The 113,565-nt window shown below is 61.7% G+C and carries 99 protein-coding genes, 2 other RNA genes and 2 pseudogenes (2 of these 103 running past the window's edge); 68 read left to right on the top strand and 35 right to left on the bottom strand.

Going from position 1 to position 113,565, the window contains the following annotated elements; all coding sequences use genetic code 11:
• The 3 genes from ettA to metF all read left to right on the top strand — a co-directional run.
• A protein-coding gene (gene ettA / locus ACIPSK_RS04125; protein ID WP_162115944.1) for an energy-dependent translational throttle protein EttA crosses the window boundary here: on the top strand, positions 1-901 show its 3' portion. The gene continues 749 nt to the left of window position 1, outside the view; only the last 901 of its 1,650 coding nucleotides appear in the window; its start codon lies beyond the left edge, outside the window; the stop codon is at positions 899-901.
• Between the two features lie 212 nt (positions 902-1,113).
• Positions 1,114-2,139, top strand: coding sequence for an ArsR/SmtB family transcription factor (locus tag ACIPSK_RS04130; RefSeq protein WP_017965127.1), 1,026 nt, complete (start codon positions 1,114-1,116; stop codon positions 2,137-2,139).
• A gap of 1 nt (position 2,140) precedes the next feature.
• Positions 2,141-3,046 carry a methylenetetrahydrofolate reductase [NAD(P)H] gene (gene metF, locus ACIPSK_RS04135; RefSeq protein WP_017965126.1) on the top strand — a complete coding sequence of 302 codons (906 nt, stop codon included), beginning with the start codon at positions 2,141-2,143 and terminating at the stop codon, positions 3,044-3,046.
• A gap of 480 nt (positions 3,047-3,526) precedes the next feature.
• Here the strand turns inward: metF and ACIPSK_RS04140 are convergent, their stop codons facing one another.
• The 5 genes from ACIPSK_RS04140 to ACIPSK_RS04160 all read right to left on the bottom strand — a co-directional run bounded on the left by ACIPSK_RS04140 (position 3,527) and on the right by ACIPSK_RS04160 (position 8,705).
• A complete protein-coding gene (locus tag ACIPSK_RS04140; RefSeq protein ID WP_162115945.1) occupies positions 3,527-4,432 on the bottom strand; it encodes a DMT family transporter in 906 nt (301 codons plus the stop codon).
• A 133-nt stretch (positions 4,433-4,565) separates the two neighbouring features.
• Positions 4,566-5,783 (bottom strand): lytic murein transglycosylase, encoded by a 1,218-nt coding sequence (locus tag ACIPSK_RS04145; protein ID WP_162115946.1) that lies wholly within the window; start codon positions 5,781-5,783, stop codon positions 4,566-4,568.
• An 81-nt stretch (positions 5,784-5,864) separates the two neighbouring features.
• Positions 5,865-6,662: a glycoside hydrolase family 25 protein gene (locus tag ACIPSK_RS04150; protein WP_162115947.1), complete on the bottom strand. Its 798-nt coding sequence runs from the start codon at positions 6,660-6,662 to the stop codon at positions 5,865-5,867.
• Between the two features lie 127 nt (positions 6,663-6,789).
• Positions 6,790-7,464: a methyltransferase domain-containing protein gene (locus ACIPSK_RS04155; protein ID WP_162115948.1), complete on the bottom strand. Its 675-nt coding sequence runs from the start codon at positions 7,462-7,464 to the stop codon at positions 6,790-6,792.
• Positions 7,461-8,705, bottom strand: coding sequence for a DUF3419 family protein (locus tag ACIPSK_RS04160; RefSeq protein ID WP_017965121.1), 1,245 nt, complete (start codon positions 8,703-8,705; stop codon positions 7,461-7,463). Before ACIPSK_RS04160 ends, ACIPSK_RS04155 begins: the two co-directional genes overlap by 4 nt.
• Positions 8,706-8,944: 239 nt before the next feature.
• Here ACIPSK_RS04160 and ACIPSK_RS04165 point away from each other — a divergent pair, with 239 nt between their 5' ends.
• Entirely contained in the window at positions 8,945-10,375 is a 1,431-nt protein-coding gene (locus tag ACIPSK_RS04165; protein ID WP_162115949.1) for a serine hydrolase domain-containing protein, read from the top strand.
• 29 nt (positions 10,376-10,404) lie between these two features.
• On the opposite strand, the gene ACIPSK_RS04170 is transcribed toward ACIPSK_RS04165, so the two are convergent.
• From ACIPSK_RS04170 to ACIPSK_RS04180, 3 genes are all read right to left on the bottom strand, one after another.
• Positions 10,405-11,328: a lytic transglycosylase domain-containing protein gene (locus ACIPSK_RS04170; RefSeq protein WP_162115950.1), complete on the bottom strand. Its 924-nt coding sequence runs from the start codon at positions 11,326-11,328 to the stop codon at positions 10,405-10,407.
• Between the two features lie 115 nt (positions 11,329-11,443).
• Positions 11,444-12,079 carry a LysE family translocator gene (locus ACIPSK_RS04175; RefSeq protein ID WP_162115951.1) on the bottom strand — a complete coding sequence of 212 codons (636 nt, stop codon included), beginning with the start codon at positions 12,077-12,079 and terminating at the stop codon, positions 11,444-11,446.
• Positions 12,080-12,136: 57 nt separating this feature from the next.
• The gene (locus tag ACIPSK_RS04180) at positions 12,137-13,348 is read right to left on the bottom strand and encodes a pyrophosphate--fructose-6-phosphate 1-phosphotransferase (protein ID WP_162115952.1); all 1,212 of its coding nucleotides are present in this window, start codon (positions 13,346-13,348) and stop codon (positions 12,137-12,139) included.
• Positions 13,349-13,759: 411 nt separating this feature from the next.
• Here ACIPSK_RS04180 and ACIPSK_RS04185 point away from each other — a divergent pair, with 411 nt between their 5' ends.
• From ACIPSK_RS04185 to murB, 18 genes are all read left to right on the top strand, one after another.
• The gene (locus tag ACIPSK_RS04185; protein ID WP_017965116.1) at positions 13,760-14,467 is read left to right on the top strand and encodes a J domain-containing protein; all 708 of its coding nucleotides are present in this window, start codon (positions 13,760-13,762) and stop codon (positions 14,465-14,467) included.
• Entirely contained in the window at positions 14,464-15,225 is a 762-nt protein-coding gene (locus ACIPSK_RS04190; protein ID WP_162115953.1) for an N-acetylmuramoyl-L-alanine amidase, read from the top strand. Before ACIPSK_RS04185 ends, ACIPSK_RS04190 begins: the two co-directional genes overlap by 4 nt.
• A 261-nt stretch (positions 15,226-15,486) precedes the next feature.
• Positions 15,487-16,110, top strand: a complete 624-nt coding sequence (locus tag ACIPSK_RS04195; protein ID WP_162115954.1) for a lytic transglycosylase domain-containing protein — start codon at positions 15,487-15,489, stop codon at positions 16,108-16,110.
• 99 nt (positions 16,111-16,209) lie between these two features.
• The gene (locus ACIPSK_RS04200; protein ID WP_162115955.1) at positions 16,210-17,451 is read left to right on the top strand and encodes an NAD(P)/FAD-dependent oxidoreductase; all 1,242 of its coding nucleotides are present in this window, start codon (positions 16,210-16,212) and stop codon (positions 17,449-17,451) included.
• An 11-nt stretch (positions 17,452-17,462) separates the two neighbouring features.
• Positions 17,463-18,317, top strand: coding sequence for an FAD-dependent oxidoreductase (locus ACIPSK_RS04205; RefSeq protein ID WP_162115956.1), 855 nt, complete (start codon positions 17,463-17,465; stop codon positions 18,315-18,317).
• Positions 18,318-18,473: 156 nt separating this feature from the next.
• Positions 18,474-18,871, top strand: an RNA gene (rnpB, locus tag ACIPSK_RS04210) — RNase P RNA component class A.
• A 411-nt stretch (positions 18,872-19,282) separates the two neighbouring features.
• Entirely contained in the window at positions 19,283-19,720 is a 438-nt protein-coding gene (gene mraZ, locus ACIPSK_RS04215) for a division/cell wall cluster transcriptional repressor MraZ (protein ID WP_024320776.1), read from the top strand.
• A 17-nt stretch (positions 19,721-19,737) separates the two neighbouring features.
• A complete protein-coding gene (gene rsmH, locus ACIPSK_RS04220; RefSeq protein WP_162115957.1) occupies positions 19,738-20,763 on the top strand; it encodes a 16S rRNA (cytosine(1402)-N(4))-methyltransferase RsmH in 1,026 nt (341 codons plus the stop codon).
• Position 20,764: 1 nt separating this feature from the next.
• A complete protein-coding gene (gene ftsL / locus ACIPSK_RS04225; protein ID WP_162115958.1) occupies positions 20,765-21,286 on the top strand; it encodes a cell division protein FtsL in 522 nt (173 codons plus the stop codon).
• Positions 21,286-23,046 carry a peptidoglycan D,D-transpeptidase FtsI family protein gene (locus tag ACIPSK_RS04230; protein WP_017965108.1) on the top strand — a complete coding sequence of 587 codons (1,761 nt, stop codon included), beginning with the start codon at positions 21,286-21,288 and terminating at the stop codon, positions 23,044-23,046. Before ftsL ends, ACIPSK_RS04230 begins: the two co-directional genes overlap by 1 nt.
• A 6-nt stretch (positions 23,047-23,052) precedes the next feature.
• A complete protein-coding gene (locus ACIPSK_RS04235; RefSeq protein ID WP_162115959.1) occupies positions 23,053-24,573 on the top strand; it encodes a UDP-N-acetylmuramoyl-L-alanyl-D-glutamate--2,6-diaminopimelate ligase in 1,521 nt (506 codons plus the stop codon).
• The gene (locus ACIPSK_RS04240) at positions 24,570-26,003 is read left to right on the top strand and encodes a UDP-N-acetylmuramoylalanyl-D-glutamyl-2,6-diaminopimelate--D-alanyl-D-alanine ligase (RefSeq protein ID WP_162115960.1); all 1,434 of its coding nucleotides are present in this window, start codon (positions 24,570-24,572) and stop codon (positions 26,001-26,003) included. Before ACIPSK_RS04235 ends, ACIPSK_RS04240 begins: the two co-directional genes overlap by 4 nt.
• A 22-nt stretch (positions 26,004-26,025) precedes the next feature.
• Positions 26,026-27,126: a phospho-N-acetylmuramoyl-pentapeptide-transferase gene (gene mraY, locus ACIPSK_RS04245; protein WP_017965105.1), complete on the top strand. Its 1,101-nt coding sequence runs from the start codon at positions 26,026-26,028 to the stop codon at positions 27,124-27,126.
• 7 nt (positions 27,127-27,133) lie between these two features.
• Positions 27,134-28,546: a UDP-N-acetylmuramoyl-L-alanine--D-glutamate ligase gene (murD, locus tag ACIPSK_RS04250; RefSeq protein WP_162115961.1), complete on the top strand. Its 1,413-nt coding sequence runs from the start codon at positions 27,134-27,136 to the stop codon at positions 28,544-28,546.
• A gap of 1 nt (position 28,547) precedes the next feature.
• Positions 28,548-29,702, top strand: a complete 1,155-nt coding sequence (gene ftsW / locus ACIPSK_RS04255) for a putative lipid II flippase FtsW (RefSeq protein WP_017965103.1) — start codon at positions 28,548-28,550, stop codon at positions 29,700-29,702.
• Between the two features lie 6 nt (positions 29,703-29,708).
• Entirely contained in the window at positions 29,709-30,833 is a 1,125-nt protein-coding gene (gene murG, locus ACIPSK_RS04260; RefSeq protein ID WP_162115962.1) for an undecaprenyldiphospho-muramoylpentapeptide beta-N-acetylglucosaminyltransferase, read from the top strand.
• Positions 30,830-32,245, top strand: a complete 1,416-nt coding sequence (murC, locus tag ACIPSK_RS04265; protein ID WP_017965101.1) for a UDP-N-acetylmuramate--L-alanine ligase — start codon at positions 30,830-30,832, stop codon at positions 32,243-32,245. Before murG ends, murC begins: the two co-directional genes overlap by 4 nt.
• Positions 32,242-33,216, top strand: coding sequence for a UDP-N-acetylmuramate dehydrogenase (murB, locus tag ACIPSK_RS04270; RefSeq protein ID WP_162115963.1), 975 nt, complete (start codon positions 32,242-32,244; stop codon positions 33,214-33,216). Before murC ends, murB begins: the two co-directional genes overlap by 4 nt.
• A gap of 3 nt (positions 33,217-33,219) precedes the next feature.
• Here murB and ACIPSK_RS04275 read toward each other — a convergent pair whose 3' ends face one another.
• Positions 33,220-34,149, bottom strand: a complete 930-nt coding sequence (locus ACIPSK_RS04275) for a UDP-glucose 4-epimerase family protein (RefSeq protein ID WP_162115964.1) — start codon at positions 34,147-34,149, stop codon at positions 33,220-33,222.
• A gap of 115 nt (positions 34,150-34,264) precedes the next feature.
• Complete coding sequence (locus ACIPSK_RS04280; RefSeq protein ID WP_162115965.1) at positions 34,265-35,578, bottom strand: MFS transporter; 1,314 nt, start codon at positions 35,576-35,578, stop codon at positions 34,265-34,267.
• Positions 35,579-35,774: 196 nt separating this feature from the next.
• Between ACIPSK_RS04280 and aqpZ the strand changes: the two genes are divergently transcribed.
• From aqpZ to ligA, 10 genes are all read left to right on the top strand, one after another.
• Positions 35,775-36,485: an aquaporin Z gene (aqpZ, locus tag ACIPSK_RS04285; protein ID WP_348642884.1), complete on the top strand. Its 711-nt coding sequence runs from the start codon at positions 35,775-35,777 to the stop codon at positions 36,483-36,485.
• Positions 36,486-36,758: 273 nt separating this feature from the next.
• Positions 36,759-37,685 (top strand): D-alanine--D-alanine ligase, encoded by a 927-nt coding sequence (locus tag ACIPSK_RS04290; protein WP_162115967.1) that lies wholly within the window; start codon positions 36,759-36,761, stop codon positions 37,683-37,685.
• Positions 37,673-38,605 (top strand): cell division protein FtsQ/DivIB, encoded by a 933-nt coding sequence (locus ACIPSK_RS04295; RefSeq protein WP_162115968.1) that lies wholly within the window; start codon positions 37,673-37,675, stop codon positions 38,603-38,605. The genes ACIPSK_RS04290 and ACIPSK_RS04295 overlap by 13 nt, the downstream gene beginning before the upstream one ends.
• Positions 38,602-39,933, top strand: a complete 1,332-nt coding sequence (gene ftsA / locus ACIPSK_RS04300; protein WP_003561012.1) for a cell division protein FtsA — start codon at positions 38,602-38,604, stop codon at positions 39,931-39,933. The genes ACIPSK_RS04295 and ftsA overlap by 4 nt, the downstream gene beginning before the upstream one ends.
• Before the next feature lie 55 nt (positions 39,934-39,988).
• Complete coding sequence (gene ftsZ, locus ACIPSK_RS04305; RefSeq protein ID WP_162115969.1) at positions 39,989-41,707, top strand: cell division protein FtsZ; 1,719 nt, start codon at positions 39,989-39,991, stop codon at positions 41,705-41,707.
• Positions 41,708-41,967: 260 nt separating this feature from the next.
• Complete coding sequence (lpxC, locus tag ACIPSK_RS04310) at positions 41,968-42,924, top strand: UDP-3-O-acyl-N-acetylglucosamine deacetylase (RefSeq protein WP_162115970.1); 957 nt, start codon at positions 41,968-41,970, stop codon at positions 42,922-42,924.
• Between the two features lie 257 nt (positions 42,925-43,181).
• Positions 43,182-44,051: an outer membrane protein assembly factor BamD gene (locus tag ACIPSK_RS04315; RefSeq protein WP_017965092.1), complete on the top strand. Its 870-nt coding sequence runs from the start codon at positions 43,182-43,184 to the stop codon at positions 44,049-44,051.
• Between the two features lie 5 nt (positions 44,052-44,056).
• A complete protein-coding gene (recN, locus tag ACIPSK_RS04320; protein ID WP_162115971.1) occupies positions 44,057-45,730 on the top strand; it encodes a DNA repair protein RecN in 1,674 nt (557 codons plus the stop codon).
• Positions 45,731-45,828: 98 nt separating this feature from the next.
• Positions 45,829-46,356, top strand: a complete 528-nt coding sequence (locus tag ACIPSK_RS04325; protein WP_162115972.1) for a DUF6886 family protein — start codon at positions 45,829-45,831, stop codon at positions 46,354-46,356.
• A gap of 112 nt (positions 46,357-46,468) precedes the next feature.
• Positions 46,469-48,625: an NAD-dependent DNA ligase LigA gene (gene ligA, locus ACIPSK_RS04330; RefSeq protein WP_162115973.1), complete on the top strand. Its 2,157-nt coding sequence runs from the start codon at positions 46,469-46,471 to the stop codon at positions 48,623-48,625.
• A 31-nt stretch (positions 48,626-48,656) separates the two neighbouring features.
• Here the strand turns inward: ligA and ACIPSK_RS04335 are convergent, their stop codons facing one another.
• Complete coding sequence (locus ACIPSK_RS04335; protein WP_017965089.1) at positions 48,657-49,193, bottom strand: GNAT family N-acetyltransferase; 537 nt, start codon at positions 49,191-49,193, stop codon at positions 48,657-48,659.
• Between the two features lie 279 nt (positions 49,194-49,472).
• On the opposite strand from ACIPSK_RS04335, the gene ACIPSK_RS04340 reads away from it, so the two are divergent.
• Together ACIPSK_RS04340 and ACIPSK_RS04345 are read left to right on the top strand one after the other, a co-directional pair.
• On the top strand, positions 49,473-50,063 hold the full coding sequence (locus ACIPSK_RS04340; protein WP_017965087.1) for a 3'-5' exonuclease: 591 nt from the start codon (positions 49,473-49,475) through the stop codon (positions 50,061-50,063).
• A 75-nt stretch (positions 50,064-50,138) separates the two neighbouring features.
• A complete protein-coding gene (locus tag ACIPSK_RS04345) occupies positions 50,139-50,633 on the top strand; it encodes a CreA family protein (protein WP_162115974.1) in 495 nt (164 codons plus the stop codon).
• On the opposite strand, the gene ACIPSK_RS04350 is transcribed toward ACIPSK_RS04345, so the two are convergent.
• Together ACIPSK_RS04350 and ACIPSK_RS04355 are read right to left on the bottom strand one after the other, a co-directional pair.
• Positions 50,634-51,785, bottom strand: a complete 1,152-nt coding sequence (locus ACIPSK_RS04350) for an epoxide hydrolase family protein (RefSeq protein ID WP_162115975.1) — start codon at positions 51,783-51,785, stop codon at positions 50,634-50,636. It lies immediately after the preceding gene.
• Between the two features lie 176 nt (positions 51,786-51,961).
• A complete protein-coding gene (locus ACIPSK_RS04355; RefSeq protein ID WP_017965084.1) occupies positions 51,962-52,429 on the bottom strand; it encodes a chemotaxis protein CheW in 468 nt (155 codons plus the stop codon).
• Positions 52,430-52,755: 326 nt separating this feature from the next.
• Between ACIPSK_RS04355 and ACIPSK_RS04360 the strand changes: the two genes are divergently transcribed.
• Positions 52,756-53,358, top strand: a complete 603-nt coding sequence (locus ACIPSK_RS04360; RefSeq protein ID WP_162115976.1) for an SCO family protein — start codon at positions 52,756-52,758, stop codon at positions 53,356-53,358.
• 68 nt (positions 53,359-53,426) lie between these two features.
• Positions 53,427-54,305 (top strand): 50S ribosomal protein L11 methyltransferase, encoded by an 879-nt coding sequence (locus ACIPSK_RS04365; protein WP_162115977.1) that lies wholly within the window; start codon positions 53,427-53,429, stop codon positions 54,303-54,305.
• A gap of 402 nt (positions 54,306-54,707) precedes the next feature.
• Here the strand turns inward: ACIPSK_RS04365 and ACIPSK_RS04370 are convergent, their stop codons facing one another.
• Positions 54,708-54,881 (bottom strand): hypothetical protein, encoded by a 174-nt coding sequence (locus ACIPSK_RS04370; protein WP_003541368.1) that lies wholly within the window; start codon positions 54,879-54,881, stop codon positions 54,708-54,710.
• Positions 54,882-55,158: 277 nt separating this feature from the next.
• Here ACIPSK_RS04370 and ACIPSK_RS04375 point away from each other — a divergent pair, with 277 nt between their 5' ends.
• Entirely contained in the window at positions 55,159-56,994 is a 1,836-nt protein-coding gene (locus tag ACIPSK_RS04375) for an aminopeptidase P family protein (protein ID WP_162115978.1), read from the top strand.
• A gap of 69 nt (positions 56,995-57,063) precedes the next feature.
• Here the strand turns inward: ACIPSK_RS04375 and ACIPSK_RS04380 are convergent, their stop codons facing one another.
• A complete protein-coding gene (locus tag ACIPSK_RS04380; RefSeq protein ID WP_017965080.1) occupies positions 57,064-57,372 on the bottom strand; it encodes an AzlD family protein in 309 nt (102 codons plus the stop codon).
• Positions 57,373-57,375: 3 nt separating this feature from the next.
• Positions 57,376-58,107, bottom strand: coding sequence for an AzlC family ABC transporter permease (locus ACIPSK_RS04385; protein ID WP_018483843.1), 732 nt, complete (start codon positions 58,105-58,107; stop codon positions 57,376-57,378).
• A gap of 133 nt (positions 58,108-58,240) precedes the next feature.
• Between ACIPSK_RS04385 and ACIPSK_RS04390 the strand changes: the two genes are divergently transcribed.
• Positions 58,241-58,486: a DUF2164 domain-containing protein gene (locus ACIPSK_RS04390; protein ID WP_033181033.1), complete on the top strand. Its 246-nt coding sequence runs from the start codon at positions 58,241-58,243 to the stop codon at positions 58,484-58,486.
• Between the two features lie 89 nt (positions 58,487-58,575).
• Complete coding sequence (locus ACIPSK_RS04395; protein ID WP_162116160.1) at positions 58,576-60,162, top strand: hypothetical protein; 1,587 nt, start codon at positions 58,576-58,578, stop codon at positions 60,160-60,162.
• A gap of 191 nt (positions 60,163-60,353) precedes the next feature.
• Here ACIPSK_RS04395 and ACIPSK_RS04400 read toward each other — a convergent pair whose 3' ends face one another.
• From ACIPSK_RS04400 to ACIPSK_RS04410, 3 genes are all read right to left on the bottom strand, one after another.
• Positions 60,354-61,019 (bottom strand): dihydrofolate reductase family protein, encoded by a 666-nt coding sequence (locus ACIPSK_RS04400; RefSeq protein WP_162115979.1) that lies wholly within the window; start codon positions 61,017-61,019, stop codon positions 60,354-60,356.
• 99 nt (positions 61,020-61,118) lie between these two features.
• Positions 61,119-61,745, bottom strand: coding sequence for a bifunctional nicotinamidase/pyrazinamidase (gene pncA, locus ACIPSK_RS04405; protein WP_162115980.1), 627 nt, complete (start codon positions 61,743-61,745; stop codon positions 61,119-61,121).
• Between the two features lie 333 nt (positions 61,746-62,078).
• Positions 62,079-62,576 carry an EF-hand domain-containing protein gene (locus tag ACIPSK_RS04410; protein WP_162115981.1) on the bottom strand — a complete coding sequence of 166 codons (498 nt, stop codon included), beginning with the start codon at positions 62,574-62,576 and terminating at the stop codon, positions 62,079-62,081.
• Positions 62,577-62,973: 397 nt separating this feature from the next.
• Between ACIPSK_RS04410 and ACIPSK_RS04415 the strand changes: the two genes are divergently transcribed.
• Positions 62,974-63,321, top strand: a complete 348-nt coding sequence (locus ACIPSK_RS04415; RefSeq protein WP_162115982.1) for a hypothetical protein — start codon at positions 62,974-62,976, stop codon at positions 63,319-63,321.
• A 27-nt stretch (positions 63,322-63,348) separates the two neighbouring features.
• On the opposite strand, the gene ACIPSK_RS04420 is transcribed toward ACIPSK_RS04415, so the two are convergent.
• Complete coding sequence (locus tag ACIPSK_RS04420) at positions 63,349-65,829, bottom strand: ATP-dependent helicase (RefSeq protein ID WP_017965071.1); 2,481 nt, start codon at positions 65,827-65,829, stop codon at positions 63,349-63,351.
• A 247-nt stretch (positions 65,830-66,076) separates the two neighbouring features.
• Here ACIPSK_RS04420 and ACIPSK_RS04425 point away from each other — a divergent pair, with 247 nt between their 5' ends.
• From ACIPSK_RS04425 to ACIPSK_RS04470, 10 genes and pseudogenes are all read left to right on the top strand, one after another.
• Positions 66,077-66,553 carry a VOC family protein gene (locus ACIPSK_RS04425; RefSeq protein ID WP_017965070.1) on the top strand — a complete coding sequence of 159 codons (477 nt, stop codon included), beginning with the start codon at positions 66,077-66,079 and terminating at the stop codon, positions 66,551-66,553.
• 429 nt (positions 66,554-66,982) lie between these two features.
• On the top strand, positions 66,983-68,926 hold the full coding sequence (locus tag ACIPSK_RS04430; RefSeq protein ID WP_017965069.1) for a PrkA family serine protein kinase: 1,944 nt from the start codon (positions 66,983-66,985) through the stop codon (positions 68,924-68,926).
• Positions 68,927-68,938: 12 nt separating this feature from the next.
• Positions 68,939-70,213: a YeaH/YhbH family protein gene (locus ACIPSK_RS04435; protein WP_162115983.1), complete on the top strand. Its 1,275-nt coding sequence runs from the start codon at positions 68,939-68,941 to the stop codon at positions 70,211-70,213.
• Entirely contained in the window at positions 70,210-71,760 is a 1,551-nt protein-coding gene (locus tag ACIPSK_RS04440; protein WP_162115984.1) for a SpoVR family protein, read from the top strand. Before ACIPSK_RS04435 ends, ACIPSK_RS04440 begins: the two co-directional genes overlap by 4 nt.
• A gap of 63 nt (positions 71,761-71,823) precedes the next feature.
• Positions 71,824-72,075, top strand: a pseudogene (locus ACIPSK_RS04445) (PIN domain-containing protein); the annotation flags it as partial.
• 180 nt (positions 72,076-72,255) lie between these two features.
• Positions 72,256-73,188, top strand: coding sequence for an adenylate/guanylate cyclase domain-containing protein (locus ACIPSK_RS04450; protein ID WP_162115986.1), 933 nt, complete (start codon positions 72,256-72,258; stop codon positions 73,186-73,188).
• Between the two features lie 266 nt (positions 73,189-73,454).
• On the top strand, positions 73,455-74,666 hold the full coding sequence (locus ACIPSK_RS04455; RefSeq protein WP_446532629.1) for an efflux RND transporter periplasmic adaptor subunit: 1,212 nt from the start codon (positions 73,455-73,457) through the stop codon (positions 74,664-74,666).
• Positions 74,663-77,818, top strand: a complete 3,156-nt coding sequence (locus ACIPSK_RS04460) for an efflux RND transporter permease subunit (protein ID WP_446532630.1) — start codon at positions 74,663-74,665, stop codon at positions 77,816-77,818. Before ACIPSK_RS04455 ends, ACIPSK_RS04460 begins: the two co-directional genes overlap by 4 nt.
• 373 nt (positions 77,819-78,191) lie before the next feature.
• Positions 78,192-79,190, top strand: coding sequence for a flagellin N-terminal helical domain-containing protein (locus tag ACIPSK_RS04465; RefSeq protein ID WP_026154230.1), 999 nt, complete (start codon positions 78,192-78,194; stop codon positions 79,188-79,190).
• A gap of 250 nt (positions 79,191-79,440) precedes the next feature.
• On the top strand, positions 79,441-80,106 hold the full coding sequence (locus ACIPSK_RS04470; RefSeq protein WP_026154229.1) for an OmpA family lipoprotein: 666 nt from the start codon (positions 79,441-79,443) through the stop codon (positions 80,104-80,106).
• Between the two features lie 52 nt (positions 80,107-80,158).
• Here the strand turns inward: ACIPSK_RS04470 and ACIPSK_RS04475 are convergent, their stop codons facing one another.
• A complete protein-coding gene (locus ACIPSK_RS04475; RefSeq protein ID WP_162115989.1) occupies positions 80,159-80,566 on the bottom strand; it encodes a DUF2000 family protein in 408 nt (135 codons plus the stop codon).
• A 45-nt stretch (positions 80,567-80,611) separates the two neighbouring features.
• Here ACIPSK_RS04475 and ACIPSK_RS04480 point away from each other — a divergent pair, with 45 nt between their 5' ends.
• Complete coding sequence (locus ACIPSK_RS04480; RefSeq protein ID WP_170281187.1) at positions 80,612-81,523, top strand: AraC family transcriptional regulator; 912 nt, start codon at positions 80,612-80,614, stop codon at positions 81,521-81,523.
• Here the strand turns inward: ACIPSK_RS04480 and ACIPSK_RS04485 are convergent.
• Together ACIPSK_RS04485 and ACIPSK_RS04490 are read right to left on the bottom strand one after the other, a co-directional pair.
• A complete protein-coding gene (locus ACIPSK_RS04485) occupies positions 81,483-82,577 on the bottom strand; it encodes an AbrB family transcriptional regulator (protein WP_162115991.1) in 1,095 nt (364 codons plus the stop codon). The genes ACIPSK_RS04480 and ACIPSK_RS04485 overlap by 41 nt on opposite strands.
• 254 nt (positions 82,578-82,831) lie before the next feature.
• The gene (locus ACIPSK_RS04490; RefSeq protein WP_162115992.1) at positions 82,832-83,734 is read right to left on the bottom strand and encodes a LysR family transcriptional regulator; all 903 of its coding nucleotides are present in this window, start codon (positions 83,732-83,734) and stop codon (positions 82,832-82,834) included.
• A 92-nt stretch (positions 83,735-83,826) separates the two neighbouring features.
• Between ACIPSK_RS04490 and ACIPSK_RS04495 the strand changes: the two genes are divergently transcribed.
• The 4 genes from ACIPSK_RS04495 (at position 83,827) to ACIPSK_RS04510 (ending at position 91,237) form a co-directional block, all read left to right on the top strand.
• Positions 83,827-84,861 carry an aldo/keto reductase gene (locus ACIPSK_RS04495; RefSeq protein ID WP_162115993.1) on the top strand — a complete coding sequence of 345 codons (1,035 nt, stop codon included), beginning with the start codon at positions 83,827-83,829 and terminating at the stop codon, positions 84,859-84,861.
• 163 nt (positions 84,862-85,024) lie between these two features.
• Entirely contained in the window at positions 85,025-86,437 is a 1,413-nt protein-coding gene (locus ACIPSK_RS04500) for an FAD-binding oxidoreductase (RefSeq protein ID WP_162115994.1), read from the top strand.
• Between the two features lie 202 nt (positions 86,438-86,639).
• Positions 86,640-90,347, top strand: coding sequence for an AsmA family protein (locus ACIPSK_RS04505; RefSeq protein ID WP_162115995.1), 3,708 nt, complete (start codon positions 86,640-86,642; stop codon positions 90,345-90,347).
• 188 nt (positions 90,348-90,535) lie between these two features.
• Positions 90,536-91,237 carry a DUF1223 domain-containing protein gene (locus tag ACIPSK_RS04510; protein WP_162115996.1) on the top strand — a complete coding sequence of 234 codons (702 nt, stop codon included), beginning with the start codon at positions 90,536-90,538 and terminating at the stop codon, positions 91,235-91,237.
• A gap of 43 nt (positions 91,238-91,280) precedes the next feature.
• Here the strand turns inward: ACIPSK_RS04510 and ACIPSK_RS04515 are convergent, their stop codons facing one another.
• The 4 genes from ACIPSK_RS04515 to ssrA form a co-directional block, all read right to left on the bottom strand.
• Entirely contained in the window at positions 91,281-91,502 is a 222-nt protein-coding gene (locus tag ACIPSK_RS04515; protein ID WP_017965052.1) for a ribbon-helix-helix domain-containing protein, read from the bottom strand.
• Between the two features lie 108 nt (positions 91,503-91,610).
• Positions 91,611-91,805, bottom strand: coding sequence for a DUF4169 family protein (locus tag ACIPSK_RS04520; protein WP_017965051.1), 195 nt, complete (start codon positions 91,803-91,805; stop codon positions 91,611-91,613).
• Positions 91,806-91,851: 46 nt separating this feature from the next.
• Positions 91,852-92,367 carry an SspB family protein gene (locus ACIPSK_RS04525; RefSeq protein WP_162115997.1) on the bottom strand — a complete coding sequence of 172 codons (516 nt, stop codon included), beginning with the start codon at positions 92,365-92,367 and terminating at the stop codon, positions 91,852-91,854.
• A gap of 127 nt (positions 92,368-92,494) precedes the next feature.
• Positions 92,495-92,857, bottom strand: a transfer-messenger RNA (tmRNA) gene (ssrA, locus tag ACIPSK_RS04530).
• A 111-nt stretch (positions 92,858-92,968) separates the two neighbouring features.
• Here ssrA and ACIPSK_RS04535 point away from each other — a divergent pair.
• The 5 genes from ACIPSK_RS04535 to ACIPSK_RS04555 all read left to right on the top strand — a co-directional run bounded on the left by ACIPSK_RS04535 (position 92,969) and on the right by ACIPSK_RS04555 (position 98,439).
• A complete protein-coding gene (locus ACIPSK_RS04535) occupies positions 92,969-93,763 on the top strand; it encodes a thymidylate synthase (protein WP_162115998.1) in 795 nt (264 codons plus the stop codon).
• Between the two features lie 13 nt (positions 93,764-93,776).
• Positions 93,777-94,295, top strand: a complete 519-nt coding sequence (locus tag ACIPSK_RS04540; protein ID WP_162115999.1) for a dihydrofolate reductase — start codon at positions 93,777-93,779, stop codon at positions 94,293-94,295.
• Between the two features lie 148 nt (positions 94,296-94,443).
• Positions 94,444-95,523: an FtsH protease activity modulator HflK gene (gene hflK, locus ACIPSK_RS04545; RefSeq protein ID WP_017965047.1), complete on the top strand. Its 1,080-nt coding sequence runs from the start codon at positions 94,444-94,446 to the stop codon at positions 95,521-95,523.
• A 3-nt stretch (positions 95,524-95,526) separates the two neighbouring features.
• Positions 95,527-96,495, top strand: coding sequence for a protease modulator HflC (gene hflC / locus ACIPSK_RS04550; protein WP_017965046.1), 969 nt, complete (start codon positions 95,527-95,529; stop codon positions 96,493-96,495).
• Between the two features lie 207 nt (positions 96,496-96,702).
• A complete protein-coding gene (locus ACIPSK_RS04555) occupies positions 96,703-98,439 on the top strand; it encodes a Do family serine endopeptidase (RefSeq protein WP_162116000.1) in 1,737 nt (578 codons plus the stop codon).
• 15 nt (positions 98,440-98,454) lie between these two features.
• Here the strand turns inward: ACIPSK_RS04555 and ACIPSK_RS04560 are convergent, their stop codons facing one another.
• The 3 genes and pseudogenes from ACIPSK_RS04560 to serB form a co-directional block, all read right to left on the bottom strand.
• Positions 98,455-98,742: a BrnA antitoxin family protein gene (locus tag ACIPSK_RS04560; RefSeq protein WP_162116001.1), complete on the bottom strand. Its 288-nt coding sequence runs from the start codon at positions 98,740-98,742 to the stop codon at positions 98,455-98,457.
• Positions 98,720-98,956 (bottom strand): annotated as a pseudogene (locus tag ACIPSK_RS04565) (BrnT family toxin); the annotation flags it as partial. The gene ACIPSK_RS04560 and the pseudogene ACIPSK_RS04565, both read right to left, overlap by 23 nt.
• 97 nt (positions 98,957-99,053) lie before the next feature.
• Positions 99,054-99,953 (bottom strand): phosphoserine phosphatase SerB, encoded by a 900-nt coding sequence (gene serB / locus ACIPSK_RS04570; RefSeq protein WP_162116002.1) that lies wholly within the window; start codon positions 99,951-99,953, stop codon positions 99,054-99,056.
• On the opposite strand from serB, the gene miaA reads away from it, so the two are divergent.
• On the top strand, positions 99,952-100,848 hold the full coding sequence (gene miaA / locus ACIPSK_RS04575; RefSeq protein ID WP_162116003.1) for a tRNA (adenosine(37)-N6)-dimethylallyltransferase MiaA: 897 nt from the start codon (positions 99,952-99,954) through the stop codon (positions 100,846-100,848). The genes serB and miaA overlap by 2 nt on opposite strands.
• On the opposite strand, the gene pdxR is transcribed toward miaA, so the two are convergent.
• Positions 100,845-102,353, bottom strand: a complete 1,509-nt coding sequence (gene pdxR / locus ACIPSK_RS04580) for a MocR-like pyridoxine biosynthesis transcription factor PdxR (RefSeq protein ID WP_210254161.1) — start codon at positions 102,351-102,353, stop codon at positions 100,845-100,847. The two genes, miaA and pdxR, sit on opposite strands and share 4 nt — an antisense overlap.
• A gap of 151 nt (positions 102,354-102,504) precedes the next feature.
• Here pdxR and ACIPSK_RS04585 point away from each other — a divergent pair, with 151 nt between their 5' ends.
• Both ACIPSK_RS04585 and ACIPSK_RS04590 read left to right on the top strand, forming a co-directional pair.
• Positions 102,505-103,119 carry a LysE family translocator gene (locus tag ACIPSK_RS04585; RefSeq protein ID WP_162116005.1) on the top strand — a complete coding sequence of 205 codons (615 nt, stop codon included), beginning with the start codon at positions 102,505-102,507 and terminating at the stop codon, positions 103,117-103,119.
• 20 nt (positions 103,120-103,139) lie between these two features.
• Entirely contained in the window at positions 103,140-104,066 is a 927-nt protein-coding gene (locus ACIPSK_RS04590) for a dihydrodipicolinate synthase family protein (protein ID WP_162116006.1), read from the top strand.
• Here ACIPSK_RS04590 and ACIPSK_RS04595 read toward each other — a convergent pair.
• The gene (locus tag ACIPSK_RS04595; RefSeq protein ID WP_026154228.1) at positions 104,051-106,090 is read right to left on the bottom strand and encodes an ATP-binding protein; all 2,040 of its coding nucleotides are present in this window, start codon (positions 106,088-106,090) and stop codon (positions 104,051-104,053) included. The genes ACIPSK_RS04590 and ACIPSK_RS04595 overlap by 16 nt on opposite strands.
• 324 nt (positions 106,091-106,414) lie before the next feature.
• Between ACIPSK_RS04595 and ACIPSK_RS04600 the strand changes: the two genes are divergently transcribed.
• Positions 106,415-108,205: an acetolactate synthase 3 large subunit gene (locus ACIPSK_RS04600; RefSeq protein ID WP_162116007.1), complete on the top strand. Its 1,791-nt coding sequence runs from the start codon at positions 106,415-106,417 to the stop codon at positions 108,203-108,205.
• Positions 108,206-108,226: 21 nt separating this feature from the next.
• Positions 108,227-108,799 carry an acetolactate synthase small subunit gene (gene ilvN, locus ACIPSK_RS04605; RefSeq protein WP_003560902.1) on the top strand — a complete coding sequence of 191 codons (573 nt, stop codon included), beginning with the start codon at positions 108,227-108,229 and terminating at the stop codon, positions 108,797-108,799.
• Between the two features lie 99 nt (positions 108,800-108,898).
• Here the strand turns inward: ilvN and ACIPSK_RS04610 are convergent, their stop codons facing one another.
• Positions 108,899-109,747, bottom strand: a complete 849-nt coding sequence (locus tag ACIPSK_RS04610; RefSeq protein WP_162116008.1) for an aldo/keto reductase — start codon at positions 109,745-109,747, stop codon at positions 108,899-108,901.
• 152 nt (positions 109,748-109,899) lie between these two features.
• On the opposite strand from ACIPSK_RS04610, the gene ACIPSK_RS04615 reads away from it, so the two are divergent.
• Entirely contained in the window at positions 109,900-110,493 is a 594-nt protein-coding gene (locus ACIPSK_RS04615) for a LysE family translocator (protein WP_162116009.1), read from the top strand.
• Here ACIPSK_RS04615 and ACIPSK_RS04620 read toward each other — a convergent pair.
• Together ACIPSK_RS04620 and ACIPSK_RS04625 are read right to left on the bottom strand one after the other, a co-directional pair.
• On the bottom strand, positions 110,485-110,961 hold the full coding sequence (locus ACIPSK_RS04620; RefSeq protein WP_162116010.1) for a DUF2269 family protein: 477 nt from the start codon (positions 110,959-110,961) through the stop codon (positions 110,485-110,487). The genes ACIPSK_RS04615 and ACIPSK_RS04620 overlap by 9 nt on opposite strands.
• Positions 110,961-112,235: an SDR family oxidoreductase gene (locus ACIPSK_RS04625; protein ID WP_446532631.1), complete on the bottom strand. Its 1,275-nt coding sequence runs from the start codon at positions 112,233-112,235 to the stop codon at positions 110,961-110,963. Before ACIPSK_RS04625 ends, ACIPSK_RS04620 begins: the two co-directional genes overlap by 1 nt.
• 367 nt (positions 112,236-112,602) lie before the next feature.
• On the opposite strand from ACIPSK_RS04625, the gene nthA reads away from it, so the two are divergent.
• Both nthA and nthB read left to right on the top strand, forming a co-directional pair.
• On the top strand, positions 112,603-113,244 hold the full coding sequence (gene nthA / locus ACIPSK_RS04630) for a nitrile hydratase subunit alpha (RefSeq protein WP_162116012.1): 642 nt from the start codon (positions 112,603-112,605) through the stop codon (positions 113,242-113,244).
• Positions 113,241-113,565, top strand: partial view of a nitrile hydratase subunit beta gene (gene nthB, locus ACIPSK_RS04635; RefSeq protein WP_162116013.1) — the start only. The gene runs 335 nt beyond the window's last position; only the first 325 of its 660 coding nucleotides appear in the window; it begins with the start codon at positions 113,241-113,243; the stop codon falls past the right edge of the window. The genes nthA and nthB overlap by 4 nt, the downstream gene beginning before the upstream one ends.

Here is a 113,565-nt window from a genome sequence, read left to right on the forward strand (position 1 = left end):
GCAGGAAAGCCGCGAAGACGCGTCGCGCCAGAAGGCGATCAGCCGCGAACAGGAATGGATCGCGTCCAGCCCGAAAGCCCGTCAGGCCAAGTCCAAGGCCCGTATCAAGTCCTACGAGCAGTTGGTGGATGCCGCCGAGAAGCAGCGTCCCGGCGACGCGCAGATCATCATCCCGGTCAGCGAGCGCCTCGGCCAGGTGGTCATCGAGATGGAGGGCGTCACCAAGGGCTTCGAGGGCCGCACGCTGATCAACGACCTGTCGATCAAGCTGCCGCCCGGCGGCATCGTCGGCATCATCGGCCCGAATGGCGCCGGCAAGACGACGCTATTCAGGATGATCACCGGCCAGGAAAAGCCGGATGGGGGTTCGATCCGCATCGGCGAAACCGTGCATCTCGGTTATGTCGACCAGAGCCGTGACACCCTTGCGGCCGACAAGACGGTCTGGGAGGAAATTTCCGGCGGCGCCGAAATCATCAAGCTCGGCAAGTTCGACATGAACTCCCGCGCCTATTGCGGCGCCTTCAACTTCAAGGGCGGCGATCAGCAGCAGAAGGTCGGCAATCTCTCCGGTGGTCAGCGCAACCGCGTTCACCTTGCCAAGATGCTGAAGGCCGGCGGCAACGTTCTGCTGCTCGACGAACCGACCAACGACCTCGATACGGAAACGCTGGGTGCCCTTGAAAACGCGCTGGAAAACTTCGCCGGCTGCGCCATCATCATCAGCCATGATCGCATGTTCCTCGACCGGCTGGCGACGCATATTCTGGCTTTCGAAGGCGACGGCCATGTCGAATGGTTCGAAGGCAACTTCGAGGATTATGAACAGGACAAGGTTCGTCGTCTCGGCCCCGACGCACTCAACCCGGGCAGCCAGGCCCATAAGCGTCTGACACGCTGATTTCACCCATTTTTCGTTTGTGAGAGCCCCGGTTCTGAACTGCCCCCCGAAAGTTGGACATCCAACCTCGGGGTTCAGTTCATTCGCTGGGGCTTTTTCATGTCGGGCTCTGTCGCAATCTGAGCAGGCAATTTCGTGGAGAGAGCGAATTGCTGCTTGCCACTGCTTTTCAAATCACATAAAGATATCTTTATGTCTTGATTGGATTAGAGATGAGCGAACCGTTGAAGCTTGGACTGGATGCGCTGGTGGACGTCTTGAAGGCGGCCGGCGAGCCCACGCGCCTGCGTCTTCTGGCGCTTCTTGACGGCGGCGACCTGACGGTCACCGATCTTACCGAAATTCTCGGCCAGTCCCAGCCGCGCATCTCCCGCCATCTGAAGCTGCTCGGCGAAGCCGAACTGATCGAACGATATCAGGAGGGCGCTTGGGCCTATTTCCGTCTGAAGCAGGATGGCAAGGCGGCCATGCTGGTGCGGGCCCTGCTCAAGCATGTCTCCGAGAACGATCCGACCATCCTTCGCGATGGCGAGCGGCTGTCGCAAGTCAAGCGTCAGCGCGCCGAGCGGGCGCAGGCCTATTTCAGCCGCAACGCGGCCGAATGGGACGAGCTTCGCCGCCTGCATGCGGCTGATGAGGAGGTCGACGCTGCCGTCATCCGGCTGCTCGGTAACCAACCGATCGATTCTCTGCTTGATCTCGGCACCGGCACCGGCCGCATCCTCGAGCTTCTGTCCGGCCTCTACCGCCGGGCGATCGGCGTCGATGCCAGCCGTGACATGCTGAGCGTGGCGCGCGCCAATCTCGACAAGTCCCGCATCACCAAGGCCACCGTGCGCCACGCCGATATCCTGAACCTGCCGTTCGAGGGACAGGATTTCGACTTGGTGACGATCCATCAGGTGCTGCATTTCTTCGATCAGCCGGAAATTGCGATCACGGAAGCGGCGCGCATGCTCCGGCCGGGCGGTCGGCTCGTGGTCATCGACCTGGCGCCGCACACGCTCGAATATCTCCGCGACGAGCATGCGCATGTCCGTCTCGGCTTTTCGCACCAGGCGATGTCCGACTGGCTGCGCAAGGCCGGGCTCGACGTCGAGCAGGCCGTCGATCTTCATCCGGGTCAGCAAAGCGGGCAAGGCTTGACGGTCACCGTCTGGCTCGCGCGCGATCCGAGGCGCCTGATGGCTTCGCAGACGAGCGAGGGCGCTGAACCTACATTTGCCGGGAGGGTATGACATGGCTTTGAAAAACGAAGCACGCGGCCGCAACGACATTAGAGTCTCTTTCGAATTCTTTCCGCCTAAATCGGAGGAGATGGAAGGCCAGCTCTGGCACGCCGTCGGCCAGTTGCAGGACTGGGACCCGGATTTCGTGTCGGTGACCTATGGCGCCGGCGGCACCACCAAAGCGCCGACACTTTCCACCGTCACGCGGTTCCTGTCGCAGACGCCGCTTGCCACTGCTTCGCATCTCACTTGCGTCGGTGCGACGAAGGAAGAGACGCACCAGGTGGTCGACACCTTCCGCAAAGCCGGCGTGACGCATTTCGTGGCGCTGCGCGGCGATGCGCCAGGCGGCGCCGGCGCGCCCTACCAGCCGCATCCAGGCGGTTATGCCAATGCCGCGGAGCTGGTGGCCGGCCTCAAGGAAATTGGCGATTTCGAGATTTCGGTCTCCGCCTATCCGGAAAAACACCCGGAGAGCCGCGATACGGCGGCCGATATCGACATGCTGAAGCGCAAGGCCGACAATGGCGCCGACCGGGCGCTGACGCAATTCTTCTTCGACAACGACAATTTCGAGCGCTACCTGGAACGGGTGCGCGGCGCCGGCATCTCGATCCCCGTTGTGCCCGGCATCATGCCGATCCAGAACCTGACGCAGCTGAAACGCTTCGCCGGGGCCTGCGGCACAATCATCCCCGCCTTCCTCGACGAACGCTTTGCAGGATTCGACGACAAGCCCGAGGAGCGGGCGAAGGTCGCCGCCGAGGTCGCCGCCGAACAGATCGAGGATCTCGTCCGGCGTGGCATCCATGATTTCCATCTCTATACGATGAACCGTGCGCCGCTGGTTTCCGCCGTGCTCGACAATCTCGGCCTCTCCCGCCCGGCGGCAAAAAGTGCGGGCGCAGCCGCCTGATCTTTGCGCGTCTGAAAGACGCGCGGCGCTGTAAAAGTGAAAAGCGCATGTCGGGCGGGACATGCGCTTTTTCGTTGGCGGATTGATCAGCTATTCAGGAGTTCAGGCACTATCAGTCGTCACACCTTCGTCGGCCGGCTCAGATGAAGAGCATGGACAAGACAAAAGCAAACGCAGCACTGACCAACAGAACATTCAAGGATTGCGTGAGTCCCATGTCTGTCTCCTCGCGTTAACCGGCCGATAATATGTCTGAAATATGTCGGTTGGGAAGCAGATCTTATGCTGCGCTGCAGAACGGTTCGGTGGATAAGTCGAATGGTGCTCTTGCAAACCTTTGAAATAAATAGATAATTTTCAACAGTTTTTTGTTCACACAATTTAACATGCCGTTAAATCAGGCGATTGTGGATTTACCTATGCGCCTAAAACATGGCGGATCGGCAACCGGTTGAAAACATACGAAATTCGCAACCGGTGTCAAACAGCTTTCGCCAGCAGGCGATAGGCGCGGCCATCGAGAATGATGAGGCCGAAACCGATCAGCGCCATGCCGGCCAATTCGCCAAGTGCGAGCCTTTCGCCGAGGAAAAGCACGCCGAGAAGAATGGCGCTCGGCGGCACCAGCAGCGTGACGAGCGAGGCGTTGGTGGCACCGGCGGTCGCCATGATCCGGAAATAGAGGATGTAGCCGAAGGCCGTCGACAGTAGCGCCAGCGCCAGGATGGCCAGGAGCGCATCCAGCGGCGGTGCGGCAAGCGCCCAGGGACGATCGGTCAGCAGCGACAGCGGCAGCGCAATCAGCGAGGAGGCGGTCAACTGGCCGGCTGCGGTGACAGGGGCAGGAACATCCTTGAAGCGTTTGCCGTAAGTGGCGGCGAAGCCATAGGAGATGGCGGCAAGCACGGGAAGAAGCAGTGCCCAGAGCGGGGCTTCACCGCCGGCCGACATGCCGGGTCCGATCAGCACGATCGTTCCGATCAGGCCAACGAGGCAGCCGGCGATCTTTGCCGGCGACAGCTTCTCGTCTGAGGTGAAGTAGTTGGCGATCAGCACGGTCCAGATCGGTGTCGTCGCATTCAGGATCGCCGCAAGACCGGCGCCGATGCGGGTCTGGCCGAAGAAGATCAGCGCGTGCGGCAGGGCATTGTTGATGAGCCCGAGGATCAGGAATTCGCGCCAGCGGGCCTTGAGGATCGCATAGAAGTCGAAACGGCCGGCGATATAGATATGCAGCGCCAGCGCCGCGAGCAGCAGCCTGAAGAAGACGAGGGTCAGCGGCGGCACATGCTGGACGGCAATGCGGGCAAAGAAGAAGGAGCCGCCCCAGATCAGGCCGAGCAGGACCAGCAGGCCCCAGGTCCAAGCATTCATCCTGCTGTCCACGTCGCTTCCTCCACCGTGAGCCGCTCGTCTTGCCGAAAGCCGGCACCGGATTTCGACTTGATCCTTTAGCGCAAGCAGCGGATCGCGCCACCCGTTTCTTGCGAAGCGGGCGGCGGTAAAAAGCCAGCGGAGATCAGAGAGCGTTGAGAAGGGCAGGCGTCGCCCAGCCATCGGCGGGCATGCCGAGGCGCTGCTGTTCCTTCTGGATCGCGACACGCGTGCCGGAGCCGAGGATGCCGTCGATCTCGCCGACATCATGGCCAAGCGACTGCAGCTTGGTCTGCAGCGCCTTCATCTGGTCGCTGGCGAGCCCCTGTTCCGGCACGCCCTTGAGATAGGGCCCGGCGCCCGAAAGACGCGTCCCGAAATAGGCAGCCGAGGTCGTGTAGATGAACGACTTGTTCCATTCGAGATAGATCTTGAAATTGGGATAGGCGATGAAGGCCGGCCCCATGCGGCCCTGCGGCAGAACGAGGTCGCCTTCGAGGTTGCCGAATGCGGTATTGCCGTCACGCGGCTTGACGCCGAGCGCGAACCACTCTCCCGCTTTCATCGTGCCGCCGAGGCCGGATTTTTCCCAGGGCAGATTATCGGGCAGAGTCACTTCCTGCAGCCAGGGTTGGCCGCGCTCGAAGCCGAGATGCTGGATGAATTTCGCCGCCGTCAGGATGGCGTCCGGGCTGCTTTGCTTCAGGCGGATATGACCGTCACCGTCGCCATCCATGCCATAGGCAACGATGTCGCGCGGCAGCATCTGCACCTGGCCGATCTCGCCGGCCCAGGCGCCGGTATTGGTGGCGGGGTCGAGGTCGCCGTGCTGAACCATCTCGACAAGGGCGATCAGTTGCGGGCGGAAGAGTTCCGGGCGGCGGCAGTCATGCGACAGCGTCACCAGGGCGTTGCGGGTGTTGAAATCGCCCTGGACGGCGCCGAAGTCGGTTTCCATCGCCCAGAAGGCGGTGATGACGCCCGGCGGGACGCCGAACTCCTGCTCGGCGCGAGCAAAGACGTCGGCATATTGCTTCATCTTCTGGCGGCCGATGTCGAGGCGGGCCTGGCTGACGGTGCGCTGGGAGAATTCGAGGAAGGTCTGCTTGAAGACGCCCTGAGCGCGATCACGGCTCAGCACCTTGGGGTCGATCTCGGCGCCGGCGAATGCCTCGTCGGCGGCTGCCGCACTTGCGCCGGCTGCGACCGCATCTTTCTTGACGCCGTCGAGGAAGGCTGACAGATCGCCGCCGCAGGGCGCTGCCGGGGCTGCGTCTGGCGCCTGCTGGGCGGCCGCGCCGCCTGCGAGGGCGAGGGCAAACAGAAGGGCGAGTGCAGAGCGGCTTGCGAGCGAGCGGTGCATGGATGCGGTCCTTATATCAAACAGATTGCCGTCGCTTTCACAGACGAATGTGACGGAAGCAAGAAACATCGCAAGACGTTACTAAGAATTTCTATCCTTGGAAACGGCCGCGACCCAATTGTTCCAGTTCTTTGCGCTGCCGGCGAAGACATTGATATCTGTGGGACCATTGATGCCGGGAATAACGCCGGTCGAGGTATATTGCCAGAAGGCCCAGCGGCGGTCGGAGTAGGTCACCTCGGGATGTTTTGCCACTGAACGGACCCAGAAATGATAATCCTGGAAGTAGCCGGCGAGATTGTCGCGATGGAAATCCACCGAGGTATAGATGATCGGGCGCTTGCCGTAATAGGCCTCCAGCCGATCCATGAAACGCTGCATTGCGGCACGCACCGTTTCAGCGTCGGGGCGGTAGCGGCAAGTCTTCGATTCGGCGTTCCATTCGACGTCAAGCACCGGCGGCAGGCGCATGGCCTCCTTTGGCACATTGCGGATGAACCAGTCGGCCTGCTCGTCGGCGGAGGAGCAGAAATAATAGAAATGATAGGGAGCGTGCGGGATGCCGGCGGCGCGGGCCTCGCGCCAGTATTCGTCGAAGCGCGGATCGACCCTGTCCTTGCCTTCCGTCGCCTTGATGAAGGCAAAGGCCACTCCGGAATTCTTCACCGTGCCCCAGTCGATATCGCCCTGCCATTTGGAGATGTCGATGCCGTGGATCGCGTTCTCCTGCGGATGCTTCGCCCCGAAATCCTGCGGATCGGTATCCTTGAAGCGTGTCTTCGGTTTGATCGACGCCGTTTCGAGATAGTCATGACCGGAAGAGCTGCAGCCGGCCAGCAGGATGGCCAGGGGCAAAACGCAAAACAAAAACCGGCGCATGGGCGTCCTGTCGTAACTCGAATGATCTCTTTGCCCCACAGCCTGACCTTCGAAGATGACGAGCCCAGCAGAGGAATAATCCTCTTTTCACCATATCAACGTAAAAAATCGGTTAGTTTCAAGCGAATTATAAGCGCTTGCTGATAATGGCAGCCCGCCAGGCATAACCGCCGCCGACGGTATCGAACAACAATATCGCGTTGTTTTCATGGGCTTGCGCTTCCAGAACCTCACGCAGATCGGCGCGCGGGGTGACGTGGAATTTCGCAAGCCAGGACTGCAGCATGCGCTGGAACCAGCCCGGCAAACCTTCTTGCTGGCCGAAATCGACGATGTGCAACTGGCCGCCGGGATTGAGTGCGGCGATCGATGCATCGACGGCGCGCTCCCAGTCCGGGATCATCGACAGGGCATAGGAAATCAGGATGCGGTCGAAGCCGCTGACGCCGAATTCGCGCGGTGTGAACGCCGTGGCATCGGCGACGCGGAATTCCGGGATGGTCGCTTTGGTGGCGAAGGTCCTGCGCGCCGAAATCAGCATTTCCTGGGAAATGTCGAGGCCGAACAGTTTGGCGGTCGGGAAATGCCTGTGGGCGAAGGCCATGTTGCGCCCGGTGCCGCAGCCGACTTCAAGCAGAGTGCCGCCTTCGGGCACGTCGAGATGGCGGATCGTGCTGTCGCGGCCGAAAAGGTAATATTTGCGGGTCAGGTCGTAGATATGCCGCTGGTAGCGGTACATGCCATCCATCAGGCTGGCATGTTCATTGCTCTTTCCCGCCGCCTCAGTGCCGACCTTGCTCACGCCTTCTTCCCGTAAATGTGGAAGCCGCCGTAGATTGCCGAACGATCGAGCGCGGTCAGTTCACGCGACTTCTCCTCGAAGTAATCCCACTGGTCGCGGATCACAGGCGCCAGGCGGCCTTCGATAATGCTTTTTTCTGCGGCGGTGCGGAAGATCACGCGGGCGCCTTCGCGCGCCGTGCGGGTGATTTCAGTCCAGACATCGTTCAGTTGCTCGTCGGTCATCCAGTCCTGTGCGTCGAGCAGGATGTAGCGGTCGCGCGAGGCGGCCGGCTCGCGAGCGAGAAGCTCGGTAAAGCTTGCGTGGTGGACGTTGACGCGGTCGACGTTGGCACGGATCACCTCATAGTGCTCCGACTTCAGATAGGTCGGCAGCGGGCCTTCCGCTTCGGTGCCGTAGCGGCGGCCGAAGGCCTGCCAGGCGAAATAGTTGTCGCTCATCGGGAAATGACAGGCGAGCTTTTCCAGGCGGTGCTTCAAAACCGGCGCGATCGAATGATCGGCCGCAAGGCTTGCGAGCTCGTCATATTGCTGCGGCGGAATGCCGAGGCCGAAGAGCGAGCTCTTGCGACCGGTGATCCAGCGCACGACCGGCTTTTCGAAGAGCGGCGCGATCTGCTCGTCGAAGAACTGGCGCTGCTCGCGGATCGAGCGGGTCTTGGTCATCTCGCGCAGCTTGACACCATGCAGGCGGGCAAGAAGATGAGCCGCGCCGATGAAGCGGCCGAGCAGACCGGTTTCGTAGATGTTGCGGTCGAAGACGGTGACACGGCGGCGGCCGAACTTGCGGCCGTTCCAGTAGCTGCGGGTCGCCTCATCGAGGCGGGCGGCGAGATGCTGGTCGTAGGCGCGGCTGTTCGACTTCTCGTTCGGCATCGCCAGGAAGCGGACGAGATCGGCATGGCCGGGAAGGTGTTTGAAGGCGGCCAGCTTCAGGCGGTTCAGGGCGATGTGATGCGGGTTGAGATCGACGACGTCGATTGAGGCCGGCGCCTTGGAGAGATAGGCGAGCATGTTGCAGCCGCCAGAACCGATGGTGACGATGCGATGGTTGGGCTTCAGCTCCATCGCCTGCATGTCGAGATCCGGATCTTCCCAGATCTGCGGATAGACGAGGCCGGAAAAGAGAAGACCGAAGAGACGCTCGGAAAAGCCATCCTTCGAAAAAGCCTTGTGGCGGAGAAGGGCGTCCTTGAGTTTCCGGTTCTTGCGGAAGCCGGCATCCGGTGCAAATTCTGACATGAGTCTGTCACCTTTTTAGCGTTCAGGGCGTGTAACGCGCCTCTGCTACAGTTTGATGACGCGGGCTGTGGGGCACCGTTCTTCGGAGACTTCGACCTCCTTGGGAGAGCGATCGTTTGCTCTCGCGAAAATCGATTGCCCGCACTCCTGGGAAAGTGATCGCAATGACGAGCCTTCTTCGTTCCGGCCCCTTTCCGGCGCGTGCGATTCCTGCTTCTCTCCCGGCAGGGAGGAATGCCATGCGATTTGTCCTGCGTATCCTGAAGGCGCTCGCTCTCCTTCTCGTTCTCGTCGTCATCGCTGCTGCCTGCTGGCTCTTCATCCGGCCGCCGGAATTGCTGCGCGTCGGCGACGGTTATGCCGCCAAGATCGTCTGCTCCAACGTCTTCATTGCTGGCCGAGAGGCTGAGGATGTGCTCCATGACGATGTCCAGGCGCCCGGAAATCCGTTGCTGCGGCTGGTGCGCGTCAGCGTCGACCGCGACAACGACCGTGTGACGGCGCGCTTCATGGGGCTGTTTGCGCCGAGTTATGCGCTCTATCGCGGCGCTTTCGGCTGCACGAGCGTGCCGGACGGCAATTTCGAGGCGGCGGCGAATGCGGTGCCCTTCGATCCGCCGGCCAAGGTTCAGGCGAACGATGCATTATGGCCGGAGGGTGAGGGCGCCGGCGATCGGCAGGACGGAAAGATCGCCGCGCTGCTTGCCGATACCGGAGTTGCCGGCCCGGCAATGCGGGCGATCGTGGTGGTGCGCAATGGCCGCATCGTCACTGAGGCCTATGGCCCCGGCTTCTCGGCGAAGACGCCGCTGATCGGCTGGTCGATGACGAAGACGGTGAATGCGACGATCCTCGGCCGGCTGATGCTCGGAGGCAAGATCTCCTTCGACGATGATAAGCTGCTGGCGCAGTGGAAGAACGATGCGCGCGCCAGGATCAAGGTTTCCGACCTGCTTGGCATGGAGAGCGGCCTTGCCTTCAATGAGGACTATGGCGACGTCGCCGATGTGACGCGCATGCTCTACCTCAATCCCGACATGGTATCGCTGCCGGCCAATGCGCCGATGGAGGCCGCACCCGGCCAACGCTTCCGGTATTCGAGTGGCACGGCCGTGCTGCTGTCGCGCATCTGGATGGACAGGGTCGGCAATACTCAGGCGGCCTTTTCTTACCCGCACGATGCGTTGTTTTCGCCGCTCGGCATGACGAGCGCCGTGTTCGAGCTCGATGCGCGCGGCACCTTTGCCGGAAGCTCCTATCTTTATGCGACGGCGCATGACTGGGCGCGCTTCGGGCAGTTCCTGCTCCAGGACGGCGTCTGGAATGGCCAGCGGCTGTTGCCGGAGGGTTTCGTCGGCGCCATGCGCACTCCAACGGCGGCTTCGAACGGGCGGTATACGCAAGGCCAGGCCTGGCTGGCTGGCCCCGGCGACGGCTCGAGCGCTGAGGCCGGGCTGCCGGAGGATACGTTCTGGCTGACGGGGCATGACGGGCAGAGCATGGCGATCGTCCCCTCCGCCAATCTGGTGGTCGTCAGACTTGGCCTGACGCCGAGCCGGCTCAACTATCAGCCGCAGGTGCTGCTGAAGGCGATCCTGGCGGCCCTGCCGCAATCGGGGGCGCCGCAGCAGCAGGCCGGATCGCAACGACAAGCTCAGCCACTGCCATAGGCAAGGGCTTCAGCCGTTATCTCCAGATTTCAATAATTTCCTTGGGCGATGTCGGTCATGCCCTTGCGCTTGGCGTCGTAATAATAGCCGCGCGCATACAGGCGGACGGCATCGTCTTCCTTATTGTCGGAGACGAGCCAGGCGCCGCGCAGATATTTCGCGGCATATTTGATGTTGGTCTCGGCATCAAAGAGGCCACCCGGGGCACCGTCATAACCCATGGACTTGGCGGTGTTGTACTTGATCTGCATGAGGCCGAAATAGCCGCGCTTGTTGTAGGCCTTCGGATTATAGCGGCTCTCGCGATGGACGATGCGGTGGAGCAGCGTCTCGGGAATTTCGTAGAGCTTCGAATATTTGGCGATGAGCTTGGTGACGAAGCTCTTCTCGACCGTCGGCGCATCGTCTTTGTCGTCATCGCTGAACATCGGTGGCGCCGTCGGCGGATCGATCGGCCCGGATTCGTCGAAACCGTAGTCCATGCTGGCGCGCGGCGTGGTGTCGACTGCGGCCAGTGCTGCAAGCGCGCTGTTCTGCGGTGTGGCGGCAAAGGCAAGCTGCGTCGTCGGCTGTGCCGGCGTTCCCGGACGCGGCGTCGGCACGACGGACTGGATCGCCGTCATCTCGGGCGTCAGCGGGATCTGCGCATAGGCTGCCGGCTGCATTGTAAGATCGCCAGGCTGAGAAGCTGTCACGGCCGGCATCGCCGTTGCGGTTAGGGAGGAGGGTGATGCCTGGGGAATGGTGGCGTCGGCCACGGCTGCACCTTCGGCTGTCGGGATCGCGGCGAGTGTTGCATCTTCGCCGGGTTTCGGCATCGGCACGACGGTCTGGACAGCGGTCAGTTCGGCCTGGGACGTGTATTCGACGCTCGCACATCCCGTTATCATGCCGCAGAGTATCGTGGAAACGACAAGACTGCGTTTCAGGCCGCATAATCCGATCGCTACCATTCCGCCACTTTCGTGAAATCGCGCCGCCCCGGCAGCGTATAAAAGTTACTAAAAACCTTAAGCCCTGGTGACCCCATTAACCTATTCGTGACATTCCGGCAACCACGGAATATTTCTAGGCTGCAATACGGCGATACCCGGCCGTTACGGCACCTGCAGCGATCAGCAGAGTGCCTCCGGTGCGGTTTACGGCGCGCTGGATGCTCGCCTTGCGAATCAATCCGCGCGCGGTATGGGCGAGAAAAGCGTAGGTGGAGGCGTTGAGGATCGCCAGTACAAGGAAGGTCGCTTCCATGATCGCCATCTGCCCGACAAAGGGCAGGGCCGGATTGAGGAACTGCGGCACGAAGGCGACGAAGAAGATGATGCTCTTCGGATTGAGGGCGGTGACGACATAGGCGTGGAAGAAGATCTTGAGCGACTTCTCCTCCGGCAGATTGTCGTTGTCGGCAACCGGTTCGCCGATGATGGGAGCCCGCCAGAGCTTGATTCCCAGCCAGATCAGGTAGGCGCCGCCGATCCACTTCAAGACGGTGAAGAGGGTCGCGGAGGCGGCCAGAACGGCGCCGAGACCGAAGAGAGAAGCCGTCATCGCCGTGAAGTCACCAAGCGCCACGCCGCTCACCGTCGCAAACGCCGTCCTGCGTCCATGACCGAGCGCATAGGAAACGACGAGCAGTATCGTCGGTCCCGGTATGGCCAGCATGATGGCGGATGCAGCCGCAAAAGCGAGCCAAGCTTCAAGTGACATGGTGTCTCCTCCTATTCCTCAGGAATAAGCAAAGACATCATATTAACCATCCGTCAATCACGCTTCTTTGTATTTCTGGCCTATATTGTCCATGACTTCGGCAAACCATCCCGTCGAAAGATCAAAAGTCTTGCCGCCCTTGATGCGCGGGAATTCTATAGTGCGCAATTTACCGTTCTGGCCTTCGTCGTGGCCGGTGACGCCGGAGATTTTATTGAGAGCGCTTTCGACGGCGAGATCGACCATGCTCTGGATCAGCCTGAGGTCGTCGCCGTTGGCAGGCGCGGAGCGAGCGAAATAGCCCGATTTCTGCACGAGGGAACGCTCGGCGTTCAAGAGATTGGCGAACTGCTTCTGGAACCAGGCGCCGACATTGATCGTGTCGATCTTCACATGGCCAAAGGCGTCGCGCTTGACGGTCTCGCCGGCGGCTTCGCGCTCGGCGACGATGGCGTCGAGGCAGGCGCCTTCCGAGACGAAGACGGTAGCGTGGCCGTTGCGGTCCATGCTCTCCTTCAGACGGGCGGCCTCAGCGTCGAGGTCGAAGGCCATCTCAGGAAGGTAGACGGCGTCGATGCTCTTCAGATGTGCGTTCATCATCAGGCCATCGACATACTGGTTGCCGCTGGTGCGCTGGAGATAGGCGCGAGCGGTGGCGGCCGTCAGCCAGCCAGAATGGCGGCCCATCACCTCGTGGATGACGAGAGTGCGCGGCGCGGCCGTCTGCTCGTTGCCGACATTGTCGAAGAAATGCGCGCCAACTTCGGCGGCCGTCCAGGCGCCGAGCGACTGGCGGATCGGTACGACGTCATTGTCGACAGTCTTCGGCAGGCCGACGACGGTCAGATCGTAGCCGTTGGCGGCGAGGTAGGCCGCAAGGTCGGCGGCCGTGGTGTTCGTGTCGTCGCCGCCGATCGTGTGGAGAATGGTGATGCCGTCATTGGCAAGGCCTTCGGCGGCGACCCGCAGCGGGTTCTCGCCTTCCTTGACCAGACCGCGCTTGACGCAGTCGGCGGCATTGGTGAGCTTGACGCGGCTATTGCCGATCGGCGAGCCGCCATAGCGGTGCAGCAGCGGCGCCTTTTCGCGCATCTCGCGGGTGATCTCGAGGCTGTCGCCGATGAGCACACCCTGGTAGCCCGACTTGTAGGCGACGATATCGAGATCGGGCGCGACGTCGCTGTAGCGTTCGATGAGGCCGCCGACAGCGGAAGAGAGACAAGGCGCCAGGCCTCCGGCGGTCAGCATTGCGACTTTCTGCTTGGCCATGATCCCTCCTATGGCGTTTTTGGTGCGGCGGCGTTACCTAGCGCATGGATGCGGCAGGGAAAGGGGCCTGTAAAGTAAAGAATTTACGAAAAGCGCGCCTTTCTGCCGCGTTGGACTGCAAAGGCGACTGGAAGTACGATATAATCGTTTCAAGCCCGATCTGCTTGCCGAGAACTGTTGTGGAAATTTCCGTCGCGCGCACCGGAGCCCACGTGCCGGGCGATGCCGGCGACCGCCGGCCAGGCGCCTTTATACGAGATGAAGCGGGCGCGATGAAACGTTTGCTGCGGTGCGACAATTACCAAATCGTGAAAACTGTGTTCGGCCCTACGACCAATAGTCGCCTTGCAAAGGCTGCGATTCTTTGGTCAAGCTGTTTGCCTATAAATTGACAAGTGTGTGAGATTTTCGATGTCCTTCTGGGAAAAACTGTTGAATGCCATTGGCAATACTGCAGGCAATGCGCTGTCTGCGGTGGTCGAGGCTATCCGCACGGTTTTCGAAGGCGATCCCGAGACCCGGCGTAAGGTGGCTTTCTCCGTGGCGATCATCGCGCTGTCGGCCAAGATGGCCAAGGCCGACGGCATCGTCAGCGAGAAGGAGGTCGAAGCCTTTCGCGAAATCTTCGAATTCCCGCAGGATCAGGCAAAGAACGTCGCCAGGCTTTATAACCTCGCGCGCCAAGACGTTGCCGGCTACGAAGCCTATGCCGAACGGCTCTCCACGCTGTGCGTCACCTGTGCGGCCAATTGCACGGTGCTGGAAGACGTGCTCGACGGCCTCTTCCACATCGCCAAGGCCGACGGGCTGATCCACGAGAAGGAACTGAATTTTCTGCGCCATATCGGTGAGATCTTCCAGATGAGCGAGACCCGCTTCGAGCAGATTGCCGCCCGCCACGTCTCGTCCGGCGGCGATCCCTACAAGGTGCTCGGCGTCTCGCCTTCGGATGATTTCCCGTCCATCCGCCGCCGTTACCACGGCCTCGTCAGCGAACATCATCCCGATCGGCTGATCTCGCGTGGCGTGCCGAAGGAATTCCATGTGATCGCCAATGAGCGCATGGCGGCGCTGAACGCGGCCTATGAGGCGATCGAGAAGGAACGCCGCGCCGCATGACCTCTTTCGAGGCCGACTGCAGAAGCGCCCGCGTGCAGCCTTCGCCGAACCATGGCGAACGGGCGGATGGACGCCGTCCCGACATGATCCTGCTGCACTATACCGGCATGCCGACGGCAGATGGTGCGCTCGACTGGCTCTGTCGCGCCGAGAGCCAGGTTTCCAGCCATTATTTCGTGCATGAGAACGGCGAGGTGGTGCAGCTCGTGCCGGAAATGCAACGTGCCTGGCATGCGGGAAAAAGCAGTTGGCACGGCGAGACCGATATCAATTCGCTGTCGATCGGCATCGAGATCGCCAATGCCGGCCATCCCGGCGGGCTCCCTGATTATCCGAAAGAGCAGATCGCCGCGGTGATCGAATTGTGTCGCGACTGTGTCAAACGTTGGTCGATCGTGCCGGAACGGGTGCTCGGGCATTCCGATGTCGCCCCGATCCGCAAGGTCGATCCGGGTGAGAAATTCCCCTGGGCCGAGCTCCACCGGGCAGGCATCGGCCACTGGGTCGAGCCGGCAACGATCACCGGTGGGCGCTTCTTCCAGCGCGGCGATACCGGCCAACCTGTGGAAGCGCTGCAATCGATGCTGTCACTTTATGGTTACAGCACTGAAATCACGGGTGAATTCTCCGAAAAAACGGCAGGCGACGTGGAAGCTTTCCAGCGCCATTTCCGGCCCGAACGGGTGGATGGCATTGCCGATTTCTCGACGATCGACACGCTGCACCGGTTGCTGTCGGCGCTGCCGCATTATTCCTGACCGGAAGAGCCGGATATCAGGACGGTTTTTTGGCGACCGGCGAGAAAACCGCCTCGCCACATCATTTCCCTATTATCTCCGCATTACGATGGTCTAAGAACGCCGCTAAGCGGTGCCGGGGGTTGTTTTCAAGTTAAACCGCGGGCGCTATATGAAACGATAAGAATTACCGCGAATCCAGATCCATCCTTGATCTGGTATTCATTATGACAGCGAGGCGCGCCGTCCGGAAATTCTTTGGGTCGGAGTGTTCAAGACTACATGAGAAAACTGATTGTTGTTGCTGCAACATGCGTTGGCATGGTGCTGGCGGGAAATAGCTTTGCCTTTGCGAATGGTTGGGGTGTGCGAGCCGATGCGCCGGTGAAGAAAGTCGAGCGTCCTTCGAAGAAGACAGAGCGTCCGTTGAAAAAAGCGGAGCGTTCGGTCAAGCCCGCGAAGCGTCCGCTCAAGACGGCGGAACGCCCGCTGAAGACGGTCGAGCGCCAGAGCGGCTATCCCGTCGCCGATGTTTCCGGCAATAACTATTCCGCACTGATCAGCAAATATGCGAACCAATATAATGTACCGGTTGCGCTTGCGACCGCGGTCATCCGCATCGAAAGCAATTTCAATCCGAATGCGCGCGGCAGCCACGGTGAAATCGGCCTCATGCAGATAAAGCCTGCCACTGCCCGCATGATGGGCTATTCCGGCAGCGCCAAGGGCTTGTTCGACCCGGAAACCAACATCAAGTACGGCATGAAATATCTGGCTGCCGCCCATGATCTCGGTGGTGGCGAGACCTGCAACACCATCCTAAAATACAATGCCGGTCATGCCGCCACGCGCATGAACCCGGTGTCGAAGACCTATTGCGGCAAGGTCCTAGCGATGCTCGACTGAGCATAGCCAGTCGCGTCGGGACGATATTCCCTTGCGGCATTTTTACGGATATGAATCAGCACGCTTGCCGTGATATCCCGCCTTGAAACGAGGTGGGATATGGCAGTCGATTTCAGGTTCATCATCATCGGATGCGGCATGATGGGTGCCGCCGCCGCACGGCATCTCTCCTCGATGGCCGACGGCATTGCGCTGATCGGCCCGCGTGAGCCGGACCAGCGCAAGGCCCATCACGGCGTCTTCGCCAGCCACTACGACGAAGCGCGCATCACCCGCACTTTCGACGGCAATCTTGCCTGGGGAACCTTCGCCGCCCGCGCGCTCGACCGCTACGGCGAGGTCGAGGCAAGGAGCGGCATTTCCTTCCATTCGGAGGTCGGTTGCCTCTTTGCCGGTCCGACCCCGACGGACGAGCAGGACTATATCAACCGGGCACTGGCCGTCAGCCGGTCGCTCGGCAGCGATATCGAGACCATCACACCGCCGGAGCTTCCCCAACGTTTTCCCTATCTTGCCTTTGACCCTGATTTTAGCGGATATTTCGAGCGTAAGCGCGCCGGCCACATCAATCCGCGGGCGCTGGTGCGGGCGCAGATCAAGCTTGCCGAACAGGGTGGTGTCTCGCTTATCGAGGCAACCGCGACATCCGTGCACGACGCCGGTTCCCATGTAGAGGTGACGGCCGGCGGCAGAAGTTACAGCGCCGAACGTGTGCTGGTCGCCGCCGGCGGTTTTGGCAATTTCCATGCCCTGCTGCCGCGTCCCGTCGATACCAGGGTTATGGCGCGCACCGTCGCTTTCTACGAAATCGGCGAGCGCGAGATGGCGATTTTCGGCGATATGCCGTCGACGATCGTGCTCGGTGACCGGGAAGAGGATCACATCTATATCCTGCCGCCGGTGCGTTATCCCGACGGCAAGACCTATCTGAAACTCGGTGGCGACACCGAGCCGCTTTGCTTCGAGAGGTTGGAGGATGCCGGCGCGTGGTTCCGTTCCGACGGCAGTGCTGCCGAGCGCGATCATCTCTCGCGTATTGCCTTGCAGCTGATGCCGGAGCTAGCCGGCTGCCGCGTGACTTCGGCGCCCTGCGTGGCCAATTTCACGCCGACCGGTTATCCCTATGCCGGATTTACGCAGTCGCCACGCGTCGCTGTGCTGACTGGGGGCAATTTCGTCGCGGCCAAATCCTCCGACGAACTCGGGCGGCTGGGAGCGGTACTTCTGGCGGAAGGACGGCTCGGCGATCAGGATTTCGGCGGCGAACTGACGCCGGTCTTCGCAGCAATTCAAGATGATGCAGCGTCCTTTGCGGGTCTGAAAAGACAGGCGGCGTCGTAGAGACGAAAAGCATGGCAGTCGATTTCAAATATATCGTCGTCGGCCGCGGGCTCATGGGGGCAGCGGCGGCGCGGCATCTGGCGCGGCAAGTGGACGGTGTCGCAGTGATCGGTCCGGACGAGCCTGATGACCGCAAGGCGCATCAGGGCGTCTTCGCCAGCCATTACGACGAGGGGCGCATCACCCGTACCATCGATCCCGACCGCAATTGGGCCCTACTCGCCAACCGTTCGATCGGCCGTTATGGCGAGATCGCTCGCGACAGTGGCATCGACTTCTATCGCGAGGTCGGCTGTGCCGTCGTCGCGCCGACGCAGAGCGATTATCTCGAGAGAACCCGACAGGCCGCCATCTCGCTCGGTGTCGAGACTCGCACCGTGACGCTTTTCGAGGTAAGCGAGGCCGATGCTGCGCGCCTGGCCGCGATGCCGTCGCTCATTCTCCGGGCGCCCGGCATCGAAATCTACCTGCTGCCGCCGATCCGGTATCCCGACGGCAAATTCTACTTGAAGATCGGCGGCGATCCTGACGATATGGCACTCAGCGACGACGCCGATATGCGCGCTTGGTTCAAGACCGAGGGCCGCGATACGGTGCGCGCGCATCTCAAACGCATCGTTGAAGGTCTCGTGCCCGATATCGTGCCGCTCTCGATTTCGACGGCGGCCTGCGTCGTGTCGCATACGGAACGCGGCTACCCGATGATTGGCTACACCTCATCGCCAGAAATCGCGGTGCTCACGGGCTGTGCCGGAACGTGGGCCAAGAGCTCGGACGAGATCGGCCGGCTTGGGGCCGAGCTGCTTTTGTCAGGCGGAATCGGCGGACAGGGCTATTCCACGGATTTCACACCGCAATTTCGCTAGAGCATTTCCGTTTTTCTCCGAACCACGGGGGTGCTCTCTTTTTTGTTGTTCCGCAATTCCGGACGCAAAACCGATGCGCAGTGTTGCTGGAATTGCTCTGAGCGATATCGTTTATTTCGATAGCAATTGCGATCCCTCTCGTTTATGGGAGCCGTGCCAGTTGGCTGGGCAGCCGCGCTTTACCAATGCCGAAAGGCGGTAGGGTGAGGAAAGTCCGGGCTCCACGGAAACACGGTGCCGGATAACGTCCGGCGAGGGCGACCTCAGGGAAAGTGCCACAGAAAGCAAACCGCCTGTCATGACAGGTAAGGGTGAAAGGGTGGGGTAAGAGCCCACCGCATCTCCGGCAACGGAAATGGCACGGTAAACCCCACCGGGAGCAAGACCGAATAGGGATGACGCGGCAGGCCGAAAGGCCTTCCGGCCGGTTTCCAGGCCAGTCATCCGGGTGGGTTGCGTGAGGCAGCGTGCGAACGCTGTCCCAGAGGAATGGCTGCCACGTTCCGGTTCACGCCGGAGCCATACAGAACCCGGCTTACAGGCCAACTGGCGATTACCATCTTAACGGCGCGGCAGCCGGATTTTCCGCGTAAGTCGCTGAAACCGGCTGTTTTCAAGCGAATGTTTATGCATCCATAGGACGGATCTTCATTGTAGCTTTACCAATGCGTGTCATTTGTAAGGTGAGCTGCTAACCCTTTGTTAAACTTAACGGCTTATAAATTTTTGATCATGCGTCCATTGCAAAATGGGCGTATCCCATTGACGCCCATATGGTCCCATGCTATCCCAAATGCGCACTGCACCAGGGCAATCATCTGCCCATTCATCGCAAAGCAAAGGCGTCTTCCTCTCCGGAAGCGTCGGAAGGGTTTTTGCTCATCCGGCTTGCGAAGCTGTGCCTGATATCGGGAGTTTCGGGCGTTTTTTGGTCCGGATCCCTGCGGGAACGGATGTTTCGTGTGATGAGCCGCTTCCTTTCGAACGCGACCAACAGGATCGACGCCAAGGGCAGGGTCTCCGTGCCTTCGGCGTTCCGTTCCGTGCTGGCGCAGCGCAACGTCCAGGAGCTCTACTGCTTTCAGGACTTTGTGTTTCCGGCGATCAGCGTCGGCGGTCCGGATCTTCTCGAAAGATTCGAACGGCAGATTGCTGCGGAGGATCCGTTTTCGCCGGATGCGAACGAGATGTCGCTTCTCATTCATGGAGGCGGGGTCTTCATGAAGCTCGACGCCGAGGGGCGGCTGATGGTCACGGATTTCATTCGGGGCTTCACTGGCATCTCGGACGAAGTGACCTTCGTCGGTCGGGCGGATCATTTTCAGCTCTGGCAACCGCAGGCTTTTGTGGCTGCACAGGCGCAAGCACGAGGGGAGCGCAAGCTGGCGGGCAAGCGCTCCTGAAAGAACGAGGAAACGGAATGGTGGCGAATCCTGGCGGAGGTTCAACTGATGCCGGTGGCGGACCGGTTCGTCACATTCCGGTTCTTCTCGACGAAGTCGTTGCGGCGCTGGCGCCCGCGCCCGGCAAGATCATCCTCGATGGTACATTCGGTGCGGGCGGTTACAGCTCGGCCATCCTTGCCGCCGGCGCCGAGGTGATCGCGCTCGACCGCGATCCGACGGCAATTGCGGCTGGCCAAGAGATGGTCGCTGCCCATGGCGGTCGGCTCAGGCTCGTTCATTCGCAATTCTCGAATCTTGGCGATTACGCGCCGCCGGGCGGGCTCGACGGCGTCGTGCTCGATATCGGCGTCTCTTCCATGCAGATCGACGAGGCCGAGCGCGGCTTCTCCTTCCAGAAAAAAGGTCCGCTCGACATGCGCATGTCGGCCGAAGGCGTTTCGGCCGCCGATGTTGTCAACCGCGCCAAGGTCGCCGATCTCATCCGCATCTTCCATTTTCTCGGTGAGGAAAGCCAGGCGCCGCGCATCGCCCATGCGATCGAGAAGCGCCGCGCCGAAAAGCCGTTCGAAACGACGCGCGATCTCGCCGGCCTCATCGAGCTCGTCACGCCGCGCAAGATGAAGGACAAGATCCATCCGGCAACGCGCGTCTTCCAGGCATTGCGCATCTTCGTCAATGACGAGCTTGGCGAACTGGCGCAGGCGCTGTTTGCGGCGGAGGCGGCGCTGAAACCCGGCGGGCGGCTCGTCGTCGTCACCTTTCATTCGCTCGAAGACCGCATCGTCAAGAAATTCTTCTCCGACCGCGCCGGCAAGGCGTCGGGTTCGCGGCACCTGCCGGTCGCACATGAGCGGGCCGCAACCTTTGCGGTCATCGGCAAGCCGATGGTTTCGGCAAGCGAGGCGGAGGCGGAGATCAATCCGCGTGCCCGCTCCGCCAAGCTTCGCGCTGGCCTGAGGACCGACGCTGCCGCCGAAGCCGCGGATATGTCGCTCTTCGGGTTTCCCAATCTTGCCAGCCTCGGAAAGCTTGGTGGTTGATATGCTGAAAACGTTCGATCTCGTGCTCATCGGCGTCATGACGGCCACTGCCGCCGTAACCTACACGATCAAGCACCGCGCCGAATTGAAGCTCGAGGAGGTTCACCGCCTCGAAGCCGAGATCAAGCTCGAGAAGGACACGATCGACCTTCTCAAGGCCGACTGGGCGCTGCAATCGCAGCCGAACCGGCTGGAGCGACTGGTCAGAGCCTATAATGACGAATTGAAGCTGCAGCCGACGGAATCGACGGCGCTGGTGCATGCCAAGGAATTGCCGATGCTGAAATCCGAGGTTCCCGTGCCTGATGTGACGGAGGCCAAGGTCAGCGCCAAAAGCGCGACCGAGGCCGGCGCCAAGACCGAGGCCAGCGCCAAAGGCGCGACCGTGGCCAGTGCCAAGGGCGCGCCAGACACCGCCAAGGGCGCGCAAGCCATCGCCAAGGCACAACCCATTCCAACGCCTTCGCCGCGCGGTGAGGCAGAGGATGCAGATCAGATCGAAACCGGATCGGTGGAGGAATAATGTCGTTTCTTTCCCGCATCATGGTTTTGAAGAGCCAGGCGCATTTCTCCGCCGGCGTCTATAACCGCTTCGGTGGTCCTTCCCCCGCTGGCTTGGCGATCGAGGGATCGCGCAAGAAGAAATCAGGGCAGGCAAAAAGCCGCGTCGGCCTGCTGATCCTTGGCTTCATGGGTGTCTACGCGGTCATCGGCGGCCGTCTCGTCGAATATGCAATGAAGGACCAGGAGGTCGTCTCCAGCATCCTGCCGCCCGACCGGCTGATGGCCTCGCGCCCCGACATTCTCGACCGCAACGGCGAGGTGCTGGCGACGGACATCCGTACCGTCTCGCTGTTTGCCGAACCGAACAAGATCGTCGACGCCGACGAGGCGGTCGAGAAGCTCGCGACGGTGCTGCCCGAGCTCGACGTCAAGGACACCTACAAGAAACTCTCGGTCAAGACCTCGCATTTCGCCTGGCTGCGCCGGCAGCTGACGCCGAAGCAGCAGAGCCAGATCCTGGCGCTCGGCATTCCCGGGATCGGCTTCCGGCCGGAGAAGCGCCGCTTCTATCCGGGCGGCTCGACCGCCGCGCATATCCTCGGTTACGTCAACATCGACAACCGCGGTGTCGCCGGCATGGAGAAATTTATCGACGACCAGGGGTTGGCCGATCTCGCCTCCGTCGGCATGACCAGCGACCAGCCGCTCGAGCCGGTGCGGCTATCGATCGACCTGCGCGTGCAGAACATCGTGCGGGACGCGGTCGTCAACGCCGTCAACAACTTTCAGTCCAAGGGCGCGGGTGCTGCGGTCATCGACGTGCATACGGGAGAAGTGCTGGCGATGGCATCGGCGCCGGATTTCGATCCGAACGATCCGCAGGAAGGCGCCAAGGAGGGTTGGCTCAACCGGATGACCAACGGCACCTTCGAAATGGGCTCGACCTTCAAGACCTTTTCGCTGGCCATGGCGCTCGATAGCGGCAAGGTGAAGATGACCGACAGTTTCGATGCCAGCAAATCGATCTATATCGGCGGTTTCACTATCCACGATTTTCACGGGCAGCGCCGCTGGCTGACTGTTCCCGAGATTTTCCAATATTCGTCGAATATCGGTACGGCGCGCGTCATCGACATCGTCGGCATCGACGCGCAGAAGGACTATCTGACCAAGTTCGGCCTCTTGACGAAGATGCAGACCGAGCTGCCCGAAGTGAAGATGCCGAGCCAGCCGCGGGTCTGGAAGAAGATCAATTCGATCACAATTTCCTTTGGCCACGGCGTCTCGACGACGGCGCTGCAGACAGGGGTGGCGGCCGCCGCTCTCGTCAACGGCGGCAAGCTGATAGAGCCGACATTCCTGCCGCGCACGCGCGAGCAGGCTGATGAGATCGCCACGCAGGTGATCAAGAAGTCGACCAGCGACGAGATCCGCTATCTCCTTGACTTCAACGGCTACAAGGGATCCGGGCGCGTCGCCCGCGTGCCGGGCTTTTCCGTCGGCAGCAAGACCGGCACGGCCGACAAGGTGGTGAACGGGCGTTATTCGGCGACCCTGAATTTCAATTCCTTCATCGCCGCATTCCCGATCAACGATCCCAAATATGCGGTGATCACCTTCTGCGACGAGCCGAAGACCGGTGAGAAGGCCTATGGCGGAACGATCTCGGCCGGTACCGCCGGTCCGATCGCCCGCGAGATCATCAGCCGCGCGGCCCCCATTCTCGGCATCGAGCCGAAATTCGGGGAGGGCGGATCGGCCTTGCTGGTGTCTTATTGAGTGTGAATGAATATCGACGCCGATTCGCGAGGGGTGAACCGGATTCAAGAGAGAAAAGTGCGTGCGATGAAATTGCGAGACCTGGCCGGAGATCAGTTTCCGGAACTTGAAGCACAGCTCGAAGGCCCGGCAGGCTTGCTTGATATTTCAGGCCTGTCTTCGGACAGCCGCAAGGTGGCGCCGGGCAATGCTTTCGTCGCGGTCGCCGGCACCAAGGCGGACGGCGCAGGCTTCATCGCGGATGCCGCCGGCCGCGGCGCTGCCGTCGCGATCGCCTCCCAAGCCGTCGCTGCTGCGATCCCGGTGCTTGCGGTCAAGGAGCCGCGGCGTTTCCTTTCCATCGCCGCCGCGCGTTTCCATGGCAGGCAGCCCGATACCATGGTCGCCGTCACCGGCACCGCGGGCAAAACCTCCGTCGCTTCTTTCACCCGGCAGATCTGGGCGCATGCTGGCCACGCGGCCGCAATGATCGGCACGACGGGCGTCGTCTCGCCGACGCGCAACGAATATGGCTCGCTGACGACGCCCGATCCTGTGTCGCTCCATGAGCTGTTGGCGGAACTTGCCGGAGAGGGCGTGACGCATGCCGCGATGGAGGCCTCCAGCCACGGCCTCGACCAGTGCCGGCTCGACGGCGTGAAGCTTGCGGCAGCCGCCTTCACCAATCTCGGCCGGGACCACATGGATTATCATCCCACGATCGAGTCCTATATGGCCGCCAAGATGCGGCTTTTCGATACGCTGTTGCCGAAGGGGTCGCCAGCGGTGATCTTCGCTGACGACCCGTGGTCGGCGCAGGCGATCAAGGCCGCCACCGATGCCGGTCACGACGTTCGTACCGTCGGGCGAAAGGGTGATTACCTCTCGTTGAAGCGAGTCGAGCACTTCCGCCACAAGCAGATGGCCGAGATCCATATCGGCGGCGAGATCTTCGAGGTGGACATTCCGCTGGCCGGCGACTTCCAGGTCGCCAACGCGCTGGTCGCGGCGGGGCTTGCCATGTCGACCGGCGTTGAGGCGAAGGTTGCGATGGCCGCGCTCGAGAAGCTCGTCGGTGCGTCCGGCCGTCTCGAACTGGTCGGCCATACAAAAGACGGGGCGCTCGCCTATGTCGACTACGCCCACAAGCCGGACGCGCTGGAAAACGTGCTGGCCTCGGTCAGACCCTTCACCACCGGCCGCGTCATCGTCGTCTTCGGCTGCGGCGGCGACCGTGACCGCGGCAAGCGGCCGATCATGGGCGAAATCGCCTGCCGACTTGCCGACGTCGTCATCGTCACCGACGATAATCCGCGTTCGGAGGACCCGGCCTCGATCCGGGCGGAGATCATGGCGGCAGCAAGCTGCGCCTCGGAAATTGCCGATCGCGCCGCGGCGATCCGCGAGGCGGTTGGCATGCTGAGATCCGGCGATACGCTGATCGTCGCCGGCAAGGGGCACGAGGAAGGGCAGACGATCGGCGACGTCACCCTGCCGTTTTCCGATCATGCGGAGGTGCGCAAGGCCTTGGAGGACCTGAAATCTTGAGCTGGCTCTGGACGACCGAAGACATGATCGCAGCGATGGCGGGGCGCCCCTTCGGCACTCCGCCCGAAGGCATCACCGGCATCTCCATCGACAGCCGTTCAATTTCGCTAGGCGAAGCCTTCTTCGCGATCAAGGGCGACCGTGTCGACGGTCACGACTACGCATCGATGGCGATGGCGAACGGTGCCTCCCTTCTCGTCGTCAGTGAGGCGAGGCTTCCCGCCATGGGTCGGCTGACGGTGCCGATGATCGTCGTGGAAGACGTGCTCGCGGCACTCGGCCGGCTTGGCCTTGCCTCGCGCGAGCGCTCAAAGGCCCAGATCATCGCGGTGACGGGATCTGTGGGAAAGACGACCACCAAGGAAATGCTGCGGCATGTGCTGTCGCCCTCCGGCAAGGTCCACGCCTCCGTCGCCTCCTTCAACAATCATTGGGGCGTGCCGCTGACGCTGGCACGCATGCCTGAGGATACGGATTACGGCGTCTTCGAAGTCGGAATGAACCATCCCGGCGAGATCCGGCCGCTGGTGGCGATGATCCGTCCCGATGTCGCCATCATCACGACGATCGCGCCGGCGCATCTCGGCAATTTCAAGAATATCAAGGAAATCGCCGCCGCCAAGGCTGAGATCTTCGAGGGGCTCGAACCCGGTGGACATGTCGTGCTCAACCGCGACAACGACCAGTTCAATTTCCTCGACCGCACGGCGCAATCACACGGCATCGAGCATATCCATTCCTTCGGCCAGCATGCCAAGGCCGAATTCCGGCTCGCAGAATTCAATGGCTCCGACGAGAATTCGACGCTGTGGCTGACGATTGGCGGCGAGACGCTGGAAGTTGCGCTCGGCGCGCCGGGCCGCCATATCGCCGAGAATGCGCTCGCAGCGCTCGGCGTCGTCAGGATCGTCGGCGCCGATATGCAGAAGGCGATCGAAGCGCTCGCGACGCTGAAGCCGGAAAAGGGCAGGGGCAAGCGCCACCGACTTTCGATCGGCAGCGGCAGCTTCACGCTGATCGACGAGAGCTACAATGCCAATCCGGCCTCGATGCGCGCGGCGATCGCGCTGCTGGCGGCCTCCGAGCCGACCGGCCGCGGACGCCGTATCGCCGTACTCGGCGATATGCTTGAGATGGGCGACTATGCGCAGAAGGTCCATACCGACCTTGCGGTGCCGCTGCTTGCCGCCGGTATCGAACATGTCTGGCTGGCCGGAGCCGAGATGGCAACGCTCAAGGAATCGTTGCCGGAAAGCGTCCATGTCGAATATCGCGAGAACACGAGCGAATTGACGGATTATGTATTGAACTCGGTCGCGCCGGGCGACGTGTTGATGGTGAAATCGTCTCTGGGCATCGGTTTCGGCAAGATCGTCGCCGCGCTCCTTGACAAGTTCCCGCCATTTGCCGACACGCAACGCGAATTTTGATCGGGTAAACAAGGGGCCCTGAATGCTGATCTGGCTTGTCGAACTGTCGGAATATTTCAAATTTCTGAATTTGTTCAGATATATTACCTTCCGCACGGGGGCCGCTCTCTTCACCTCAGCGCTGATCGTCTTCCTGTTCGGGCCGACGATCATCAATTCGCTGCGCATCCGCCAAGGCAAGGGCCAGCCGATCCGCGCCGACGGGCCGCAGACGCATTTCAAGAAGGCCGGCACGCCGACCATGGGCGGGCTGATGATCCTCGCCGGCATCATCGGCGCATCGCTGCTCTGGGCCGATCTTTCCAACGTCTATGTCGTCGCCACGCTGCTGGTAACGCTGGGCTTCGGCGCGATCGGCTTCTACGACGATTACCTTAAGGTCACGAAGCAGAGCCATATGGGCTTTTCGGGCAAGGCGCGTCTCGGCATCGAATTCGTCATCGCCGGCATCGCCGTCTATTTCATGATGCGCACCGCTCTTGCCTCGGGGATTGCCGGCTCGACCTTCGGCTCCTCGATCGCCTTTCCTTTCTTCAAGGACTTCATGATCAATATCGGCATCATGTTCGTCGTCTTCGGCGGCTTCGTCATTGTCGGCGCCGGCAATGCCGTCAATCTGACCGACGGTCTCGACGGGCTTGCCATCGTGCCTGTGATGATCGCCGCCGCCTCCTTCGGCGTCATCGCCTATCTCGCCGGCAACGTGGTGTTTGCGAACTACCTGCAGATCAATTTCGTGCCCGGCACCGGCGAGCTCGCCGTCGTGCTCGGCGCCGTCATCGGCGCCGGCCTCGGCTTCCTCTGGTTCAACGCGCCGCCGGCCGCCATTTTCATGGGCGACACTGGATCGCTGGCACTCGGCGGCACGATCGGCACCGTCGCCGTCGCCACCAAGCACGAGATCGTCATGGCGATCATCGGCGGCCTCTTCGTCATCGAGACGCTGTCGGTCATCATCCAGGTCGGTTTCTTCAAGATGACCGGCCGGCGCGTCTTCCTGATGGCGCCGATCCATCATCACTTCGAGAAGAAGGGCTGGACCGAGAGCCAGGTGGTGATCCGCTTCTGGATCGTCGCCGTCGGTCTTGCGATGCTTGGCCTCTCGACGCTGAAGCTCCGGTGAGGCAGCGATGATCCCGGTCACGACGCTCAAGGATAGGAAGGTCGCGCTCTTCGGGCTCGGCGGCTCCGGCTTTGCCACCGCCCGGGCGCTGATATCAGGCGGTGCCGAGGTGACCGCCTGGGACGACAATCCAGACAGCGTCGCCAAGGCCGTGGCTGAAGGCATCAGGACGGAGGACCTGCACAGCATCGACTGGAGCCAGCAGGCGCTGTTCGTGCTGTCGCCCGGCGTGCCGCTCACCCATCCGAAGCCGCACTGGACTGTCGATCTTGCCCGCGCGGCCGGCGTCGATATCGTCGGCGACGTCGAGCTCTTCGTGCGCGAGCGCCGCGCCCATGCGCCGGATTGCCCTTTCATCGCCATAACAGGCACCAACGGCAAATCGACGACGACGGCACTGATCGCCCATATCTTGAAATCATCAGGCTACGACACGCAGCTCGGCGGCAATATCGGCACGGCGGTGCTGACGCTCGATCCGCCGAAGGCCGAGCGCTATTATGTCGTCGAATGCTCCTCCTATCAGATCGATCTGGCGCCGACGCTGGATCCGTCGGCCGGCATCCTGCTCAACCTGACGCCCGATCATCTCGATCGTCACGGCACCATGCAGCATTATGCCGACATCAAGGAACGGCTGGTCGCCGGCAGCGATGTCGCAATCGTCGGCATCGACGACAGCCATTCGGCGCTGATTGCCGACCGCGTCGAGCGGGCGGGCGTCAAGGTGGTCCGCATCTCGCGCCGCAACATCGTGGCCGACGGCATTTATGCCGAGGGCACCAAGCTCATCCAGGCCGCCGGCGGTGCGATGCTGCCTTTCGTCGATCTCGACGGCATCCAGACGCTGCGCGGCAGCCACAATGCCCAGAACGCCGCTGCAGCCGTCGCTGCCTGCGTCGCCGTCGGGGTTTCCGCCGAAGACATCCGCGCCGGCCTTGCCTCGTTCCCCGGCCTCAAGCACCGCATGCAGCCGGTCGGGCAGCGTGGCCGCGTCGTTTTCGTCAATGATTCCAAGGCGACCAATGCCGATGCTGCGGCGCCGGCCCTTTCGAGCTATGATCGCATCTACTGGATTGCCGGCGGCCTGCCGAAGGCTGGCGGCATCACGACGCTCGCCCCCTATTTTCCGCGCATCGCCAAGGCCTATCTGATCGGCGAGGCGGCGGCGGAATTTGCTGCGACGCTCGGCGAGGCTGTTCCTTACGAAATATCGGACACGCTGGAGCGCGCCGTCGCGCATGCGGCGGCCGATGCCGAACGCGACGAGAGCGCCGCTTCGGCCGTGATGTTATCCCCGGCTTGCGCAAGCTTCGACCAGTATAAGAATTTCGAAGTCAGGGGTGAAGCCTTCGTCGGCCACGTGGCGGCGCTTGACGGGATTGCGATGCTGATCGGTCCGGCAACAGGAGAGAAATGACATGGTAAGCCGCGCGGAACGTGGGCCTCTGGCCGATTGGTTCTGGACCATCGACCGCTTCTTCCTGGCAATGTTCATCTTCCTGATGGGCATCGGATTCATGCTGTCGTTTGCGGCATCTCCTGCGGTCGCCGAACGCATCGGGCTCGAGCCTTTTCACTTCGTCAAGCGCCATGCGGCCTTCATGATCCCCTCGATCGGCGTCATGCTCGGGCTGTCGTTCCTGACGCCGCGCCAGGTGCGGCGAACCGCGATCCTGATCCTGATCGTCTCGGTCGCGATGATGGTGCTGGTGCTGTTCGTCGGGCAGGAGGTCAAGGGTGGCAGGCGCTGGATCTGGATCGCCGGCCTTTCCATCCAGCCATCGGAATTCATGAAGCCCGCCTTCGTCGTGGTCTGCGCCTGGCTGTTTGCCGAACATGCGCGCCAGCCGGAGATCCCCGGCAATCTCTTTGCCATCATTCTGTTCGGCATCGTCGCAGCCCTTCTCATCGCGCAGCCGGACCTCGGCCAGACCATCCTGACCACGGCCGTCTGGGGCGGGATGTTCTTCATGGCCGGCATGCCATGGATCTGGATCATGCTGCTCGGTATCGGCGGCGCCGGCGGCCTGCTCAGCGCCTACTACGTCTTCCCGCACGTTGCGTTGCGCATAGACAAATTCATGACCGGCGAAGGCGACACCTTCCAGATCGACACCGCGCGCGAGGCGATCATCCGCGGCAGCTGGTTCGGCCAAGGACCGGGCGAGGGGATCGTCAAGCGCATCATCCCGGATGCGCATACCGACTTCATCTTCTCGGTCGCGGCCGAGGAATTCGGCATCGTCTTCTGCATGGCGCTCGTTGCGCTGTTTACCGTGCTGGTGCTGCGCGGCCTGTCGCATGCCTATCGCGAGCGCAACGACTTCAACCGTTTCGCCGTCGCCGGCCTGGTGCTGCAGATGGGCATTCAGTCGATCATCAATATCGGCGTCAATCTCGAATTGCTGCCGGCGAAGGGCATGACGCTGCCGCTGATTTCCTACGGCGGCTCGTCTATGGTCGCGATCTGCGTCACCGCCGGCTTCATTCTGGCGCTGACGCGCCATCGACCGGAAAAACGCGCGCAGGACCGGAGCCTCTTCCGCGTCCCGCACGGCATGCCGGCGGAGTAGAAGACTATGAGCAAAGGCATCGTGCTGCTTGCCGCCGGGGGAACCGGCGGCCATGTGTTCCCGGCGGAGGCGCTGGCCTTCAAGCTGAAGGAGCGCGGCTATTCGGTGCATCTCGTCACGGACAGCCGGGCTGAGCGCTATGCCGGCAAGTTCCCGGCCGAGGAAATCCATGTCGTACCGTCGGCGACGATCGGCTCGAAGAACCCGGTTGCTGTCGCCCGCTCGCTATGGACGCTCTGGAGCGGCATGCGGGCGGCGAAGAAACTGATCCAGCGGTTGCGGCCGATCATCGTCGTTGGTTTCGGTGGTTATCCCACCGTGCCGCCGCTGCTCGCCGCCACCCGGCTCGGCGTGCCCTCGATGATCCACGAGCAGAATGCGGTGATGGGGCGCGCCAACAAGGCCCTGGCAACCCGCGTGCAGGCCATCGCCGGCGGGTTCCTGCCGGAGGGAGGCGCTGCCTTTCCAGACAAGACGGTGACGACGGGCAATCCGGTCCGCCCGGCGATCATCGCTGCGGCCGAGGTGCCTTACACGCCGTCGCATCCCGGCGAGGCCTTCAACCTCGTCGTCTTCGGCGGCAGCCAGGGCGCGCAATATTTCTCCAAGGCGCTGCCGACGGCGATCAGCCTGCTCGACGAGGCGCTTCGCGTGCGCCTGCGCATCACCCAGCAGGTGCGTCCCGAGGATATGGAAATGGTCAGCGGCTGCGTCGCCAAGCTGGAGATGGGAGCCGATATCGCCCCCTTCTTTACCGACATGGCCGAGAGGCTGGCGAGGGCGCATCTCGTCATCTGCCGTTCGGGCGCCTCGACGGTTTCGGAAATCTCCGTCATCGGCCGGCCTGCGGTGCTCGTGCCTTACCCGCACGCTCTCGATCACGATCAGGCGGCGAATGCGGCGGCACTTGCTGCGACCGGCGGGGCAAAGGTGATCGCCCAGTCGGAGCTTTCGCCGGAGAAGATCGCAGCGATCCTGACGGCTGTCATGAACGATCCGGAAAAGCTTTTGCACATGGCGGCGGCGGCGAAACGCGCCGGGAAACCCGATGCCGCGAACTTGCTTGCCGACATGGTTGAGGCTATTGCCGCCAGACGGACAATTGCAGAATTCAAGAGGACACGCGCATGAAACTGCCGAAGACGATCGGCCTCGTCCATTTCATCGGCATCGGTGGCATCGGCATGAGCGGCATTGCCGAGGTGCTGCACAATCTCGGCCATAAGGTGCAGGGATCGGATCAGGCTGACAGCGCCAATGTCCAGCGCCTGCGCGACAAGGGCATCGAAGTGTTTGTCGGTCACCGAGCCGAAAACCTGGGTGAGGCCGAAGTCGTCGTCGTCTCGACGGCGATTAAGAAGAGCAATCCGGAACTCATCGCCGCGCGCGAAAAGCTGCTGCCGGTGGTGCGCCGCGCCGAGATGCTGGCCGAGTTGATGCGCTTCCGCAATGCGATCGCCATCGGCGGCACGCATGGCAAGACGACGACCACGTCGCTGGTCGCCGCGCTGCTCGAAGCCGGCGGACTTGACCCGACCGTCATCAATGGCGGCATCATCAATGCCTACGGCACCAATGCCCGCATGGGCGAGGGCGAGTGGATGGTGGTCGAGGCCGATGAATCGGACGGCACCTTCCTGAAGCTTCCGGCCGATGTCGCGGTCATCACCAATATCGACCCGGAACATCTCGACCATTACGGCAATTTCGACGCCGTGCGCGCCGCCTTCCGGCAGTTCGTCGAGAATGTGCCGTTCTACGGGTTCGGCGTCATGTGCCTCGACCATCCCGAGGTGCAGTCGTTGGTCGGCCGCATCGAGGACCGCAAGATCATCACCTATGGCGAAAACCCGCAGGCCGACGTGCGTTTCATGAATGTGCGCATCGACGGCACGCGCTCGATATTTGACGTCCAAATCCGTCGCCGCCGCACCGGCCAGGTTATCGAGCTCAAGGGGCTGGTCATGCCGATGCCGGGGCGCCATAATATTTCCAACGCAACGGCCGCGATCGCAGTTGCCAACCGGCTCGGCATATCGAGCGCCGATATCGCCAAGGGGCTTGCCTCCTTCGGTGGCGTCAAGCGCCGTTTCACGCTGACCGGTGAGTGGAACGGCGTGCAGATATTCGATGATTACGGCCACCATCCCGTCGAGATCAAGGCGGTGCTGCGCGCCGCCCGAGAATCCTGCAAGGGGCGTGTCATCGCCGTCCACCAGCCGCATCGCTTTAGCCGTCTTGCGAGCCTGTTCGAGGAATTCGCCGCCTGCTTCAACGATGCCGACAGCATCTTCCTGGCACCCGTCTATGCGGCGGGTGAAGATCCGATCGAGGGTATCGATTCCGTGTCGCTGGTCTCGCGCATCAAATCCGGCGGCCATCGCGACGCCCGCTTTCTAAGCTCGGCGGAGCTTTTGCCGCAGATGGTCGCGGAGGTTGCAAAGCCTGGCGATTTCGTGGTTCTGTTGGGGGCTGGGAGCATTACATCCTGGGCGGCGGCGCTGCCCAAGCAACTGGAAGGCCTATCGGGAAAGTCCGTATGAAACAGGTGAATGGGGAAAAGCTTCTCGCGTCTCTCGGAGACGGTGTAAAGGATATCCGCGGCCGTATCACGCCGGATGCCCCGATGGATCGTGTCACCTGGTTCAGGGCCGGCGGTCTGGCCGAACTGATGTTCCAGCCGCATGACATCGACGATCTCATCGCCTTCCTGAAGATATTGCCGGAAGAGGTGCCGCTGACGGTGGTCGGCGTCGGCTCCAACATCCTGGTTCGCGACGGCGGCATTCCCGGCGTCGTGCTGCGCCTGTCGGCCAAGGGGTTCGGCTTCGTCGAGCTCGCCGGCGAAAACCGGATTCTCGCCGGCGCCATCTGCCCGGATAAGCATGTGGCGGCGATGGCGATGGACAATGGCATCGGCGGCTTCCATTTCCTCTACGGCATTCCCGGCGGCATCGGCGGCGCGGCGCGCATGAATGCCGGGGCCAACGGCGTGGAGACGCGCGAGCGGCTGATCGAAGTCCATGCGGTCGACCGCAAGGGCGACAAGCATGTGCTTTCCAATGCCGAGATGGGCTACTCCTACCGGCATTCGACCGCATCGACAGATCTGATCTTCACCTCCGTGCTGTTCGAGGGCTATCCGGAAGAGCGCGCGCAGATCCGCGCCGAGATGGACGCGGTGCGCAATCACCGCGAGACGGTGCAGCCGGTGCGCGAAAAGACCGGCGGCTCGACCTTCAAGAACCCGGCTGGCCATTCGGCCTGGAAACTGATCGACGAGGCAGGCTGCCGCGGCCTCGTCATCGGCGGAGCGCAGATGTCGTCGCTTCACTGCAACTTCATGATCAACATGGGGCAGGCAACCGGCTACGACCTCGAATATCTCGGCGAACAGGTGCGCCGCGAGGTCTTCGAAAAAGACGGCATCAAGCTCGAATGGGAAATCAAACGCCTCGGCGTCTTTATGCCCGGCCGCGAAGTGCGTCCGTTCCATGGCGTGACGAGCGAGTAACGGTTACGTCACCGCAAGCTTCAGGCCTTCGCGCGGCGTGACGGCGGGCGACCAGCCGAGCACGTCGCGAGCATGGGATATATCGACCTGCAGGGAGCCGCAAAGACGCTGGTAGACGGCGGCCTTTCCGGTGACCCTGGCGCCCATCTGCAACAAGGCGGGGGGGAAGGGGAGCAGCATCGGTTTAACGCCCAATCCTGCGGCAATCCCTTCGATAAGCCCGGGAGTCGAAAGATCTTCTCCATCGCCGGCGAGAAAGGTCTGGCCGGCTGCGCCGGGATGCTTCATCCCGGTGATGATCAGATCGACGAGATTTGGAAGCGCGACCAATGTCCGGCGATTCTTCAGCGACGCGAAGGGGAGCGGTATCTTCTTCCTGACAAGTCCGACGAGCAGGGCGAAATTGCCCCTCGCGCCGCGTCCATAGACGAGCGGCGGGCGAATGATCACGACTTGCATGCCTGTTCGGGCGGCAATTTCATGCAGCCCGATTTCACTTTCCAACTTTGAAATGCCATAGGGATCGATCGGCATTGGCGTATCGTCGTGCCGGAAGGGTCTATCGTTTTCCTCGCCATTGACCTTGATGCTGCTGATGAAGACGAACCTTTTTACGCCCGCGCGGGCGGCCTGCTCGGCGAGGTTCAACGTAGCGGCGGTGTTGATCCGACGAAATTCCGCAAGCGGATCGGCTGCGCGGTCGTTCATGATGTGAACACGAGCGGCGAGATGGACGATGACATCGATACCCTCGAGAACTGCTGTCCAATCGGTTTCGCTTGTTATCTCGATGGGGAAATGCCGCACAGAGGTCGGGAAGCTGACGGCCGCAGATCGCGTCGTTACCGCAAGCTCGCATATCTGCTCTCCATGCAGTCTTTCGACGAGAGGCCCACCGACAAAGCCGGCCGCTCCGGTAATGAGGCATCGCATGATCTGCTCCCCGTTTTGCCGTGAGTGTTCCGGTTAACCGGAAGTGCCCACGGCATCAATAAAAAAGCCGCGACATTGGCAAGTCGCGGCTTGTTGTTTGCTTGCTGCTCGAGGCTTAGACTTCCTCGCGGCCCGACAGCCGGATGCAGACCAGCGAGATCACCGCCGAGGCGGCAAGGTAGTAGCCGACATAGTCCAGGCTGTAATGGGTGGCGAGCCAGGTGGCGATATAAGGGGCGAGCGAAGCGCCGAAGATGCCGCCGAGGTTGAAGGTCATCGAGGCGCCGGTATAGCGCACCATGGTCGGGAAGGGAGCGGCAAGGGCAGCGCCGATCGGACCATAGGTGAAGCCCATCAAGGCGAGGCCGATGATCGAGCACAGGAAAGCGCCTGTGAGACCGCTGGTCAATAGCGTCGCGTAGAAGAAGCCGAAGATCACGATGGCAATCGTCGTCAGCGTCAGGATGAGGCGGCGCGAGTAGAGGTCGGAGAGCCAGCCGGAGAGTGGGATCGTCAGGCCGAAGAAGACGACGCCGACAAGCTGGACGACCAGGAACTGCTCTCTCGTATAACCGAGCCCGCCCTTTTCCAAGGGTGTCGTGCCCCAGGAGAGCGTGAAGACTGTCATCAGGTAGAACAGCACGAAAGTCGCGACTGCAATGAAGGTGCCGAGGATCAGGCTGCGCAGATGACCGCGGAAGACCACCTCGATCGGCACGGCGACGCGCTCGTGCTTTTCGACGGCTTTGCGGAATTCCGGCGTCTCGGCGATCTTGAGGCGGACATAGAGGCCGACGGCGACGAGGGCGAAGCTGGCGATGAAGGGAATGCGCCATCCGTAGTCGAGGAAATCCTCGTTGCTCATCGTTTCCGCCAGGATGAGGAAGAAGCCGGAGGAGAGGATGAAGCCGATCGGCGCGCCGAGCTGCGGGAACATGGCGTACCAGCTGCGTTTGCCGGGAGGAGCGTTTTCGGTGGCAAGCAGAACGGCGCCGCCCCATTCGCCGCCGAGGCCGAGGCCCTGGCCGAAGCGGCAAAGCGCCAGCAACAAGGGTGCTGCGATGCCGATCGCATCATAACCCGGTAGCATGCCGATCACGACCGTCGAAAGCCCCATCGTCATCAGCGCGGCGACGAGCGTCGCCTTGCGGCCGATGCGGTCGCCGAAATGACCGAAAATGACGGCGCCGATGGGGCGGGCGAAGAAGGCGATCGAGAAGGTGACGAGCGACTGCAGCGTTGCGGCGTTCGAATCGCTCGCCGGGAAGAAGAGATGCGGGAAGACGAGGACGGCTGCCGTCGCGTAGACGTAGAAGTCGAAGAATTCGATGGTAGTGCCGACAAGGCTGGCGATGAGGACGCGAGCCGGAGAATTGACTTGCGCGCTGTTCGAGGCGGGAGTCGGCGATGCGGAGATCGCGTCTGTCATTTTCATTCCAATCAATATTTCTATGGAGCGCCCTGGGAGGCTGGCGGGTCTTAGCGCAATTTCAGATCTGAGAAAACGTCTCCTGACGCCGTAGGTATCGCATGTCGAACACGTTTCTCGATCCTTGCGTGAAGCTTGCCACAGCAATGTCCGCGAGCTTGACCGGAATCAAATTGTAACGGATTCATCTAAACTCGTGGTTGAAGTTAAGGAGGCGCGCATGCAAAAGAGTCTAGTTGCCGAATTTCTCGGCACGTTCTGGCTGGTCTTCGGCGGATGCGGCAGCGCCGTGCTGGCGGCCGCCTATCCCGAGCTTGGAATCGGTTTTGTCGGCGTGGCCTTTGCGTTCGGTCTGACCGTGCTCACCATGGCCTATGCCGTGGGCGGCATTTCGGGCGGTCATTTCAATCCTGCCGTCTCGCTTGGCCTTACGGTTGCCGGACGGTTTCCGGCGGCGCGTCTCGTTCCCTATGTCGTCGTGCAGATTGTCGGCGCCATCGCTGCGGCGGCGCTGCTTTATCTCGTCGCCAGCGGCAAGGCGGGGTTTGAGCTTGGCGGCTTTGCCGCCAACGGATATGGCGATCATTCTCCGGGTGGTTATTCACTGCTTTCGGCGCTGCTGATCGAAGTGTTGCTCACCATGTTCTTCCTGATCATCATCCTGGGGTCGACTAGCAGCCGGGTGCCTGCGGGCTTCGCGCCGCTTGCGATCGGCCTCGGGCTGACGCTGATCCATCTCGTTTCTATCCCCGTGACGAATACCTCGGTCAATCCGGCGCGTTCCACCGGCCAGGCGCTTTTCGTCGGTGGCTGGGCGCTGCAGCAGCTCTGGCTGTTCTGGATTGCGCCGCTTGCGGGTGGGGCGCTCGGCGGACTCGTGTGGAAAATCCTCGACGATGCCGACTGACTGCAAGACATGATCTATCCCATTGAGCCCGCGCGGTTTTTCTGCGCGGGCTTTTCTGTTTTCGCGGGTCGGCGGGCATCTTCGCTCCGACACTCCCGAAGAAGCGAAGGTTAAAAAATCAAGGGCGCGGCAAGACGGAGTTAACGAAAGTAAACACTTCATTAACCATAATGATGCTCTAATGCACCCAGGTCGGACAAAGGCCTGAAACGGCGCAGACAGCTTCGCGCAAGCGTCGATTTCGAGAATGGAAGTTATTTTTTGGGGGTGTTGATGAGTCGCAAGCATGTCGCTGTCCTGATGGGCGGATTTTCCTCGGAAAGGCCTGTCAGCCTTTCCTCGGGAAAGGCTTGCGCAGAAGCTCTTGAAGCGGAGGGTTTCGACGTGACGCGCATCGACGTTGCGCGCGACGTTTCCGAAAAACTCGCCGCGCTGAAGCCCGATGTCGTCTTCAATGCGCTCCACGGCCCGTTCGGCGAAGACGGCACCATTCAGGGCATCCTCGAATATCTCGAAATCCCCTATACGCATTCGGGCGTGCTTGCCTCGGCGCTGGCGATGGACAAGGACAAGGCGAAGCTCGTTGCCGGCGCCGCCGGCATTCCGGTCGCCGAATCGCAGGTGGTCAACCGTTTCGCCTTTCCCTCGACACATCCGATGAAGCCGCCCTATGTGGTGAAACCCCTCCGCGAGGGGTCGAGCTTCGGCGTCGTCATCGTCACCGAAGATCAGGCGCATCCGCCGCAGATCGTCAGTTCGCCCGAGTGGCGTTACGGCGAGGAAGTGATCGTCGAGCGCTATGTTTACGGTCGCGAACTCACCTGCGGCGTCATGGGTGAAGCTGCGCTCGGTGTCACGGAAGTGGTGCCGCAGGGACACAATTTTTATGATTACGACTCCAAGTATGCGGCGGGCGGTTCAAAACACGTCATCCCCGCGAAAATTTCACCGAATATTTACCAAAAAATACAAACATTGTCCCTAAGGGCGCATCAGGCAATCGGTTGTCGCGGCGTCAGTCGGTCCGACTTTCGTTACGACGATCGTTTCTCCGAAGACGGCGAAATCATCTGGCTGGAGGTCAATACCCAGCCAGGGATGACTCCAACCTCGCTCGTGCCCGAAATGGCCGGTCATGCCGGCTATTCCTTTGGTCAGTTTGTCCGGTGGATGGTGGAGGACGCGTCTTGTTTGCGTTGACAGTCAAGAGGATAGGGCGCCCCAGCCATCATGCCGTGCTTCCGATCATGGAAGCCGAAGAGCGGTTTGTGCTGCCGCGCCCGCTGCGCCGGGTTACGCGCTTCCTGATCAGCCTCTGCAGCGGCCGCATCCATATTCCCGTTCATACGGGCACGGTCTCGGCGCTCACCTTCCTGGCTGCGACGGGGTTTTACGGCATGTCGCTGGGCGGCCACACGGAAGCTGTCGCGCAGGCGACAACGACGGCCGCGGGTTTTGCGATCGAGGACGTCAAGGTCTCCGGCAATTCGGAGACCTCCGAAATCGAGATCCTGCAGCTGATCGGCCTTGACGGCACGACCTCGCTGGTCGCCCTCGACGTCGATGCCGCCCGCCGGAAGATCGCCCATCTTCCCTGGGTCGAAAATGTCGAGGTCCGCAAGATTTATCCGAAGACGATCGAAGTGAAGCTCAAGGAGCGCCAGGCCTATGCGATCTGGCAGCACGGGCAGGAGCTTTCCCTGATCGAGAAGAACGGCAGCGTCATTGCGCCGCTGCGCGACAACAAGTTTTCGGCGCTGCCGCTCGTCGTCGGCCGCGATGCCGAAACGGCGGCGGCTTCGCTCGACGAAGCCTTCTCGAAGTGGCCCGACGTGAAGGCCCGCGTGAAGGCCTATGTCTGGATATCGGGCCGTCGCTGGGACCTGCACATGGATAACGGCGTCGTCGTCAAGCTGCCGGAAGACCGTATCGACCAGGCACTGGCGACGCTTTCGAAGTTCGACAAGGAGCATCAGCTCCTGGAGCGGGACATTGCTGCAGTCGATCTCAGGCTGGCCGACAGAACCGCGATCCAGCTGACGCCGGAGGCGGCGATCCGCAGGCAGACGGCAGTGACGGAGCGTACGAAAGAATTGAAGAAGGCGGGGCAGAATATATGAGCTTGTTCGGTTCATCCCATTTCGGATTGCCGCGCCTGAAGCCGCTTTCATCGAAGCGGTCGCATGTCGTTTCGGTGCTCGATATCGGCTCGACCAAGGTCGTCTGCATGATCGGCCGGCTGACGCCGCGCGAGGAAAGCCAGATCCTACCGGGCCGCACGCACAATATCGAGATCATCGGCATTGGCCACCAGCGTTCCCGTGGCATCAAGACCGGCGTTATCGCCGATCTCGACGCGCTGGAAGGCGTCATCCGTCTCGCCGTTGACGCGGCCGAGCGCATGGCGGGGCTGACCGTCGAAAGCCTGATCGTCAACCTGACGGCCGGCCGCCTCGGCAGCGACATCTACACGGCGACGATCGATCTCGGTGGCCAGGAAGTCGAGCTCAACGATCTGAAGAAGGTGCTGTCCGCGGCTTGCCAGCAGTCGCTGCGCCAGGACCGTTCGGTGCTGCATTCGCTGGCGACCGGCTTCTCGCTCGACGGCGAGCGCGGCATCCGCGATCCGCTGGCGATGTACGGCGATGCGCTCGGCGTCGACATGCATGTCGTGACGGCGGAGCGCTCGGCGCTGAAGAACCTTGAGCTTAGCGTCAACCGCGCGCATCTGTCGGTCGAGGGCATCGTCGCGACACCCTATGCATCGGGCCTTGCAGCTCTCGTCGACGACGAGGTCGAGCTCGGCTGCGCGGCAATCGACATGGGCGGCGGCACGACGACGATCTCGGTCTTTGCCGAGGGCAAACTCGTTCATACGGATGCCGTCGGCCTCGGTGGCCATCACGTCACCACCGATCTGGCGCGCGGGCTTTCGACCCGCATCGAGGATGCGGAGCGGCTGAAGGTCGTGCATGCCTCGGCCCTTTCGAATTCCTCCGACGAGCGCGAGCTGATCTCGATCCCGCCGATCGGCGAGGACGATCGCGACCAACCGTCTCAGGTGCCGCGGGCACTGGTTTCGCGCATCGTGTCCGCCCGAATCGAAGAAACGATGGAACTGATCCGCGATCGTATCCAGCGCTCCGGCTTCAGCCCGATCGTCGGCAAGCGTGTCGTGCTGACCGGCGGGGCGAGCCAGCTGACCGGCCTTGCCGACGTGGCGCGGCGCATCCTTGCCCGCAACGTCCGCATCGGTCGTCCGATGGGCGTCTCGGGACTGCCGACGGCGGCCAAGGGGCCAGCTTTTTCGACGGCCGTCGGCCTGATGATCTATCCGCAGGTCGCGGACATGGAGACACATGCGTCACAGAGCGGTCTGCTCATGTCGCTTGGGGGAAATAACAGCCGCATAGCCCGCATGGGCCAGTGGCTGAAGGAAAGTTTCTGAAATTGCGTAATTGGCCGGCGTGGCGATGCGGCCAGAGAGAGAAGGAACAGGTACCATGACCATCAAGCTGCAAAAGCCTGACATCACAGAGCTGAAGCCGCGCATCACCGTGTTCGGCGTTGGCGGCGGTGGCGGCAATGCCGTCAACAACATGATTACCGCCGGCCTCCAGGGCGTCGACTTCGTCGTCGCCAACACGGATGCGCAGGCGCTGACGATGACGAAGGCCGAGCGCATCATCCAGCTCGGCGTCAACGTTACCGAAGGCCTCGGTGCCGGCTCGCAGCCGGAAGTCGGCCGCGCGGCCGCCGAGGAGTGCATCGACGAAATCGTCGATCACCTGAACGGCACGCATATGTGCTTCGTCACCGCCGGCATGGGCGGCGGCACCGGCACTGGCGCTGCTCCCGTTGTCGCGCAGGCGGCCCGCAACAAGGGCATCCTGACAGTCGGCGTCGTCACCAAGCCGTTCCATTTCGAGGGCGGGCGCCGCATGCGCCTGGCCGAGATGGGCATCCAGGAACTGCAGAAGTCTGTCGATACGCTGATCGTCATTCCGAACCAGAACCTCTTCCGCATTGCCAACGACAAGACGACCTTCGCCGATGCCTTCGCCATGGCTGACCAGGTTCTCTATTCGGGCGTTGCCTGCATCACCGACCTGATGGTCAAGGAAGGCCTCATCAACCTCGACTTCGCCGACGTCCGCTCGGTAATGCGCGAGATGGGCCGCGCGATGATGGGCACCGGCGAAGCTTCAGGCTCCGGCCGCGCGCTGCAGGCCGCAGAGGCTGCGATCGCCAACCCGCTGCTCGACGAAACCTCGATGAAGGGCGCCCAGGGCCTGCTGATCTCCATCACCGGCGGTCGCGACCTCACCCTCTTCGAAGTCGACGAAGCCGCGACCCGCATCCGCGAGGAAGTCGATCCTGATGCCAACATCATCCTCGGCGCCACCTTCGACGAATCGCTCGAAGGCATCATCCGCGTCTCGGTCGTCGCAACCGGCATCGACCGGGCGATGAACGAAGCCGCCGAGCGGAACCTCCAACCGGCAGCAAGGCCCGCTATCCGTCCCTCCGCGGCTGTTGCTCCGGCAGCGGCCGTAGTTCAGCCTGCCCCCGTGATGCAGGCACCGAAGGCCATGGATCCGATCGCGCAGACCATCCGCGAAGCCGAGATGGAACGCGAGCTCGAAATTCCGGCCCCGCGTGCTGCCGCACCGCTGCAGCAGCCGGCGGCACAGCAGGAGACCTTCCGTCCGCAGAGCAAGATCTTTGCGCCTGCACCGGAAGCTCCGGCAATGCGTCCGGCACCGGTGCAGCAGCAGGCTCCGGCGCCCGTCATGAGCCAGCCGGTGATAAGCCAGCCGGTCCAGCAGCAGCCGGTTCGGCAGGAGCCGATCATCCGCCAGGCGCCCGAACCGATGCGCATGCCGAAGGTCGAGGATTTCCCGCCGGTCGTCCAGGCCGAACTCGACCACCGCACCCAGCCGGCCTCCGCGCATGCGGCGGAGGAGCGCGGTCCGATGGGCCTGCTCAAGCGAATCACCAATTCGCTTGGCCGCCGCGACGACGACGCCGTTGCCGCCGATATGATCGCCGCGCCGCCCGCCGCTTCGCAGCAGCGCCGTCCGCTGTCGCCGGAGGCAAGCCTCTACGCACCGCGTCGCGGCAACCTCGACGACCAGGGCCGCGCGGTTCCGCAGGCCCGGATGATGCAGGAAGACGACCAGCTGGAAATCCCGGCATTCCTGCGTCGCCAGTCGAACTGAGGCCGTGATCGGCACCGTTCATGCCCGGGATCAAGGTCCCGGGCATTGCTATTTTTCTGCCGGTGATTCGCAAACGATTTCAATTGCGTGACTTCGTAACAAAGCGAAAGAAACAGTGATTTGGATTGGAGCGCCGGCGCACGTAAGTATGGTGCAACGAAACTGCCCCATGAGACCTTTCGACAGGCTCCGGCTGCAGAATAAACGATGACCGCGCCGATCGGACATACCGCCGGTGCGGAAGAATAAAGGCAGAATTTATGGCAATTGGCTTGCTGGGTTTTCAAACGACGGTATCGCGTCCCGTGACGCTTTCGGGCATCGGAGTGCATTCGGGCGCTGAAGTCTCGATCACTCTGAACCCGGCGGAATCGGACACCGGCGTCGTTTTCCAGCGCCTGCATGACAATGGCGACATTACCGAACTCAAGGCTGTTTCCTCGCAGGTCGGCAATACCGACCTCTGCACCGTGCTCGGCTTCTCACCCGCCCATTCGGTCGCGACGATCGAGCATGTCATGGCCGCCGTCTATGCGCTCGGCCTCGACAATGTGGTGATCGAGGTGCAGGGCTCCGAAATGCCGATCATGGACGGCAGCTCGCTGCCCTTCGTCGAGGCGATCGAGCAGGTCGGTCTCGTCTCGCTTGGCGTCAAGCGCCGTTATATCCGTATCACCAAGCCGGTGCGAATCGAGCATGGCGGCTCCTGGAGTGAATTCCGTCCCTATGATGGTACGCGCTTCGAAGTCGAGATCGATTTCGACTGCCCGCTGATCGGCCGGCAGAAGTGGGCCGGCGACATGACAGCCGCCGTCTTCAAGACGGAACTTTCCCGCGCCCGCACCTTTGGCTTCATGCGCGATGTCGAACGCCTCTGGGCGTCGGGCCACGCGCTCGGCTCCTCACTCGAAAATTCCGTCGTCATCTCGGACGACAACACCGTCATCAACGTCGAAGGGCTGCGTTACGCCAAGGACGAATTCGTCCGCCATAAGACGCTCGATGCCGTCGGCGATCTGTCGCTTGCCGGTGCCCAGTTCATCGGCTGCTACCGCTCGTATCGCGGTGGTCACAAGATGAATGCCAATGCGCTGAAGGCGCTGCTCGCCGATCCCTCCGCCTATGAGGTCGTAGAGACGTCGACGCCGCGCCAGCGTGTCGCTGCCCGCGAGCTGATCGCAGTCAGCGCTTCGGAATTCGCTCCCTGGTCGGCATGACCTCCAGCATATTCTCAAGACCAGGCCGCCTCTTTCCCGGAGGCGGTTTTTTTTATGTCCGACTGCGTCTGCGGCGATAATCGATGCTTGGCTGCCACAGGTCGGGAAGAAGTTGAAAAGGCGGTCATTCTTCGGCCGCTGCCACAAAAATGCGTTAATGCCTTATCATTGCGTTGCTCTTGATGCACATTTGTGGCTAGAAACGCCAGCGAGGCGTGGCTGCCGTGGAGAGAGCGGCAGCAGTGGGGTTCTTTCGAATGGGTTATGCAGGATCTGAAGGTATGATGAAGACAGCGCGCGCTTTGTTCGCATCGCTTCTGGTGCTCAGCGCAGGCGCCTCGATCTCCGGTTGCCAGTCGGATCCCGATATCGACATCACCAAGCTCGGCCTCGAAACCGATCCGCCTGACGTGCTCTACACCCAGGGTCTTGCCAATATGAAGGCCGGCAACATGGCGGAAGCGGCGCGCAAGTTCGACGCGATCGACCGCGAAAACCCGTTCTCCGAATGGGCGCGCAAGGCGCTTGTGATGAGCACCTTCGTCAAATATCGCCAGGGCCGTTTGGACGATGCGCTTGCTTCCGGCAATCGCTACATGTCGCAATATCCGAAGTCCCAGGATGCTGCCTATGTGCAGTATCTTATCGGTCTCACCTATTCCAAGCAGATCGTCGACGTGACGCAGGACCAGCGCGCCTCGGCCAAGACGATCGAGGCGATGCAGGCCGTCATCGACAATTATCCGAACTCCGAATATGTCGACGACGCACAGGCCAAGATCCGCTTCGCGCGCGACCAGCTCGCCGGCAAGGAAATGCAGATCGGCCGCTACTACATGGAGCGGAAGGAATATCTCGCCGCGATCTCGCGCTTCCGCATCGTCGTCGAGAAATATCCGAATACGAACCAGATCGAAGAGGCCTTAGCGCGCCTCGTCGAAGCTTATTACGCCATGGGCATCGTCGACGAGGCGCAGACAGCCGCTGCCGTTCTCGGTCACAATTATCCCGACAGCCAGTGGTATGCTGATTCCTATAAGCTGCTGCAGAGCGGCGGTGCCGAGCCGCGTGAAAACAAGGGCTCGTGGATCGCGGCAGCGGGCAAGAAACTTCTTCTCGGTTCCTGAGGCCAATGCTGATCCAGCTTTCGATCCGCGATATCGTCCTGATCGAGCGGCTGGATCTTGCCTTCGAGACCGGCCTCTCCGTGCTGACGGGCGAGACCGGGGCGGGCAAATCCATCCTGCTCGACAGCTTGTCGCTGGCGCTTGGTGGGCGCGGCGACGGCGATTTGGTGCGCCATGGCGAGGACAAGGGCCAGGTGACGGCGGTGTTCGACGTCGGCATGGAACACGGCGCCCGCACACTGCTGCGCGAAAACGGCATCGATGACGAGGGCGACTTGATCTTCCGCCGCCAGCAATCGGCGGATGGGCGCACCAAGGCCTACGTCAACGACCAGCCGGTCAGCGTGCAACTGATGCGCCAGGCCGGTCAGATGCTCGTCGAAATCCACGGCCAGCATGACGATCGCGCCTTGGTCGACACCAACGCTCACCGCACGCTGCTCGATGCCTTCGCCGGCCTCACCGACGAGGTTTCGGCGGTCTCCAGGCTCTATCGCTTGTGGCGTGATAGCGAGCGGACGCTGAAGAAGCACCGCGAGAAGGTGGAAAGTGCGGCGCGCGAAGCCGACTACCTGCGCTCGTCCGTCGCGGAACTCGAGAAGCTCCAGCCGCAGGATGGCGAGGAGGAAGAGCTCGCCGATCGCCGGCAGAAGATGATGAAAGCCGAGCGAATTGCCGGCGATATCGCCGAGGCGTCCGAATTCCTGAACGGCAATGCATCGCCGGTGCCCCATATTGCCTCGCTGGTGCGCCGGCTGGAGCGCAAGAGCCATGAGGCGCCGGGACTGCTCGAAGACACCGTGACGCTGCTCGATGCCGCGCTTGATCAGCTTTCCAACGCGCAGATGGAAGTCGAGGCGGCGCTGCGCAAGACCGAATACGATCCGAGAGAGCTGGAGCGGGTGGAGGAGCGGCTTTTCGCGCTGCGGGCCGCCTCGCGCAAATATTCCGTGCCCGTCACCGAACTGCCGGCGCTTGCCGTGCGCATGATCGCCGATCTTGCCGATCTCGACGCGGGCGAGGAGAGGCTTGCGCGGCTCGAAGCCGAGGTCGGCCTGGCGCGGGAAAATTACGATGCGGCGGCGCGCTCGCTCTCCGACAAGCGCCATCATGCCGGCACCGCGCTGGCTGGGGCCGTCATGGCCGAGCTGCCGGCGCTGAAGCTCGAACGGGCCCGTTTCATGGTCGAGATCAGCACGGATGCGGGGGAGGCGCTCGCCGAGGGCATCGACGTCGTCGAGTTCCATGTTCAGACCAATCCGGGCACACGGCCTGGCTCGATCATGAAGGTCGCCTCGGGCGGCGAACTGTCGCGTTTCCTGCTGGCGCTGAAAGTGGCGCTCGCCGATCGCGGATCGGCCCCAACACTGGTCTTCGACGAAATCGATACCGGCGTCGGCGGTGCGGTGGCCGATGCGATCGGCCAGCGGCTGAAGCGGCTGTCTGAGCGAGTGCAGGTGCTGTCGGTCACGCATGCGCCTCAAGTCGCGGCGCGGGCGGCGACGCATCTCTTGATTTCCAAGGGACCGTCGGCCGACGGTTCTGAAAAGATTGCCACGCGCGTCGCGACGATGGCGCAGAAGGACCGCACCGAGGAGATCGCCCGTATGCTGGCTGGGGCTTCGGTCACAGAAGAGGCGAGGGCGGCAGCGAAGCGGCTGCTAGCCGGCAACGGCTGATTTTTCTTCCGATGCTCTTCCGGCTCCGGCGGCGGGATGACAACCATCCTGCGGCGCGATATGGGCTGAAGCTTCCCGATCGGCGACGAGCTCATGCCATGCGGCTTTTTCATTTCAGCGACGATGCCGGTATCGCGGCGTTCGAGCCACGCCCGGTTCGCGTTCCTTCAGACCGCGCGCCCGGCCGGAGATGGCTGAACGGTCCGCTCGTCTGGGCAATCGATGCCGATCATGATTTCCTGTATCTCTTTCCGCGCGATTGTCCCCGCATCCTGCTCTGGGCGACAGCCGATACGCCGGAGACCGAACGGCGGCACTGGCTCGGCGACTGGCGTGCTGCGGCTTTCATCGAGCGCCGGTGGCTGGAAAGGCTCGAAGCGGAGACGATCCACCGTTATGAGATGCCGCCCGAAGGCTTCGAGAATCTAGATGATGCGGGCATGTGGGTGGCGCGCAGACGCGTCATTCCCATGGAGAGGACGGCCATCTCGCGGCTCGACCAGGAGTTTGCGCCGCGCGCGGTGGAACTTCGGGTGCTCGATAGCTTGCGGCCGTTGAAGAACCTCTGGAGCACCAGCCTGCATGTCAGCGGCATCCGGCTGCGCAATGCCAGGGATTGGGAGTAGGCGCAGGAAACCAATCTTCCCGATGCAGGATATCCAGCCTCTCTTTTCATCCGGCAATTTTGCTCTAAAAACAATCCAGATTTTCTGGCCAGATTCTCTGGAGTGATGTTCCATGTCCACCGAAGGTTCCGCCGTCGACACGTTGACGATCGAAGAGGCTGCCGCCGAGCTCGAACGGCTGGCAAAGGAGATCGCGCATCACGATGCTCTCTACCACGGCAAGGACCGGCCGGAGATTTCGGATGCCGATTACGACGCGCTGAAGCGCCGCAACGATGCGCTGGAAATGCGGTTTCCCGAGCTGATTCGTGAGGACAGCCCGTCGCGGCATGTCGGTGCAGCGCCCTCGGTCACCTTCGCGCCTGTTGTTCATGCGCGGCCGATGCTTTCGCTCGACAACACCTTCTCGCAGGAGGACGTGCAGGATTTCGTCGCCGGCGTCTATCGCTTTCTCGGCCGGCTGCCGGACCAGTCGATCGCCTTTACTGCGGAACCGAAGATCGACGGCCTGTCGATGTCGATCCGTTACGAGAACGGCAGGCTGGTGACGGCCGCGACGCGCGGCGACGGCACGACTGGCGAGAACGTCACTGCCAACATCCGTACAATCGCCGAAATCCCCAACGAGCTGCCGAAGGGCGTTCCCGCCGTCGTGGAGATCCGCGGTGAGGTCTATATGGCCAAGAGCGACTTCCTGGCACTGAACCGGCAGATGGAGGCGGAGGGCAAGCAGACCTATGTCAATCCGCGCAACACCGCGGCCGGGTCGCTGCGCCAGCTCGACGCCAAGGTGACGGCGAGCCGCAAGTTGAAATTCTTCGCTTATGCCTGGGGCGAGATGTCGGAGATGCCCGCCGATACACAGTTCGGTATGGTGCAGACCTTCAAGGACTGGGGTTTTCCGGTCAATCCGCTGATGAAACGGTTGAACTCGGTCGCCGACATCCTGACGCATTATGACGAGATCGGGCTCAAGCGCCCGGATCTCGACTACGACATCGATGGCGTCGTTTACAAGGTCGACAGTCTCGAACTGCAGGCCCGTCTTGGCTTCCGCTCGCGGAGCCCGCGCTGGGCGACGGCGCACAAGTTTCCTGCCGAACAGGCTTTCACGATCGTCGAGAACATCGACATCCAGGTTGGCCGCACTGGCGCGTTGACCCCGGTGGCCCGTTTGACGCCGATCACCGTCGGCGGCGTGGTCGTCACCAATGCGACGCTGCACAACGCGGATTACATCCAGGGCATCGGCAATAGCGGTGAACGCATCCGCGACGACGAGCACGATATCCGCATCGGCGATACCGTCATCGTGCAGCGCGCCGGCGACGTCATTCCGCAGGTACTCGACGTCGTCGTGGAGAAACGCCCGGCCGAGGCCAAGCCCTATGAATTTCCGAAGACCTGCCCGGTCTGCGGTTCGCATGCGGTGCGTGAAAGACATGAGAAGACCGGCAAGCTCGATTCGGTCACCCGCTGCACCGGTGGTTTCATCTGCAGGGCGCAGGCGATGGAGCACCTGAAGCACTTCGTTTCGCGCAACGCCTTCGATATCGAAGGGCTCGGTTCGAAGCAGATCGACTTCTTCTTTGAAAACGAGGATCCGTCGCTGCAGATCCGCACCGCGCCCGATATCTTTACGCTGGAGGAACGGCAGCGGGATTCATTGACCAAGCTCGAGAATATCGACGGCTTCGGCAAGGTCAGCGTCGGCAAGCTCTATGGCGCGATCAACGAGCGGCGCAGCATAGCGCTCCATCGCTTTATCTACGCGCTCGGCATCCGTCATGTCGGTGAGACCACGGCGAAGCTGCTGGCGCGTTCCTACGGCACCTATGCGGCATTCGAGACGGCGATGCGGGAGGCCGAGACACTTTCCGGCGACGCCTGGAACGATCTCAACGCCATCGAGGGCATCGGCGAGGTGGTCGCGCGCGCCATCGTCGAATTCTACAAGGAGCCGCGCAACGTCGAGGTGATCACCCGACTGCTTGAGGAAGTGACGCCCGAGGAGGCCGAGCAACCGAAGACGGCAGGCAGTCCGGTTGCCGGCAAGACGGTGGTTTTCACCGGCTCGCTGGAAAAGTTTACCCGCGACGAGGCAAAGGCGAGGGCCGAAAGCCTCGGCGCCAAGGTGGCGGGATCGGTCTCGAAGAAGACCGACATCGTCGTCGCCGGCCCCGGCGCCGGCTCCAAGCTCGACAAGGCGCGCGAACTCGGCGTGCAGACGATGGACGAGGATGAATGGCTGGCGCTGATCAGCGGCTGAGGGGCTGACGGCAAGCCGCCAACCCGTTTGCTCATAACCTGAGCCGCGCCATCGTATAGGCGTCGACATACTCGCCGGATCGAAAGCCGAAGGCCTTCAACAGGCCTTCCTGCTCGAAGCCGAATTTCCGATAGAGGCCGATGGCGACGTCGTTGTCGGTGTAGACGGTCAGTTCAAGCCGTTTGATATCGAGCCAGTCGTCGGCAGCGTCGATCATCGCGCCGAGCAGGATCCGCCCGAAGCCGCGGCCGGTGAAATCGTCATGCACGCCCATGCCGATGCTGGCGACGTGCTGCCTACGGCCGGAGAGGCGGTTGAGGCCACCATTGCCAACGATCTTGCCATCCAGGGTGATGACGAGGTTGAGCGCGCCCGGCGACGGATTTTCCATGTGTTTGCGAACTTCTTCGACCCGCTGGTATGGCGGCCGCAAGGTGCCGGCCCGGTAGCCCGGCAGATTTAGGAGATCGGTGATCTCCTCCGCATCGGACAGGCGGACGGCGCGCACGAGGACGCCATCTGGCAGGCGCGCTCGGCCGCGAGGTTCATTCTCTTCGTTTTCGGACATTCATGCTCTCCATCGGTTTTACGAGGAGAGCCGGTTTCCGAAACCCTGCTCGCCTCGGCAGGGTTTTCGGATGATCGGATCGCTGCTAACGCGCCATCGCTCCCGCGTACCCTTCGAGGGTCGTGGTGTGATGAATAAGCGCTGCCATGGTAAGGGAAACGATCATGGCAGCAAGTTTCGGTAAGTGGGCTAAAAAGTCAACCTTGCGTCGTGTCGAATTTGCACGGCCGCAAGCGGGGCGGTATTCCTGTTCCCGAAGAAACGATTCGGGTTGCTGCATTGAAGACCATCGCAATTGACTTCGAGACGGCGAACGAACAGCGCGGCAGCGCCTGTTCCGTCGGCCTTGCCTGGATCGAGGACGACAGAGTGATGCGCGTCGAGGAGCGGCTGATCCGACCGCGGGACATGCGCTTCTCCGGGATGAACATCGCAATCCATGGCATCCGGCCGGAGCATGTCGAAGATGCGCCCGAGTTTCCCGAGGTGATGGACGAGTTCGAGGAAGATTTTCGCGGCGCGACGATGATCGCGCACAATGCTGCCTTCGATTTCAGCGTCTGGCGGGCGAGCCTCGATCTCTACCGGCAATCCTATCCGGATCTTACCTATCTCTGCAGCCTGAAGATGGCGCAGCGAATCTGGCCGCATTTCGTCTCGCACCGGCTGAACCTGATCGCCGAGCATCTCGGCCTGCGTTTCGTGCACCACAACGCCGCCGAGGATGCCGCGGTCTGCGCGGCGGCGGCGATCGAGATGGCGAAAGCGGTAAAGGCCAATGCCGTTCACGCGATACCGGCGCTGATCGGCATGCGGCCCGGCCGGCTGACGGCGCGGGCCTACGAGCCCTGCACCTGCCGGAAAGGCTGATCCCTTCCGCGAGCTCCATTTCTTGCAAAGCATGGGTGCATGCTTATCTAGAATGCGGTTATTCAGGGAGCCGCCATGTCCAGACTGCGCAATCTTCTCCTCGCCGCCTTCTCTTTCGCCGCCGTTTCCGCAGGTACTGCCTCGGCCGAAGTCGTCGGCAAGGTCGGGGTCGACTGGATCGGCAACGACATCATCGTCGAGGCGGTCTCCGACCCCGAGGTCAAGGGCATCACCTGCCACGTCACCTATTTCGACCGCAGCCTGATCGACCGGTTCAAGAACGGCAACTGGTTCGAGGACCCGTCCAACAATTCCATTGCCTGCCGGCAGACCGGCCCGATCGAGATCGGCAATATCGACCTGTCCAAGGATGGCAGCGAGGTGTTCCGCCAAGGCATGTCGCTGATCTGGAAGACCCTGGTCGTCAACCGCATCTACGACAAGACGAACGACACGCTGATCTATCTCGCCCATTCGCGCGAACTGACCGACGGTTCGGCGAAGATGTCGATCTCGACCATTCCGCTCTATGGGCAGAACGTTGTCTGGAAGAATGGGAGGCCGCAGTGATCAGCGCGTCCTGAATGGGCGGAAATAAGCGCGGATATCTTCGGCCAGAAGCTCGGGCCGCTCCATGGCGGCAAAATGGCCTCCCTTCGGTATTTCGGTCCATCGCCTGACGTCATAGACGCGTTCGACCCAAGAGCGTGGCGGCTGGGGCAATTCCCTTGCGAAATGCGCCACGCCGAGTGGCGGCAGGACGCGTTCGTTCGCCTTGAAATGCATCGGCCGCTTTCGGCTTTCCTTGTAGAGCCTAAGCGACGAATCCAGGGTGCCGCTGAACCAATAGATCGAAATCTCGATCAAGAGGGCGTTGAGAGAGAACGTCGTCCTGATATCGCCGTCGCTCCACGCCTGAAATTTTTCACTGATCCAGGCAGCTAGGCCAATGGGCGAATCCGTCAGTGCATAGGCAAGCGTCTGCGGCTTCGTTCCTTGCATGTGGGCGTAAGCGCCTTCGCTATCGGCCCATTGCGCGGCGCGTTCGAGAAAGGCCTGTTCCTCCGTCGAAATCGGTGCCTGTTCCGCGCCCAGCGGCGGCCGGTAGCTCCCCGGAATATAGTTCAGGTGCAGCGCTGTCGTATTCTGTGGAAACCGGTAGGCGAGCCAGCTCGAAACGGCCGCGCCGATATCGCCGCCTTGCAGGCAGAAGGTCTCGTATCCCAAACCCTGCATCAGTTTCAGCCACAGTCCCGATATTTCATAGGGGCCGATCCCGGCTGAGCCTGGCGCCTGCGAGAAGCCGTAGCCCGGAAGGGACGGCACGACGACATCGAATGCATCAGCAGGGTCGGCGCCATGTGCTGCAGGATCCGCCAGCATTGGGATAATCCCCTCCATTTCGAAGAAGGAGCCCGGCCAGCCGTGCGTGAGGATGAGTGGCAGTGGCGAGGGCCCGTTTCCTCTCTGGTGGACGAAATGAATCGACAGGTCATCGATCTCGGCAATGAACTGCGGAAGCGTGTTGAGGCGCGTCTCCTGCGCGCGCCAGTCGAAATGGTCTTTCCAATAGGCGAGGAGCTCCTTGAGAAAAGCGAGACTTGTTCCGTCTTCCCAGCTGTCGGCGTCGAGTGCTGGCGGCCATCGCGTCGAGCGCAGGCGCCGTTGCAGGTCGTCGACCCGTTCGTCGTCGATGTTTATCTTGTAGGTGCTGACACGCATGGAAGGCTCCTGACCGGGCACTTTATCGGAGGGGGAGGTAGTCTCCGTCCGAGCAATTGGAAGGTGACGGCGTGTCCGTCTGCTTGCGGCACCTTGCGCTGCCGGTCCGTTAAATACAAAAAAACCGCCCGCAGCGATCGGCTGCAGGCGGCCTTCCGATCGAGGAGCGGTTGTTCTTATGCGGCCTGTGTCAGCTCGTCGGCAATAACCGTGTCGAGGTTCAAGAAGCAAACCATGGTCTTTTCGAGAGCGACGATGCCGCGGCAGAAGGCGCGCTGGGCTTCCGGGATGATTTCCGGCGGCGGCTGCAGGTCTTCACTCTTGATGGTCATCATGTCGGAAACCTGCTCGACCAGCAGGCCGACCAGCTTGCCGGCGATGTCGGTGACGATGATCGCCGAGCGCTCGGAGGGCTCGGTCATCTTCATGCCGAGGCGGCAGGCCATGTCGATGACGGGGATCACCGCACCGCGCAGATTGATGAGGCCCAGCACGTAGGGCGGGGTGTGCGGCATCGGCGTCACCGGCGCCCAGCCGCGAATTTCGCGGATAGCCATGATGTCGATGCAGAATTCCTGATCGCCCAGGTGGAACGAAACGATTTCGAGGTAAGCGCCCGACTGCTTGATGGCGTTGTTGTTCATGGTCAGAATTCTTCCCAGTTGTCCCCGGCGGGAGAGGCGATGCAGAACCGCTGTTAAATATAGATGTGACGGCTTAAGTCTTTCCTAACGATATGTATTTTCCGATTATCCGTCGCTCTAAAGGCAAGCTATTCACAAACATGCCATTTTTGATCCGCGCAGATTCCCGACGTCGGATTTCGTTGCCGTTGCAGTTTCTATCGGTGAGACAATTAATCACCGGTCAGAAAACATATTCTTGAATTGCGCGCGTCCGGTCGAGGCTATAATCACGCGGGGCAAGGGGGCGGGCCGCGCGTTCTCCGCCCGGATGGAGGATCATGCCAATGAAGACATTCCGCATCGCCGTCTGGGTCGGTGTCCTGATACTTGCCGGGTTTCTTGGTGCCTACACGCTCAACCTGACGAAGTCGAGGGACATGGTGGCAGAACCGCCCTTCGGCGTGCCCTTCACTTTGGTGTCCCAAAGCGGGCAGCCGATCACCGAGCAGGCGTTGCGCGGTAAGCCGACGGCGCTGTTCTTCGGCTTTACCCATTGCCCGGAAGTCTGCCCGACGACACTTTTCGAACTGAACGGATGGATGGAGAAGGTCGATCCGAAGGGCGACAGGCTACAGGCCTATTTCGTGACCGTCGATCCGGAGCGCGACACGCCTGAGATCATGAACGAATACGTCTCCAATGTTTCCAAGCGCATCATCGGCATTTCAGGCGCGCCTGACAAGATCGCCGAGGTCATCAAGGGTTTCCGCGTCTACGCCAAGAAAGTGCCGGTCGACGAGAAGGATCCGAACGGCGACTACACGATGGATCACACCGCCTCGGTCTTCCTGCTCGATTCGGCCGGGCGGTTTTCCGGAACGATCGCCTATGGCGAAAACCCGGACACGGCGGTAAAGAAGCTGGAGAATCTCGCCAGCAAGGGGTGACAGCTTCAGCGTGATGGGGCGTTGGCTCGACCGGCGGCGGGCAACGGAAACGGGAAAGACCGCCTATCGTGAGTGAAATCCGCCTTTACGTGACGACGACCGAAAGCAAGGCCGAAGAGATCCTCGACCTTCTGAGCGCGGTCTTCGGTGAAGAAGACTTTGCCATCGGCACCACGGAGATCGATGAGAAGAAGGATATCTGGGAAGCCTCGATCTACATGATGGCCGAGGACGAGGCGGAGGTGCAATCCCGCGTCGAGGACGCATTGAAGGCCTCTTTTCCCGATGCCCGGCTGGAGCGGGAAGTCATCCCCGAGATCGACTGGGTGGTGAAATCGCTGGAGGGGCTGAAGCCCGTCCGGGCAGGGCGCTTCCTGGTGCATGGCTCGCATGACCGCGACAAGATCCGCCCCGGCGACATCGCCATCGAGATCGATGCCGGCCAGGCCTTCGGCACCGGCCATCATGGCACGACGGCGGGCTGCCTCGAGGTGATCGATGCCGTGGTGCGCTCGCGTTCGGTCCGCAACGCGCTCGATCTCGGCACCGGCAGCGGTGTACTGGCGATTGCGGTGCGCAAGCTCAGGAACATACCGGTGCTGGCGACCGACATCGATCCGATCGCGACGAAGGTGGCGGCCGAGAACGTGCGCCGCAACGGCATCGCCTCGGGCATCGTCACCAGGACAGCGCCGGGCTTCCACTCGACGGCCTTTTCCGAGCACGGGCCCTTCGATCTCATCATCGCCAATATTCTCGCGCGGCCGCTGATCCGCATGGCACCGAAGCTTGCGACGCATCTTGCGCCTGGCGGATCGGTCATTCTCTCCGGCATCCTTGCCGGACAACGCTGGAAGGTGATTGCCGCCTATAATGGCGCGCGGCTTCGCCACGTCAGAACCATCTGGCGCAACGGCTGGGTGACCATCCACCTCGATCGGCCTTGATGAAGGCGAGGGTTGGGGAGGCGAATGCGGTGTCCCTCTTCTCCCCAGCGGGGAGAAGTGCCGGAGCGATAGCGAGGCGATGAGGGGGTGAGCGGCGAAGCCGCGAATGCGCAGAGCGCAGCGAAGGGCAATGAATGGCCTGCCGTGTGGCCTCCTCGTCCGACCCTTCGGGCCACCTTCTCTCCGAGGGGAGAAGAGAGAGCAAGCTGCGACCGATCATTCCACAGGATAGCGTACCTCCCAAGCCTTGTTGAAGATAAGAAAAAGGCGGTGCCGATGGCACCGCCTTCGACCGGTCTATCCGGTCAATGCCCGCGAGCTCAAGGGGAGGAGGGCTCAAGCGGGCTCTACTGCATTCCAATAGGCCGGTCCGGGAGGGAGGAGACGGACTGGCTTTCAGGCTTAGAACGCGTAGCTGGGGGCGCCCTTGTGGCGCGTGGCCCGCTGGCCGGCGCCGAGCAGCTTGAGGCTGTCCTCGTTTTGCGGGCGGCGGGCGCCGATCACGTGACGCACGGTCTGGCGTTCGCCAGCCTGCACCGGGCTGCTATATGCGAAGCGCGAGAGAGAGGCAGTCATTTCAAGAATTCCTTTGTTATAGGTTCATCGCGAACCGTTCGATGACGCCTATATAGCCATTCTGAAATGCGGAGGCAGAGGGTTTCGCTCATGGGAGCCATGCGGCCAATGCATAAAGCGTGCCAAATTAGCTTTTGGCGTCACAGTTCTGTCAAAATGTTGAGCGGTCCCAGGCTTTCGACTCGTTTGGTCGCTTTTTCTCCCCATCAGTTGAAATTTCGCTAACATGGCCGGCATCCCATTAACCGGATTCGTCTCAATCATTCGGGTTTCCAGCATGTTCCAGTCTTTCGAAGTCACTTCCACGCCGCAATTCGGCAGGGATCGCGTATCGGCGCTGCGCGCCGGTTTCGATTCGCTCGGCATCGACGCCTTTCTCGTGCCGCGCGCCGACGAGTTCAACGGCGAATATGTTCCCGCATGTTCGGAGCGCTTGGCATGGCTGACGGGCTTTACCGGTTCGGCCGGTATTGCGCTCATCCTGCGCACGCAGGCGATCGTCTTCGTCGACGGGCGCTATGTGACTCAGCTTGCCGAACAGGTCGACGGTTCGGTCTTTTCGGGCGGCGACCTCGTCAACGAACCGCCGCATCTCTGGCTTGCCGCAAACGGCGGCAAGGGCCTGCGGCTCGGCATCGACCCATGGCTGCATGCGGGTGCAGAGGTGCGCCGTCTGGAAAAGGCGCTTTCGCAGATTGGCGGTACGCTGGTCTTCCTGCCGCACAATCCGCTCGACAGGCTTTGGAGCGACCGGCCAACCGAGCCGCTCGGCGCGGTCAGCATCCAGAACCTCGCGCAGGCCGGCGTGCTGGCCAGGGACAAAATCGCGACGATCGCCGCCGATCTTTCGAAGAAGAGCCTTGCGGCGGTGCTGATCGCCGATCCCTCTTCGGTCGCCTGGACCTTCAATATCCGCGGCGCCGACGTGCCGCACACGCCGCATCCGCTGGCGCGCGCCATCATCCATGCCGACGGCCGGGCCGAGCTCTTCCTCGACAAGCGCAAGACCGGCATCGAGCCGGAGGCCTATCTCGCGCAGATCTGCACACAATTGCCGCCCTCGGCGTTGGAGGAGAGGCTTGCCGCCGTTTCGCGAGATGGCGGCCGCGTGCTGATCGACCCTGATATCGCCGCCTATGCGCTGGCGGAGATCATCCGTAAGGCGGGCGGCGAAGTGGTGGAGGGCGCCGATCCCGCCAAGCTGCCGCGCGCGGTGAAGAACGACGTCGAGATCAACGGCTCGGCCGCCGCACATCTGCAGGACGGGGCGGCGATGGTGGAATTCCTCTGTTGGCTGTCGCAGACGAAGCCTGGCACGGTGAGCGAGATCGCTGCTGCCGAGCATCTCGAAGCGGCGCGTGCCCGCGTCGGCCAGAGCATGCAGAACCCTCTGAAAGACATTTCCTTCGACACGATTTCGGGCGCCGGCGAACATGCGGCGATCATGCATTACCGCGTGACGACCGAGACCAACCGGTTGATCGAGGCCGGCGAACTCTTCCTGATCGATTCGGGTGCGCAATATATCAACGGCACGACAGACATCACCCGCACCGTCGGCATAGGTACGGTATCGGAAGAGCATCGGCGCTTCTTCACGCTGGTGCTGAAGGGGATGATAGAGATCAGCACGGCACGTTTCCCGAAGGGCACGCGCGGCTGCGACCTCGATCCGCTGGCGCGCATCGCGCTGTGGCGGGCCGGCGCCGATTTCGCTCACGGCACAGGCCACGGCGTCGGCTCCTATCTCTCGGTGCATGAGGGGCCGCAGCGCATCTCCAGACTTTCGACGCAGGAACTGCTGCCCGGCATGATCCTTTCGAACGAACCGGGTTATTATCGGCCGGGCAGTTTCGGCATCCGGATCGAGAACCTGATCTATGTGCGCGGGGCCGAGGAGATCGAGGGCGGCGATGCGCCGATGCTCGGATTCGAAACGCTGACTTTCTGCCCGATCGACCGCAGCCTTGTCATTCCCGAGCTTCTGACCCATGACGAACTGCACTGGTTCAACGACTATCATCGCCGCACATGCGAGGCGCTGATGCCGCTCATCCACGATCACGATGTCAGGGCGTGGCTCGAAAACGCGACGCTGCCGCTGGAATATTGAGAAAACGGCATTACGGCGTCGGCGACGCTATAATGCCTTGAGTTTCTGCGCCGGCTTTCGGGCCGGTGCTCAGGCGCCGATCGTGTGGCGCCAGGTCATCACGACGATCCAGGCGGCAACCAGCATCCATGTATGGGTGAAGCGCAATCCGATGAAGAGGGCGGCGATCAGCGCCAGCTTCGATTCCCAGCCGCCGATGAAGAAGGCGGGTGCGACGAGCGTCGTCAGCACGGCCGCCGGAACGGCATTCAGCGCCGCCTCCATGCGAGGGGGGATACTTTTCATTCGGGTGATGAGGATATAGCCGCCGATGCGGGTGGCGAAGGTGGCGGCGGCTGCGGCGAGGATAACGAGCGCCATGTGAAGATCGAATTCCATGGCTCAGACCTCGTGCACTTCGGATTGAAGGGCGTCGGCTTCGAGATCTTGCGGTTGCGGCGGCAGCGGCAACAGGGCGGCAAGCACGATGCCAACGGCGGCACCGAGGCTGACATGCCAGGGCGAGCCGACGTAGCGGTAGGCGAACACGGATGCCACCGCGCTGACGAGCGCCACGGGCAGGAAATTGTCTCGCTTGCGGAAGCCGAGGACGATGCCGAGGAAATAAGCCGGCAACAGGATGTCGAGGCCGATGGCCTTGGGATCGCCGATGAAGCCGCCGAGCATGCCGCCGGCGATGCTGATCAGTACCCACGGAATGTAGATGATGATGGCGAAGCCGAAATACCAGGCGAAGGTGAGTTGCCGGCCGGCCTCGGCGCGCTTGACTGCTTCGGCGAATTGCGGATCGACGAGGAGAAAAAAGGTAAAGAATTTCTGCACCGGCGTGAAATGGCCGATGTAGCGCGCCAGTGCCGCCGAGTAGAGCACGTGGCGGAAATTGACGGCGAGGATCGACAGTACGATCAGCCAGGCGTGGACATTGTGACCGAAGAGTTCGATGCCGACCATCTGGCTGGCGCCGGCATAGACGGTGGCACTCATGAAGGCGGCTTCGGAAAGCGACATGCCATTTTCGACCGCCAGCGCTCCGAAGAGAGCGCCAAAGGGCGCCGATGCCAACGCAACGGCAGAGCCGCCCCGCAAACCTTCAACAAAGTCGGCGCGATTCATGCGATCTTGTCCAGTTGGAATTCAAGTTTTCCCTTATGGTCTACGGCTTGCGACGGCAATTGAATTTCCTTGATTGACCAATCGATTTTGCTGAACCATCAAAGTCCCGATCGCATTCGGCAAAGAGGCAGCTATGAAAAAGATCGAATTTTCCAAGGAAGAAAAGGCTGAAATCGTTTCGCGCATCCGCGCTTATTTCGACCGGGAACTCGATCCCATCGGTGCATTGCCGGCTGAATTCCTGCTTGACTTCTTCGCCGAGGAGATCGGGCCGTACTTTTACAATCGAGGGCTACGAGATGCCCAGGCCGCCTTGTTGCAGAGAATGGACGACGTAGCCGAGGATATCCATCTTCTTGAGAGGGAGGAAAAATTCTAACGGCTTAAAATCAAATCAGCCTTCACTTAACGCCAATTTATTTCTGCGCCGATATGGTCGTGACGCTTTCGTTCACCGGGTTGCGTGTTATGGCCGTGATTGTCTCTGTTATCGATGAACCTCGATCCGCCAAGCTCGGCAAGGCGTTGATCCTTATGGTCTGGCTTGCGCTGGCGTCTGCGCTCTGCTGGTCCGAAACGGTCTGGCGTGACGAGGTTCGTGCGTTGTCACTCGCGCTTCAAGGGGATAACTTCATCGATATGCTTCGCCGGATGCATGGCGAGGGTCATCCTGCTGTCTGGTATATTCTGCTGCGCGCCGCCTATGCCGTGGTCGGCTCACCTGTCGTCCTGAAGATCGTCGCACTGACGATTGCAGCGACCGCGGCCTATCTTCTTGTTTTCAGGCTGAAACTGCCGCTTTCCATCACGCTTCTGTCGCTGTTCGGCAGCTTTTCGATTTTCGATTATGCCGCGATGTCGCGAAATTACGGCATCAGCATGCTGGTGATTTTCCTTATCGTCCTCAGTTGGGAGAAAGGAGCACGCAACGGGATATTGCTCGGCCTGTTGTTTGCCCTGCTGGCAAATACGAACGTCCATTCGGTCGTCCTCGTCGGCGGCTTCCTCGCCTATTGGTTTTTCGATTTAATTCTGGCCCGGCCAAGGCCGCCTCTGACGGCATGTCGGGCCTTTGCGACCGCCGCTGCCATTGCCGCGGTTGGAATTGTTTTATGTTTCGTAACAGTCTATCCGACCTTCAACGATACGGGGCAGAACGATCTCAGCGGCGAGAATTTCGCTTTGCTTGTCCTTCGCGCTTTTGCCCTGACCAGTTCCCATTTTATGGCGTTCTATCCCAACAGCGTCCTTGAACTGGTCGTTGCGTATCCGTTGGCCGCCCAGATTTTCGCAGCGTTGATGTCCGCGCTCATCTACGGCAGCCTGTTGGCGCTGGCGAACCGATGGCCGGCGATGATCGCAGCGGGACTGGTTCTCTTGGGGCTTTCGCTGCTTTTTACGCTTGTCTATCCCGGCGGATACAGACATCAGGCGCTCTGGCTGGTTTTCATGATCGCGATCACTGCCATAGAGTCTCAGCGCGACGGGGCGGGCGTTGCAGGCATCGAGGCTGTTGGCGGCATCGTAAAGTTCGGGCGCCTGTGCTTCCTGATATTGCTGGCGCTACAGGTCGTGTCCGGCGTCGAGAAGGTCCACCAGGCCTTCATAGCCGAAATACCCCTGAGCCGAAGCAAGGATCTCGGTGCGTTCATTCAATCGCGCCCCGATCTCAAGGATGCGGTCATCATGGCGGATCCCGACTATCTGGTGGAAGCCTTGCCCTATTACATCCGCAACCGCACCTATCTTCTGCGGGAGGAGCGGTTCGGCGCCATCGTACGATATACCCGGAATGCGCGGCTTTCGCTCAGCCTTGCCGATATTCTGCAAACGGCACACCGATTGCAGCAGAGTGAGCATGTCCCTGTTGTCATCCTTCTTTCACAGCGACTTGATCAGATTACTGCGCCCGTTTCCCTGCGTGAAAGCTACGTTTGGCGGTTGTCTCTGACGCCGGAAGATATTTCTGCTTTCCAGAGCGCGACAAGCCTCGTCAAGCGTTTCGGCACGGTTGTCGGAAGCGATGAGACGTTCGACGTCTACGTCCTGAAATAAGCTACCGGCCGGCAGCTTATTTACACACGTCCACGCATTTGATCATTGTGACTTGCGTCCGCATTTCGTCGATTGCGGCGGCAACACCTTCGGGAGTGGCGCCGCGATTGGAGCGCGAATAGACGAACAAGGGCACGAGCCTATAGAAGGGACGCGACAGTGCCCGCGGCCCCGCAATCGCAAAGGCGCGTTCAGCCTTCACGCTTCATCCGCTCCCGGCGTTCGATCTCGGCCTCCGAGGGCTGCGCCAGCTCGAATGTGCCTGTCTTGATTGCGCCGGCGCGCTCGTAGACGCTCATGATGACGCCCGTCGTCGATATCGTGTTGGCAGTGAGCTTCAGCGCCTGCGGCTTGGTGCCTTGACCGAACAGGCGTTTGCCCTGGCCGAGGACGAGCGGAAAAGTCAGGAGCCGGAATTCGTCGATCAGCTCACGCGCCAATAGGGTCTGCAACAGGCCGCTGCTGCCCTGTGTCAGGAGGACGGGACCGTCCTCTCGCTTCAACCGGGCGATTTCGGCGGCGGCTTCGCCACGCAGGGCGACGGAATTTGCCCAGGTGAGCGGCTCCGTGGAAGTGGTCGCGACATATTTGGTCACGGCGTTGAAGACCTTGCCGATTGGATCGTCTTTCCCGACGAAGGGCCAGTGCGCGGCGAAGATTTCGTAGGTCTTGCGGCCAAGCAGCAGTTCGAAGGGATCGGTAAAGATCCCGCCCATGAACTGGCCCATCGGCTCGTCCCAATAATTGACGGTCCAGCCGCCCTGCGTGAAGCCGCCGGTCGGATCCTCCCGCGGCCCGCCCGGCGCCTGCATGACACCGTCCAAACTGACGAAGGCTGCAGCAACTAGCTTTCTCATCTCTCAACTCCCATTGTTGGTGTGTTCAGAGCCGAGGACGGATTAACTTGCACCGATCCGACATTCGACGCGGTTTTTTCTGGCGGTATCCGAGCTGAATTAGCCGGCCAAGGCCTTGACGCTGTCGATGATCGCGATGCCATGCGCCCGCATCTCTTCGATGGCGGCGGCGACGCCTTCGGGCGTGATGCCGCGGCTTGCGTCCTCGATGAAGCGCACGTGGATACCAGGCATCATCTCCAGCGCGTCGAGCGCGGAGAACTTGACGCAATAGTCGGTCGCCAGTCCGCAGACGTCGAGGTCGGTGACGCCCTGATCCTCGAGGAAATCGGAAAGGCCGGTCGAGGCATCGCGGTCATTGTCGCGGAAGGCCGAATAGCTGTCGATATCAGGATTCTCGCCCTTCTGCTGGATCAGGTCGATCTCTTCGGATTTGAGTTCGGGATGCAGTTCGGCATCAAGCGTACCCTGAATGCAGTGGTCAGGCCACATCATCTGCGGCTTGCCCGACAGTTCGCCCATCTCGAAGGCGGCGGCACCCGGATGGGCGGAGGCAAAGCTGCCGTGGCCCGGCGGATGCCAGTCCTGCGAGGCGACGATCAGGTCGTATTTGCCGCTGTCGATCAGTCTGTTTGCGACGGGAACCACCTTGTCGCCGTCAGGCACCGGCAGATTGCCGCCTGGACAGAAGCCGTTTTGAATGTCGACGAGCAGCAGCGCTTTCATCAAGGCTCAATCCCTTCGCTTATTGCAGTGTAGGACGCTAAGCACACCGAATGGATCAACTAGTGGATTTCCAGGCGCGAACGCGCAAGTGTTAATTCTGGCGCTAGCGGCACTAAGTCGTCAAAGCAGAATGCTCTAATGCAATCATTGCGATAGCTGGTGGCGGTTCTCGTGGTGAAATGGAACGGAGCGGCAAGGCACGTGCATGATTTCCGGATCGCAGACACGGCCGACGACGGTGGCAAGTGCCGCCAAATCGATCTGCCTGCGTGGACACTTTTGTGCGGCATCGATGGATCGAGGCTCCCCCGGCAGAGCCCGGATTTCAGCCAGCTAGACCGCCGCCACGTCTTCGGTTGCGGAATCGCCTGCTGCGGCGGAAGCGCCGTAGGTATTGCGGTAGGCCTGAAGGGCCGTCTGCATGTCGCTCAGCACTTTGGTGAGGAGCGGATCGCTGTCGCCCGAAGTCTTGATGCTGTTCGGTTCGGCGGCAAGAAATTCGGATTCGGTCAACTTGCCGTCGCCATTCGTATCCATCGCGGCGAAGACGCCCTTGGAATTGTCGTCGCTCTGATCGCTGCCGTCGGCCTGATCGTCGCTGCTGTCGGTCTTCTGCATGGACAGCATCAGCGACAGAATGTCGGCGGTGATCTTGTTGACGATATCGGTGCCGCTGTCGTCGCCGTCGGTCGACGCCATGGCCGATGTCGGGGACTGCGAGGCGGCGGCCAACTCGTCCGCCGATATGACGCCGTCGCCATTCTTGTCCAGACTGGAAAGCGGAGACTGGTACTGGGTCATTGTGCTGCCGAGAGATGAAACACTGGTCACTTGAACCTCCTTCGAAAAGTTCGTCGTGAAGCCCGCCTTTCATGGGTGGGCAGCCTTTGGGCTAAGCTGATTTGCGCAAGGCGTCAAAGCGACGTTTTGACAGGGTAGAAGTGCGATTGACGGCGCGGGGCGACGCACGTTAACCTTTCGGTTACCAAAGTTGTTTCATTGGAATTATTGGCTTTTTTTAGCGATTGCTTCGTCTGGAGGCGATTAAATCCATGTCCGTGTTTGCCTGAAATTGTCGTAATGAAGCGTGCGGAGGAGCCATGGGCGGAGTGCCGGGGTTTGCGCGGCTGCGACATTTCGTCTGCTTCCTGTGAGGGCGATGTCAGGTCGAGCTTGCTCTGGATCATGATTTCTGCCTTTCTTACCCTCAGCAGCGGGAAGCGAAGCCATGTCCGAGCCGGATCCCGACGAAAAGATCGATGCGACATTTCGCAACGGGTCGCTGACAGCGGCCGGGATCATCCTCGGTTTCTCGCTCAATTTCATCAGTGTCTGGGTTTCCAACCCCAACGACTGGAGTCGCATCGATATTCCGCCGATGCTGTTCTTGACGATCGGCATCGCCATCCAGGTGAAGGTCTTTGCCGATCTGCTGGCGCGCGACTCTCTCTTTGCCGTCAAATATGATCGGTCTCGCCGGCTCTTCCTGATCGGATTGGGAATCGTCGCCACCGGAATCGGCATTGCGCTGATCAACGATATTCTTGGGATCGGAAGGATGCGGATGCTCGGGTAAACGTTCTCGCGTCGTGCCGAGGTGAGATCACACGCGCTCGACGAACCCGTCCAAGACCCGCTTCTGTCCGGCCCGGTCGAACTCGATCGTCAGCTTGTTGCCTTCGATGCCGGTGATGTTGCCGTTGCCGAATTTCAGGTGGAACACGCGGTCGCCGAGGGTGAATCTCGACGGTTCCGACGAGGTCGATTTGGCAACCAGCTCGCCTTCGATCGTGCGCCCCTTCGGGCCGCTCTCGCCGTAGCCGATGCGTTCGACGGCGTGGCCGGAGCGGGTGCCCCAATTGTCGCGTGTGGCGTCGGTCTTGTTGGCCTGGGCGCGTTTCCAGCCGGGCGTGGAATAGGAATTGGCGAAGGGTTCGGCCTTGTCGAAGCGGGACTGGCCGTAGCCACCGCGGCCGTACCCGCCGTAGCTCTGTTCCATTTGAGCGACCTCGACATGGGTGTCCGGCAGTTCGTCGAGGAAGCGTGAGGGCAGGGTCGATTGCCAGAGGCCATGGATGCGGCGGTTGGAGACGAACCAGATGTGGCAGCGATGCTTGGCGCGGGTGATGCCGACATAGGCGAGGCGGCGTTCCTCCTCCAGGCCGGCGCGGCCGCTCTCGTCCAGCGAGCGCTGGTGCGGGAAGAGGCCTTCCTCCCAGCCGGGCAGGAAGACGGTGTCGAATTCCAAACCCTTGGCTGAGTGCAGCGTCATGATCGAGACGGCATCAAGGTTCTCGTTGGTCTCGGCATCCATCACCAGCGAGACGTGTTCGAGGAAGCCGCGCATCGATTCGAAGCTTTCCATCGAGCGGATCAGTTCCTTGAGGTTCTCAAGTCGGCCCGGCGCTTCGGCGCTCTTGTCGTTCTTCCACATGTCGGTATAGCCGGACTCTTCGAGGATCTGCTCGGCCAGCTCGGTATGCGGTGTGTTTTCAAGCAGTTCCTGCCATCGGCGGAAAGATTGAATCACGTCGAAGAGCGCCTTTCGCGCCTTCGGCTTCAGCTCGTCGGTCTCGATGATGTCGGCGGCCGCCGCAAGCATCGGGATATCGCGGGCACGCGCATAGTCGTGCAGCGCGCGCACCGTCGTATCGCCGAGGCCCCGCTTCGGGGTGTTGACGATGCGTTCGAAGGCGAGGTCGTCGGAGGCTTGCGCAACGAGGCGGAAATAGGCCAAGGCGTCGCGGATCTCGAGGCGCTCGTAGAAGCGCGGGCCACCGATGACGCGGTAGTTGAGGCCGAGGGTGACGAAGCGGTCTTCGAATTCGCGCATCTGGAACGAGGCGCGCACGAGGATCGCCATGTCGTTCAAGAGATGCTTGCCGCGCTGGAGCTGCTCGATCTCCTCGCCGATGGCGCGGGCTTCCTCCTCCGAATCCCAGGAAGCGTGGACCTGCACCTTGACGTCGTCCGGATCGGAGCGGTCGGTGAACAGCGTCTTGCCGAGACGACCCTCATTATGGGCGATCAGATGGGCGGCGGCGCCAAGGATATGTTCGGTCGAGCGATAGTTGCGCTCGAGCTTGATGACCTTGGCGCCGGGGAAATCCTTTTCAAAGCGCAGGATATTGTCGACCTCCGCGCCGCGCCAGCCGTAGATCGACTGGTCGTCGTCGCCGACGCAGCAGACGTTCTGCGGCTCGCCTTTGGATCGCTGGGCGAGAAGCCTGAGCCACATGTATTGGGCGGTGTTGGTGTCCTGGTACTCGTCGACGAGGATATAGCGGAAGCGGCCGTGATATTCCTTCAAGAGGTCCGGGTTCTTGCGGAAGATCGCGATCGGATGCATCAGCAGGTCGCCGAAATCGCAGGCGTTCAGCGTCGTCAGGCGCGCCTGATAGGCGAAATAGAGATCGCGGCCGCGGCCATTGGCAAAGGCGCGAGCGTCGCCCTCGGGGATATCGGCCGGGCCGAGCCCCTTGTTCTTCCACGTGTCGATCATGCCGGCGAACTGCTTGGCCGGCCAGCGCTTGTCGTCGAGACCCTCGGCCTGGATCAACTGCTTGATCAGGCGAACGACGTCGTCGGTGTCGAGAATGGTAAAATCGGAGCGCAGGCCGACGAGCTCGCCGTGGCGGCGCAGAAGTTTGACGCCGATCGAATGGAAGGTGCCGAGCCAGGGCATGCCTTCGACGGCGCCGCCGACGAGCAGCGCGATGCGCTCCTTCATCTCGCGGGCGGCCTTGTTGGTGAAGGTGACGGCGAGGATCTGCGAGGGAAAGGCGCGGCCGGTATTGAGGATATGGGCAATGCGGGTGGTGAGCACCCGCGTCTTGCCGGTGCCGGCGCCAGCGAGCACGAGGACGGGGCCTTCCAGCGTTTCGACGGCTTCGGTCTGCTCGGGGTTCAGTCCGGTGAGGTAATCCGGCCGCTTGCCGCCGTCGCGGGCCGCCATGGCGCGTGCGGCGATGCCGCCACCGGCGGCGGGCGCCCTTTCGGCGGGTGCGGCAGGCGGCTGCGGCTTGCGCGCCATCTCGCCCGGCTCTTCGTCGAAGAAGGGCATATCGTCGAAACTATTGCTCATGGCGCGTAATGTAGTGATTCGGGAAGGAAAGACCAGAAAAGATGTTCTGCTTTCATTCCCGAGCCGGCGCTATCCCAGGCGGCATGTTACAGGCGGCAAGGCCGCCGCCGAGCCCGGCTGTGGTCGAGATGCGGGCGGGCAGGGCTAAAATTCCGATCGCGGCGTGTCGGAACCGGCGCCAGTAAGGCGTCCTTGAGGCATCGGACAGCAGTCCGGATCAACACCCGTCAACAAGGAGGCCGTTTTCATGCCGAAGGTCGTTTCAAATCTCTGGTTCGCCGAGGAAGCGCGCGAAGCCGTCGAATTCTACGTGTCTGTTATCCCGGACTCCAGGATCGGCCGCACCACCATACTTCAGGCGGAAACGCCGAGCGGGCCTCCCGGCAGCGTCGAGCTGATCGAGTTCACGCTCGCCGACCAGTCCTTCCTGGCAATGAAGGCCGGCCCGCTCGATAGCTTCAACCATTCGTTCTCGATTGCGATCCTCGTCGAAGGTCAGGCCGAGATCGATCGAATATGGGAGGCATTCCTCGCCAATGGCGGCACGCCGGAGGCCTGCGGTTGGCTGAAGGACCGCTGGGGCCTTTCCTGGCAAATCGTGCCGCGCGTGCTATCGGAGATGATCGCCGACAGCGACCCTGAGCGGGCAAGGCGCGTGACCGAAGTGATGCTCGGCATGGTCAAGATCGACGTCGCTGCGCTCGAGAATGCGTTCAACGGCTGAGAGGCCTGTGGAGACATGATCGCAAATCAGGCGCATGATAGTCATGCGCCTGTTTCTCTAAGAATATCCCCAAATTTCGATGACATACGGTCCGTCGCGCATCGATATTCACCGATCGAAGGGGGTTCGCCGCCTGCCAATCGCTGACTTTCGTGATCTCGAATCACGGGCGACATTGCACACCTTTTTCATCTTTCTGTCACGTCGTGAAATGTGCTGATACCGCGATGGCGGCTTTCTCAACTATACTGACCGACAGTTTCGTACAGTAATTAAAGAACCGGTGGATGCACAATTTTGTGCATTGCTAGAAATGGCCGGTGAGCGTGGAATAACCGAAGAAACTATTGATTCTCAGGAACGTCATGGCCATCTCGATGGTTATAGGGACACCTGAAGCCTGTGGCATTAACCTTGAATGGAGGGCCCATGCTGAGCGAATCCGTATTTGATGCGTTCACCCGCAGTTATGATGCGCGTCGCGAAACCGATATGTCGATCGCGGAATATCTGGACCTTTGCAAAAAGGAACCGCTTGCCTATGCCAATGCGACCGAGCGCCTGCTCGCCGCGATAGGCGAGCCGCAGATGGTCGATACCGCCAAGGACGCGCGCCTCGGCCGGATCTTCATGAACCGGACCATGCGGATCTATCCGGCCTTTGCTGGCTTCCACGGCATGGAAGAGACAATCGAACGCATCGTTTCCTTTTTCCGGCACGCCGCGCAGGGGCTCGAGGAGCGCAAGCAGATCCTTTATCTGCTCGGCCCGGTCGGCGGCGGCAAGTCATCGCTGGCGGAGCGGCTGAAGCTGCTGATGGAGGTTCATCCGATCTACGTGCTGAAGGCGGGTGACGAGATCAGCCCCGTTTTCGAAAGTCCTCTCAACCTGTTCGACCCGGACACGATGGGATCGCTCCTCCAGGAGCAATACGGCATTCCCCTGCGGCGCCTGAGCGGACTGATGAGCCCGTGGTGCCTGAAACGGCTCGACGATTTCGGAGGCGATATTTCCCGCTTCCGCGTCGTCAGAGTACAGCCTTCGCGGTTGCGCCAGATCGCCATCGCCAAGACCGAGCCTGGAGACGAGAACAATCAAGATATCTCGTCGCTGGTCGGCAAGGTCGATATCCGCAAGCTGGAGACCTATTCCCAGAACGATCCCGATGCCTACAGCTATTCGGGCGGGCTCAACCGCGCCAATCAGGGCGTGCTCGAATTCGTCGAGATGTTCAAGGCGCCGATCAAGATGCTGCATCCGCTGCTGACGGCGACGCAGGAGGGAAACTATATCGGCTCCGAGAATATCGGCGCCATACCCTTCTCCGGCATCGTCCTTGCGCATTCGAACGAAGCGGAATGGCAAACCTTCAAGGCCAACAAGAACAACGAGGCCTTCATCGACCGTATTTGCGTGATCAAGGTGCCCTATTGCCTGCGCGTCACGGAAGAGCAGAAGATTTACGAGAAGCTGATCGAGGGATCGGAACTCGCCGATGCGCCGTGCGCCCCCGCGACACTCGAAATGCTGGCCCGCTTCTCCGTGCTTTCTCGTCTGCGCAAGCATGAGAATTCGACGTACTTCTCGAAGATGCGCACCTATGATGGCGAGAGCCTGAAGGAGACGGATCCGCGCGCCCGCAGTGTCCAGGAATATCGGGATGCCGCTGGCATCGACGAAGGCATGGACGGCATATCGACCCGCTTCGCCTTCAAGGTGCTCGCCTCCACCTTCAATCACGACACCACGGATATCGGCGCCGATCCGGTTCATCTGATGTATGTGCTGGAGCAGTCGATCCGACGCGAGCAGTTTTCCGACGATGTCGAGAAGCGCTATCTGGAATTCATCAAGGCCGATCTTGCGCCGCGTTACGCAGAGTTTATTGGCAATGAGATTCAGAAGGCCTATCTTGAGTCCTATGCGGATTACGGACAGAACCTGTTCGACCGCTACGTTGATTATGCCGATGCCTGGATCGAAGATGTGGATTTCAAGGATCCCGATACCGGCCAGCTTCTCGACCGCGAGCTCCTCAACCAGGAACTGACGAAAATCGAAAAGCCGGCGGGAATTGCCAATCCGAAGGATTTCCGCAACGAAATCGTCAAGTTCTGCTTGAGATCACGGGCAGCCAACGGCGGAAAGAATCCGTCATGGACGAGCTACGAGAAGATCCGGGAAGTCATCGAGAAACGAATGTTCTCGCAGGTCGAGGATCTTTTGCCGGTCATTTCCTTCGGTTCGAAGAAGGATTCGGAAACAGAAAAGAAACACAGCGAGTTTGTCTCGCGCATGGCTGCGCGGGGCTACACGGAGAGGCAGGTTCGGCGCCTCGTCGAATGGTACATGCGCGTCAAACAGGCAAGTTAATGTGGAGCCAATATGCACATTGTCGACCGTCGGCTAAATCCGCGCGGTAAAAGTCTGGAAAATCGGCAACGGTTTCTTCGGCGCATGAAGGGCGCCGTGCAGCAGGCGGTAAAGCGTTCTCTGCAAAACCGGAACATTCGCGATGTGCTCGACGGCGGGGAAATCAGCCTGCCGATCGATGGAATGGCCGAGCCGAACTTGAGAAGGGGCGATGGCGGCATTCGCGACCACATCCTGCCTGGAAACAGGGCCTTTGTCGAAGGCGACATTCTTCCGCGCCCGCCGGGGAGCAGGGGCGGAAAACCCAAGGATGCGGGCGAAGGTGACGGCGAGGACGGCTTCCGCTTTGTGCTGACGCGCGAGGAATTCCTCGATGTGTTCCTGGACGATCTGGAACTGCCCGATCTTGCCAAGCGGCGTCTGGCCGAAACCGAGGAGGAAACTCCCTTCCGTGCCGGCTATTCCGTGTCGGGATCGCCGTCCAACATTGCCGTCGGTCGCACGACCAGGCTCGCGATGATGCGCCGTGTCGCGCTTCACCGTCCGCGCCGCGAAGAAATCGAAGCCCTGCAGCGGCAGATCGAGGAATGCGAGGACGACGAGAGCCGGCTGGCGCTTGAGGCAAAACTCAAATCTCTGACGGAAAAAAGCCGGCGCATTCCCTATATCGATCCGCTCGACGTGCGGTATCGCCGCTTCGAAAACGAGCCGAAGCCTGTGGCAAAGGCCGTGATGTTCTGCTTGATGGACGTCTCCGGCTCCATGTCGGAACACATGAAGGACCTGGCGAAGCGGTTCTACCTGCTGCTCTACCTTTTCCTGTCGAAACGCTACAAGAAAGTCGAGATCGTCTTCATCCGTCACACAGATAAGGCGGAGGAAGTCGACGAGGAAACCTTCTTCTATGGTCCGGCAACCGGCGGCACGCTGGTCTCCAGTGCGCTAGCGGCAATGCGGGCGATCATCGCGGCGCGTTTCGATCCGGCGGAATGGAATATCTATGGCGCCCAGGCATCGGACGGCGACAACGCCCATTCCGACGGGAACCTGAGCGGACAGCTGCTGCGCGAGATTTTGCCGCTGTGCCAGTATTTCGCCTATATCGAGGTCGGCGAAGAAGGCGGTGACTCCTCGATATCACGCTCACCGCTTTGGATGCTCTATGACGGGATCCGTTCCGAGCTGCAGCCGCTTTCGATGCGCAAGGTCTGCCGGCGAAACGAAATTTTCCCTGTTTTCCATGATCTCTTCCAGAAACGTGACGCACAGTCGAAGGTGACGCCATGACCATGACGATGAGGCCACGAGAACGGCTGTTGTTCGAGGGGGCCGACTGGGACTTTTCAACACTTCAACGCATTCACGACGCCTGCGAGGAGATCGCGCTCGACGAACTTGGCCTCGACGTCTATCCGAACCAGATTGAAGTCATTACCTCGGAGCAGATGCTCGATGCCTATTCGTCGACCGGCATGCCGCTCTTCTACCGCCATTGGTCCTTCGGCAAACACTTCGCGCATCACGAAACCTTCTACCGCCGCGGGATGCGCGACCTCGCCTATGAGATCGTCATCAACAGCTCTCCCTGCATCTCCTACCTGATGGAGGAAAACACGGCGACGATGCAGACGCTCGTCACCGCGCATGCGGCCTTCGGCCACAACCATTTCTTCAAGAACAATTATCTCTTCAAGCTATGGACCGATGCCGAGGGTATCCTCGATTACCTCGATTTCGCCAAGGGTTATATCACCCGCTGCGAGGAGCGTTACGGCGAGATGGCCGTCGAGCGCACGCTGGATGCAGCCCATGCGCTGATGTCGCACGGGGTGCATCGATACGCGGGCAAGACCACGATCGATCTTCGCCAGGAGGAGAAGCGACAGCAGGAGCGCCGCGCCCACGAGGAGCAGATGTTCAACGATCTGTGGCGCACTGTCCCTGTCGGCAAGGCTCGGAAGGCGGGCGACAGCGGCCTGGAAAAGCGCCGCGCCGCCCTCGGTCTTCCGCAGGACAACATCCTTTATTTTCTCGAAAAATCAGCGCCGCGGTTGCAGCCGTGGCAGCGTGAAATCCTTCGCATCGTCCGCCACGTCGCACAATATTTTCACCCCCAGCGGCAGACCAAGGTAATGAACGAGGGAACCGCCACCTTCGTCCACTACCAGATCATGAACCGGCTTCACGGGCGGGGGCAGATCAGCGACGGAAACTTCCTCGAATTCCTGAAGTCGCATGCCAACGTCGTGTTCCAGCCGAGCTATGACGACCGTCGGTTCTCGGGCTTCAATCCCTATGCGCTTGGCTTTGCGATGATGCAGGATATCGAGCGGATCGTCACGACGCCGACGGAAGAGGACCGCGCATGGTTCCCCGATATCGCCGGAAGAGGCGATGCGATGGCGGTCCTGCGCGACATCTGGGCCAATTACCGGGACGAAAGCTTTATCAGCCAGTTCCTCAGCCCGAACCTGATCCGGCAGCTGCGGCTGTTCCATCTCTACGACGATCCCGAACAGACCGAGGGGGTGCTGGTTTCGGCGATCCATAATGAGCGCGGATACCTGCGCATCCGCCGCCAGCTCTCCCGCGAATACGATATCGGCTGGACCGATCCGGCCATCGATATCGTCGATGTCGACCTCGCCGGCGACCGCCGCCTGTTGCTGCAGCACATCGTCATGAATGGCTGCTATCTTCAGGAAGCCGACATGAAACTGGTCTTGCAGCATCTTGCCGATCTCTGGGGCTACGAGGTCCTGCTTCAGGAAATCGATGATTCCAACAGCGTCGCGAGAGAACACACGGCGAGCCCGCGCAAGATCATTCAGTAACCTGGCGTTTTTCTTGAATTGCCGGACTTAGATAGATCTGGAGCCGTTACGGTCTTGCAAAGCGAGGCGCTGTCAGAACGGATCAAGCATTTCCTGCACCGGGTCGACGTTGTTCCTTGGGATCACGACATCACGCGAGCTTATGGCGACCTGCGCACTGCCTGCGAAGCCAAAAGCATGACCCTGTCGCCCCTCGATATGATGATTGCCGCTCATGCAGTTGCAACTGCCGCAACCCTCGTCACGCGCGACAAGGCTTTTCCGTGTGTTTCGGAGCGTTTGAAGGTCAATGACTGGGCGAATGAAGAAAGCTGAATCGTCCACGCCGCCTCTCATGTCCGGGAAAACGCGGGTCGACGATCAACAATTATCGGTGGCAACGAAGACAAAGGCTTAGTAACTTACCGCCGCTGCAATAGCCCATGATCTCCAATCGACCATTTTAGCCTTTGCAGCAATCTTTCCCGAGGGCGGATAGCGCGGAGACGAGAGACCATGAGTGACACGCGGCGCAAGCTGACGACGATCTTCTGTGCTGACGTGCAGGACTATACGCGGCTGATGGGGGCTGATGAGGAGGGGACGCTTGCGAGCCTGAAGCGCTGCCGGGAGGCGATGGGGCGCCTGATCGAAAGCCATGGCGGCCGCGTCATCAATACCTGGGGCGATGGACTGATCGCCGATTTCCCGAGCGTGGTCGAAGCGGTGCGCGCGGCCGTCGACACTCAGAACGAACTCGCTGGCTTCAACGCCCGCCGCCCGGCCGACGGGCGCATGCTCTTCCGCATCGGCATCAATCTCGGCGACGTGATCGTCGAAGGCGACGACATCTATGGCGACGGGGTCAATATAGCGGCGCGGCTGCAGGCGTCGGCTGCGGCCGGCGGCATCGTCATATCAAGTTCCGTTTACGACCAGGTCCGCAACAAGGTGACTGTTGGTTTCGAGTTTCTCGGACCGTTGATGGTGAAGAACGTCGATGAAGGCGTGCCGAGCTACGCGGTGAAGATCGGCGACGCCAAGGACGAGACGCCGCCCGCTCAACGATCCGGCTCCGCGCGTCCGCAGCCGCAGCCGCAGCCGGCGGCGGTTATGGCGGCTGATACGGCCGAGGCAAGGCCGATACCGCGCGGACGCAGGCTGTACGGCGTGCTCGCCGTCATCGCCGCTGTCCTGATCGGCATCAATCTGCTGTCATGGCAGGGCGTCTTCTGGGGGCGTTTTCCGGTGCTTGCGCTCGCCGTCGTCGCGGCGCTTGCCTGGAACCGCGATCAGATCCTGTTCAACCGCAGGATCACCTCGCTGGCAATCCTGGCGCTCGGCATTGCCGGTATCAACCTCTTCACTTGGACGGGGCAGTTCTGGGCGGTGTGGCCGATACTGGGCATTGCGGCCGTGATGGGCCTGCGGTGGTCGATGCGCCGATAGACGTCCAACCCGCATCGCCAGGGATTTGTACGGTATCTCGGCCGATAATCGGCGGTGTCAAGGACATGGGCGAGTGTCCGTTCAAGCAAAAGTGAGCGGCCGGGTTATTTCCATTCTTTGCTGATATTACAAATCAGTAATGCCGCCTGCTTATGCTTGCCGGTAAGCTGCAAACGCGCGATATTGTCGCATCAGAGGGGAATCTTGATCCCCAACGCCTCTTTCGACCGACCCTGGTCCAACCTCGAGTCCCTCCGGAGACGTGAATGGCCTTTTGGAAGCAGTTCATACTGTCGATCATCGCCATTGTTGCCGGCTTTGCCGCGTGGGTTTTCTTTGTGCCCGGCGCCGGCGATATGATGCGCGATGCAGGCATCCCAGACAGCATCGTTTCCAAGATCGCGCCGAAGGCTGAGGAGACGGCGGATGCCGACGCTCCTACCCGGGCGCAAGGGCAGCAGCGTGGCGACGGGCAAGGGCAGGGACAGAACCGCCGAGGTGGCGGCGGGCGCAACAGCGCCATTCTCGTCGCCACGCAGGCTGTCGTCCAGGGCGTCGCCAACGACCGGCTGAACGCCATCGGCACGGGTGACGCGATCCGCTCGGTCGCGGTCACGCCGCAGGCATCGGGCACGATCCGCGAAATCCTCATCAAGTCGGGCGACAGGGTCAAGGCCGGGCAGGTGCTCGCCAAGCTCGACAGCGAGGAGCAGGTGATCGCCCGCGGCCAGGCCGATGTGGCGGTCAAGGCCGCCGTCGAGAAATCCAATCTCTATCACAACATCAAGTCCAGCGTGTCGCGCATGGACGTCTTCGATTCCGAGATCGCCGAGCAGGGCGCTCGGTTGCAACTGCAGGCCGCGGAGCTCAATCTCGCACGACGTAATATCACCGCGCCGATCGACGGCATCGTCGGCATCGTACCGGTCAATATCGGCGACAACGTCACGACGAGTATCCCGATCGTCACGCTCGACGACCGTTCGGAAATTCTCGTCGATTACTGGGTGCCGGAGCGCTTCGCCAATACGGTGTCGGTCGGCCAGCCGGTCGAGGCGATGTCGGTCGCACGGCCGGGACAGGTGTTTTCGGGCGTGGTCGAAGCCGTCGATAACCGCATCGACGCGGCAAGCCGCACGCTTCGCCTACGCGCCAAGATCGACAATAGTTCGGATGAACTGCGCGCCGGCATGTCCTTCAACGTCAGCATGAAATTTGCCGGCGACAAATATCCGGCGGTCGATCCGGTCTCCGTGCAGTGGGACTCGCAGGGCTCCTTCGTCTGGCAGGTCAACGACGACAAGTCACGCAAGGTGCGGGTCAGCATCGTGCAGCGCAACCCGGATTTCGTACTCGTCAAAGCCGACCTCAAGGACGGCGACGTGATCGTCACACAGGGCCTGCAGCGCGTGCGTGAGGGTGGGGCGGTGCGTGTCAACGCCGATGTCGCCGCGAATGCGGAGGTCGTCGCCCGATGAGCGCGACCGAGATTCATCAGGACAGAGGCTCGGGCAAACAGGGCTTCACCGCGCTTTTCGTTCGCCGTCCGATTCTGGCGCTGGTGTTCAACACGCTGATGGTCGTTGCCGGCCTTGCCGCCTATGTTGGCGTCGAGGTGCGCGAACTGCCCGATGTGGACCGTCCCGTCGTCACCGTGCGCACCACCTTCGACGGCGCATCGCCGCAGACGATCGACCAGGAGCTGACCAAGGTGATCGAGGGGGCGGTCGCGCGCGTCAGCGGCCTGAAATCGATTTCGTCGACCTCGTCCTTCGGTCAGAGCCGGGTGACGTTGGAATTCTCGGATGCGATCGATCTCTCGGTCGCCGCCAACGACGTGCGCGACGCGATCGGCCGCATTACCCAGAACCTGCCCGACGAAGCGGATGCGCCGCAGATCGTCAAGGCGGATTCGGATTCCTCGGCGATCATGCGCCTCGCCGTCACCTCCACCAAGCTCAACATGGACGACCTGACCCAGCTGGTCGAAAACGAGGTGATCGATCGCCTCGCCTCCGTCGACGGGGTTGCCGACGTCGAGGAATATGGCGACCAGGAGAAGGTGTTCCGCGTCGACGTCGACCAGGGGGCTCTCGCCAGTCGCGGGCTGACCATCGGCGACCTGACGAAGGCGCTCGATAATGCGGCACTCGACGTACCGGCCGGCTCGCTGAAGAGCAATACGCAGGATATCGTGGTGCGCGCGACCGCCAACCTGCAGACGCCGGCGGATTTTTCCAACGTCATCCTGCAGGACCGCGTCAGGCTCGGCGACGTCGCGACGGTGATGCTTGGGCCGCGCGACGGCGAAACGGCGCTGCGCTCCAACGGCAAGCCGGGCATCGGCCTCGGCATCATCCGCCAGGCGCAGTCGAATACGCTGAACATCTCGACCGGCATCAAGGCGGCCGTCGACCAACTGTCGAAGACGCTGCCCGAGGGCACGACGATCGCCATCACCAGCGATGACGCCGTCTTCATCCAAGGTGCGATCCACGAGGTGGTGCTGGCGCTGGTGCTCGCCGCCGTCATCGTCACCGCCGTCATCTATCTCTTCCTGCGCGATTGGCGGGCGACGCTGATCCCGGCGGTCAGCATGCCGGTGGCGCTGATCGGCACGCTGGCGGCGATCTACATGGTCGGCTTCTCGATCAACATCCTGACGCTGCTCGCGATCGTGCTGGCGACCGGCCTCGTCGTCGATGACGCGATCGTCGTGCTCGAAAATATCGTGCGCCGGCGCGCCGAAGGCATGGGGCCGCGCGCGGCGGCGGTGCTTGGCACGCGCGAGGTGTTCTTCGCGGTGATCGCCACGACGGCGACGTTGGCGGCGGTCTTCATTCCGCTCTCCTTCCTGCCGGGACAAGTCGGCGGCCTGTTCCGCGAATTCGGCTTCGTGCTCGCCTTCTCGGTCGGGCTGTCGTCGATCGTGGCGCTGACGCTGTGTCCCATGCTTGCCTCGCGCATGCTGACGAAGCCGATGCTCGAAGATCACGGCGCGCTGGGCCGCTTCGGCGGCACGCTTGCCAATCTCTACAAATGGGCTCTGCACGGCTGTCTCAACGCGCCCTTCGTCGTCATCCTCTTCTCGGTGATCTTTGCCGGCGCGGCACTCCTCGCCTTCTCGACGGTCAAGAGCGAGCTGACGCCCGAAGAGGACCGCTCGATGGTGATGATGCGGCTGACGACGCCGCAGGGATCGAGCCTCGAATATACCCGCGACAAGATGCAGCTCGTCGAGCAATATCTGCAGCCGCTGGTCGACAGCGGTGACATCCGCAACGTCTTCTCGATCTCCGGGCAGGGCGGTTCGCTGAACAGCGGCTTCATGGTGCTGACGCTCGCCCCCTGGGGAGAACGTGACAGGACACAGACGGAGATCGTCGGCGATATCAACCAGGCAGCCTCCAGGGTGCCGGCTCTGCGCGGCAATGCCATCTCCTCCAACAGCCTACGCATCCGCGGGGCCGGCAGTGGTCTGCAGATGGCGCTGATCGGCAATGATCACGAGGCGTTGACGGCGGCGGCGGCCAAGCTGGTTCAGGCCCTGGAGGCCACTGGCCAGTATGATACGCCGCGCTTGACCAACGAGCCCAGCCAAGCGCAGGTATCGGTGGCGATCGATCGCGAGCGCGCGTCCGATCTCGGCATCGACATAACCGGGCTCTCGACGGCGATCCAGTCACTGCTCGAAGGGCGCTCGGTGGTCGACGTCTTCGTCGACGGCGAATCCTATCCCGTGCTTCTGACCTCGACGACGCGGCCGATCGACGACCCGACCGACCTCGAAAACGTGTTCCTGAAGACCGGCGACGGCAAGATCGTGCCGATGTCGGTCATCGCCACGATGAAGGAAGGCTCGGTCGCGCCGCAGCTGAACCGCGAGCAGCAGCTGGCCTCGGTGGCAATCACCGCCGGCCTCAAGAACGGCATGTCGCTCGGCGATGCGGTCAAGCAGGTCACTGAACTTGCCGCGCCGCTACTGCCGGCGGGCTCGCGTTTGTTGCCGCTCGCCGAAGCCGCGACGCTGGAAGAGAATTCGAGCGGCATGGCGCTCACCTTCGGTTTTGCCATCGTCATCATCTTTCTGGTACTGGCGGCGCAGTTCGAAAGCGTGCTGTCCTCGCTGATCATCATGTCGACGGTGCCGCTTGGTCTTGCCTGCGCCGTCTTCGCGCTTGTTATCACCGGCTCCAGCCTCAACATCTACAGCCAGATCGGCCTGGTGCTCCTGGTCGGCGTCATGGCGAAGAACGGCATCCTGATCGTCGAATTCGCCAATCAGCAGCGCGACCGGGGCGAAGATGTGCGGTCCTCGATCGAGAAGGCCTGCGCGCTACGCCTTCGACCTGTAATGATGACGATGATCGCCACCATCCTCGGCGGCGTGCCACTGGTCTTTGCCCATGGCGCCGGTGCCGAAGCGCGTATTGCGCTCGGCTGGGTGATCGTCGGCGGTCTCGGTTTCGCGACGCTGGTAACGTTGTTCATCACGCCGGTCGCCTATCTGCTGCTTGCCCGCTTCGCCAAGCCGCACGCCCATGAGGAGGCGCGCCTGCACGAAGAGATGTCGGTCGCCACGCGGCCGCGCGCTGCGCCCGACGACGAGCAGCTACAGGCCGCCGAATAAGGCTTTCATCCGACTTCGATCGCTGCCGGACCTGCTGCATAGCTCCTTGAATCCTAATCGATTTAAGGACAAAATTATGCGGCAATTCGAAGTGCTACAGCGTCCTTTGCGGGTCTAAGAAGACGCGCGACGCGGCAATCCGGCGGCGTTTCTCTTGGTGTATGAAACCTTGTGAAATAAGCTAAATTACTTCTGAAGTTTAGTCGTTTATTAAGCATAACCGGCAATGATTGTTACCAGTAACCGATTGGTCTTCTTCGTTTCTTGGAGGCCGCACGCGCTGGAATTCCAGCGACCCCGGACATGAGAGTCCGTGCGGACGGTTCATTTCTTGTGCAGTTTGCGTCTTGTTGTGTTTTTGGAGTTTCGTCTCGTGAGTATTTATCAGCGCGTCTCGGTGGATGCGGCGCTTCATGTGCTGCGCGATATCAACCGTAATATGGCGGTCACGCAAAACCACATCACCACCGGTATGCGTGTCGCAGAAGCCAGAGACAATTCCGTCTACTGGTCGATCGCTACCACTGCTCGGACCGACAACAAGGCGGTTTCGGCGATCCAGGATGCACTCGGCATGGCGGCGGCGACGATGGGAACGGCCTATACCGGCGTTCAGAATGTCATCGACGTCGTCTCCGAAATCAAGGCCAAGCTGGTTGCCGCGACCGAAGACGGCATCGACAAGAACAAGGTCAACGAAGAGATCAAACAGCTGCAGGAGCAACTGCGCAGCGTTTCGGAATCGGCGACCTTCAATAGCGACAACTGGGTGGTCCTTACCAACGATGCGACGCCGACGCAGCCGCGCCAGATCCCGGCCTCGTTCATCCGCAACGCCGACGGTACGATCTCGGTCGGCATGCTGAGCTACCATATCGACACGACGCCGAGCGGGACCACGACCTCCAAGGACGCCCGCTACCTGATCGACGATCGCGCCACCGGTTCGGGCGAATACGGCGTGTTGACATCGGCCTACTTCGCCACCGAACTCGGCGCCTCGCAGGACTATGTGCTGATGCAGAGCAAGAACGGCACCACCACCGGGCAGGTGGTGATTTCGCTCTCGGCCAGCACGACGAAAGGACAGGTCAGCGAAATGATCAGCGTCGTCGATGCAGCGCTGACGCAGCTGACGACGGTCGGTTCGGCTTTTGGCGCGCTGGAAAAACGCATCAATCTGCAGAACGACTTCGCGACGAAACTGCATGACAACATCACCGGCGGCATTGGCCGGCTCGTCGATGCCGACATGGAGGAGGAGTCGAGCAGGCTGCGGGCGCTGCAGACGCAGCAGCAACTCGGTCTGCAATCACTGAACATCGCCAACGCAACTTACGATACCGTGCGGCAGTTGTTCCAGAATTTCTGAGGCCAGACTCTCTTGATCAGAAACGCGCGACATCGAACTCCGCAGGCAGGAAGTGCTTTCCGCCGCTGAGTTTCACAAATTCCCGTGCAGGCGCAGGGACGGCATCCACCAAAACTGGTGATAATCAGCGCATTCCGGCAACATGGCGGTGTTTCGACGTCCGAATTTGCCGTATCAGGAGAACATCTTCATTTTCTTGCCGCAATCCTTGCCATTTGGTCGCATCAGTCGAACGGAGACCGTCCTGTCCATGATCAAAAAATTCCTACTTCTCGCTATTGCCACAAGCTATCTCAGCGCCTGCACGACGACCGATCCCTATACCGGTGAACAGAAGGTTTCCAATACGGCCGGCGGCGCCGCGCTTGGCGCCCTCGGGGGCGCGCTCGTCGGCGTGGCCGTCGGCGGCGGCGGCCACGGCAAGCGCAATGCGGCGCTGATCGGCGCGGGCGTCGGCGCTCTCGCCGGCGGTGCGATCGGCAATTACATGGACCAGCAGGAATCAGAGCTTCGCGCCCAACTCGAAGGCACTGGCATTTCGGTGACTCGTAACGGCGACAACATCATCCTCAACATGCCCTCGAACATCACCTTCGACGTCGATCAGGACGCGGTAAAGCCGGGCTTCTATCCGACGCTGAATTCGGTGGCGATCGTGCTGCGCAAGTTCAACCGCACGCTGATCGACGTCAACGGCCATACGGATTCGACCGGCAGCCTGCAGCATAATCAAGACCTGTCGCAGCGCCGCGCGTTGTCGGTTGCCGATTATCTCGGCGGCCAGGGCATCGACCAGCGCCGCGTCTCCGCCGTCGGTTTCGGCCCGTCCCAGCCGGTCGCCTCCAATGCGAACGAGGCCGGCCGCGCGCAGAACCGCCGCGTCGAGATCCAGATCGCGCCGATCACACAGGGCTGATTCCGGCTCATATGCATTTGCGGAAAGGCCGGGTCACTCCCGGCCTTTTTCGTCAGTGCTGCATCGTCGCACCCTTGGTGATTTTGTCGACGATTTTCTTTTCGGCACGCAGGGCGATGCCGACCACCTTGGCATCTTCGGGCGCAAATTCTGCGAAGACGGCGCGGTTGGCCGCGTCGTGGCCGGTTGCAAACATTTCCTCGATAAAGAGCGAGCTGGTGATATCGCGCTCCAGCGCGCGGCGATGAATGGCTGATATGGTCGCCTCGTCTGCGGAGAGCACGATGATCGGCTGGATCGATAGCGGATTGTAGAGGTTGTCGGCGCGGTCCCTGTAGGCTTCGCCGATGATCTCGGGATGCCGACCTGCTATCCCTGTCATCAGGAAGGCGGTGACGTTCAGCTTCTGCCAGCCGGCAAGATTGTTTCGCAGGACGACGGCAATTTTGGTATCAAACATCGGACGATCTTTCACCTATCTACGGGTTATGGAGTATCGGGCGCGTTGAGCCAGGATCTACATCCGCAGGCCTTCGAAGGTCTTGAACGTTTGTGCGCGGGATCATCCGGCAACGGCATCCTTGCCGCGCCGGCCTTTCCGGGTATCGAACGCATCGAGGCGCAGTTCTCAGGCAATGCCTTCGAGCCGCACCGGCACGACACTTATGCTCTGGGCGTGACGCTGAAAGGCGTACAGACCTTCCGCTATCGCGGCGAGCGGCGCTTCAGCCTGCCGGGGCAGGTGATCGTGCTGCATCCCGACGAAGAGCACGATGGCGGGGCGGGGACGGAAGATGGGCTGCAATACCGCATGCTCTATCTGGAGCCGTCGCTGCTGCTTGAATGCCCGGAGGTGGATCGGGTCGGCCTGCCATTCGTCGGCGAACCCGTGGTCAGCGATCCGGCGCTAGCGGCTGTACTGCTGGCGGTTCTCGGCGAACTCGACCGCGAACTGGACGCGCTTTTCGTCGACGATTTCCTATCGCAGGTGGCAGGCGGCCTGTCCCGGCATGCGCGCCTGCCGTCGCGGCCGCTGGGCCTCGTCGCCTGGCGGCAGGCGCGGGCGGCACGGGATTATCTCGAGGCGCACGCGACCCGGGCAGTGAATTCCGGCGAGCTTGAGGCGGTAACGGGTCTCGACCGTTTTGCGCTGTCGCGGCATTTCCGGGCGGCCTTTGCCACCAGTCCGCATCGCTACCTGCTGATGCGGCGGCTGCAGCGAGCCCGGGCGATGATCGGCGCGGGCGAGGGGATTTCCGATGTGGCGGCGGCGACAGGCTTTGCCGACCAAAGCCATCTCAACCGCCATTTCAAAAAGGCCTACGGCATGACGCCTGGCCAGTGGGCAGCACTCGCATTCCACCCCAAGCAGGGCACTAGGCGGGGCTTTCCGCAAGGCCGGAACGGCGTGCGATGAAACGGGCGAGCATCGGGCCGATCATCAGGATCACCAGGAAACGGCCGGTCTGCATCGCCATCACGAAGGGCACGTCGACATCGCTGGAGGCGGCGATGATGGCGACGGAATCGGCGCCGCCGGGGCTGGTGGCGAGATAGGCGGTCAGCGGATCTATGCCGGCGAAGACGTGAAGCGCCACCGCCATGCAGCCGCAGAGCGCCATCAGCAGCACGATGCAGGCCGATACCCTCGGCAGGGCGCGCGCCACGTGCTTGAGGATCGAGCGGGTGAAACGCAGGCCGATGCTCCAGCCGACCAGTGCATAGGCGATGGCGAGCAGCCACATCGGCAGCTCGATCTTCAGCAGGCCCATCCCCTGCAGCAGGGCGCCGAGAAAGAGCGGCACGATGATCGTGCCGCCCTGGAGGCGCAGGCGCCAAACGCCATAGGCGCAAAAGGCCGCAAAAGCCATGGTCGCTGCAAAGGCCGGCCGGTCAATCTCCGGAAAGAGGACAAGCGGCGGCGGCTCGGCGCCGTCGGCCGCCACCCACAGGCGCGAGATCACCGAGGCGCCGACGGCGACGAAGACGACGCGCAGATACTGCATGAAGGCGACGAGACGGGCATCGGCGCCATAAGCTTCCGACATGATGACCATGGCGGAGGCGCCGCCCGGCGAGGAGCCCCAGACCGCGATCGTTCCCGGCAGCACCTGCCAGCGCGTCAGCAGCCAGCCGAGGCCGGTGGCGATGGCGATGACCGAGAAGATGAACAACAGAAAGAGCGGCGCGTCTTTCGCCATGGTGCCGAAAATATCGGGAGTGATGGTGCGCGCCATCATCAGGCCGACGAGGACCTGGCCGAATTGCAGCGGCCAGAAGGGCACGCGAAGCTTTCCCTTGCCGACGGTTAGCGCCAGCGCGATTGCCGCGACCATCGGCCCGATCAGCAGCGAGGCCGGCAGTGCGAAGAGCTCGAGGAAGACGACGAAAGCTGTGGAAAGCGCGAGCAGCAGTGCCCATTTCGGCAGGCCGGCATCCCGCAGCAGGCGGCTCGCGTCGCTGAATGACATGATCCCCGTCTCTTTCCTGGCCGTGCCAAGCCCTGAGGTTGAAGGTAGGAGAAGCTCCGGCATGACGAAGATAGGCCGGCTGCAGGAGCCGCCCGGCGCGGGTCCGGTATAGGTGGGTGGCACGGCGGCGGTCAATTGCGAAATCTGGCTTCTTGGCGTCTTGGAATGCGAAACTGATTCATGCGGCCGCTTCAAGTTGTTGTTTTCATGCAGATCGTCCTCCAAAGCCACTGAACGGTTTTGAACGAGATGCACTAGAAATGCACATAGCTGACGAGAAAATCGAGCAGCGCGCGTACACGCGCCGGCAGCGGGCCACCCTGGCCCATATAGAGGGCGTAGAACTCTTCGAGATCGCCGGGATTGGCCTCCTCAAGCACCGGCACCAGGCGCCCGGCATCGATATCGGCGCGCACGGTGAAGGCGGCAAGGCGGGCAAGGCCGGCACCGGACAAAGCGAGGTGGCGCATGGCTTCGCCGTCTCCCACCTGCACGCCCGGTGTGATCGGGATCATCACCGTTTCGCCGTCCTCGCGCAGCGGCCAGCCCTCGATGGCGCGGGCATAGGAAAAGCCGATACGGCAATGACGGCGGAGATCGGCGGTCGTGTGTGGTTTGCCGTGACGCGAGAGATAATCCGGCGACGCGACGATGATCTTGCCGGTGGCGCCAAGCTTGCGGGCGATCAGGCTGGAATTCTTCAAGGGGCCGGCGCGGATCGCGACATCGGCGCGCTCTTCCATCAGGTCAACTATCCTGTCGGTATGGGAAATATCCAGCGTCACGGCCGGATGATGCGCCATGAAAGCAGGCACGAGCGGCGCCAGCAGATGGTTGCCGAAGGAGCCGCTGGTGTTGATGCGGATGCGGCCTGAGGCCTGTTCGCCGGTCGAGGCCTGATGCTCGGCCTCGGTGATATCGGCAAGGATGGCGATGCTGCGCTCGTAGAAGGTGCAGCCTTCCGGCGTCAGTTGCAGCCTTCGCGTCGAGCGGTTGACGAGGCGGGCGCCGAGGCGTGTCTCCAGCCGGGCGACGAGTTTGCTGACGGCCGACGGCGTCATGCGCCGGGCCGTGGCGGCGGCCGAAAAGCCACCGCGCTCGACGACACTGACGAAGACTTCCATTTCGCCGGAGCGATTGATGTCCTGACGGCTCATGATGAATTCAAATCACAAATGTTTTGCTGGTGGGCAATCTATATCATCGAACGGCCAAGGTCTATCTCATAGGAAAGACAGGAGACAGGTCCATGGACTACAGAAATCTCGGCGCATCCGGCCTCAGAGTATCGGTCTTAAGCTTCGGCGCGGGCACATTCGGCGGCAGCGGCCCACTTTTCGGCGCCTGGGGCAATACCGGTGCCGAGGAAGCGCGGCGGCTCGTCGACATCTGCCTGGAAGCCGGCGTCAATCTTTTCGACACAGCCGACGTTTATTCGGCCGGCGCTTCCGAAGAAGTGCTCGGCCAGGCGATCCGCGGCCGGCGCGACGCTGTGCTGATCTCGACGAAAACGGCGCTGCCGATGGGCGATGGGCCGCAGGACTGGGGAACGTCGCGGGCGCGGCTGATCCGCGCCACCGAGGATGCGCTGCGCCGGCTCGGGACCGACTATATCGACCTGCTGCAGCTTCATGCTTTCGATGCCTCGACGCCGGTCGAGGAGGTGCTGTCGACGCTCGATGGGCTCGTCGCCGCAGGCAAGATCCGCTATGTCGGCGCTTCGAATTTTGCCGGCTGGGAACTGATGAAGTCGCTCGCCGCCGCCGAGCACCACGGCTATCCGCGTTATGTCGCCCACCAGGTCTATTATTCGCTGGCCGGGCGCGATTACGAATGGGAGCTGATGCCGCTTGGCGCCGACCAGGGTGTTGGAGCGCTGGTCTGGAGCCCGCTTGCCTGGGGACGGCTGACCGGCAAGATCCGCCGCGGCCAGCCGCTGCCTGCGGCAAGCCGTCTGCACGAGACGGCGCAATACGGCCCGCCGGTCGACGACGAAAAGCTGTTCGACATCGTCGACGTGCTCGACGCCATCGCGGGCGAGACCGGCCGGACGGTGCCGCAAATCGCCATCAACTGGCTGCTCAGCCGGCCGACGGTGTCGAGCGTCATCATCGGCGCCAGAAACGAGGAGCAGCTCAGGCAGAACCTCGACGCGGTCGGCTGGAGTCTGTCGAAGGCTCAGATCGAAAGGCTCGACGCCGTCAGCGCGGTGACGGCGCCTTATCCCTATTTCCCCTATCGGCGGCAGGAGGGTTTTGCGCGGCTCAATCCGCCGATCGTCTGAGGCGCCGGGGGCGGCGGATTTGGCTATAACAAGCCGCCTACAACAAAAGGGGAATGAATTCTTCTCCCAATCTTAACTGGACAGCCGCTTTGACTTGCCGCATACCCAGCCTAACCTGCGGAACACGATATGGTTTCCGCGGAATAGCAGGGAGATCAAAGGGATGGCGCTGAAGGACGCAAAGGCCGGCACACGCAACGAGGTGGGTATCGCCGCCGTGCTAGGCATTCTCAAGCAGAGCTTCGGCGAGCGCTTCCAGACCGGCCAGTCCTTCCGCGAACAGCATGCCCATACGACCACCTATATCCCACCGCAGCTGCCGGACGGCGTGCTCTTCGCCGAGAGTGCCGAGGATGTGAAGGCGGCGGTCAGGGCATGTGCGACCCACAAGGTGCCGGTCATCGGATTCGGCACCGGCACCTCGCTGGAGGGGCAGATCAATGCCGCCCATGGCGGTATTTCGATCGATTTCAGCCGCATGAACCGGGTGCTCGAGGTCAATCCCGAAGATCTCGACTGTACCGTCGAGCCGGGTGTGACACGCGAAGCGCTGAACATCCACCTGCGCGATACCGGCCTGTTCTTCCCGATCGATCCCGGCGCCAACGCCTCTATCGGCGGCATGGCCTCGACGCGGGCGTCCGGCACCAATGCCGTCCGCTACGGAACGATGAAGGACAATGTGCTTGCCGTCACCGCGGTCACGGCCAATGGTGAAGAGATCCGCACGGCCCGGCGCGCCCGCAAATCTTCGGCGGGCTACGACCTGACGCGGCTCTTCGTCGGCGCCGAGGGCACGCTCGGCATCCTGACCTCGGTGACGCTGCGCCTGCAGGCGATCCCGCAGAAGATCGCCGGCGGGGCCTGCGCCTTTCCGAGCATCAAGGCCGCTTGCGATGCCGTCATCATGACGATCCAGACGGGCATTCCGGTGGCGCGCATCGAGCTCGTCGACACGGTGCAGATGCGAGCCTGCAATGCTTATTCCGGGCTTTCCTATGCCGAAAGCCCGACACTCTTCCTCGAATTCCACGGCACCGACGAGACGGTGCCGCTGCAATCGGGAGCGTTTGCCGAGATCGCGGCCGAATGCGGCGGCAGCGAATTCCTGTGGACCGCCAATGCCGAGGAACGGACAAAACTCTGGAAGGCGCGCCACGACGCCTATTGGGCAGCAAGGGCGCTGGCGCCCGGGCTCGCCGCACTTTCGACCGATGTTTGTGTTCCGATATCGAGGCTCGCCGATTGTGTTTCCGAAACGCAGGCGGATATCGAGGAGCACGGGCTGCTGGGGCCGATCGTCGGCCATGCCGGCGACGGGAACTTCCATGTGCTGCTGTTGTTCGACGACAGAAGTGCCGAAGACATCGCCATGGCTGAGACCTTCGTGCAGCGACTCAACCAGCGGGCGCTCGACCTGGACGGGACATGCACCGGCGAACACGGGATCGGGCAAGGCAAGATGGCGTTTCTAGAACAGGAGCTTGGCGGCGCGGTGGATCTGATGCGACAGGTGAAACAGGCGCTCGATCCGGACGATATCTTCAATCCCGGCAAGATTTTCCACCATGGCTGAAAACGGAATAGTCTCATGAAGTTGGGCCTTGCCCCCGGCATGAATAGCGCTAGAACAGGATGATGTTGGGCCGGCTCAACCTAAAATCTGAATCCTGTTCTCAAATAAAGAGTTAGAGGATGATGTCGTCCGAAAACCGTTCACACTTTTCGGCATCATGCTCTAGTGTCGTCAACAGAATCCCGAATGGAGACGCTTTGCATTGGTAGGCCGGTTCCTCGTCTTTCTGGGGGGAGTGATCGTCGTAGTGCTGTTTGTGGCGCTGCTTGCGCCGCTGTTCATCGACTGGACGGATTTCCGCAAGAATTTCGAGGATCAGGCAAGCCGCATCATCGGCAAGAAAGTCACCGTCTACGGCACAGTGGATGCGCGCCTGCTGCCGTTTCCATCAGTGACGCTGCACGACGTGCGCGTTGGCCAGGAAGCTGACGGCACGCCGATCGTCAAGGTCGAGCAGTTCTCCATGGATGCGGAGCTCGCGCCTTTCCTGTCGGGTGAAGCGCTGATCTTCGACATGCGCCTTGTCAATCCGAAGGTGCGCTTGAGATTGCTCAAGGACGGCACGCTCGACTGGATGCGTGGCAGCCGCGCGGAAATACCGGCAAGGACAGTCGTACTCGAAAACGTGCATGTCAGCGGCGGCGAGGTCGAATTCATCGACGACCAGTCGGGCCGCTCGCGTCGCGTCACCGGCCTCAATGCGGAAATGTCGGCAAAGTCGCTGGCCGGTCCCTGGCGCATCGAAGGCGACGCTGCGCTCGACGGCGAACACGGCGGCTTCTCGATCTCGAGCAGTCAGCCGGACGAGAAGGGGGTGCTGCGCATGCGCACCAGGCTTTCGCCGGACAAGCACCCTGTCAGCGTCGATCTGGACGGCGAGTTGAAGCTCGTCGACAGCAAGCCGAACTATCAGGGCCAGCTTTCGGCCGCGATCGAAATCCGCAACAGCGCCAAGCCCGCCAACAAAAAAGAGCAGCCGCCGCGCGTCAAGGGCCGCTTCGAGCTCACCAATGAACGCATCCGCATTCCCGAATACCGGATGGAGATCGGCCCGACGGACGATCCCTATGTTATAACCGGCGAGGCGACGCTCGATACCGGCAATGCGCCGGAATTCCTGTTGACCGCTGGTGGGCAGCAGATCGACGTCAACCGCATCGGCAATCAGGGCGCGGCGGGCAAGACGACACGGGATCCCGCTGTTTCGGCGCGCCAACGGCTGAATTCGCTGATCGATATCGTCCGGCAGGTGCCGATCCCGCAGGTGCCGGGCAAGGCGAGTGTCAAACTGCCGGCGATCGTCGCCGGCGATACGACGCTGCGCGACGTGCAGCTGGAGCTCGAACCGGCCGGCACCGGCTGGATGATCGACAGCGCCACCGGCATGCTGCCGGGGCGCACGCAGGTGGAAGGCAAGGGCAAGCTCCTGCTTGAGGGCGAACCTTCGTTCAATGGCCAGATCGTGGTGGCCTCCAGCCAGCCGACGGGGCTTGCCTCCTGGCTTGCCGGCTCGGTCGATCCGGCAATCCGGCAATTGCGGCAGGCTGGCTTTTCCGCCAATGTCAGCCTGACGCACGAATTGCAGCGTTTTGAAAATCTCGAGATTGCCATCGGACCGGCGACGCTGAAGGGTCGGCTGGAGCGCCAGGCGATCTCCGGCCAGACGCCGACGTTGTCGGTGGCGCTGAACGGCGATACGCTCGATCTGGACGCGCTGCAGGCGCTGAGCGGGCTCATGACCGGCCCGGATGCCGGCGATAACGTGCTCGACCACAAGATCGCCGCCCAGCTCAAGGCCGATAAGTTCACGGCCTTCGGCGTCAGTGCCGAGAATGTCGAGACCACCTTTACGATCGCCGATGGGGCGCTTGCCGTCGACCGGTTGTCGATCAAGAATATCGCAGGTGCCGAGCTTACGGCGACGGGCAGGGCGGAGGGCTCGCTGCTCGATTACAAAGGCGCCGGTGAGATCACTTTCAGATCGGCCGATCCCGGCGGGTTCTTCACCATGCTGCGCGAGCACCTGCCGCATCACCCGGTGCTTGACCGGCTGGTGCGCAATGCCGGCTGGTACGGCAATACGGCCCTGCGCGGCGCACTGACGCTCGGCGGCGACGAGGGCAACGCGCTGACCGTGACGCTTGCCGGCGTGGCGAACGGCAGCCGCGTCAATCTCGACTACCGCATGTCCGACCTCCTGGCGTTGACCGGCAACGGCACGACGAGCCTCGAGGCGACGCTCGAAAACGCCGTGCCGTCCATCCTGTTCGGTCAGGCCGGGCTCGACCCGCTGCCGGTCGATGTCGGGGCCAATGGCCGCCTGACGCTCAAGGTGAAGGCATCGGGCAACGATCCTGCCGATGCGGCGCTGAGCTTTGCGACCGACCGGACCTCGTTCATGGCCAATGGCAAGGTCGATGTCCGGCCGGAGAGCTTCATGAACGGCCAGATCGCACTGTCGCTCGACAGCGCCGATATCGACCCCTATCTCATCATGAACGGCATCGCCCTGCCGCAGACCGGATCCGGGCTGCCGCTCGGCCTGCAAGTCAATGCAGCCGTCGATAGCGACAAGATCGTCCTTTCGGATCTTAAGGGGCATGCGGCCGACAACGAATTTTCAGGTGCGCTGACCCTCGACCGGAAGGCTGCGAAGACGACAGCGAGCGGCGGCCTGACGCTCTCTAAGGCCGATGCCGGCTGGCTCAGCGAGGCGGTATTCGGCCAGATCGTCGATCCCGCCAACGGACAGCTGGCGACGGCGCCGCTGGGGCTGCCCGTCTTCAAGGATCTCGACGTCAACGTAAAGCTGACGGCCAAGCAGTTCTGGCCGGGCCTGCCGGAAACGGCGGTGTCGGACTTCACCAGCAACGTCGCCTACAAGGGCGACGAGTTGCAGCTCAACGACATGGCCGGCAACTGGGACGGCGGAAAGCTTTCCGGCAACCTGTTCTTCACCAATGCCAACGGCACCGGCTTCCTGCAGACGAAGCTTGCGCTTGCCGATTCCGATCTTTCCGGCGTCGTCTGGCTGCGCGACGGCGCGCCGATCGCCAACGGCAAGTTCGGATTGTCGCTGTCGATGGAGGCCTCGGGCAAGACGATCGGCGAGATCGCCAGCTCGCTCAATGGTTCCGGCGAACTGAGGCTCGGCGATACCAGCATACGCGGGCTGAACCTTGCCATCCTTCCGCCGCTGCTTGCCGCGACCGATACGATGCAGGAGCAGATCAATGCCGGCAAGGTGCATCCGATCATCGAAACACTGCTCAGCAACGGCGAGGCGAAGCTGCCGCCGCTCGGCGTTCCCTTCAACATCACCGACGGGACGCTGAGGGTGCAGAATGTCACCGTCGCCAACGATCTCGCCAGCATCACCGCCGATGCGCAGATCGCGCTGCCGGAAGAGCGGGTCAGCGCGACGCTAGGTGTCGGGTTCAATCCGGGAACCGAAGCGCTTTCCGGCGCCGAGCCGGCGCTCAAGCTGAATTTTTCCGGCATGCTGCCGTCGCCCGGCAAGACGATGGATGTGACCGATATCACCAGCTACCTGTCGCTGCGCGCCTTCGAGCGCGAGCGCCGGCGGGTCGAGCGGCTGCAGGCGATCGTGCTCGAAAAACAGCGGTTGCGTCGCGAGGTTGCGCTCTATCGGTTCAACGACGCCGAGCGCATCAAGGCGGCCGAGATCGAGCAACAACGGCAGGCGGAGGAAGAGCGGCTGCGTGCACTGGCGCAGGAGGCGGCCGAACGCAGGGCCGCCGCCGAGGCGGAGGCCGCACGTGTTGCGGCTGAAGCGAAGGAGAAGGCGGATGCGCAGGCAAGAGCAGCAGCCGAGGCAGCGCGTCGTGGGGAGCAGTCGCAGCCCGGCCAACTCAATTTCGATCAGGTGCCCGGCGTTCAGGCGCAATAAAGCGTGTCACAGCCACGGCTGCTCTTTTCTCGGCGAGTTGCCTTGTTCTCTCCGGCGCGGCCGGTTGATCGGCCGTTATGACGATCACGTTGACGTGACGGCGTAACAAACTGCCCCCTCACAGCGAAATCAAACATATCGGGTTGGGTAGTTCCAACATCGAAGCCGTTTGAAAGGGGAGCGCCAACATGAACCAGCGGGGAAAGATCGCTGCAACGATCGCATCAACTCTTGCTGCCGTCACGACCACGATGCCGGTATTTGCCGCCGATCGATCACCGACGGTTGTCGAGCTGTTCACCAGTCAGGGCTGCTCGTCTTGCCCACCGGCCAACGCCAATCTCATCAAGATCAGCAGCCGCCCGGACGTGCTGGCGCTGAGCTTTTCGGTGACCTATTGGGATTATCTCGGGTGGAAGGACACCTACGGGAAACCGGAATATACGCAACGGCAGGTCGATTACGAGCCGGCGCTGCGGCAAGCTGGTCCCTTCACGCCGCAAATGGTGGTGAACGGCACGACAACCACAGTCGGCAACCGTCTTTCCGACGTCGAGGCGCTACTATCCCAGGCGCGACCGCCCAAAGGGCCGAGCCTCGCACTTGATCATGATCGCATCGAGATTGGCGGAACCTCCAATGTCGCGAACGCGGCCGACGTCTGGCTCGTTCGTTATGATCCGCGCATCGAATCCGTTCCGGTGGCGCGTGGCGAGAATGAGGGCAACACCCTGCCGCATACCCATGTCGTGCATCGTCTCGATCGCTTGGGAATATGGAATGGATCGAAGGCTTCCTTTCCCCTTCCTCTGTCGGAATCAGGGCTGAAAACGGCCATCCTGGTGCAGGCGCCGAAGGGTGGTCCCATCCTGTCGGCGATCACGGACTGAGCTTTGCAACGACACTCTCAATGACGCGCGGCCACGTTGCGCGTCACCTTGCCTGAATTGCGGCCTTCAGCCACGAGAGCACATGCAGCCGCAGCGCCGAGGAGAGATTGCTGTCCGTAGGGCGGTGGTCGTCGATTTCGGAAATCAGGGTAGCGAGCGGGATCGAACGGCTTGCGGCGATCGTCTTCAGTTCGACCCAGAATTCATCTTCGAGCGAGAAGCTGGTGCGATGGCCGTGCAGTGTCGCCGAATGCTTACGGATCACGACGGGCTGTTTCAGATCTTGGTTGGGGTTTAGAGATCGATTCAAGGCGATCGCGCAAGTGGCTGATCGCAGAATCCATTCCGGCTCTTAAAGCTTTGCGTGAAGCCGTCATGCGCCGTCGTCATCGGTTTCGATCCGGCCGTCGCGATGGGCCTTGTCGGCCTTGTCGTTCAAGCTGCGGGTCAGTTGTTTCTCGGCCTTGGTTCGGCCGAAGGAGACGCGGTTCTGCTCGGACTGCCTCTCCTTTTCGGAGCGGGCCTGCTTCTTGCGGAACTGGCGCAGGTTGACGATTTCGGCGCTCATGGCTCTCGATTCCTATGAAAAAGGGAGGCTTGGCCTCCCTTTCAAATCACTGCTTCTTGCGGAAGGAGTCGAGTGAGACGACGGAGCCCGGTTTTTTCTCTTCGCCGTCGGCGGGTTTTGTGCCCGCGACGTCGTCGGGCTTTCCGGCCGCATCCACCGGATAGGCGGTGATTTCGCCGGACGGCAATTCCTCGCCATCGGCGAGAGGCACGTCGAATTCGAGCTCGAAGTTGACGGAGGGATCGTAGAAACCGCGGATCGCATTGAATGGGATGACCAGTTTTTCCGGAACGTCCGAGAAGGAAAGGCCGATCTCGAAATGCGTCTCAGTGATCTTCATATCCCAGAACTGGTGCTGGATGACGATGGTCATCTGCTCGGGGTATTTCGACTTCAGATGCTGGGAGATGCGCACGCCGGTCGCGCCAGTGAGGAAGGTGATGAAAAAGTGGTGATCACCGGGCAGGCGGCCCGTGGCTGCAACTTCCGCCAAAACCTTGCGGATGACGCCGCGAAGTGCATCCTGTGCCAGAATGTCGTAGCGGATATGATCCTGCCCCATGCTTTTCCTGTCTTTCGTCGGTTCGGAGTCTTTTCACAAGGTTGTATGCCACGTCCGGGCGCCTTGGGAAAGACCGGAGCCGAGTCACGTTTTTAAGCAGCATACATGATTTCGGCGGCAGGGAGAAGGTGAAGGCTTCTGTTGCCAGGTGCCTTCGGACCCCGCCTAGAGGTGCGAACCACTAGGACTTTGATTGAAGTGTCACACCGCGATTAAGCAGCGAGACGAGCTTCCGCATAGTTGTCGTTTGCAACTACAATTTTAGCCCGATAACGGCGGTACAATGCCGAGCAAAAAGACGATCTTTACACCCTTGTCGATCCTGTTTCGCCCCCATCAAAAGCCGGCCTTTAAGACCGCCGGTTTTTGGTGGAGGCGCCGGGTACCGCCCCCGGGTCCAATAGGTTTATTACACCGCTCATTTATCGCCATAGCCGGCCCGAAAGCCGGCAGGGGTGATATAGTGGTTTCCTCAGCCCATGGAAAGGGCAAACGTCATAAAAGCGTTATGCGACCCATCAGAAACTTTGGGAAAATGCCCGCCGGTGATTGGTTTCCCAGTTCCGAAGGCTTAAATTAGCCGAAACGGAATCAGCGCGACATGAAGCAATATCTCGATCTCTTGAATCATGTGATGGAAAAGGGCTCCGACCGGGGCGACCGTACCGGCACCGGCACGCGTTCGGTCTTCGGCTATCAGATGCGCTTCGACCTCGAAGAGGGCTTCCCCGTCCTCACCACGAAAAAGCTGCATCTGCGCTCGATCATCCACGAGCTTCTCTGGTTCCTGAAGGGCGAGACGAACATCCGCTATCTCAAGGAGAACGGCGTTTCGATCTGGGACGAATGGGCCGACGAAAACGGCGATCTCGGGCCGGTTTACGGCGCCCAGTGGCGCTCCTGGCCAGCGCCCGGCGGCGGCCATATCGACCAGATCGCCAATCTGGTCAAAGGCATTGTCAACAATCCGAATTCGCGCCGCCATATCGTTTCGGCCTGGAATCCGGCCGAAGTGGACGAAATGGCGCTGCCGCCCTGCCATTGCCTGTTCCAGTTCTATGTGGCTGACGGCAAGCTTTCCTGCCAGCTCTACCAGCGCTCGGCCGATATCTTCCTCGGCGTGCCGTTCAACATCGCCTCCTATGCGCTGCTGACGATGATGGTGGCTCAGGTGACCGGGCTGAAGCCCGGCGATTTCGTCCACACGCTCGGCGACGCCCATCTCTATCACAACCATTTCGACCAGGCGAAGCTGCAGCTGGCGCGCCGGCCGAAACCGCTGCCGTTCATGCGCATCAATGCTGATGTGAAGGATATTTTCGGTTTCACCTTCGACGATTTCGAGCTGATCGGCTACGAGGCCGATGCCAGCATCAAGGCGCCGATCGCCGTCTGATCCGGGATATTTCATGGCTGACATCCGCAGGACCATTATCGCCGCCGTCGCCCGCAACGGCATTATCGGCCGCGACGGCGACATGCCGTGGCGGCTTTCGAGCGATCTCAAGCGCTTCAAGGCGCTGACATTGGGCAAGCCTGTGGTGATGGGCCGCAAGACCTACGATTCGATCGGCAAGCCGCTGCCGGGACGGCCGAACGTCGTCATCTCGCGGCAGGCGGCGATAGACAATGCCGATGTGAGCATGACACATTCGCTGCCCGAGGCGATAAAGGCGGCCGAAAGGCTGGCGCTCGAAACCGGCGTCGACGAGATCTGCATTCTCGGCGGTGGGCAGGTTTATGCCCAGGCGATCGGTCTTGCCGACCGGATGTGTATCACGCATGTCGAGGCCGATCTTGACGGAGACGCGTCGTTTCCCACGATCGATCCCGATATCTGGCAGGCGGGGGAGGCGATCGCGGTTCCAGCCGGCGAGAAGGACAGTTATCCCACGCGTTTCGTCGTCTACGAACGCCGGCAGGCCTGAAAATGAACTATTTTCCAATTAAATTGACCAAGTTTCTCACGCTGCGTTGAAAGCCGATGCGGCGATACCTATAACGGTCACCAACGCGTCCGCCGGTCAGCCCCCACGGTTTCGGATGCGTGGAGACTTAACGAACAACGAGGTTTTGATGCCCTGGAGCAATCAGAATGGCGGCGGCGGCCCTTGGGGCGGCGGCGGCGGTAATAATCAGGGACCATGGGGACAGGGGCCGAACCGGCCGCGCGGTGGCGGCAAGGGCGGACCGCCCGATCTGGAAGATATCATCCGGCGCGGCCAGGACCAGCTGCGCAACATCATTCCCGGCGGCTTCAACGGCGGCGTGGCGGTGATCGTCGCGGCGATCGTCGCCGTCTTCTGGCTGATCCAGTGCATCTACGTCGTGCAGCCGGACGAACGCGGCGTCGAGCTGCGGTTCGGCAAGCCGAAGGAAGAGATTTCGATGCCAGGCCTGCATTTCCACCTGTGGCCGATGGAAACCGTGGAGACAGTCAAGGTGACCGTGCAGCAGCTGAACATCGGGGCGACTTCGGCATCGTCTTCGAATGGCCTGATGCTGTCCAGCGACAAGAGCGTCATTAACGTGCAGTTCGCCGTCTTCTACACGGTGAGTGACCCGAAGGCCTATCTCTTCAATGTCGAAAATCCGGCAGAGACCCTGCAGCAGGTTTCCGACAGTGCCATGCGTGAAATCGTTGGCCGGCGTCCTGCGCAGGACGCCTTCCGCAGCAATCGCCAGCCGATCGAAGTGGATGTGCTCAATATCCTGCAGGACACGATGAACCGCTATGGCGCAGGCGTGACCGTAACCGGAGTGACGATCCAGAACGTGGCGCCGCCGCGCGAAGTCGCCGATGCCTTCGAAGAAGTGCAGCGTGCCGGCCGTGACCGTGACAGCACGATCGAAGAGGCCAACCGCTACACGAACCAGAAGCTCGGCCAGGCGCGAGGCGATGCGGCGCGAATCCGTGAAGATGCCGCCGCCTACAAGGACCGTGTCGTGAAGGAGGCGGAAGGTGAAGCGCAGCGTTTCACTGCGATCAACGACGAATATTCCAAGGCGCCCGACGTGACCCGCAAGCGGTTGTACCTCGAAACGATGGAGCAGGTGCTGAAGAATTCCAGGAAGGTCATCATCGACGAGAAGCAGGGTGTCCTGCCCTATCTGCCGCTCAATGAGCTCGGCAAGCCGGCGCAGCAGGGAGGTTGAGTCATGACATCGAACAGACTCCCCATCGTTTTCCTCATCCTTGCCATCGTGCTGGTCGGGCTCTATTCGTCCATCTTCGTGGTCAATGCGCGCGAGCAGGCCATCGTCGTCCGTTTCGGCCAGATCCAGACGGTCAAGACCGAGCCTGGCATTTACTTCAAGCTGCCCTTCGGCTTCATGGACGCCGACCGGGTTCAGCTGGTCGAAAAGCAGGCGCTGCGGCTCGATCTCGACAATATCCGCGTTCAGGTCCAGGACGGCCAGACCTTCGATGTCGATGCCTTCGTGATCTATAACATCTCGGATGTTCGCCGCTTCCGCGAAACGGTATCGGGCGATCGCGAAGCCGCGGAAGCGCGGTTGAGAGCGCAGCTCGATTCATCGCTTCGCCGCGTCTACGGTCTGCGTGACTACAATGCGGCGCTCTCGGAAGAGCGTGTCGCGATGATGCTGGAGATTCGCGACGATCTGCGCACCGATGCCGAAAATCTCGGGCTGCATATAGACGACGTTCGCATCCGCCGCACCGACCTTTCGCCGGAGGTCGCGCCGAACACCTATAATGCCATGCGTTCGGAACGCCTCGCCGAGGCGGAGCGTATCCGTGCGGAGGGCAATGAGGAAGGCCAGCGGCGCCGGGCCATCGCCGACCGTCAGGTCGTCGAGCTCACCGCAGGCGCCCAGCGCGATGCGGAAATCCTTCGAGGCCAGGGCGATGCGGACCGCAACCGCGTCTTCGCCGAAGTCTTCAGCAAGGATCCAGCCTTCTTCGAGTTCTATCGCTCGATGGCGGCTTATTCCTCTGCCCTCTCGTCGCAGGACACGACGCTGGTGCTGTCGCCGAATTCGGAATTCTTCCGCTATTTCGACAATGCCGCCGGCAGTTTGCAGCCGCCGGCAAATCCTGCCGCACCGGCTGCGGTAACTCCCGGCGCGGCTGCTCCCGCAGCTCCCACCCAGCCGGCGAACTAACGGCAAGGGATGTCATTCGCATCCCGACGATCATGGAAGGGCTGGCCCGAGTGCCGGCCCTTTTTTCGTGGAATGGTCGAGATAATTTGGCTTTTGCGAGGCCACGTCACATTGCACGGGGATTTCGCGAAAAGGTGATTTCGCCCTCCATCATTCCGCCTTATGCTGGTGCTCAATGTGCGCATGTACCCCCTATGAGGAAGCTTGATGGCCCCCACGATTCGCTCGCCCTTCAGACGAACGCTCGCGCTTATGGCCAGCGCTGCAATTCTTGCGCATGCCGGCATGAACGGGGTCGCGTACGCCCAAACCGCACCTCAGACGACCACACCCGGGGTTACGACACCCGCTCCGGCTGCTCCTGAAACGACCGCTCCTACACCCACACCGCCGGCCGCGGCTGCTCCCGCACCGCAGCAGGCCGCCCCGATCCAGGCCGTCGTGCCCAACAGCGGTCCGGCTTCGGTCGCCGACCTCGCAGAGGGGCTGCTCGATGCCGTGGTCAACATCTCGACCTCGCAGAATGTGAAGGACGACGAGGGTGCAGGCCCGGCGCCGCGCGCGCCCGACGGCTCACCTTTCCAGGAATTCTTCAACGATTTCTTCAATAAGCAGCAGGGCAACAAGGGCGGCAACCACAATGTCAGTTCGCTTGGCTCAGGCTTTGTCATCGATCCAGCCGGCTATATCGTCACCAACAATCACGTGATCGAGGGTGCCGACGATATCGAGATCAATTTCGCCAATGGTACGAAGCTCAAGGCGAAGCTGATCGGCACCGATACGAAGACCGATCTTTCGGTGCTGAAGGTCGAGCCGAAGACGCCGTTGAAATCGGTGAAATTCGGCGATTCCAGCACGATGCGTATCGGCGACTGGGTGATGGCGATCGGCAATCCGTTCGGCTTCGGCGGTTCGGTGACGGTCGGCATCATTTCCGGGCGTGGCCGCAACATCAATGCCGGTCCCTATGACAACTTCATCCAGACGGATGCAGCGATCAACAAGGGCAATTCCGGCGGTCCGCTTTTCAACATGAAGGGTGAAGTGATCGGCATCAATACGGCGATCATTTCGCCGAGCGGCGGCTCGATCGGCATCGGCTTCTCGGTGCCATCAGAGCTTGCTTCCGGCGTCGTCGACCAGCTGCGCGAATATGGCGAGACGCGGCGCGGCTGGCTCGGCGTGCGTATCCAGCCGGTGACCGACGATATCGCCGACAGCCTGGGGCTCGACACCGCAAAGGGCGCGCTGGTCGCCGGCGTCATCAAGGGTGGCCCCGTCGACGACGGCTCGATCAAGGCGGGTGACGTCATTTTGAAATTCGACGGCAAGACTGTCAGCGAAATGCGCGATCTGCCGCGTGTCGTGGCGGAAAGCACGGTCGGTAAGGAAGTCGACGTGGTGGTGCTGCGCGACGGCAAGGAGCAGACCGTCAAAGTGAAACTCGGCCGGCTCGAGGACAGCGATCAGGCGGCGACATCCGACGATTCAGCGCCCGACGGCTCGCAGGATAACGGCGTGATCACCCCGGATCCCGGTGAGAACAACGACATGGACCAACCTGACACCGGCGATCAGGCCCAACCAGGGCCGGGTGCGCCCGACCAGCATAAGGGCCAGGTGTCGCCGGATGCGGCAACGCCGAAGAACGTGCTCGGGCTGTCGCTGTCGCTGTTGAGCGCCGAGACGCGCAAGGCCTTCGGCATCGCCGAGAGCGTCGACGGCGTCGTCGTGACAGAGGTGACGCCCGGCTCCGCTTCCGCCGAGAAGGGGCTGAAGCCCGGCGATGTGATCGTCGAGGTGGCGCAGGAGTTCATGAAGTCACCGGATGCGGTCGCCGCCAAGGTGCAGGCGCTGAAACAGGAAGGCCGCCGCAATGCCCAGCTGATGATCGCATCGGCGAATGGCGATCTGCGGTTCGTGGCGGTGCCGATGGAGTAAGGGAAAAAGGAGCGGTCAGCCGCTCCTTTTTTGATACTTAGCGACGTGGGTGCGCAACGCGGCGTTGATGTCCGTCTGGTAGCCACGGCCGCCCGCATGGCTCTTGAACCAGTCTAGGATATCGGCGTCCAGACGGATGGTCACCGATTGCTTCAGCGGCCGGTACAAATCGCCCTTGCGAGCTAGGCGCCGCTGTTCATCGGTGATCTCAGGAATGTCGCCGGTGTCGATAGCCTCGTCGGGAAGCTTCTCCAGTGCCCGAAGTTCGGCGAGCTGCGCGTCAGTCAAAGGTCGATTGCTCATATCGTCTTCTTTCGTGAGATGTCGCCTTTCGAGCGCTGATCACTCGAACGGTCTCTTCATCCTCGGCACCGAAGATGACATGGACGGCGACCAGTACAGTCACAAAACCCACGGCGCTGATCGCCAGCCATCGTTGTTCGCCGTCATGGGCCGCGTCTGGAATGAGAAGATACTGCGGATCATCCCAGATCAAGCACGCCGTCTCGAAGGAGACGCCATGCTTGGCCTAGTTGATTCGGTTTTTCTCGTCGTTCCATTGAAACCGCGGCGTGTCATATCCAATAAAATTGTACGTACAAATTTGTAAAACATCAAGAGGCTATCGGGAAAACAAATTCGGTCTTCCGGTAGCCCTGGATGTAGAGCAGGGCGGTCAGGTCGCCGTGGTTGATTTGAATCCGCGCTTGAGCAGCGACGGTGGGCTTGGCGTGGAGGGCAACGCCGGAGCCGGCCAGCTGCAGCATGCCGAGATCGTTGGCGCCGTCGCCGACGGCGATCGCTTCTTCCGGCGAAATGCCGAGGCGGGCCGAAATCTCGTTCAGCGCATCGACTTTCGCCTGCTTGCCGAGGATCGGTTCGGCGACGAAGCCGGAGAGAATGCCGCCGTCTTCGAGCAGCGTGTTGGCGCGGTTCTCGTCGAAACCGAGGGTGGCGGCGATGCGGCTGGTGAAAACGGTGAAACCGCCGGAGACAAGCGCGGTGTAAAGGCCTTTCGACTTCATGGTGGCGATCAGTTCCGGGCCGCCCGGGGTGAGCGTGATGCGCTTGGCGATCACCTCGTCGACGACGGATATCGGCAAGCCCTTCAGCAGAGCGACACGCTCTCGCAGGGCAGGCTCGAAGGCGATCTCGCCGTTCATGGCGCGGGCGGTAATGATCGCGACCTTCTCCTTCAGACCGACTTCGGCGGCGAGTTCGTCGATGCATTCCTGGCCGATCATCGTCGAATCCATGTCGGCGATCAGCAGCTTCTTGCGGCGGGTCTCCTGCTCCTGGATGACGAGGTCGATGGGCGCGCTTGATATGACTGCAAGGATATTGGCCTCGGCCGCTTGCATGTCCGTGCCGTCACGCAGCGCGATATCGCAGGCGATGCCGTCGGCCAGCCAGTAGAGAGCGGAAGCGTTCACGGCCTTGGCCGCTTGCTCGGCGATTTCGGGTGTCAGCACGGGATTTGACGGATTGGCAACAAGCGTGGCAACGAGGGCCATGATGGAAAACCTTCTGAGCTCAGTGAACGCGATCCTGATAACCGGGCCGACCGCCAGCGGCAAGTCCGCGCTCGCCGTCGAATTGGCCAGGCGCCATGACGGCGCGGTTGTCAACGCCGACAGCATGCAGGTCTACGACACGCTGCAGGTGCTGACCGCGCGGCCGTCGGAGGAGGAGATGCAGGGTGTACCGCATCATCTCTACGGTCACGTGCCGGCGGGTGCGGCCTATTCCGCAGGCGCCTGGCTGCGCGATGTCGCAACACTGCTGCCGGTGCTGAGGACCGCGGGGCGGCTGCCGATCTTCGTCGGCGGCACCGGGCTTTATTTCAAGGCACTGACCGGCGGCCTCTCCGATATGCCCGAGATACCCGAAGCGCTGCGGGACGAACTCAGGACTCGGCTGTTGCAGGAGGGGCCGGACGGGCTGCATGCGGAGCTCGCGGAAGCCGATCCCGCTATGGCGGCAAGCCTCAACCGACAGGACGGGCAGCGCATCGTCCGGGCGCTCGAAGTGATGAAGGCGACAGGACGGTCGATCGCCGATTTCCAGGGGCGGTCGGGGCCGGAGGTCATCGACGCGGCTGAGGCCCGCAAGATCGTCGTGCTGCCGGACAGGGCAGTGCTGCATCAGCGCATCAACGAGCGTTTCGAGAAGATGCTGCAGCAAGGCGCAGAAGAAGAGGTGAGGGCGCTGCTCGCGCTCGGCCTGCCGGCCGAGGCGCCTGTGATGAAAGCAATCGGCGTGTCGCAGATTGCGGCGATGGTCAGGGGCGAGATGACGCGCGAGGAGGTGCGGGAGAAGGGGGCTGCGGCGACGCGGCAATATGCCAAGCGGCAGATGACATGGTTTCGCAACCAAATGGACGATAGCTGGGAGCGGCTGACAGTTTAGGTTTCAGTTTGTTGCGGGCCTCCTGCTTGAGACATCTGCTGGCTCAGCAGATTGACGAGTCCGCCAATCGCCGCCTGCAGCTGTTCCGGCAGAAATCCGCCGAAGCCCAGCATCAGGCCGGGGCGCGCCGGCCGCGTGGCATACATCGGGGAGATCGCACGCACGGCGAGGCCGGAAGACAGGGCGCGGGCTGCGAGTTGCACGTCGTCGACCTCCTCGGGTAGCCACAGAAGAATATGCATGCCCTGGTCGCTCTCCTGGACGCGGCACCCCTCAGGCAAGGCCCGATCGAGCGCCGAGAGCAGAACAGCGCGGCGTTCGGCATAGAGGCCGCGGATGCGCCGGATATGCGCTTCGAAATAGCCTTCCCGCATATAGGCCGCCAGAACGTGCTGTTCGCCGGTCGGCGAATGCCGGTCGAGAATGGCGCGGGCGCCGGCAAAGGCTTCTGCGAGCGGAGAAGGGGCGATGACGTAGCCGAGGCGCAGGGAAGGAAAGAGCACCTTGCTGAAGGTGCCGAGATAGATGACGCGTGACGGACGCAATCCCTGCATCGAGGGAAATGGGTGTCCGGCATAACGCAGCTCACTGTCGTAGTCGTCCTCGACGATCCAGGCGCGATTTTGATCAGCCCAGGCGATCAAGGCATTGCGCCGCGCCATGCTGAGCGGCATCCCGATCGGATATTGGTGCGAAGGGGTAACGAATGCGGCGCGGGCCTGCGGACATAGCTCGAGGCCGCGTTCCACGTTCATTCCCTGTGCATCGACCGGCAGGCGGTGCATGCGTACGCCGAGATCGTCGAGCACTGCCGTCAAGCCGGGATAGGCCGGGTCCTCGGCCCATACCGGATCGTCACGGGAGAGAAGGACCCGGCCCGCCATATAGAGGCCTTGTTGGGTGCCTGATGTGACGATGACCTGTTCCGGCTCGCAATGAACGGCCCGCGCGCGCCGGACGTGGTCGGCAATGGCAAGCCTGAGTTCGAGCAAGCCCATAGGATCGTGATAACCCGAGGGTGCGGCCTGTCGCGACGCGCGCACGCGGTTGCCGAGACGGCGCCAGTTGTCGTCGGGCGCAATACCGCAAGCCGGGACGGCGATGGCAAAGGGAACGGGCGGGTGCGGGGTGAGCGCACGGGCGATGGCGATCAGTCGGGCAGCCTGGGAAGGCAAGTCGACAGCATCCGCGATTGATGGCGCTGCCGGCGCGGGCGGGAGCGTCGGCGTTGCGCCCATCAGATGAGCGGCAATACGAGTTCCGGATCCGACCCGCGCTTCGAGATAGCCTTCGGCAGTCAGCTGATCGAACACCTCGACGACAGTGCCGCGCGCGATCTTCAGCGAAGCCGCAAGACTCCGCGTCGAAGGAAGGCGTTCGCCTGGCCTCAGCTCACCGCAGGCGATTGCATTCCGCAAGGCCTGGGCAAGCTGACGGCTGACATTGGCCATTCGATCGATCGCGTTGAGCGATGGGATTTCGATGGTGCTGCGCCGTTTGGACATTTCATAATGGTCCATAAAAATTATTCAAAATGGAGCTTCATGGTGGACCAATTTTAAAAGAAAAGGAAGCGGATTGGCGACTTCCCGAGGGCGTATTATTCGTCTTCGGCGTGGTGCCGTGCGCGAGCGCAAACTTCTGGAAAAAACACAAATGCAGGATCTTCTCGTCGTCTACATTGCCTACGCAATCGCTGCAGGCAGTCCCGGACCAAGCAACATGGCCATCATGAATATGGCGATGCGGCAAGGGCGTCGACCCGCGCTCGCCCTTGCCGCCGGGGTTATAACGATGTCGACATGCTGGGGGCTGGTCGCGGTCACCGGCATCTCAACACTTCTGGTCCGCTATGCTCATGCCCTATTGCTTCTCAAGATCGGAGGCGGATTGTACCTTCTCTGGCTCGCCTGGAGGGCGGCCCGCTCGGCCGCCGTCCCTGATAGACCGGCAAGCGAGGTCGTTCGACCCGCCGCTCAACTCGGCACACTCTATCGTCGCGGCGTTCTGATGCATCTCGGCAATCCGAAGGCGGTTCTGGCCTGGGTGGCGATCATGTCGCTCGGCCTGAAGCCCGGCGCTTCGCCGGAGATGGCCGTCACGGCTTTCGGTGGGTGCGTGCTGCTCGGGATCTCGATATTTGCCGGCTATGCCGTGCTCTTCTCGACGGCGCCGATGGTGCGCGGCTACGCCCGTGCGCGGCGGTGGATCGAAGGCAGTCTCGCCGTCTTCTTCGCGGGCGCCGGATCGCGCCTGCTATTCTCACATTGACCAGATTTCAGGATCGCATCATGTCTGTCGCCTCTCCGTTTCATGGCCTTTCGGCTTTTCCGCCAACGCCCGCCGATAGGGATGGCCGGGTCGACACCGAAGCTCTCTGCCGACTGCTGGAACGACTGTGCGATACAGGCGTCGCTTCGATAGGCCTTCTCGGCAGCACCGGGATCTACGCCTTTCTCACATGCGAGGAGCGACGGCGTGCCGTCGAGGCCGCGGTCGAGTGCGTTCGCGGTCGTGTTCCCCTCGTCGTCGGTGTCGGTGCTTTGAGGACAGACCACGCCCGGAGCCTTGCGAGGGATGCCAAGGCCGCCGGTGCAGATGCGCTTCTGCTTGCGCCGGTGTCCTACACGCCGCTTACTCAGGACGAAGTCTACGAGCATTTCCTTGCGGTCACCGAGGTGGCGAAGCTGCCCCTTTGCATCTACAACAATCCCGGGACGACCCACTTCACCTTCAGCCGGGACCTTCTGCAGCGCCTGTCTGACATCGAAACGATCAGGGCGGTGAAGATGCCTCTGCCAGTTGACGGCGATTTCGCAGGCGAGCTGGCGGCATTGCGTGAGAAGACCAAGCTTGCGATCGGCTACAGCGGCGACTGGGGTGCTGCCGAAGCGCTGCTTTCAGGTGCCGACGCCTGGTACAGCGTCATCGGCGGCTTGCTTCCGCGCGTCGCCCTTGCCCTGACCAAGGCTGCAATTGCGGGCGAGGGCGGCGAAGCGCGTCGGCTCGATGGTCTTCTCGAGCCGCTCTGGCAAACGTTCAAGGCGTTCGGAAGCCTTCGTGTGGTCTACACGCTGGTCGACCTTCTTTCACTCGCCGGGGCAGAGCTCCCACGCCCTCTGTTGCCGCTCGGGCCGATGGACCGGCAACGGGTGCTCGAGGCCGTCGAGCCACTGATCGCCCTGGAGAGCGAGTTGAAGCCTCAATCCTTGTTGTAGAGACTGCTCAGCGGTTTTTTCAGAATGCTTTCGCGCAGCGATGTGCCGGGTTCCCGGCGGGAGACTGCGGGCTGATCCGCCGGCGGTGCCGGCCGGGCAAAGACCGGCTCATCGCGGCGCATCTCACGGCGGAGCGCGTCCAGCCTGGGATCGATCGCGGGTGACGTGGCGGGGTCCAGCCGCGGTGTTTGCGGCAGCAGTTCGCGGCGGTAGGATTCAAGCGGCGCGGGGGCGGGCGGCGCGGCGGACGAGACGGGCGGCGTGTATTGCTTCGCGTCGAGATCCTCGTCGGTTGGATCAGCCTCGTCGAAGTCTGCCGCGGACGCGGCATAGCTCTGCTGGAAATTCGAAATGTCGGGTCCGACGGTCACCGCCCGCATGCGGGTGACGATCTTGCGCAGATCGACCGTATCCGGATCTTCCTCGCTGTTCTTGCTGTTGGCGCTGCTCGCCTTCGGCAGGAGCTTTTCGTCGACGCGGGAAAAGCGCATGCGCATCGGCACGCTGATCGCCTCGCCGAAGGCGATCGCTTCGCCATTGCCGATCGAGGAGATGAAGCTCGTCGTCGAGATCGACGAATTCGGAATGGCCGAGCGGATGATTTCCTGGTCTCGGTCGTTGGCAAGGCGCATGGCAAAGAGTGTCGAACATTGCGACAAGATCGTCTGATCGAGCTCGCCGGGGCGCTGGGTGATGATGCCGAGCGAGACGCCGTATTTGCGGCCTTCCTTGGCGATGCGGGCGATCGCCTGGCGCGTCGGCACGAAGCCGAGGCTTGGATCGGAGGGGATATAGCGGTGCGCTTCCTCGCAGACGACGAGCATGTGGATCGCGCCGTCGCTCCACAGCGCCACCTCGAAGGCCATGCGGCAAAGCACCGAAGCGACCGAATTGACGACCTCGGAGGGAATGCCGGCGAGCTGGAAAGTGCAGATCGGCCGGTTCTCGCCGGGGATGCGGAAGATCTGCGCGATGGTTTCGGTGATCGTGTCGCTGATCGTGTTGTTGGAGAACATGAAGTGGTAGCGCGGATCGTTGATCGCAGCGATGAGACGCATCTTCAGCGACCGCAGGAAGGGCTTTTCCGAGCGGCCTTCCAGGCGGCCGATGCGCTCGTCGATCAGCGCCAGCAGATCGGCCATGCGGTAGGGAACCGGCGTGTCGGCAGTGATCGAGCTCTTTTCCGTCGTGCGGCGCACCAGCGAGTTGTCGCTGCCGCGGAAGGCGCGCTTGGCCTCCGGCATGATATCGCGCAGCATGTCGAGCTCTTCAGGCACCGGCGGGCGGCCGCGAAACACGACCTCGGCAAATTCCTCCAGCCGCATCAGCCAGAAGGGCAGGTCGAGCGTATCGGTATCGATGGTGACGGCGTGCTCGGGAAAGGCGGCGGCAAATTCGTTATGCGGATCGAGGATCAGGACGCGCAGCTTCGGATCCGCCGCGATCGCCTTGTGCAGGAGCAGCGACACGGCCGTCGATTTGCCGACGCCGGTGGAGCCGACGACGGCGAAATGCTTGGAGAGCATCGTGGGGATGTGGATCGCCGCATCGATGCTTTCGTCCTGCGTCAGCTTGCCAATGACGGCGGTCGTACCTTCGCCGGCATCGTAGATGCGCATCAGGTCGGCGGATCGGATGCGGTGGGCGATGGCGCCGAGATAAGGATAACGCGAGATGCCGGTCGAGAATTCCTCGCGCCCGTCCTCGTCGACACGGACTTCGCCGAGCAGCTCGGTTTCGATCTTGAAAATATTGTCTTCGCCTTCGCCCCAGGCATGGCTGCCGGTGTTCATCTGATAGACGAGTGCGACGACGCGGTTGCGGCCGACACTGATCGAAATAAGCCGCCCCACGGACCAGAGTTCGGTCAGATCGGTGCCGCCTTGTTCGGCGACGGCGGCAATCGTCGCCCGCGAACCGCTGCATGCGACGACGCGGCCGAGAAAGCGATTTCCCGGCGTATGGCCATCGCGGCGATCGTGCTCGCCTGCCTTGCCAGACATGCGCAAGTCGTTGTTGAGCAAAGGGCTACTCCCTGCGGTAGCGTAAAAGAATAAAGTCGATCCTTTAACAAATCCTTCATCCTATCGATTTTCGGGGATGCAGGCGGGGGGGCAGTTTTTTATTGCGGCATGCGTTGACGCTGCGAAATTTTCTGTCTATCACTTCCGACCATGAAAATCGCAACGGCTCTTATCGTGGTGGGAAAGCGCATGGGCAGGATGGTGTAACCATCCGGCGATAGCCACCCATGCGCTAGATGACAGGCTCCTCAGGGGCCTTTTTTTATGCCCGAAATTCGGGCTTCCGGCCACAAACGCAATCCCAGCATCAAACGGAACAGATAGATGAGCACGGACAATCAGGCGGCAGGCAATCGGATGACGGGGGCGGAGATCGTTCTCAAGGCGCTGAAGGACAACGGCGTCGAACATATTTTCGGCTATCCCGGCGGCGCGGTCCTGCCGATCTACGACGAGATCTTCCAACAGGAAGACGTCAAGCACATCCTCGTCCGACATGAGCAGGGCGCCGGCCATGCAGCCGAAGGCTACGCCCGCTCCACCGGCAAAGTCGGCGTCATGCTGGTCACCTCTGGCCCGGGCGCTACCAATGCGGTCACGCCGCTTCAGGACGCGCTGATGGATTCGATCCCGCTCGTCTGCCTGACCGGCCAGGTTCCGACCTCGCTGATCGGCTCCGACGCCTTCCAGGAGTGCGACACGGTCGGCATTACCCGCCCCTGCACCAAGCACAACTGGCTGGTCAAGGACGTCAACGAGCTCGCCGCCGTCATTCACGAGGCCTTCCGCATCGCCCAATCCGGCCGTCCGGGCCCTGTCGTCGTCGATATTCCGAAGGACGTGCAGTTTGCGACCGGCACCTACACGCCTCCCGCCGACTACACGATCCAGAAGAGCTACCAGCCGAAGATCCAGGGCGACCTCAACCAGATCCATGCGGCAATCGAGCTGATGGCGAATGCGCGCCGTCCCGTCATCTATTCCGGCGGCGGCGTCGTCAATTCCGGCCCCGAGGCTTCCAAGCTGCTGCGTGAGCTGGTCGAACTCACCGATTTCCCGATCACCTCGACGCTGATGGGCCTCGGCGCCTATCCCGCTTCGGGCAAGAACTGGCTGAAGATGCTCGGCATGCACGGCTCCTACGAGGCCAACATGGCGATGCACGATTGCGACGTCATGGTCTGCATCGGCGCGCGTTTCGACGACCGCATCACCGGCCGTCTCAATGCCTTTTCGCCGACCTCGAAGAAGATCCATATCGATATCGATCCATCCTCGATCAACAAGAACGTCCGCGTCGATATCGGCATCCGCGGCGATGTCGCCCATGTCCTCGAAGACATGGTCCGCCTGTGGCGGGCGCTGCCGAAGAAGCCGGAAAAGGGTCGCCTGGACGACTGGTGGACCGATATCGCCCGCTGGCGGGCACGCAACTCCTTCGCCTATACGAAGAGCAATGATGTCATCATGCCGCAATATGCGCTGGAGCGGCTCTTCGCCCACACCAAGGACCGCGATACCTACATCACCACCGAGGTCGGCCAGCACCAGATGTGGGCGGCACAGTTCTTCGGTTTCGAGCAGCCGAACCGCTGGATGACCTCGGGCGGCCTCGGCACGATGGGCTACGGCTTGCCGGCAGCACTCGGCGTGCAGATCGCCCATCCCGACAGCCTCGTCATCGACATTGCCGGCGATGCCTCGATCCAGATGTGCATCCAGGAAATGTCGGCGGCGATCCAGCACGATGCGCCGATCAAGATCTTCATTATGAACAACCAGTATATGGGCATGGTGCGCCAGTGGCAGCAGCTGCTGCACGGCAACCGCCTGTCAAACTCCTATACCGAGGCAATGCCCGATTTCGTCAAGCTGGCGGAGGCCTATGGCGCCGTCGGCCTGCGCTGCGAAAAGCCGGAACATCTCGACGACACCATTTTGGAGATGATTGAGGTCAGGAAGCCGGTCATTTTCGATTGCCGCGTCGCCAATCTCGCCAACTGCTTCCCGATGATCCCCTCGGGCAAGGCTCATAACGAAATGCTGTTGCCGGACGAAGCCACCGACGAAGCGGTCGCCAATGCGATCGATGCCAAGGGCCGCGCGCTCGTCTAAAAGGGAAGAGGAAACATCGCCATGAACGCACACCTACAGCCCACGGGCTCCGCCTATTTCATCTCGCCGGAAACGGCGGCCGTCGAAAGCCACACGCTTTCGGTTCTCGTCGACAACGAACCGGGCGTTCTTGCCCGGGTCATCGGCCTGTTCTCCGGCCGCGGCTACAATATCGAGAGCCTGACCGTCTCCGAGACCGAGCATCAGGCGCATCTTTCCCGCATCACCGTCGTCACACGCGGCACGCCGCAGGTGCTGGAGCAGATCAAGGCGCAGCTCGAGCGCATCGTGCCGGTGCATCGCGTCGTCGACCTGACGGTGCGTGCCCGCGAGCTCGGCCAGGACCGGCCGATCGAGCGCGAAGTCGCGCTGGTCAAGGTGATCGGCGAGGGCGAGATGCGTGCCGAGACGCTGCGCCTTGCCGATGCCTTCCATGCCAAGGTAGTGGATGCGACGGTCGGTCACTTCATTCTGGAGATCACCGGCAAATCGTCGAAGATCGATCAGTTCGTGGCGATCATGAAGCCGCTTGGCCTCATCGAGGTGTGCCGTACCGGGATTGCGGCGATGAACCGCGGCGTGCAGGGCATGTAAAGATTACAGCCCGGGCATGTAGAGATTACAGCCTGGGCATGTAAGATTACAGCCTGGGCATCTAAACTCTATGCTGATAATTGGGAAAGCCGCTGAAGGTCAGAGCATCTCCAGCGGTTTTTTCTTTGTGGGCGGTGGAAAGGCGGCGTCGAGGGCATCCCAGTCATCGTCGGTGATGTCGAGCGAAACGCAGTCGCGGTTTTCCGCTGCGCGTTCGGCATTTGCCGTCTTCGGAATGACGATGACGCCGTCGCGTTCCAGCAGGAAGGCGAGTGCCAACTGGGCGGGCGTTGCCTGATAGGCCTTGGCGATGTGGATCAGCTCGGGATGGTGCAGGATGCTTCCCTGGTCGATCGGCGAATAGGCCATGATGGGAATGCCGCGGCTCTGGCACCAGGGCAGCAAATCGAATTCGATGCCGCGGCGGGAAAGGTTATAGAGCACCTGGTTGGCGGCGACGTTGGCGCCATTGGGCACTCCAAGCAGTTCCTCCATGTCGTCGGTGTCGAAATTGGAGACGCCCCAGGCACCGATCTTGCCCGATGCCTTCAACGTTTCGAAGGCCGCGACGGTCTCTGTGAGCGGATAATTGCCGCGCCAGTGCAGCAGATAGAGATCGATGCGATCGGTGCCCAGCCGTTCGAGACTGCGCTCGCAGGCCTCGATCGTACCATGCAGGCTGGCATTCCAGGGATAGACCTTGCTGACGATGAAGACCTCGTCGCGCCGGCCCCTGATCGCCTGGCCGACGATCTCCTCGGCGCCACCGTCGCCGTACATTTCGGCGGTGTCGATCAGCGTCATGCCGAGATCGATGCCGGCCTTGAGGCTTTCGATCTCGGCCTTGGCATGGCCGGCATCCTCGCCCATGGCCCAGGTGCCCTGGCCGAGCGCCGGCACCTCGGTGCCGTTCGGGAATGTGATCGATGGAATCGGGTCGTCCTGCATGGTTTTCTGTCCCTTTGACAGGAGATTGGGCCGTGTCGCCATCTTTCAAGTAATCCTGTCACCATGACAATGATGTCATGGCATCGATGGTTTAGGACAGTTATGCTGACCTAAATAAACAGGCCGCAGGAAAGCTGGCTTCGGGAGGTCGCATGCCGCTGGATACATTTCTCGCCCTCGTTCTCTTCGCCTTCACGACCTCGATCACGCCGGGGCCGAACAATATGATGCTTTTCGCATCGGGCGTGAATTTCGGTTTCCGCAGGACGATCCCGCATATGTTCGGCATCGGCGTTGGGTTCTTCTCGCTGCTCATCGGCGTCGGCTTCGGGCTCGGCGCGTTGCTGCATACGGTGCCTATGGTCTATACGGCGCTGAAATTTGCGGGCGGTGCCTATCTCGTCTGGATTGCCTGGAAGATCGCCTCGTCGCGCTCGCTCAGCGAAAGCGGCACTGGCGTCGAGCCGATGTCGTTCGTCGCGGCGGCGGCCTTCCAGTGGGTCAATCCGAAAGCCTGGGTGATGGCGGTCACCGCGATGGCGACCTATACCAATCCGCAACTCTACCTCGCGAGCGTGCTGATCGTCGGTCTCGCTTTCGCGGCGGTCAATGTGCCCAGCGTTTCGACCTGGGCCGGCTTCGGCTCGGCGCTCAGGGAGTGGCTTTCGGATCCCGTGCGACTGAAATGGTTCAATATCAGCATGGCAGTGCTGTTGGTGCTGAGCCTCTGGCCGATGCTAAAATAGAGCGATCGACGGCTTTGTCAGCATCAGCCAGAGAATGCCGATGACGGCTGAGAAGGCCGGAAAGCCGAAAGCAAACCAGATGTGGTAGAGGCTGAAATAGGCTGGCGGCAGAGCTTTTCCCGCCGCTGCTGCGGCGCGGGCGAGGTCGCGCAGCCGGATCTGGATCCAGACGACGGGCAGCCAGAACAGGCCGGTCACGACATAAAGCAGCAGTGACAGCGCAAGCCAGCCCTCCGACAGCTCCCAGCCGATCGACCGGGCCAGCAGATAGCCGGTCACCGGCTGGAGAATGGCTGCGGTGGTGGTGAAGAGGGTGTCGGCGACCACCACCGTGGCCGCAACATGGGCGATCAGCTTGGGATCGTGTGTCCGGTGCGCCATCACCATGAAGAAGGCGATGCCGGCGCCGGTGCCGAAGAGCACGGTCGCGCCGACGACATGGGCAAGCAGCAGCCATTCCTCAAGCATCAGCGTTCATCCAGGGTGGCAAGTGCGATGAGTGCCAGCAGGATCGACGGCAGCACCTTGACCAGTGGACCGAGCGGATCGAGCCAGAGGGCGGGTTCGAGCAGGCTGGCGCCGGCGAGATAGGCGAACGACACGGCCAGCATGCCGAGAAGGGCGCGTTTTGCCAGCGGGCGAAGGAGGACGGCAGCGCCGAGAGCGATGTCGATTAGGCAGGTTGCAAGCGTCAGCGCTGTTGCTGCGGGCTCGGGCATGAACGGCAGGAAGTGAGCGGATGTCTTCTCCAGCGCCAGCAGCGGGATCAAACCTGAGAGCAGCCAGAAAACGGATAGGACGGATATGACGAGCGGCTTCAGAAGATAGAGCCTGGCAAACCAGAGATCCTGTACGCCGGACGGATTGGCCGCGAGCGTTGCTGCCGCGGGTGTCGTAGGAAGGCTGCTCCCTGTTTTCGAGCTCCGCACGCCTTCGGTCATGACAGTCACCGCCGTCGAGCGCAGCGGCGAACGCCAGCCAAGCAATCCTGATAGATCGGCAAGCCACGTCACCGGGCCGGCAAGCCAGCCGGGAAGAGCAAACACGCGGGCGGGCGGCAGGCCGAGCCACTGGCGGTGAAGGCGAACGAGATCGGCAAGCGTCAGAACTTCGTCGGCGGCAAGATCGACATCGCCGGAGATCCCGCCGGAGACCGCCCGCGACACGGCTTCCGCCACATCGGCCACAGAGAGTGTTTCGACCGGACTTTCGGTATGAACCAGTGGCAGCACCAGGGGAAAGGCGGCAAGCGCCCGCAGCAGCGCCGAACCGCCGTGGGCATTGCGGCCGAGAACGAGGGCAGGGCGCAGGATGAGGTGAGGCAGGCCGCTTGCCGCCAGCGCCTCGTCGGCTCGCCGCTTGGTGGCGAGGAGGGGAAGATCGCTCGCGGCTCCCGCCGTCCTTGCCGATATCTGCACGATCAACGGGCGCGATGAGCCTTTTGCGGCGGAATAGAGCGCCAGCATCGCCTCTGCCTGCGTGGCCGACAGATCATCCGACAGGCCGTCCTGCAGGGCGCCGGCGCAATTGACGACGACATGCTGGTCCTTAAGGATCTCGTCCCAATCCGTCGCTTTCGTCATGCGCGAGAGATCTGCGCGTCGCCAGTCGATCGCTGGCTGTTTCAGGCGTGCACGCGTGGGATTGCGGCCGAGGCCAGTCACGGCGTGGCCGTCGGCAACGAGCCGGGCCGCGACGACGGAGCCTATGAAGCCGGTTGCGCCGAGAATCAGAATGTTCATGGCAGGAGATTAGCGGAAAAGCGTGAGTGGCATAGGAGGGCTTGGCGGGCGTGTGGTGTGTGATAGAACTAGCAGAGAGGACGTTTTTAGGGATGCGACACGCTGCCACGATTCCGCTTCTCCCCAGCGGGGAGAAGATGCCGGCAGGCAGATGAGGGGGGTGAGCGGCGAAGCCGTGAATGCGCTAAGCGCAAGCGAAGTGCAACAATGGCGGGTCTGCCGTGCAGCCCCCTCATCCGACCCTTCGGGCCACCGACCGGGGTCGAGCCACGGGTCTCGACCCGTCCTTCGGACCCCCGCTGGGGAGAAGAGGGAGCAAGCCGCCGATGCGGAAGTTGCCTATCTGCCGTTTGAGGAGGATTATGCTTTGCACAACGATCACGACGACCACAATCACGCCCACGGGCACGATCACGACAATCACTATTCCGACATGCAGGCGCGCGTGAAGGCGCTGGAAACGCTGCTGACGGAGAAGGGGCTGATCGATCCGGCGGCAATCGATGCGATCGTCGAGACCTACGAGACAAAGGTGGGACCGAGAAACGGCGCCCATGTCGTCGCCAGGGCCTGGAGCGATGCCGATTTCGCCGACTGGCTGAAGCGCGATGCGACGGCGGCCATCGCCAGCCTTGGTTATACCGGCCGACAGGGCGAGCATATGCGCGCCGTCTTCAACACGGCCGAGACCCATAATCTCGTCGTCTGCACGCTCTGCTCCTGTTATCCCTGGTCGGTGCTTGGCCTGCCGCCGGTCTGGTACAAGGCGCCGGCCTATCGCTCGCGCGCCGTCATCGATCCGCGTGGCGTGCTGGCCGAATTTGGGCTGACGCTGCCGGAGGACAAGAAGATCCGCGTGTGGGATTCGACGGCGGAGCTGCGTTACCTCGTCATTCCCGAACGGCCCGAAGGGACCGACGGAATGGACGAGCAGACGCTTGCGGATCTGGTGAGCCGCGATGCGATGATCGGCGCGGCCGTGGTCCGCCAGCCGGAGAGCGCCACATGAACGGACCGCACGATCTCGGCGGGCAGATGAGCTTTGGTCCCGTCGCGCCCGAACAGGACGAGCCCTATTTCCATGCCGAATGGGAAAAGCGGGCGCTCGGCATCACGCTTTCCTGCGGCGCGTTCGGCGCATGGACGATCGATGAAAGCCGGCATGCGCGGGAGAATATTCCGCCGGCTGATTATCTCGCTGCCAGCTACTACGAGATCTGGATCCGCGGCATCGACAAGTTGCTCGAACGGCACGGCTTTGCGACGCGCGCGGAATTGCTGTCCGGCCATGCGCAGCAGGCGGGGGCGGTTCCAAAACGCGTGCTGAAGG

This window comes from Rhizobium sp. LARHSG275, assembly GCF_052871115.1.

Excerpts from the sequence above, each read along its gene's own strand:
- murC (WP_017965101.1), top strand. The coding sequence starts at position 30,830 with ATGAAACTGCCGAAGACGATCGGCCTCGTCCATTTCATCGGCATCGGT.
- ftsW (WP_017965103.1), top strand. The coding sequence starts at position 28,548 with ATGGTAAGCCGCGCGGAACGTGGGCCTCTGGCCGATTGGTTCTGGACC.
- ACIPSK_RS04475 (WP_162115989.1), bottom strand. The coding sequence starts at position 80,566 with ATGTTTGATACCAAAATTGCCGTCGTCCTGCGAAACAATCTTGCCGGC.
- ACIPSK_RS04145 (WP_162115946.1), bottom strand. The coding sequence starts at position 5,783 with ATGCACCGCTCGCTCGCAAGCCGCTCTGCACTCGCCCTTCTGTTTGCC.
- ACIPSK_RS04555 (WP_162116000.1), top strand. The coding sequence starts at position 96,703 with ATGGCCCCCACGATTCGCTCGCCCTTCAGACGAACGCTCGCGCTTATG.
- murB (WP_162115963.1), top strand. The coding sequence starts at position 32,242 with ATGAAACAGGTGAATGGGGAAAAGCTTCTCGCGTCTCTCGGAGACGGT.
- ACIPSK_RS04160 (WP_017965121.1), bottom strand. The coding sequence starts at position 8,705 with ATGTCAGAATTTGCACCGGATGCCGGCTTCCGCAAGAACCGGAAACTC.
- serB (WP_162116002.1), bottom strand. The coding sequence starts at position 99,953 with ATGGCCCTCGTTGCCACGCTTGTTGCCAATCCGTCAAATCCCGTGCTG.
- ACIPSK_RS04165 (WP_162115949.1), top strand. The coding sequence starts at position 8,945 with ATGCGATTTGTCCTGCGTATCCTGAAGGCGCTCGCTCTCCTTCTCGTT.
- ACIPSK_RS04205 (WP_162115956.1), top strand. The coding sequence starts at position 17,463 with ATGGCAGTCGATTTCAAATATATCGTCGTCGGCCGCGGGCTCATGGGG.
- ACIPSK_RS04275 (WP_162115964.1), bottom strand. The coding sequence starts at position 34,149 with ATGCGATGCCTCATTACCGGAGCGGCCGGCTTTGTCGGTGGGCCTCTC.
- ACIPSK_RS04535 (WP_162115998.1), top strand. The coding sequence starts at position 92,969 with ATGAAGCAATATCTCGATCTCTTGAATCATGTGATGGAAAAGGGCTCC.
- ACIPSK_RS04335 (WP_017965089.1), bottom strand. The coding sequence starts at position 49,193 with ATGTCCGAAAACGAAGAGAATGAACCTCGCGGCCGAGCGCGCCTGCCA.
- ACIPSK_RS04280 (WP_162115965.1), bottom strand. The coding sequence starts at position 35,578 with ATGACAGACGCGATCTCCGCATCGCCGACTCCCGCCTCGAACAGCGCG.
- ACIPSK_RS04360 (WP_162115976.1), top strand. The coding sequence starts at position 52,756 with ATGAAGACATTCCGCATCGCCGTCTGGGTCGGTGTCCTGATACTTGCC.
- ACIPSK_RS04510 (WP_162115996.1), top strand. The coding sequence starts at position 90,536 with ATGAACCAGCGGGGAAAGATCGCTGCAACGATCGCATCAACTCTTGCT.
- ACIPSK_RS04345 (WP_162115974.1), top strand. The coding sequence starts at position 50,139 with ATGTCCAGACTGCGCAATCTTCTCCTCGCCGCCTTCTCTTTCGCCGCC.
- ftsA (WP_003561012.1), top strand. The coding sequence starts at position 38,602 with ATGAGCTTGTTCGGTTCATCCCATTTCGGATTGCCGCGCCTGAAGCCG.
- ACIPSK_RS04200 (WP_162115955.1), top strand. The coding sequence starts at position 16,210 with ATGGCAGTCGATTTCAGGTTCATCATCATCGGATGCGGCATGATGGGT.
- ACIPSK_RS04610 (WP_162116008.1), bottom strand. The coding sequence starts at position 109,747 with ATGCAGGACGACCCGATTCCATCGATCACATTCCCGAACGGCACCGAG.
- ACIPSK_RS04175 (WP_162115951.1), bottom strand. The coding sequence starts at position 12,079 with ATGTCACTTGAAGCTTGGCTCGCTTTTGCGGCTGCATCCGCCATCATG.
- hflC (WP_017965046.1), top strand. The coding sequence starts at position 95,527 with ATGACATCGAACAGACTCCCCATCGTTTTCCTCATCCTTGCCATCGTG.
- ACIPSK_RS04520 (WP_017965051.1), bottom strand. The coding sequence starts at position 91,805 with ATGAGCGCCGAAATCGTCAACCTGCGCCAGTTCCGCAAGAAGCAGGCC.
- ACIPSK_RS04380 (WP_017965080.1), bottom strand. The coding sequence starts at position 57,372 with ATGGAATTCGATCTTCACATGGCGCTCGTTATCCTCGCCGCAGCCGCC.
- ACIPSK_RS04235 (WP_162115959.1), top strand. The coding sequence starts at position 23,053 with ATGAATATCGACGCCGATTCGCGAGGGGTGAACCGGATTCAAGAGAGA.
- mraZ (WP_024320776.1), top strand. The coding sequence starts at position 19,283 with ATGAGCCGCTTCCTTTCGAACGCGACCAACAGGATCGACGCCAAGGGC.
- ACIPSK_RS04430 (WP_017965069.1), top strand. The coding sequence starts at position 66,983 with ATGCTGAGCGAATCCGTATTTGATGCGTTCACCCGCAGTTATGATGCG.
- ACIPSK_RS04500 (WP_162115994.1), top strand. The coding sequence starts at position 85,025 with ATGGCGCTGAAGGACGCAAAGGCCGGCACACGCAACGAGGTGGGTATC.
- ACIPSK_RS04455 (WP_446532629.1), top strand. The coding sequence starts at position 73,455 with ATGGCCTTTTGGAAGCAGTTCATACTGTCGATCATCGCCATTGTTGCC.
- ACIPSK_RS04590 (WP_162116006.1), top strand. The coding sequence starts at position 103,140 with ATGTCTGTCGCCTCTCCGTTTCATGGCCTTTCGGCTTTTCCGCCAACG.
- ACIPSK_RS04600 (WP_162116007.1), top strand. The coding sequence starts at position 106,415 with ATGAGCACGGACAATCAGGCGGCAGGCAATCGGATGACGGGGGCGGAG.
- ACIPSK_RS04315 (WP_017965092.1), top strand. The coding sequence starts at position 43,182 with ATGGGTTATGCAGGATCTGAAGGTATGATGAAGACAGCGCGCGCTTTG.
- recN (WP_162115971.1), top strand. The coding sequence starts at position 44,057 with ATGCTGATCCAGCTTTCGATCCGCGATATCGTCCTGATCGAGCGGCTG.
- ACIPSK_RS04350 (WP_162115975.1), bottom strand. The coding sequence starts at position 51,785 with ATGCGTGTCAGCACCTACAAGATAAACATCGACGACGAACGGGTCGAC.
- ACIPSK_RS04355 (WP_017965084.1), bottom strand. The coding sequence starts at position 52,429 with ATGAACAACAACGCCATCAAGCAGTCGGGCGCTTACCTCGAAATCGTT.
- ACIPSK_RS04450 (WP_162115986.1), top strand. The coding sequence starts at position 72,256 with ATGAGTGACACGCGGCGCAAGCTGACGACGATCTTCTGTGCTGACGTG.
- ACIPSK_RS04390 (WP_033181033.1), top strand. The coding sequence starts at position 58,241 with ATGAAAAAGATCGAATTTTCCAAGGAAGAAAAGGCTGAAATCGTTTCG.
- metF (WP_017965126.1), top strand. The coding sequence starts at position 2,141 with ATGGCTTTGAAAAACGAAGCACGCGGCCGCAACGACATTAGAGTCTCT.
- murG (WP_162115962.1), top strand. The coding sequence starts at position 29,709 with ATGAGCAAAGGCATCGTGCTGCTTGCCGCCGGGGGAACCGGCGGCCAT.
- ACIPSK_RS04625 (WP_446532631.1), bottom strand. The coding sequence starts at position 112,235 with ATGAACATTCTGATTCTCGGCGCAACCGGCTTCATAGGCTCCGTCGTC.
- ACIPSK_RS04540 (WP_162115999.1), top strand. The coding sequence starts at position 93,777 with ATGGCTGACATCCGCAGGACCATTATCGCCGCCGTCGCCCGCAACGGC.
- pncA (WP_162115980.1), bottom strand. The coding sequence starts at position 61,745 with ATGAAAGCGCTGCTGCTCGTCGACATTCAAAACGGCTTCTGTCCAGGC.
- pdxR (WP_210254161.1), bottom strand. The coding sequence starts at position 102,353 with ATGTCCAAACGGCGCAGCACCATCGAAATCCCATCGCTCAACGCGATC.
- ACIPSK_RS04495 (WP_162115993.1), top strand. The coding sequence starts at position 83,827 with ATGGACTACAGAAATCTCGGCGCATCCGGCCTCAGAGTATCGGTCTTA.
- ACIPSK_RS04375 (WP_162115978.1), top strand. The coding sequence starts at position 55,159 with ATGTTCCAGTCTTTCGAAGTCACTTCCACGCCGCAATTCGGCAGGGAT.
- ACIPSK_RS04395 (WP_162116160.1), top strand. The coding sequence starts at position 58,576 with ATGGCCGTGATTGTCTCTGTTATCGATGAACCTCGATCCGCCAAGCTC.
- ACIPSK_RS04415 (WP_162115982.1), top strand. The coding sequence starts at position 62,974 with ATGTCCGAGCCGGATCCCGACGAAAAGATCGATGCGACATTTCGCAAC.
- ACIPSK_RS04490 (WP_162115992.1), bottom strand. The coding sequence starts at position 83,734 with ATGAGCCGTCAGGACATCAATCGCTCCGGCGAAATGGAAGTCTTCGTC.
- ligA (WP_162115973.1), top strand. The coding sequence starts at position 46,469 with ATGTCCACCGAAGGTTCCGCCGTCGACACGTTGACGATCGAAGAGGCT.
- mraY (WP_017965105.1), top strand. The coding sequence starts at position 26,026 with ATGCTGATCTGGCTTGTCGAACTGTCGGAATATTTCAAATTTCTGAAT.
- ACIPSK_RS04170 (WP_162115950.1), bottom strand. The coding sequence starts at position 11,328 with ATGGTAGCGATCGGATTATGCGGCCTGAAACGCAGTCTTGTCGTTTCC.
- rsmH (WP_162115957.1), top strand. The coding sequence starts at position 19,738 with ATGGTGGCGAATCCTGGCGGAGGTTCAACTGATGCCGGTGGCGGACCG.
- ACIPSK_RS04400 (WP_162115979.1), bottom strand. The coding sequence starts at position 61,019 with ATGAGAAAGCTAGTTGCTGCAGCCTTCGTCAGTTTGGACGGTGTCATG.
- ACIPSK_RS04525 (WP_162115997.1), bottom strand. The coding sequence starts at position 92,367 with ATGGGGCAGGATCATATCCGCTACGACATTCTGGCACAGGATGCACTT.
- ACIPSK_RS04425 (WP_017965070.1), top strand. The coding sequence starts at position 66,077 with ATGCCGAAGGTCGTTTCAAATCTCTGGTTCGCCGAGGAAGCGCGCGAA.
- ACIPSK_RS04230 (WP_017965108.1), top strand. The coding sequence starts at position 21,286 with ATGTCGTTTCTTTCCCGCATCATGGTTTTGAAGAGCCAGGCGCATTTC.
- ACIPSK_RS04195 (WP_162115954.1), top strand. The coding sequence starts at position 15,487 with ATGAGAAAACTGATTGTTGTTGCTGCAACATGCGTTGGCATGGTGCTG.
- hflK (WP_017965047.1), top strand. The coding sequence starts at position 94,444 with ATGCCCTGGAGCAATCAGAATGGCGGCGGCGGCCCTTGGGGCGGCGGC.
- ACIPSK_RS04130 (WP_017965127.1), top strand. The coding sequence starts at position 1,114 with ATGAGCGAACCGTTGAAGCTTGGACTGGATGCGCTGGTGGACGTCTTG.
- ACIPSK_RS04370 (WP_003541368.1), bottom strand. The coding sequence starts at position 54,881 with ATGACTGCCTCTCTCTCGCGCTTCGCATATAGCAGCCCGGTGCAGGCT.
- ACIPSK_RS04435 (WP_162115983.1), top strand. The coding sequence starts at position 68,939 with ATGCACATTGTCGACCGTCGGCTAAATCCGCGCGGTAAAAGTCTGGAA.
- ACIPSK_RS04560 (WP_162116001.1), bottom strand. The coding sequence starts at position 98,742 with ATGAGCAATCGACCTTTGACTGACGCGCAGCTCGCCGAACTTCGGGCA.
- ACIPSK_RS04385 (WP_018483843.1), bottom strand. The coding sequence starts at position 58,107 with ATGAATCGCGCCGACTTTGTTGAAGGTTTGCGGGGCGGCTCTGCCGTT.
- ACIPSK_RS04440 (WP_162115984.1), top strand. The coding sequence starts at position 70,210 with ATGACCATGACGATGAGGCCACGAGAACGGCTGTTGTTCGAGGGGGCC.
- ACIPSK_RS04185 (WP_017965116.1), top strand. The coding sequence starts at position 13,760 with ATGTCCTTCTGGGAAAAACTGTTGAATGCCATTGGCAATACTGCAGGC.
- ACIPSK_RS04180 (WP_162115952.1), bottom strand. The coding sequence starts at position 13,348 with ATGGCCAAGCAGAAAGTCGCAATGCTGACCGCCGGAGGCCTGGCGCCT.
- ftsL (WP_162115958.1), top strand. The coding sequence starts at position 20,765 with ATGCTGAAAACGTTCGATCTCGTGCTCATCGGCGTCATGACGGCCACT.
- ACIPSK_RS04190 (WP_162115953.1), top strand. The coding sequence starts at position 14,464 with ATGACCTCTTTCGAGGCCGACTGCAGAAGCGCCCGCGTGCAGCCTTCG.
- ACIPSK_RS04620 (WP_162116010.1), bottom strand. The coding sequence starts at position 110,961 with ATGCTTGAGGAATGGCTGCTGCTTGCCCATGTCGTCGGCGCGACCGTG.
- ACIPSK_RS04150 (WP_162115947.1), bottom strand. The coding sequence starts at position 6,662 with ATGCGCCGGTTTTTGTTTTGCGTTTTGCCCCTGGCCATCCTGCTGGCC.
- ftsZ (WP_162115969.1), top strand. The coding sequence starts at position 39,989 with ATGACCATCAAGCTGCAAAAGCCTGACATCACAGAGCTGAAGCCGCGC.
- lpxC (WP_162115970.1), top strand. The coding sequence starts at position 41,968 with ATGGCAATTGGCTTGCTGGGTTTTCAAACGACGGTATCGCGTCCCGTG.
- ACIPSK_RS04420 (WP_017965071.1), bottom strand. The coding sequence starts at position 65,829 with ATGAGCAATAGTTTCGACGATATGCCCTTCTTCGACGAAGAGCCGGGC.
- ACIPSK_RS04585 (WP_162116005.1), top strand. The coding sequence starts at position 102,505 with ATGCAGGATCTTCTCGTCGTCTACATTGCCTACGCAATCGCTGCAGGC.
- ACIPSK_RS04290 (WP_162115967.1), top strand. The coding sequence starts at position 36,759 with ATGAGTCGCAAGCATGTCGCTGTCCTGATGGGCGGATTTTCCTCGGAA.
- ACIPSK_RS04485 (WP_162115991.1), bottom strand. The coding sequence starts at position 82,577 with ATGTCATTCAGCGACGCGAGCCGCCTGCTGCGGGATGCCGGCCTGCCG.
- murD (WP_162115961.1), top strand. The coding sequence starts at position 27,134 with ATGATCCCGGTCACGACGCTCAAGGATAGGAAGGTCGCGCTCTTCGGG.
- ACIPSK_RS04615 (WP_162116009.1), top strand. The coding sequence starts at position 109,900 with ATGCCGCTGGATACATTTCTCGCCCTCGTTCTCTTCGCCTTCACGACC.
- miaA (WP_162116003.1), top strand. The coding sequence starts at position 99,952 with ATGATGGAAAACCTTCTGAGCTCAGTGAACGCGATCCTGATAACCGGG.
- ACIPSK_RS04470 (WP_026154229.1), top strand. The coding sequence starts at position 79,441 with ATGATCAAAAAATTCCTACTTCTCGCTATTGCCACAAGCTATCTCAGC.
- ACIPSK_RS04460 (WP_446532630.1), top strand. The coding sequence starts at position 74,663 with ATGAGCGCGACCGAGATTCATCAGGACAGAGGCTCGGGCAAACAGGGC.
- ilvN (WP_003560902.1), top strand. The coding sequence starts at position 108,227 with ATGAACGCACACCTACAGCCCACGGGCTCCGCCTATTTCATCTCGCCG.
- ACIPSK_RS04325 (WP_162115972.1), top strand. The coding sequence starts at position 45,829 with ATGCGGCTTTTTCATTTCAGCGACGATGCCGGTATCGCGGCGTTCGAG.